Annotated in this window: 98 protein-coding genes (1 of these 98 running past the window's edge); 41 read left to right on the top strand and 57 right to left on the bottom strand. The window is 63.9% G+C overall.

The window, feature by feature from the left end; genetic code table 11:
* The 3 genes from msrP to HV765_RS09395 all read right to left on the bottom strand — a co-directional run.
* A protein-coding gene (gene msrP / locus HV765_RS09405; protein WP_054424696.1) for a protein-methionine-sulfoxide reductase catalytic subunit MsrP crosses the window boundary here: on the bottom strand, positions 1 to 650 show its 5' portion. The gene continues 313 nt to the left of window position 1, outside the view; only the first 650 of its 963 coding nucleotides appear in the window; the start codon lies at positions 648 to 650; the stop codon falls past the left edge of the window.
* Between the two features lie 171 nt (positions 651 to 821).
* Positions 822 to 1,487 carry an HAD family hydrolase gene (locus HV765_RS09400; protein WP_054424046.1) on the bottom strand — a complete coding sequence of 222 codons (666 nt, stop codon included), beginning with the start codon at positions 1,485 to 1,487 and terminating at the stop codon, positions 822 to 824.
* A gap of 2 nt (positions 1,488 to 1,489) precedes the next feature.
* The gene (locus HV765_RS09395; protein ID WP_175169603.1) at positions 1,490 to 2,452 is read right to left on the bottom strand and encodes an RluA family pseudouridine synthase; all 963 of its coding nucleotides are present in this window, start codon (positions 2,450 to 2,452) and stop codon (positions 1,490 to 1,492) included.
* Between the two features lie 524 nt (positions 2,453 to 2,976).
* Here HV765_RS09395 and HV765_RS09390 point away from each other — a divergent pair.
* Positions 2,977 to 6,126: an Rne/Rng family ribonuclease gene (locus HV765_RS09390; protein ID WP_175169602.1), complete on the top strand. Its 3,150-nt coding sequence runs from the start codon at positions 2,977 to 2,979 to the stop codon at positions 6,124 to 6,126.
* 131 nt (positions 6,127 to 6,257) lie between these two features.
* Here HV765_RS09390 and HV765_RS09385 read toward each other — a convergent pair whose 3' ends face one another.
* The 5 genes from HV765_RS09385 to argE form a co-directional block, all read right to left on the bottom strand.
* A complete protein-coding gene (locus HV765_RS09385; RefSeq protein ID WP_054424052.1) occupies positions 6,258 to 6,806 on the bottom strand; it encodes an acyloxyacyl hydrolase in 549 nt (182 codons plus the stop codon).
* Between the two features lie 239 nt (positions 6,807 to 7,045).
* On the bottom strand, positions 7,046 to 7,921 hold the full coding sequence (gene accD, locus HV765_RS09380) for an acetyl-CoA carboxylase, carboxyltransferase subunit beta (RefSeq protein WP_054424054.1): 876 nt from the start codon (positions 7,919 to 7,921) through the stop codon (positions 7,046 to 7,048).
* 36 nt (positions 7,922 to 7,957) lie between these two features.
* Positions 7,958 to 8,821, bottom strand: coding sequence for a tryptophan synthase subunit alpha (trpA, locus tag HV765_RS09375; protein ID WP_054424056.1), 864 nt, complete (start codon positions 8,819 to 8,821; stop codon positions 7,958 to 7,960).
* Positions 8,822 to 8,825: 4 nt separating this feature from the next.
* Complete coding sequence (gene trpB / locus HV765_RS09370; RefSeq protein WP_054424698.1) at positions 8,826 to 10,025, bottom strand: tryptophan synthase subunit beta; 1,200 nt, start codon at positions 10,023 to 10,025, stop codon at positions 8,826 to 8,828.
* Between the two features lie 148 nt (positions 10,026 to 10,173).
* Positions 10,174 to 11,367 carry an acetylornithine deacetylase gene (argE, locus tag HV765_RS09365; RefSeq protein WP_276529725.1) on the bottom strand — a complete coding sequence of 398 codons (1,194 nt, stop codon included), beginning with the start codon at positions 11,365 to 11,367 and terminating at the stop codon, positions 10,174 to 10,176.
* Between the two features lie 94 nt (positions 11,368 to 11,461).
* Here argE and HV765_RS09360 point away from each other — a divergent pair, with 94 nt between their 5' ends.
* Positions 11,462 to 12,775: an MFS transporter gene (locus tag HV765_RS09360; protein ID WP_054424057.1), complete on the top strand. Its 1,314-nt coding sequence runs from the start codon at positions 11,462 to 11,464 to the stop codon at positions 12,773 to 12,775.
* A gap of 42 nt (positions 12,776 to 12,817) precedes the next feature.
* Here the strand turns inward: HV765_RS09360 and HV765_RS09355 are convergent, their stop codons facing one another.
* Positions 12,818 to 15,160, bottom strand: a complete 2,343-nt coding sequence (locus HV765_RS09355) for a RelA/SpoT family protein (protein ID WP_175169600.1) — start codon at positions 15,158 to 15,160, stop codon at positions 12,818 to 12,820.
* A gap of 105 nt (positions 15,161 to 15,265) precedes the next feature.
* Here HV765_RS09355 and HV765_RS09350 point away from each other — a divergent pair, with 105 nt between their 5' ends.
* Together HV765_RS09350 and HV765_RS09345 are read left to right on the top strand one after the other, a co-directional pair.
* The gene (locus HV765_RS09350; RefSeq protein WP_054424061.1) at positions 15,266 to 16,099 is read left to right on the top strand and encodes a M90 family metallopeptidase; all 834 of its coding nucleotides are present in this window, start codon (positions 15,266 to 15,268) and stop codon (positions 16,097 to 16,099) included.
* Complete coding sequence (locus HV765_RS09345) at positions 16,096 to 16,605, top strand: NAD(P)H-dependent oxidoreductase (RefSeq protein WP_054424063.1); 510 nt, start codon at positions 16,096 to 16,098, stop codon at positions 16,603 to 16,605. Before HV765_RS09350 ends, HV765_RS09345 begins: the two co-directional genes overlap by 4 nt.
* A 91-nt stretch (positions 16,606 to 16,696) precedes the next feature.
* On the opposite strand, the gene HV765_RS09340 is transcribed toward HV765_RS09345, so the two are convergent.
* Entirely contained in the window at positions 16,697 to 17,047 is a 351-nt protein-coding gene (locus HV765_RS09340; RefSeq protein WP_006218017.1) for a RidA family protein, read from the bottom strand.
* 66 nt (positions 17,048 to 17,113) lie between these two features.
* A complete protein-coding gene (pncB, locus tag HV765_RS09335) occupies positions 17,114 to 18,289 on the bottom strand; it encodes a nicotinate phosphoribosyltransferase (RefSeq protein ID WP_054424065.1) in 1,176 nt (391 codons plus the stop codon).
* A gap of 157 nt (positions 18,290 to 18,446) precedes the next feature.
* Here pncB and fdxA point away from each other — a divergent pair, with 157 nt between their 5' ends.
* From fdxA to HV765_RS09265, 14 genes are all read left to right on the top strand, one after another.
* Complete coding sequence (fdxA, locus tag HV765_RS09330; RefSeq protein ID WP_054424067.1) at positions 18,447 to 18,770, top strand: ferredoxin FdxA; 324 nt, start codon at positions 18,447 to 18,449, stop codon at positions 18,768 to 18,770.
* 49 nt (positions 18,771 to 18,819) lie between these two features.
* Positions 18,820 to 19,620: a ferredoxin--NADP reductase gene (locus HV765_RS09325; protein ID WP_175169599.1), complete on the top strand. Its 801-nt coding sequence runs from the start codon at positions 18,820 to 18,822 to the stop codon at positions 19,618 to 19,620.
* A 212-nt stretch (positions 19,621 to 19,832) separates the two neighbouring features.
* Complete coding sequence (locus HV765_RS09320) at positions 19,833 to 21,059, top strand: polyhydroxyalkanoate depolymerase (RefSeq protein ID WP_175169598.1); 1,227 nt, start codon at positions 19,833 to 19,835, stop codon at positions 21,057 to 21,059.
* Positions 21,060 to 21,170: 111 nt separating this feature from the next.
* Positions 21,171 to 21,815, top strand: a complete 645-nt coding sequence (rsxB, locus tag HV765_RS09315; protein ID WP_175169597.1) for an electron transport complex subunit RsxB — start codon at positions 21,171 to 21,173, stop codon at positions 21,813 to 21,815.
* Positions 21,812 to 22,447: an endonuclease III gene (gene nth, locus HV765_RS09310; protein WP_054424076.1), complete on the top strand. Its 636-nt coding sequence runs from the start codon at positions 21,812 to 21,814 to the stop codon at positions 22,445 to 22,447. The genes rsxB and nth overlap by 4 nt, the downstream gene beginning before the upstream one ends.
* 353 nt (positions 22,448 to 22,800) lie before the next feature.
* The gene (locus tag HV765_RS09305; RefSeq protein ID WP_054424078.1) at positions 22,801 to 23,574 is read left to right on the top strand and encodes an ABC transporter ATP-binding protein; all 774 of its coding nucleotides are present in this window, start codon (positions 22,801 to 22,803) and stop codon (positions 23,572 to 23,574) included.
* The gene (locus tag HV765_RS09300; protein WP_054424080.1) at positions 23,571 to 24,281 is read left to right on the top strand and encodes an ABC transporter ATP-binding protein; all 711 of its coding nucleotides are present in this window, start codon (positions 23,571 to 23,573) and stop codon (positions 24,279 to 24,281) included. The genes HV765_RS09305 and HV765_RS09300 overlap by 4 nt, the downstream gene beginning before the upstream one ends.
* Before the next feature lie 61 nt (positions 24,282 to 24,342).
* Entirely contained in the window at positions 24,343 to 25,557 is a 1,215-nt protein-coding gene (locus tag HV765_RS09295) for an ABC transporter substrate-binding protein (protein WP_054424082.1), read from the top strand.
* Between the two features lie 97 nt (positions 25,558 to 25,654).
* Positions 25,655 to 26,542 carry a branched-chain amino acid ABC transporter permease gene (locus HV765_RS09290; RefSeq protein ID WP_054424084.1) on the top strand — a complete coding sequence of 296 codons (888 nt, stop codon included), beginning with the start codon at positions 25,655 to 25,657 and terminating at the stop codon, positions 26,540 to 26,542.
* The gene (locus HV765_RS09285) at positions 26,539 to 27,522 is read left to right on the top strand and encodes a branched-chain amino acid ABC transporter permease (protein ID WP_175169596.1); all 984 of its coding nucleotides are present in this window, start codon (positions 26,539 to 26,541) and stop codon (positions 27,520 to 27,522) included. Before HV765_RS09290 ends, HV765_RS09285 begins: the two co-directional genes overlap by 4 nt.
* 121 nt (positions 27,523 to 27,643) lie before the next feature.
* A complete protein-coding gene (locus HV765_RS09280; protein WP_175169595.1) occupies positions 27,644 to 28,687 on the top strand; it encodes an ABC transporter substrate-binding protein in 1,044 nt (347 codons plus the stop codon).
* A gap of 142 nt (positions 28,688 to 28,829) precedes the next feature.
* Positions 28,830 to 29,675, top strand: a complete 846-nt coding sequence (locus tag HV765_RS09275) for a branched-chain amino acid aminotransferase (RefSeq protein WP_054424091.1) — start codon at positions 28,830 to 28,832, stop codon at positions 29,673 to 29,675.
* A gap of 75 nt (positions 29,676 to 29,750) precedes the next feature.
* Positions 29,751 to 31,946: a phosphocholine-specific phospholipase C gene (locus HV765_RS09270; RefSeq protein ID WP_175169594.1), complete on the top strand. Its 2,196-nt coding sequence runs from the start codon at positions 29,751 to 29,753 to the stop codon at positions 31,944 to 31,946.
* Positions 31,943 to 32,341 carry an ASCH domain-containing protein gene (locus HV765_RS09265; protein WP_054424702.1) on the top strand — a complete coding sequence of 133 codons (399 nt, stop codon included), beginning with the start codon at positions 31,943 to 31,945 and terminating at the stop codon, positions 32,339 to 32,341. Before HV765_RS09270 ends, HV765_RS09265 begins: the two co-directional genes overlap by 4 nt.
* 80 nt (positions 32,342 to 32,421) lie before the next feature.
* Here the strand turns inward: HV765_RS09265 and HV765_RS09260 are convergent, their stop codons facing one another.
* From HV765_RS09260 to HV765_RS09230, 7 genes are all read right to left on the bottom strand, one after another.
* On the bottom strand, positions 32,422 to 33,183 hold the full coding sequence (locus tag HV765_RS09260) for an ABC transporter ATP-binding protein (protein WP_054424094.1): 762 nt from the start codon (positions 33,181 to 33,183) through the stop codon (positions 32,422 to 32,424).
* On the bottom strand, positions 33,180 to 35,018 hold the full coding sequence (locus HV765_RS09255; protein ID WP_054424096.1) for a branched-chain amino acid ABC transporter ATP-binding protein/permease: 1,839 nt from the start codon (positions 35,016 to 35,018) through the stop codon (positions 33,180 to 33,182). Before HV765_RS09255 ends, HV765_RS09260 begins: the two co-directional genes overlap by 4 nt.
* 5 nt (positions 35,019 to 35,023) lie before the next feature.
* Positions 35,024 to 36,061, bottom strand: a complete 1,038-nt coding sequence (locus tag HV765_RS09250) for a branched-chain amino acid ABC transporter permease (protein ID WP_054424099.1) — start codon at positions 36,059 to 36,061, stop codon at positions 35,024 to 35,026.
* A gap of 165 nt (positions 36,062 to 36,226) precedes the next feature.
* The gene (locus HV765_RS09245; RefSeq protein WP_054424101.1) at positions 36,227 to 37,390 is read right to left on the bottom strand and encodes an ABC transporter substrate-binding protein; all 1,164 of its coding nucleotides are present in this window, start codon (positions 37,388 to 37,390) and stop codon (positions 36,227 to 36,229) included.
* 370 nt (positions 37,391 to 37,760) lie between these two features.
* Entirely contained in the window at positions 37,761 to 38,318 is a 558-nt protein-coding gene (locus HV765_RS09240) for a biotin transporter BioY (RefSeq protein WP_054424102.1), read from the bottom strand.
* A gap of 39 nt (positions 38,319 to 38,357) precedes the next feature.
* Positions 38,358 to 38,954, bottom strand: a complete 597-nt coding sequence (locus HV765_RS09235; protein ID WP_054424104.1) for an energy-coupling factor transporter transmembrane component T family protein — start codon at positions 38,952 to 38,954, stop codon at positions 38,358 to 38,360.
* Positions 38,951 to 39,628 (bottom strand): energy-coupling factor ABC transporter ATP-binding protein, encoded by a 678-nt coding sequence (locus tag HV765_RS09230; RefSeq protein WP_054424106.1) that lies wholly within the window; start codon positions 39,626 to 39,628, stop codon positions 38,951 to 38,953. The genes HV765_RS09235 and HV765_RS09230 overlap by 4 nt, the downstream gene beginning before the upstream one ends.
* 52 nt (positions 39,629 to 39,680) lie before the next feature.
* On the opposite strand from HV765_RS09230, the gene msrB reads away from it, so the two are divergent.
* From msrB to HV765_RS09210, 4 genes are all read left to right on the top strand, one after another.
* On the top strand, positions 39,681 to 40,079 hold the full coding sequence (gene msrB, locus HV765_RS09225) for a peptide-methionine (R)-S-oxide reductase MsrB (RefSeq protein ID WP_054424108.1): 399 nt from the start codon (positions 39,681 to 39,683) through the stop codon (positions 40,077 to 40,079).
* Positions 40,080 to 40,655, top strand: coding sequence for a septation protein A (locus tag HV765_RS09220; RefSeq protein ID WP_054424109.1), 576 nt, complete (start codon positions 40,080 to 40,082; stop codon positions 40,653 to 40,655).
* A 76-nt stretch (positions 40,656 to 40,731) separates the two neighbouring features.
* Positions 40,732 to 41,001 (top strand): BolA family protein, encoded by a 270-nt coding sequence (locus HV765_RS09215; protein WP_054424111.1) that lies wholly within the window; start codon positions 40,732 to 40,734, stop codon positions 40,999 to 41,001.
* A gap of 17 nt (positions 41,002 to 41,018) precedes the next feature.
* On the top strand, positions 41,019 to 41,795 hold the full coding sequence (locus HV765_RS09210; RefSeq protein WP_054424114.1) for a peptidylprolyl isomerase: 777 nt from the start codon (positions 41,019 to 41,021) through the stop codon (positions 41,793 to 41,795).
* A gap of 227 nt (positions 41,796 to 42,022) precedes the next feature.
* Here HV765_RS09210 and ligA read toward each other — a convergent pair whose 3' ends face one another.
* The 3 genes from ligA to smc are packed head-to-tail and all read right to left on the bottom strand — an operon-like array spanning position 42,023 to position 48,787.
* The gene (ligA, locus tag HV765_RS09205; protein ID WP_175169593.1) at positions 42,023 to 44,125 is read right to left on the bottom strand and encodes an NAD-dependent DNA ligase LigA; all 2,103 of its coding nucleotides are present in this window, start codon (positions 44,123 to 44,125) and stop codon (positions 42,023 to 42,025) included.
* On the bottom strand, positions 44,125 to 45,207 hold the full coding sequence (locus HV765_RS09200) for a cell division protein ZipA C-terminal FtsZ-binding domain-containing protein (protein WP_054424117.1): 1,083 nt from the start codon (positions 45,205 to 45,207) through the stop codon (positions 44,125 to 44,127). Before HV765_RS09200 ends, ligA begins: the two co-directional genes overlap by 1 nt.
* A gap of 46 nt (positions 45,208 to 45,253) precedes the next feature.
* On the bottom strand, positions 45,254 to 48,787 hold the full coding sequence (gene smc / locus HV765_RS09195) for a chromosome segregation protein SMC (protein ID WP_054424118.1): 3,534 nt from the start codon (positions 48,785 to 48,787) through the stop codon (positions 45,254 to 45,256).
* Positions 48,788 to 49,050: 263 nt separating this feature from the next.
* Here smc and lplT point away from each other — a divergent pair, with 263 nt between their 5' ends.
* Positions 49,051 to 50,364: a lysophospholipid transporter LplT gene (gene lplT, locus HV765_RS09190; RefSeq protein ID WP_054424120.1), complete on the top strand. Its 1,314-nt coding sequence runs from the start codon at positions 49,051 to 49,053 to the stop codon at positions 50,362 to 50,364.
* 109 nt (positions 50,365 to 50,473) lie between these two features.
* Here the strand turns inward: lplT and HV765_RS09185 are convergent, their stop codons facing one another.
* Both HV765_RS09185 and tsaB read right to left on the bottom strand, forming a co-directional pair.
* Positions 50,474 to 51,571 (bottom strand): uracil-DNA glycosylase, encoded by a 1,098-nt coding sequence (locus HV765_RS09185; protein WP_175169592.1) that lies wholly within the window; start codon positions 51,569 to 51,571, stop codon positions 50,474 to 50,476.
* Positions 51,568 to 52,836 carry a tRNA (adenosine(37)-N6)-threonylcarbamoyltransferase complex dimerization subunit type 1 TsaB gene (gene tsaB, locus HV765_RS09180; protein ID WP_175169591.1) on the bottom strand — a complete coding sequence of 423 codons (1,269 nt, stop codon included), beginning with the start codon at positions 52,834 to 52,836 and terminating at the stop codon, positions 51,568 to 51,570. The genes HV765_RS09185 and tsaB overlap by 4 nt, the downstream gene beginning before the upstream one ends.
* 131 nt (positions 52,837 to 52,967) lie before the next feature.
* On the opposite strand from tsaB, the gene risA reads away from it, so the two are divergent.
* The 4 genes from risA to HV765_RS09160 all read left to right on the top strand — a co-directional run bounded on the left by risA (position 52,968) and on the right by HV765_RS09160 (position 56,332).
* Positions 52,968 to 53,702 (top strand): response regulator transcription factor RisA, encoded by a 735-nt coding sequence (risA, locus tag HV765_RS09175; RefSeq protein WP_003813882.1) that lies wholly within the window; start codon positions 52,968 to 52,970, stop codon positions 53,700 to 53,702.
* Positions 53,703 to 53,736: 34 nt separating this feature from the next.
* A complete protein-coding gene (gene risS / locus HV765_RS09170; protein ID WP_054424126.1) occupies positions 53,737 to 55,131 on the top strand; it encodes a sensor histidine kinase RisS in 1,395 nt (464 codons plus the stop codon).
* Positions 55,132 to 55,190: 59 nt separating this feature from the next.
* Complete coding sequence (locus HV765_RS09165) at positions 55,191 to 55,739, top strand: peroxiredoxin (RefSeq protein WP_006217982.1); 549 nt, start codon at positions 55,191 to 55,193, stop codon at positions 55,737 to 55,739.
* A 74-nt stretch (positions 55,740 to 55,813) separates the two neighbouring features.
* Positions 55,814 to 56,332 (top strand): carboxymuconolactone decarboxylase family protein, encoded by a 519-nt coding sequence (locus HV765_RS09160; protein ID WP_006223770.1) that lies wholly within the window; start codon positions 55,814 to 55,816, stop codon positions 56,330 to 56,332.
* 106 nt (positions 56,333 to 56,438) lie between these two features.
* Here HV765_RS09160 and HV765_RS09155 read toward each other — a convergent pair whose 3' ends face one another.
* The 3 genes from HV765_RS09155 to ispD form a co-directional block, all read right to left on the bottom strand.
* Complete coding sequence (locus HV765_RS09155; protein WP_054424132.1) at positions 56,439 to 58,595, bottom strand: DUF4344 domain-containing metallopeptidase; 2,157 nt, start codon at positions 58,593 to 58,595, stop codon at positions 56,439 to 56,441.
* A 138-nt stretch (positions 58,596 to 58,733) separates the two neighbouring features.
* Positions 58,734 to 59,219, bottom strand: coding sequence for a 2-C-methyl-D-erythritol 2,4-cyclodiphosphate synthase (gene ispF / locus HV765_RS09150; protein WP_175169590.1), 486 nt, complete (start codon positions 59,217 to 59,219; stop codon positions 58,734 to 58,736).
* Positions 59,216 to 59,899, bottom strand: a complete 684-nt coding sequence (gene ispD / locus HV765_RS09145) for a 2-C-methyl-D-erythritol 4-phosphate cytidylyltransferase (protein WP_054424136.1) — start codon at positions 59,897 to 59,899, stop codon at positions 59,216 to 59,218. The genes ispF and ispD overlap by 4 nt, the downstream gene beginning before the upstream one ends.
* Positions 59,900 to 59,928: 29 nt before the next feature.
* On the opposite strand from ispD, the gene mfd reads away from it, so the two are divergent.
* Complete coding sequence (gene mfd, locus HV765_RS09140) at positions 59,929 to 63,411, top strand: transcription-repair coupling factor (RefSeq protein ID WP_175169589.1); 3,483 nt, start codon at positions 59,929 to 59,931, stop codon at positions 63,409 to 63,411.
* Between the two features lie 23 nt (positions 63,412 to 63,434).
* Complete coding sequence (gene serB / locus HV765_RS09135) at positions 63,435 to 64,292, top strand: phosphoserine phosphatase SerB (protein WP_054424138.1); 858 nt, start codon at positions 63,435 to 63,437, stop codon at positions 64,290 to 64,292.
* A gap of 72 nt (positions 64,293 to 64,364) precedes the next feature.
* Here the strand turns inward: serB and HV765_RS09130 are convergent, their stop codons facing one another.
* The 18 genes from HV765_RS09130 to HV765_RS09045 all read right to left on the bottom strand — a co-directional run bounded on the left by HV765_RS09130 (position 64,365) and on the right by HV765_RS09045 (position 83,443).
* Complete coding sequence (locus HV765_RS09130; RefSeq protein ID WP_175169588.1) at positions 64,365 to 66,641, bottom strand: TonB-dependent receptor; 2,277 nt, start codon at positions 66,639 to 66,641, stop codon at positions 64,365 to 64,367.
* Between the two features lie 42 nt (positions 66,642 to 66,683).
* On the bottom strand, positions 66,684 to 67,034 hold the full coding sequence (locus HV765_RS09125; RefSeq protein WP_175169587.1) for a hypothetical protein: 351 nt from the start codon (positions 67,032 to 67,034) through the stop codon (positions 66,684 to 66,686).
* A complete protein-coding gene (locus tag HV765_RS09120; RefSeq protein WP_054424143.1) occupies positions 66,988 to 67,317 on the bottom strand; it encodes a DUF2818 family protein in 330 nt (109 codons plus the stop codon). Before HV765_RS09120 ends, HV765_RS09125 begins: the two co-directional genes overlap by 47 nt.
* 13 nt (positions 67,318 to 67,330) lie before the next feature.
* The gene (gene nuoN, locus HV765_RS09115) at positions 67,331 to 68,815 is read right to left on the bottom strand and encodes an NADH-quinone oxidoreductase subunit NuoN (RefSeq protein WP_054424145.1); all 1,485 of its coding nucleotides are present in this window, start codon (positions 68,813 to 68,815) and stop codon (positions 67,331 to 67,333) included.
* Between the two features lie 9 nt (positions 68,816 to 68,824).
* A complete protein-coding gene (locus tag HV765_RS09110; RefSeq protein ID WP_054424147.1) occupies positions 68,825 to 70,327 on the bottom strand; it encodes an NADH-quinone oxidoreductase subunit M in 1,503 nt (500 codons plus the stop codon).
* A complete protein-coding gene (gene nuoL / locus HV765_RS09105; protein WP_054424149.1) occupies positions 70,324 to 72,360 on the bottom strand; it encodes an NADH-quinone oxidoreductase subunit L in 2,037 nt (678 codons plus the stop codon). The genes HV765_RS09110 and nuoL overlap by 4 nt, the downstream gene beginning before the upstream one ends.
* Before the next feature lie 17 nt (positions 72,361 to 72,377).
* Positions 72,378 to 72,686: an NADH-quinone oxidoreductase subunit NuoK gene (nuoK, locus tag HV765_RS09100; RefSeq protein WP_006217969.1), complete on the bottom strand. Its 309-nt coding sequence runs from the start codon at positions 72,684 to 72,686 to the stop codon at positions 72,378 to 72,380.
* The gene (locus HV765_RS09095; protein WP_100857380.1) at positions 72,683 to 73,339 is read right to left on the bottom strand and encodes an NADH-quinone oxidoreductase subunit J; all 657 of its coding nucleotides are present in this window, start codon (positions 73,337 to 73,339) and stop codon (positions 72,683 to 72,685) included. The genes nuoK and HV765_RS09095 overlap by 4 nt, the downstream gene beginning before the upstream one ends.
* A 17-nt stretch (positions 73,340 to 73,356) precedes the next feature.
* Complete coding sequence (gene nuoI / locus HV765_RS09090; protein WP_006217967.1) at positions 73,357 to 73,845, bottom strand: NADH-quinone oxidoreductase subunit NuoI; 489 nt, start codon at positions 73,843 to 73,845, stop codon at positions 73,357 to 73,359.
* 21 nt (positions 73,846 to 73,866) lie between these two features.
* Entirely contained in the window at positions 73,867 to 74,940 is a 1,074-nt protein-coding gene (nuoH, locus tag HV765_RS09085) for an NADH-quinone oxidoreductase subunit NuoH (RefSeq protein WP_054424153.1), read from the bottom strand.
* Complete coding sequence (gene nuoG / locus HV765_RS09080; protein WP_054424155.1) at positions 74,940 to 77,267, bottom strand: NADH-quinone oxidoreductase subunit NuoG; 2,328 nt, start codon at positions 77,265 to 77,267, stop codon at positions 74,940 to 74,942. The genes nuoH and nuoG overlap by 1 nt, the downstream gene beginning before the upstream one ends.
* Before the next feature lie 15 nt (positions 77,268 to 77,282).
* A complete protein-coding gene (gene nuoF, locus HV765_RS09075) occupies positions 77,283 to 78,650 on the bottom strand; it encodes an NADH-quinone oxidoreductase subunit NuoF (protein ID WP_054424156.1) in 1,368 nt (455 codons plus the stop codon).
* Positions 78,647 to 79,141: an NADH-quinone oxidoreductase subunit NuoE gene (nuoE, locus tag HV765_RS09070; protein ID WP_006217963.1), complete on the bottom strand. Its 495-nt coding sequence runs from the start codon at positions 79,139 to 79,141 to the stop codon at positions 78,647 to 78,649. Before nuoE ends, nuoF begins: the two co-directional genes overlap by 4 nt.
* Before the next feature lie 47 nt (positions 79,142 to 79,188).
* Positions 79,189 to 80,445: an NADH-quinone oxidoreductase subunit D gene (locus HV765_RS09065; RefSeq protein WP_006217962.1), complete on the bottom strand. Its 1,257-nt coding sequence runs from the start codon at positions 80,443 to 80,445 to the stop codon at positions 79,189 to 79,191.
* A 3-nt stretch (positions 80,446 to 80,448) separates the two neighbouring features.
* A complete protein-coding gene (locus tag HV765_RS09060; protein WP_054424158.1) occupies positions 80,449 to 81,075 on the bottom strand; it encodes an NADH-quinone oxidoreductase subunit C in 627 nt (208 codons plus the stop codon).
* A gap of 75 nt (positions 81,076 to 81,150) precedes the next feature.
* Complete coding sequence (locus HV765_RS09055; RefSeq protein ID WP_006217960.1) at positions 81,151 to 81,627, bottom strand: NuoB/complex I 20 kDa subunit family protein; 477 nt, start codon at positions 81,625 to 81,627, stop codon at positions 81,151 to 81,153.
* A gap of 42 nt (positions 81,628 to 81,669) precedes the next feature.
* Positions 81,670 to 82,029, bottom strand: a complete 360-nt coding sequence (locus HV765_RS09050) for an NADH-quinone oxidoreductase subunit A (protein WP_006217959.1) — start codon at positions 82,027 to 82,029, stop codon at positions 81,670 to 81,672.
* A 298-nt stretch (positions 82,030 to 82,327) separates the two neighbouring features.
* On the bottom strand, positions 82,328 to 83,443 hold the full coding sequence (locus HV765_RS09045) for a porin (protein WP_054424160.1): 1,116 nt from the start codon (positions 83,441 to 83,443) through the stop codon (positions 82,328 to 82,330).
* 459 nt (positions 83,444 to 83,902) lie between these two features.
* Between HV765_RS09045 and HV765_RS09040 the strand changes: the two genes are divergently transcribed.
* From HV765_RS09040 to HV765_RS09030, 3 genes are read left to right on the top strand one after another with little or no spacing between them, the layout of a single operon-like run.
* Positions 83,903 to 84,520 carry a TetR/AcrR family transcriptional regulator gene (locus HV765_RS09040; protein WP_054424162.1) on the top strand — a complete coding sequence of 206 codons (618 nt, stop codon included), beginning with the start codon at positions 83,903 to 83,905 and terminating at the stop codon, positions 84,518 to 84,520.
* A complete protein-coding gene (locus HV765_RS09035) occupies positions 84,517 to 84,960 on the top strand; it encodes a PaaI family thioesterase (protein ID WP_054424163.1) in 444 nt (147 codons plus the stop codon). The genes HV765_RS09040 and HV765_RS09035 overlap by 4 nt, the downstream gene beginning before the upstream one ends.
* Complete coding sequence (locus HV765_RS09030) at positions 84,957 to 85,394, top strand: NAD(P)-binding domain-containing protein (RefSeq protein WP_054424165.1); 438 nt, start codon at positions 84,957 to 84,959, stop codon at positions 85,392 to 85,394. Before HV765_RS09035 ends, HV765_RS09030 begins: the two co-directional genes overlap by 4 nt.
* On the opposite strand, the gene HV765_RS09025 is transcribed toward HV765_RS09030, so the two are convergent.
* From HV765_RS09025 to HV765_RS08975, 11 genes are all read right to left on the bottom strand, one after another.
* On the bottom strand, positions 85,365 to 86,132 hold the full coding sequence (locus tag HV765_RS09025; RefSeq protein WP_175169586.1) for a phosphatase PAP2 family protein: 768 nt from the start codon (positions 86,130 to 86,132) through the stop codon (positions 85,365 to 85,367). The two genes, HV765_RS09030 and HV765_RS09025, sit on opposite strands and share 30 nt — an antisense overlap.
* Positions 86,129 to 86,923, bottom strand: coding sequence for a metallophosphoesterase family protein (locus HV765_RS09020; RefSeq protein ID WP_054424169.1), 795 nt, complete (start codon positions 86,921 to 86,923; stop codon positions 86,129 to 86,131). The genes HV765_RS09025 and HV765_RS09020 overlap by 4 nt, the downstream gene beginning before the upstream one ends.
* Positions 86,920 to 87,894: a diacylglycerol/lipid kinase family protein gene (locus HV765_RS09015; protein ID WP_054424708.1), complete on the bottom strand. Its 975-nt coding sequence runs from the start codon at positions 87,892 to 87,894 to the stop codon at positions 86,920 to 86,922. Before HV765_RS09015 ends, HV765_RS09020 begins: the two co-directional genes overlap by 4 nt.
* A gap of 111 nt (positions 87,895 to 88,005) precedes the next feature.
* Complete coding sequence (locus HV765_RS09010; protein WP_175169585.1) at positions 88,006 to 89,805, bottom strand: gamma-glutamyltransferase family protein; 1,800 nt, start codon at positions 89,803 to 89,805, stop codon at positions 88,006 to 88,008.
* A gap of 161 nt (positions 89,806 to 89,966) precedes the next feature.
* Positions 89,967 to 91,469 carry an ABC transporter substrate-binding protein gene (locus HV765_RS09005; protein ID WP_175169584.1) on the bottom strand — a complete coding sequence of 501 codons (1,503 nt, stop codon included), beginning with the start codon at positions 91,467 to 91,469 and terminating at the stop codon, positions 89,967 to 89,969.
* Between the two features lie 231 nt (positions 91,470 to 91,700).
* Entirely contained in the window at positions 91,701 to 92,597 is an 897-nt protein-coding gene (locus HV765_RS09000; RefSeq protein ID WP_175169583.1) for a LysR family transcriptional regulator, read from the bottom strand.
* Positions 92,594 to 93,259, bottom strand: coding sequence for a helix-turn-helix transcriptional regulator (locus tag HV765_RS08995; protein WP_175169582.1), 666 nt, complete (start codon positions 93,257 to 93,259; stop codon positions 92,594 to 92,596). The genes HV765_RS09000 and HV765_RS08995 overlap by 4 nt, the downstream gene beginning before the upstream one ends.
* 58 nt (positions 93,260 to 93,317) lie before the next feature.
* On the bottom strand, positions 93,318 to 94,919 hold the full coding sequence (locus HV765_RS08990; RefSeq protein WP_254600521.1) for an efflux transporter outer membrane subunit: 1,602 nt from the start codon (positions 94,917 to 94,919) through the stop codon (positions 93,318 to 93,320).
* Positions 94,920 to 94,929: 10 nt separating this feature from the next.
* Positions 94,930 to 98,031, bottom strand: a complete 3,102-nt coding sequence (locus HV765_RS08985; RefSeq protein WP_175169581.1) for a MexW/MexI family multidrug efflux RND transporter permease subunit — start codon at positions 98,029 to 98,031, stop codon at positions 94,930 to 94,932.
* A gap of 16 nt (positions 98,032 to 98,047) precedes the next feature.
* Positions 98,048 to 99,178, bottom strand: coding sequence for an efflux RND transporter periplasmic adaptor subunit (locus HV765_RS08980; RefSeq protein WP_175169580.1), 1,131 nt, complete (start codon positions 99,176 to 99,178; stop codon positions 98,048 to 98,050).
* 159 nt (positions 99,179 to 99,337) lie between these two features.
* The gene (locus tag HV765_RS08975) at positions 99,338 to 101,308 is read right to left on the bottom strand and encodes a BCCT family transporter (RefSeq protein ID WP_054424183.1); all 1,971 of its coding nucleotides are present in this window, start codon (positions 101,306 to 101,308) and stop codon (positions 99,338 to 99,340) included.
* A gap of 125 nt (positions 101,309 to 101,433) precedes the next feature.
* On the opposite strand from HV765_RS08975, the gene HV765_RS08970 reads away from it, so the two are divergent.
* Positions 101,434 to 101,814, top strand: coding sequence for a VOC family protein (locus HV765_RS08970; RefSeq protein ID WP_054424185.1), 381 nt, complete (start codon positions 101,434 to 101,436; stop codon positions 101,812 to 101,814).
* Positions 101,815 to 101,909: 95 nt separating this feature from the next.
* Here HV765_RS08970 and HV765_RS08965 read toward each other — a convergent pair whose 3' ends face one another.
* Positions 101,910 to 102,575: a TetR/AcrR family transcriptional regulator gene (locus HV765_RS08965; RefSeq protein ID WP_054424187.1), complete on the bottom strand. Its 666-nt coding sequence runs from the start codon at positions 102,573 to 102,575 to the stop codon at positions 101,910 to 101,912.
* 138 nt (positions 102,576 to 102,713) lie between these two features.
* Between HV765_RS08965 and HV765_RS08960 the strand changes: the two genes are divergently transcribed.
* The 3 genes from HV765_RS08960 to HV765_RS08950 are packed head-to-tail and all read left to right on the top strand — an operon-like array spanning position 102,714 to position 108,480.
* Entirely contained in the window at positions 102,714 to 103,844 is a 1,131-nt protein-coding gene (locus HV765_RS08960; RefSeq protein WP_254600520.1) for an efflux RND transporter periplasmic adaptor subunit, read from the top strand.
* Positions 103,841 to 107,005 carry an efflux RND transporter permease subunit gene (locus HV765_RS08955; protein ID WP_054424191.1) on the top strand — a complete coding sequence of 1,055 codons (3,165 nt, stop codon included), beginning with the start codon at positions 103,841 to 103,843 and terminating at the stop codon, positions 107,003 to 107,005. Before HV765_RS08960 ends, HV765_RS08955 begins: the two co-directional genes overlap by 4 nt.
* 2 nt (positions 107,006 to 107,007) lie before the next feature.
* The gene (locus HV765_RS08950; RefSeq protein ID WP_175169579.1) at positions 107,008 to 108,480 is read left to right on the top strand and encodes an efflux transporter outer membrane subunit; all 1,473 of its coding nucleotides are present in this window, start codon (positions 107,008 to 107,010) and stop codon (positions 108,478 to 108,480) included.
* A 43-nt stretch (positions 108,481 to 108,523) separates the two neighbouring features.
* Here the strand turns inward: HV765_RS08950 and HV765_RS08945 are convergent, their stop codons facing one another.
* The gene (locus tag HV765_RS08945; RefSeq protein ID WP_175169578.1) at positions 108,524 to 109,294 is read right to left on the bottom strand and encodes an IclR family transcriptional regulator; all 771 of its coding nucleotides are present in this window, start codon (positions 109,292 to 109,294) and stop codon (positions 108,524 to 108,526) included.
* Positions 109,295 to 109,525: 231 nt separating this feature from the next.
* On the opposite strand from HV765_RS08945, the gene HV765_RS08940 reads away from it, so the two are divergent.
* The 5 genes from HV765_RS08940 to HV765_RS08920 all read left to right on the top strand — a co-directional run bounded on the left by HV765_RS08940 (position 109,526) and on the right by HV765_RS08920 (position 115,026).
* Positions 109,526 to 110,548 (top strand): Bug family tripartite tricarboxylate transporter substrate binding protein, encoded by a 1,023-nt coding sequence (locus HV765_RS08940; RefSeq protein ID WP_175169577.1) that lies wholly within the window; start codon positions 109,526 to 109,528, stop codon positions 110,546 to 110,548.
* Positions 110,548 to 111,432: a polysaccharide deacetylase family protein gene (locus HV765_RS08935; protein WP_175169576.1), complete on the top strand. Its 885-nt coding sequence runs from the start codon at positions 110,548 to 110,550 to the stop codon at positions 111,430 to 111,432. The genes HV765_RS08940 and HV765_RS08935 overlap by 1 nt, the downstream gene beginning before the upstream one ends.
* Complete coding sequence (locus HV765_RS08930; protein ID WP_175169575.1) at positions 111,429 to 112,205, top strand: polysaccharide deacetylase family protein; 777 nt, start codon at positions 111,429 to 111,431, stop codon at positions 112,203 to 112,205. Before HV765_RS08935 ends, HV765_RS08930 begins: the two co-directional genes overlap by 4 nt.
* Positions 112,206 to 112,291: 86 nt before the next feature.
* Complete coding sequence (locus HV765_RS08925; protein WP_175169574.1) at positions 112,292 to 113,428, top strand: C45 family autoproteolytic acyltransferase/hydrolase; 1,137 nt, start codon at positions 112,292 to 112,294, stop codon at positions 113,426 to 113,428.
* Positions 113,429 to 113,463: 35 nt separating this feature from the next.
* Positions 113,464 to 115,026, top strand: a complete 1,563-nt coding sequence (locus HV765_RS08920) for an ABC transporter substrate-binding protein (RefSeq protein ID WP_175169573.1) — start codon at positions 113,464 to 113,466, stop codon at positions 115,024 to 115,026.
* The last annotated feature ends 317 nt before the right edge of the window (positions 115,027 to 115,343 follow it).

Here is a 115,343-nt window from a genome sequence, read left to right as displayed (position 1 = left end):
GGCAGCACCTTGCCGTAAAGACCGAACACCAGCATGGCCAGCGGATTCATGGCTTCGTCGATGCGCAGGCCTTCCACGTAGGGCCATTCCAGGATGGCGGCGCGCACGCCCGGCATGTTCTCGCGCTGCACGGCCGTGACGAATTCAACATACTTGGCGTTGCCGGTGGGTTCGACCTGTTTGAGCAGTTCCGATACCGAATAGCCCACCCACGGAATCACCATGGACCAGCCTTCCACGCAGCGCAGGCGATAGACCCGCTCTTCCATGGGCGCCAGTTTCAGCAGTTCTTCGATGGTAAAGGTGCGCGGCTTGGCGACCTCGCCCTCGACGGTGACCGTCCAAGGGCGCGTCTGCAACTTGCCGGCGTTGGCGGCAGGGTCGCCCTTGTCGACGCCAAATTCGTAGTAGTTGTTGTAGGACGTGACGTCGGCAAGCGACGTCTGTTTGTCCATGACGCTGAGCGAGCCGTTCGGCTTGGCTGGCAGCGCACCGGCCTCTTGTGCGAACGCACTGCGGGTTGCCCAACCCGGCAAACCGACGGCGGCGGCGGTCAGCCCGGCGCGCAGCATCAGGTCGCGGCGCGAGCGCCAGACGGCCTCGTCAGTGATTTCGGACGGAAGAATATCGTCGGGCTTGCGTATCAACATCATGGTCTCCGGTTCGGCGCCAGCCAGCCATGGCCACACCCAGCGCATGTCATAGACGTTGCGCGGTCCCATGATATTCCGCGGCGGCACGCCTGCGGATAGGAACTTTCAGATTGACCTTTGGCGTTGCCGGACGTTCCCGCCCGACAACGCAACGATTAGTATGGCCGGTCAGACGCTGGCGGTTACGCGCGGCAGCAACCAATCGCGCACGAGCGGCACGCTATCCAGCACCGCCTGCGGCGCACAACCTTGAAGCTCCTTCAGGGTGTGGGCACCGTACGTCACGCCCAATCCATGCACCCCCGCATTGACCGCCATCTGCAAGTCATGCGAGGTATCGCCCACCATCACGACGCGATCGGGGTCCACATCCAATTCCTGCATCAGTTCATGCAGCATCGCGGGGTGCGGCTTGCTGAAGGTTTCATCAGCGGTACGGGTCGCATCAAACAAGGGGCCCAGGCCGGTCGCGGCCAGCGCACGCGTCAAGCCAACGCGGCTCTTGCCCGTGGCGACAGCCAACCGGACGTTCTGGCCGGCCAATTCGGCCAGCAATTCGGGAATACCGTCAAACAGCCGCAGTTCCGGATCGCGCAGCAGGTAGTGAGTGCGATAGCGCTCCAGGAAGCGCGGCATCATGGCCTGCGTCAATTCCGGCACGGCACGGCGCAAGGCGCTTTCCAGGGACAGACCAATGACCCAACTGGCCTCGGACGCCGACGGCACCGCCAACTCCAGATCGCGGCACGCGCCCTGAATGGCGGCCACGATGCTGTGCGTGGAATCCATCAAGGTGCCATCCCAGTCAAAAACGACCAGCGAATACGACGACATAATCAGACCGACTCCAGTTTTTTCAGTATTTGCCGACACGCGGGGGGCAATTCGGCGGTAAGGGTCAGGGGCTCGCCCGTCACCGGGTGGGCCAGCGTCAATTGATGGGCGTGCAGGAACATCCGGCCGAATCCCATGCGGGAGAACTCCGCGCGCACGTCATCATGACCGTACTTGTCATCGCCCACGATGGGAAAGCCGCTGGCCGCCAGGTGAACGCGGATCTGGTGGGTACGGCCCGTACGCAGCTCGGCGTCAACCAGGCTGTAACCGCCGAAGCGCTGCTTCAGCGTGATGATGGTGTGCGCCGTCTGGCCGTCCGGGTCCACCTTGACGCGGCGCTCGCCGGATTGGGTGGTCCACTTGGACAGGCTTAGCTTGATGTGCTGGCGGTCATTGACCCAGTCGCCCTCAACCAGGGCCAGATAGTGCTTGTCGCCCTTGCCTTCGCGCAGCATGGCGTGCAGGGCCAGCAGCGCGCTGCGCTTCTTGGCCACCATGAGCAGACCCGAGGTCTCGCGATCCAGCCGGTGCACCAGCTCCAGGAACTTGGCGTCGGGCCGGGCCGCGCGCAATTGCTCGATGACGCCGAAGGACACGCCGCTGCCGCCGTGCACCGCCACGCCCGCCGGCTTGTCCACAACCAGCAGCGCATCGTCTTCAAATACCACCGGGAATTCCGCGCCAGGCACGGGCCGGGGCTTGCCGGGGTCTGGCAGCCGCAAAGGCGGAATACGCACGATATCGCCCGCGGCGATGCGGTAGTCGACCGAGATGCGTCCCTTGTTTACACGCACTTCGCCGCCACGGATGGCTTTGTAGATATGTGTTTTGGGGACGCCCTTGCACAGGCGCATCAGGAAGTTATCCAGACGCTGGCCAGCTTGCTCGGCATCGACCTCCACCATGCGGACGGCGGGGGGGGCTTTAGAGGGGGATATGGGGGAGGAAGTTTCTTTGCGCATTGCGGAAAGCGACATATAATCGGGACAGCCTTAAGGGGCTGAACTAGCCGCCTGGCGTAGAGATGCAAACAAGTACGCAACTCCGTCGAGCGCGCGGGCCGCTATTGTACTGCCTGCTGATTCAACCCCTGGGTCTCTTGGTCGCCGGCGCAACCGCGCCCTGCCGGATAGTGGTGTGGCATTCACTTTGCCCGCTGTCCCAGCAGGTCCGTTGCATGCCGCAAGCGGCTCTGAAGCACTGCAAGAATCGTCGCATATTTAAAGCACCAGCTGCGTGTAGGCAACCAATCCGACCGCAACTGCCGTTCACAGCAATTTTTCCGTCAAACCACATTCAGTGAAGCTGACCCTCCTGCTGACAGAACCCCGTGCCCCACGGCACGACGTGCCCGCCTGACCCGCGGCGGATACGCCTGGGCGCCGCCCAGGTACGGTCCGCATTTCTTGCCCGCTTCAGCCGCAGCCCGAGTGACCCGAGGTCACGCGCCGATATCGGCGCGTCATGACAACGGAGAAACCCTCTCATGAAGCGCATGCTGTTCAATGCGACGCATCAGGAAGAATTACGCGTCGCTATCGTTGATGGGCAAAAACTCATCGACCTCGACATCGAGACTGCCGGCCGCGAACAACGCAAAGGCAACATCTACAAAGGTGTCATTACCCGGATCGAACCCGGCCTCGAGGCTTGCTTCGTCAACTACGGTGAAGACCGTCACGGCTTTCTGCCCTTCAAGGAAGTTGCCCGCAGCTTCTTCAAGGAAGGCGTGGACGTTCGTAGCGCCCGCATCCAGGATGCGCTGCGCGAAGGCCAGGAACTGATCGTTCAGGTCGAAAAGGAAGAGCGCGGCAACAAGGGCGCAGCCCTGACCACGTTCATCTCGCTGGCTGGCCGCTACTTGGTCCTGATGCCCAACAACCCCCGTGGCGGTGGCGTTTCGCGCCGTGTCGAGGGTGAAGACCGCCAGGAACTGCGCGACACCATGGAGCAGCTTGAGCTGCCCCAGGGCATGAGCATCATTGCTCGCACCGCAGGCATTGGCCGCAACGTCGAAGAGCTCCAGTGGGACTTGTCCTACCTGTTGCAGCTGTGGACCGCCATTGACGGCGCCGCCCGCGACAACTCCGCGCCCATCCTGATCTATCTGGAATCCAGCCTGGTCATCCGGGCCATCCGCGATTACTTCTCGCCCGAAATCGGCGAGATCCTGATCGATACCGACGAGATCGCCGACCAGGCCACCGCGTTCATGAGCGTGGTGATGCCGGACAACGTCCAGCGCGTCAAACGCTACCGCGACGATATCCCGCTGTTCTCGCGTTTCCAGATCGAACACCAGATTGAAACGGCGTACTCGCGCACGGTGCAACTGCCTTCCGGCGGCGCCATCGTGATCGACCACACCGAAGCGCTGGTTTCCGTCGACGTGAACTCGGCCCGCTCCACGCGCGGCGCCGACATCGAAGAAACCGCGTTGCGCACCAACTCGGAAGCCGCCGACGAAGTGGCCCGCCAGTTGCGCCTGCGCGACTTGGGTGGCCTGATCGTCATCGACTTCATCGACATGGAAGACAGCAAGAACCAGCGCGCTGTGGAACAGCGCCTGCGTGATGCGCTCCATTTCGACCGTGCCCGCGTGCAAATGGGCAAGATTTCGCGCTTCGGCCTGATGGAACTGTCGCGTCAGCGCCTGCGCCCGGCCCTGAACGAAGGCTCGCACATCACCTGCCCGCGTTGCAACGGCACCGGCGTGATCCGCGATGCCGAGTCCAGCGCCCTGCACGTGCTGCGCCTGCTGCAAGAAGAAGCGATGAAGGAAAACACCGCGGCGGTCCACGCCCAGGTGCCGGTCGATGTGGCCACTTACCTTCTGAACGAAAAGCGCGCCGACATCACCAAGATGGAAGCCCGCCTGAAGGTCAACCTGATGCTGATTCCGAACAAGCATCTGGAAACGCCGCATCACCACATCGAACGCCTGCGCCACGATGACCCGCGCCTGGAAGAGCTGAAGACCAGTTTCGAGCTGGTTGAAGCCCCGGCCACGAACGCGCCCTGGCAACCCCGCGAAAGCGAAATCAAGGCTCGTCCTGAAGCGCTGGTCAAGGGCATCACGCCCTCGCAGCCGGCTCCCGTGTCGACGCCGGCAGCTCCTGTTGCCGCACCGGCAGCGCCGGCCGCCGCCGGTGGCTTGGGTGGCTTGTTCAAGCGCCTGGTTGGCTGGCTGACCGGCAATGCCGATACCGCCAAGCCCGCAACGCCCGCCGCTCAGGAAGACAGCGCCAAGCGCGCCGCTTCCGGCCGTGGCAAGGGCCGTGCCGGCCATGACGGCCAGGAACGCCGTGGCGAACGCCATGGTTCGGACCGCAACCGTGGCAACCGCCGTGGCGAAGCGCGCGGTGAAGGCGCCGAGGGCAGCGAAGGCGGCCGTCATCACGTCCGTGGCAACCGCCGTCCCGAAGGCGAGCGCCAGGAACGCGGCGACCGCAACAACCGCAACGAGGCCCGTGGCGACCGCGACAACCAGACCGCCCAAACGGCTCTGGCGTCGAACCGCCCCGACCAGGCTGATCTGGCCAATGGCGAGGACACCGGCGCTGGCCGTAACCGCCGTCGTGGCCGTGGCCGCAACCGCCGTGAAGAAGGCCAGTCCGATGCGCCGATGAGCGAACAGGAAAGCATGGTCGCCGCGCTGGCGCAGTCCGTTGCGACTGCCCTGCCCGACACCAAGCCCGCCACTGAAGCCGCAGCCGACGCCGATGCCGCCGACCAAACTGATGGCTTCCCGACCGCTGAAGGCGCAGAAGGTGCTGCCGATCCCGAACGCAAGCGCCGCCGCCGCCGCAGCCGTCGTGGCCGCCGCAGCCAGGATGAAGCAGGTCTGGCAGGCAGCGACGAGCAACTGGAAGACGGTTCGGATGACGACGCTGGCGAACAGGCTGAAGGCGTAGCCGCCGAAGCCGCGCCCGCCGAAGCTGCCGCTCCCGCTCCGGTGCAAGCCGCCCAGATCGACGCCGCTCCGGCACAGGCTGAAACCGCCCCGGCCGCTCCGGTCCAGGTTGTTGAAACCAAGGTAACGGAAGCGCAGGTCATTGAAGCCCAACCGGCCGCCGAACAAGCCGCCGTCGAAGCGCCCAAGGCCGAGCCCGTGCAAGTTGCCGCTGAAGCCCCCAAGGCCGAACCCGTGCAAACCGCCGCTCGCGACGTCACGCAACCTGTGGCCGTTGAACCCGCCAGCCAGGTGTCCGTGCCTGCCGCGCCGGTTGAAGCACCGGCTCACGCCGCTGCGGAACCCGTCGTGACGGCGCCGGCCGCTCCGGTCGCTGAAGCTCCGGCTCCGGCTCCGGCTCCGGCTGCCGCAGCACCGGCTGTCGTAGCACCGGCTGTCGTAGCACCGGCTGCCGCAGCTCCTGCTGCCCCGGCCCCTGCCGCGCCGACGCAAGCGCAACAGCCGATCGTGGTGCCGGCCGCCACGCCGTCCGCCAAGGCTCAAGCGCTGCATGACGTCGTCAACGCTGCCGGCCTGAAGTGGGTTGAAACCGACCCCGACCGTCACGCTCAGACGCAACTGCGCATCGCCGCCGCGCACTCGCCGACCCGCCTGGGCCGCGAGCGCAAGCCGGTCGCGCAAGTGTCGAACGAACCGCTGGTTCAAGTCGAAACGCGCCACTAAGCCGCTCGGCACGAAAAGGCCCCCGTCCACACGACGGGGGCTTTTTTTTGGACGCGACGGGCGATGCTGTCAGCGCGCAATAAAAAAAGCCCTCGCAGTTGCGAGGGCTTTCAGCATTGAACCGCCTGCGATCAGAACTGGTACGTATAAGTCAGCTGCACCAGATCCAAACCCGGGTTCGGACGCTTGATGCTGGCGTTGGAGAAGTGCGAATAGCGCACGCCAATGCGGTTGTTCGGGGTCAGCAGAAAGCCCAAGCCAACGTGGTCACCAAACTGGAAGGCGGTGCTGATGTTTTCGTCAGCAAAACGCGTGCTGGAGAACAACGTGGCGCCGATACCGGCCTCGAGGTAGAAACGTTCACCCGTCCACCAACGGAACATCGGAATGGCGTTGAGCTGCCAGACATGGCCCGGCGAACGCGAGCCATCGGCCTGCCAGTAGGACGCACCCAGTTCGGGCGTGAGGTCCAGGCGGCCCCAGTTGCCACCGAATTGATACGTCCACACGGACGGGGTCTCGTAGTTCAGCGTCAGGCGCTTGTAGTGGTCGCCAATGCCGTAGTGCAGACTGACGCCGCCTTGCGTGCCGGTTGAGGATTGGGCGCTTGCAAGCGTTGCAGCGCCGGCCAAAGCCAAACCGACAAGGCGCGTGAGCATTTTCTTTTTGGTCGACAGCATCAGGTAACTCCGTGGATTTCTGGACTAGTTGGCAACATATCAAAATCCGGGTCGGATAGCTCGACGATTGTCGCAATATGGCAACAAATATCTGTGGAAAACACTGTTCCGAAAAGCATGGTCACACTCGAAACACCCTCTGGCCGTCCCGGGTAACACGCACTAGCGACGCCAAAGCAAATGCCGCCGTCAGACAATGGCCTGACGGCGGCATGTTTTTACAGCAGACGCGAAAGGCCTCAGGCCGTCACGACATCCGCCGGCTGGTTGGTCAGCAACGCGAGCAGACGCGCGATTTCCTCGCGCAGCTGGCGACGGTCAATGACCATGTCGATCGCGCCCTTCTGCAGCAGGAATTCAGCGCGCTGGAAGCCTTCAGGCAGCTTCTCGCGCACGGTCTGTTCGATCACGCGCGGGCCGGCGAAGCCGATCAGCGCTTTAGGTTCGGCGATGACCACGTCGCCCATGAAGGCGAAGCTGGCCGACACGCCGCCCATGGTGGGGTCGGTCAGCACGCTGATGAACGGCAGGCCGGCCGCCGACAAGCGGGTCAGCATGGCGTTCGTCTTGGCCATCTGCATCAGCGACAGCAGGCTTTCCTGCATGCGCGCGCCACCCGAGGCAGCCACGCAGATGAACGGCGTCTTGTTGTCCAGGGCAGCCTGGGCGCCGCGCGCAAAGCGCTCACCCACCACCGAGCCCATGGAACCGCCCATGAATTCGAATTCGAAGCAGGCCAAGGTGGCCGGCACGCCGCGAATGGAACCGCTCATGACCACCAGCGCATCGGTTTCACCGGTTTGCTTGACGGCCTCTTGCAGGCGTTCGGGATACTTGCGGGTGTCCTTGAACTTCAGCGTGTCGACCGAGCGCGTGGTCTGGCCGATTTCAACACGGCCTTCCATGTCGAGCAGCGAATCAATGCGGGCGCGCGCGCCGATGCGCATGTGATGGTCGCACTTGGGGCACACGTGCAGATTGGCCGCCAAGTCTTCGCTGTACAGCACCGATTCGCACGACGGGCATTTCACCCAAAGGCCTTCGGGAACGCGGCGGGCGCCGCTGTCGCTGGTTTTATTGATGCGAGGAGGCAGGAGTTTTTCGATCCAGCTCATTGTTATTTCATCCCGTTAGAGGTCGCGCCGGGCCGCTCAGGCCGACGCGTCGTCTCGTTTGACTTGATCCAGCGCTTGCCGGATGGTGCGCAGCCAGCCGCCGGCGGCGGTGACTGCTGCGTCGGTTTTCTGGTCAGCCGGGGCATTCGCCGCCGCCTGCTCCATGGTTTCAATCAATTTGCTGCCGATGACGACCGCGTCCGCCACGCGCGCCACGCGTTGGGCGCTTTCGGCGTCGCGGATGCCAAAGCCCACGCCAACCGGGATGTCGCGGATATGGCGGCGGATGACGGCAACGCGTTCAGCCACGTCGTCGGTATTCAGCGAGCCCGCGCCCGTGACGCCCTTGAGCGACACGTAATACACGTAGCCGCGCGCCACGTCCGCCACGGCCTTGATGCGGTCTTCGGTGGAGGTGGGAGCCAGCAGGAAAATCGGGGCAATGCCGTGTTCGCCCAGCGTGCCGGCGAATTCGATGACTTCTTCGGGCGGGTAATCGACGACCAGCACGCCATCCACCCCGGCACGCTCGGCGTTGACGGCGAATGCCGTCTGGCCCATGCGTTCGATCGGGTTGGCGTAGCCCATCAACACCACCGGCGTGGTGGTGTCCTGCTGGCGGAATTCTGCCACCAGCTCCAGCACCCGGGCCAGGCCCACGCCCTGCGCGATGGCGCGATCGGCGGCGCGTTGGATCACAGGGCCGTCGGCCATGGGATCGGAAAACGGCACGCCAAGCTCGATGACATCGGCGCCGGCGTCGACCAGCGCGTGCATCAGCGGTACGGTGGCCGCGGGCGAAGGATCGCCCGCCGCGATATAGGGAATCAGCGCTGCGGCGCGACCGGATTCGGCGGCGCGCGCGAAAGCGGCAGCAATACGATCAATGCGAGTTGTCATGGTGTTAGAGCTCGATACCGGCACGTTCGGCGACGGTATGCATGTCTTTGTCGCCACGGCCCGACAAGTTGACCAGGATGATCGCGTCGCGCGGTAGCGTGGCGGCCATCTTCACCGCTTGCGCGATGGCGTGCGAGGACTCAAGCGCCGGCATGATGCCTTCGATGCGGCAGCAGTCGTGAAACGCCTTCAGGGCCTCATCGTCGGTGATCCCCACGTATTCCGCGCGGCCCGAGTCTTTCAGCCAGGCATGTTCGGGACCCACGCCGGGGTAATCCAGGCCAGCGGAAACGGAATGCGTTTCCTGGACCTGGCCGTCGGCGTCCTGCATGACATAGGTACGGTTGCCGTGCAGCACGCCCACCTGGCCAGCAGCCAGCGATGCGGCGTGCTTGCCGCTGTCCATGCCCTCGCCCGCCGCTTCGACGCCAATCAGGCGCACGTCTTCGTAGGGGATGTAGGGATGGAAGATGCCCATGGCGTTGGAGCCGCCGCCCACTGCCGCCACGACGTAGTCGGGCTGGCGGCCGATGGCTTCCGGCATCTGCGTCAGGCATTCATTGCCGATGACGGTCTGGAAATCTCGCACCATGCGGGGATAGGGGTCGGGACCCGCCACCGTGCCAATGATGTAGAACGTGTTTTCGATGTTGGTGACCCAGTCGCGCATGGCTTCGTTCAGCGCATCTTTCAGGGTGCGCGAACCGGAAGTGACCGGCACCACCGTGGCGCCCAGCAGCTTCATGCGGTAAACGTTCGACGCTTGGCGGCGGATATCTTCGCTGCCCATGTAGACGACGCATTCCATGCCGTAGCGGGCCGCCACCGTGGCCGTAGCCACGCCGTGCTGGCCAGCGCCGGTTTCCGCGATGACGCGCGGCTTGCCCATGCGCTTGGCGAGCAGCGCTTGGCCAATGCAGTTGTTGACCTTGTGCGCGCCGGTGTGGTTCAGGTCTTCGCGCTTGAACCAGATCTGGGCGCCGCCCAGCATCTCGGACCATCGGCGGGCATGGTAGACCGGGCTGGGCCGGCCGACAAAATGCTTGAGTTCGTAGTTGAACTCTTCCAGGAAGGCGGGATCGACACGGTAATGGTCATAGGCTGCGCGCAGCTCGTCGAGCGCGTGCATCAGCGTTTCCGCCACGAAAACACCGCCATAGGGACCAAAATGGCCCTTGGCATCCGGAAAGTCGTAAGGTTTCACCAAGCATCTCCCCCGGTATCGCGACAGACCACTGCCGGCCGCAAATCCGGTTTGCAACCCGACATTTTACCTGACCCGGGCGCGGCCGGGGCGGGAAGCCCCCAGCCCCGGCCGCGCCCGGATTGCCCTTAGCGCCACTTGGCGTGAATTACAGCGATTGGCCCAGGCGGCGCAGGAAGGTCTCGCACGACGCCATTTGGTCCACGGCGACATATTCGTTGGGCTTGTGGGCCTGTTCGATATGGCCGGGGCCGCAAACGACCGTCGGAATGCCGATGCCCTGGAACAAACCGGCTTCGGTGCCATAGGCCACCTTGCGGGTGGTGCGGTCTTCGGTCAGCGCGCGCACCAGCTGGGTGATGGCGGCTTCTTCCGACGCTTCCAGCGCGGGGGCCGCGGCGCCCGTTTCGATTTCGATGGAAGCGCCGTCGAACTCGGACTTCATGCGCGGCAAGAGCTCATCGCGCACGTATTTTTCAACTTCTGCCTGGATCTCATCGGGCTGCATGCCCGGCAGGTTGCGGAATTCGTAGGTGAATTCGCACAGCTCAGGGATGGTGTTGACCGCGATGCCGCCACGGATCTGGTTGGTGGTCATCGTGGAGAACGGCACGTCGTAGAACTGATCGTACGGGCCGTTGGCCTTGAAGCTGTCGGCCAGGTCGCGAATACGGCAGATCAGGCGGGCGGCGTACTCGATGGCGTTGCAGCCGCGCGGGGTCAAGGACGAATGCGCCGCCTTGCCGTGCACCTTGCAGCGGAACAGGTTGATGCCCTTGTGGGCCACCACCACCTGCATGCCCGTGGGCTCACCCACGACGCAGCCTTCGGGGCGGATGCCGCGTTCCAGCAGATCGGCCAGCATGTAGGGCGCGCCCGCGCAGCCCACTTCTTCGTCATACGAGAAGGCCAGGTGGATTGGCTTCTTGCGCGGCATGGCCAGAAATTCCGGCACCAACGCCAGCGAGCCGGCGATGAAACCCTTCATGTCGCACGCGCCGCGGCCATACAGCAGGCCGTCTTTTTCGATGAGCTTGAACGGGTCCGAGGCCCAATCCTGGCCATCCACGGGCACCACGTCAGTGTGGCCCGACAGAACGATACCGCCCTGCTGGTTGCCGTCTTGCGCCGGCAACGTGGCGAACAGGTTGGCCTTGGTGCGCTCGGGATTGTGCGCCAGCCACGCATCGACGCCCTGGCCCTTGAGCCAATCGCGGACGGTTTCGATCAGGGCAAGATTGGAATTGCGGCTGGTGGTGTCGAAACCCACCAGCGTTTCCAGCCAGGTGCGCGCGTTCATGTGACTTCTCTGCTTTTGGGAAAAACAGAAGTGTAAAGCCAGGAAGCGCCCACGTCTCGGACGGCGCCCGGCACTGTTCACGGGTTAAGCGCCTAGAATGTCGCCCGGATTGGAATAACACCCCCAAGGAGAAACCGTGCAGCACAAAGCAGTTCCCACACGCAACATCGTGGCCGCAGTGATAGGCAACGCCCTCGAATGGTATGACTTCCTGGTGTTCGCGTTCATGACGCCGATCATCGCGAAGCTCTTCTTTCCCACCGACCCCAACCTGCCGGGCAGCGAACTCAACGCCATCCTGATGACGACCGCCATCTTCGGCGTCGGTTTCTTCATGCGCCCCGTGGGCGGCATCATCCTGGGCATGTACGGCGACAAAAAAGGCCGCAAGGCCGCGATGGTGATGGTGACCTCGCTGATGGCGGTGTCCATCGCGCTGATCACGGTTGCCCCGACGTACCACGCCGCCGGCATCCTGGCCCCGATCTTCATCCTGATCGCGCGCCTGTTGCAGGGTTTCTCGGCGGGCGGTGAATTCGGCACGTCGACGGCGCTGCTGATTGAAATGGCCCCCAACGGCAAACGCGGCTTTTACGGCTCGTGGCAGATGGCCGGCCAGATGCTGGCGCTGCTGATCGGCGCGGCTTGCGGCACGCTGATCACCGAGTTCTTCACGCAAGAACAGATCGCCGCCTGGGCCTGGCGCATTCCGTTCGCCTTCGGCCTGGTCATTGTTCCCATCGCCATCTATATCCGCAAGAACGTCGACGAAACCGACGTCTTCAAGAAGATGCAGGAAGAAGACCGCCAGGCCGCCGCGCGCGGTGAAGTGCAGCGCCTGAGCCTGGTTCAGATGGTCAAGACCCACACGCGTGAAACGATGATCGGCGTGGGCCTGGTCGTGACCGCCACGGTGTCCATCTACATCACCTTCACGTATCTGGTGACGTACTCCACGCAAATCCTGAAGCTGCCGATGAAGGAAACCTTCATGGTGCAGATGGCGGGCGCGGCGCTGATGGTGCTGATGACGCCGTTCATGGGCGCATGGTCCGACCGCATCGGCCGCCGTCCGCTGGTGATCAGTTCGCTGATCGGCTACCTGATCGTGCTGTATCCGCTGTACTACTGGCTGTCGGACGCGCCGTCGATCGGCCGCCTGCTGACGGTGCAGATCGTCGTGTGCTTCTTCGTGTCGGCCTTCTTCGGCGTGTTCAGCACGGTGATGGCGGAATTGTTCCCGGCGCGCGTGCGTTCCGTGGGCTTGTCGCTTGCCTATAACGTGGCCGTGATGATCTTCGGCGGTTTCGCGCAGTTCATCGTGACGTGGCTGATCAAGACCACCGGTTCGCCGATGGCGCCGGCCTACTACGTGATGTTCGGCGTGGCGCTGGGCCTGATTGCCGCGTTCTTCATGCGCGAACGCGCGCACGAGCAACTGGACCACTAAAGCTTGAGCCCCCACGGCCGCCTGGCCCTGGGGGTTTTCGTCCTACCGGCGCGTTGCCGAGGACACGCCCGCCACTTCGGCCAAGGCGTCCAGCGCACGGGCGAGCGATTCGCCCCCGCGCACCTCCACCGTGAACACCATATGAGCCAGCGACTGCTTGCTCTGCGTATTCACCCCCACCACGTTCAGACGCAGCCGCGCAAAAACTTCGGACAGGTCGCGCAACAGACCGGGACGGTCGTGCGCGCGCACGCTGACGTCCACCGGATAGAACGTGTCTGAGGTTTCGCCCCAGGCCACTTCAATGACGCGCTCGGGTTCGCGCGCGGCCAAGGCCAGATAACTGTGGCAGTCGCTGCGATGAATCGACACGCCGCGCCCCCGCGTGACGAAGCCCGCAATGGCGTCGGGTGGCGCGGGGCGGCAGCAGCGCGCCAGCTGCGTCAGCAGCGAACCCACCCCCACCACCAGCACGCCGCTCTTGCCGCTTTTCTCGGCGCTGCCCGCGCTGGCGTTGCGCAACGCGGCAGGCTGGGGTTCCACCGCGGGACCGGGCTGCTGGAAAACACTGTCGATCTGGCGCAGGCTGAACTCTTCCTTGGCCGCCGCAACGTACAGGTCGTCGGCGCGCGCAAAGCCCAGGTTTTGCGCCAGCTGTTCCAGATTGACGGCCGTCTTGCCCAGCCGCTGCAATTCTTTTTCAACCAAGGCCTGGCCTTGGGTGATGCGTTGCTGCAATTCAATGGCGTTGAACCACATGCGCACCTTGGCGCGCGCCCGCGGGCTGGCCAGGAACCCCAACTGGGGATTGAGCCAGTCGCGCGAAGGCCCGCCCGACTTGGCGGAGATGATCTCCACGGTCTGCCCGGTCGACAAGTGCGTTTGCAGCGGCACCATCTGCCCGTCGACACGCGCGCCGCGGCAGCGGTGGCCCAGGTCCGTGTGCAGGTGATAGGCGAAGTCCACCGGCGTGGCGCCTGCGGGCAGCTCGATCACGCGCGCTTGCGGCGTCAGCACGTAGATGCGTTCGTCCGTGTGCGCGGGCGCCTTCACCGCATTGCGATTCTTGCTGGACCCCGGCTTGCCCGAGGCGCCTTTGCCGGATTCCGCTTTGCCCCCGGGCTTGCCAGCCTCTTGGCCCGACGCGTTTCCGGACTCGAGTCCCGACGCCTGCCCCGGCTCTGCACCGCCTTCGACATCGCTGTTCCAGGCCAGCAGCTGGCGCATCCACGCCAATTGGCGGTCGTATTCACTGGAGGCCGCAACCTGGCCGCCCTTCGCGCCCGCTTCCTTGTAGCGCCAATGCGCGGCCATGCCGTATTCGGCGAACTGATGCATCTCGCGCGTGCGAATCTGCACTTCGAACGGGCGGCCGTCATCGTCCGCCACCACGGTATGCAGCGAGCGATAGCCATTGGGCTTGGGCCGCGAGATGTAGTCGTCGAACTCGTCGGACAGTGGCGTCCACATTTCGTGCACCAGCCCCAACGCCGTATAACAGGCGCGCACGTCTTCGACGATGATGCGCAATGCGCGCAAGTCGTACATGTGCGAGAAGTCCAGGCGCTTGACCCGCATCTTGTTCCAGATGCTGTAGATGTGCTTGGGCCGGCCGCTGACTTCGGCGTCGATGCCGCTCTTGGCCAACGCCGTTTGCATGCGCTCGATGGCGCCCGCAATGAAGGCTTCGCGCTCAACCCGCTTTTCTTCCAGCAATCGGGCGATCTGCTTGTAGCGGTCGGGCTCCAGGAAGCGGAAAGCCAGGTCTTCCATTTCCCATTTGATCTGCCAGATGCCCAGCCGGTTTGCCAGTGGCGCATACAGATCCAGCGTTTCCTGCGCGAACCCGGTCGAGCATGGCGCCTTGCTTTCCGCGTGCCAACGCAAGGTGCGCAGCCGCGAGGCCAAGCGCATCAGCACGATGCGCAGGTCGGCCGCCATGGCCAGCAGCATCTTGCGCTGCATTTCCTTTTGCGAACCGCTTTCGGCTTCGGCGTCGCTGGCTTGGCGGGCCACCACGCCCAGCCGCAACAGGGCGCGCGTGCCTTGCACCAGCCGCGCCACTTCGGCGCCGAAGGCGGTGGCGACGGGGTCGTTGCGCAAGGCGGGCGCGGGCGCCATCAAGTCGGTGGGCAAGGCGGCCAGCAGCGCGGCGGCGCGCGTGGCGGCGTCGGTATGCAGGGCCGCCAGGATGCGGACGACGCCTGCGCCGTGGCTGGCCAACGGCTCGCCAGTCAGCGCGTGCTGGCCTTCAAAGCGCGGGATGGCCCAGGCGACGGCCCGGTCAATCAGCGCCAGGCCATCGGCGTCCAGGCCCGCCCCGACCTCCTGCCGCCAGGAAGCGTCAAAAGGCGAAGGCGCATCGATAACAGGCGGGGCGGACATGAAGGGCGTCGTGCTGGGGTTGGTTGATATCCCGACACTCTACACTAGGGTTTGATCACTCAGAATCCCCTGCCATATCCCGATATATAGAAGGAACCCAAGCTTATGTTGCGCTGGCTCAAGGGCCGGGGCGCCCGCGCGTCCGAAGTGGCCGAGATGCAAGCCCGCATCTCGCCCGAACTGTGGCGGCAGGTGCTGGATGCCCACCCTTTCCTGGCGGCGTTGAACGCCGATGAAACCGCTCAGCTGCTCGCGCGGTCGGCCTGGCTGCTGGCCAGCAAGACCATCAACGGCGCGCAGGGCCTGGACGTCTCGGACTTCATGCGGCTGTCGATTGCCGCGCAGGCCAGCCTGCCCATCCTGAACCTCGCCCCTGAACTCTATGAGGGCTGGGACGAAATCATCGTGTATCCGGCCAGCTTCCGTATTCCGCGTTCGCGCCAGGACGATGACGGCGTGGTTCACGAGTACATCGAAGATGCGGCGGGCGAAGCGTGGGAAGGCGGCCCGCTGGTGCTCTCCTGGGAGGACACGCAGTTGTCTGACGGTGGCTTCAATGTCGTCATCCATGAGTTCGCCCATAAGCTGGACCTGCGTTCCGGTTTTGCGGACGGCATGCCGTCGCTGGCCGCGCACCCGGATCTGAAACCGCAGGTATGGCGCCGCGTGTTGGACGACAGCCTTGACCGCTTCATCGCCGCGCTCGATGCCGTGGAAGCCGCCATTCCGCACGACGTGGACCCCGAAAGCGAAGAAGCCGACGCCTGGTACGGCCAATTGCCGATGGACCCGTACGCGGCCACGGACGAGGCGGAATTCTTCGCGGTCAGCTCCGAACACTTCTTCGTGGACCCGTTCCCGATGCAGCAGGCGCTGCCCGAATGGTATGACCTGCTGCGGGCCTATTACCGGCAGGACACCTTGGCGCGCTACGCATGAAGCAGCTGCTGATCGTCTGGCATTCGCGCACCGGCGCGGCAAGGCAAATGGCCGAGGCCGCAGCGCGTGGCGCGCAAGCGGCCGCGGCCGAACTCGACCTGGCGGACGCCTTGTGCGTGAAGTTGCTGCGGGCCTCCGACGTTGAAGCCGACGCCTTGCTGGCAAGCCACGGCTATCTGTTCTGCGCGCCCGAAAACCTGGCAAGCCTGAGCGGCGAGATGAAGGAGTTTTTTGATCGCAACTACTACGCCGTGCTCGACCGCATTCAGGGCTTGCCCTACGCCTGCGCGATCAGCGCCGGCAGCGATGGCACGGGCGCCGCGCGGCAGGTGGAACGGATTTGCACCGGATGGCGGCTGAGCGCGGTGGCGCCTGCATTGATCGTGAATCTGGGTGCGCAGACGCCCGAACAGATCGTGGCGGAAAAGACGGTGCCGGCGGCGGAACTCTCGCGCTGCGACGCCTTGGGCGGCCTGCTGGCGGCAACGTTGCTGATGGGGGAATAACGCCCCTTCGCGTTGGCGCAGAGGCGTGCAAGGCTCAAAGAAAAAGCCCTTCGGCATGCCGAAGGGCTTTTCACTTGCGGGCGGCAGTCGCTTAGATAGCGGCCGTCACAATGATCTCGACCTTGAAATCCGGGTTGGCCAGGCGGGCTTCAACCGTGGCGCGCGGAGGCGAATTGCCGTCAGCGACCCAGGCGTCCCATGCCTTGTTCATGCCGTCGAATTCCTTGATGTTGGCCACGTAGATCTGGGCCATCAGGATCTTGGTCTTGTCGGTGCCGGCTTCGGCCAGCAGGCGATCGATCGTCGCCAGCACTTGCTCGGTCTGGCCGGTAATGTCCAGCTTGGCGTCGTCCGGCACCTGGCCTGCCAGGTACGCGACACCGTTGTACACGGCCATGTCCGACAGGCGCTTGGCGACGTGGAAGCGCTTGATGCTGCTCATGAATATTCCCCTAGAGTCGAGTTGGGTTGATGAAACTGGAAACCAGCAATTTACCCCGAGCCGCCCTCAGGCGGGAGGCAACTGAAACACCTGGCGCAGATACGCCAGATAGGCGGGGTCGTCGCACATGGTTTTTTCTGGCGCATCAGACACCTTGGCCACCGGCTGGCCATTGCAGCGGACCATCTTCATGACGATCTGCAATGGTTCGTGGCCCAGGTCGTTGGTCAGGTTCGTGCCGATGCCGAAAGACACCTTGCAGCGGCCCGAGAACTGGCGGGCCAGCTCGATTGCGCGCGGGAAGGTCAGCGAATCCGAGAACACCAGCGTCTTCGCGCGCGGGTCCACGCGGTTCTTGCGGTAGTGCTCAAGCAAGCGTTCGCCCCAGACGAAGGGGTCGCCGGAATCGTGGCGGGCGCCGTCAAAGAGCTTGCAGAAATACATGTCGAAGTCGCGCAGGAACGCGTCCATGCCGTAGACGTCCGACAGCGCAATGCCGAGGTCGCCCCGGTATTCCTTGGCCCAGACTTCCAGCGCAAACACCTGCGAATCCCGCAACCGCGGCCCCAGCGCCTGGCAAGCCTGCAAGTATTCGTGGCCCATCGTGCCCAGCGGCAGCACTTCATGCTGCTTGGCCAGCAACACGTTGCTGGTGCCTGCAAAATGCTCGCCCATCTGGGCCTTCATGGTGGACACCACTTCCTGGTGCCAGACCTTGGAGAAGCGGCGGCGCGTGCCGTATTCAGCCACGCGGAAATCGGCCAGCGCCGGGTCGTCCAGCACCAGGTGCATCTTGGATTGCAGACGCTGGCGGCCTTCTTCCCAATCGGGGTTCTTGCGTGTGTTGCGGAAGTAGACCTCGTTGACGATGGCCAGCACCGGGATCTCGAAGAGAATCGTGTGCAGCCACGGGCCTTTCACTTCAATGGCGATCTCGCCCGGCGCATCGCCTTCAGTGATGTGGATGCAGCGCTCGGGCAGATGGAACAGGCCAAGAAAGTCGACGAAGTCGCTCTTGATGAAGCGCAAGCCGCCCAGATAATCCAGCTCATCCTGGGTGAAGCGCAGCTGGCACAGCTGGTGCACTTCTTCGCGGATTTCATCCAGATAGGGGCGCAGATCGGCCCCAACGGTGCGGCACTTGTAACGGTACTCGACCTGTGCAGCGGGGAACTGATGCAGTACCACCTGCATCATGCTGAATTTATACAGATCGGTGTCGAGCAGCGAAGTGATTATCATGATTGCGCGTATCGGTTTCGCGACACCATAGCATAGAGAACCGGGGGTTCAGGGCCATGGGCCACGAAGTCAATACGGGTATTACCGGCACATCGGGCGCGCATTGGGTAAAATCCGCCCAACAAGACACAAATGCCGCCGATCCCGGAGTTCCTGAATGACCCACGTTGTCACCGAAAACTGTATTAAGTGCAAGTACACCGATTGCGTTGATGTGTGCCCGGTGGACTGTTTTCGTGAGGGTCCGAACTTCCTCGTGATCGATCCCGACGAATGCATCGACTGCGCCGTCTGCATCCCGGAATGCCCGGCCAATGCGATCTACGCCGAAGAAGACGTGCCGCAAGACCAACTGAATTTCATCGCGCTGAACGCTGAGCTCTCGCCCGAGTTCGCCAGCATCAGCCGCGCCAAGAAGCCCCTGCCGGACGCCGACGACTGGAACGGCAAGCAGGACAAGCTGCAATTCCTGGAAAAATAATCCGCGATAGCTGGCTGCCGCCTGGCAACCGGTTTCGTGCGATGCCCCGATGACCGACGACTCCAAATACACGCGCCAAACCGTCACTCAGATCCACACCTGGGTGCCCGACAAGCTGTTCTCATTGCGCGTAACGCGCGACGACGCGTATACGTTCCTGCCGGGCCAGTTCGCCCGGGTCGGTTTACCCGGGGCTGATGATCCCCACGGCCCGCCCACGCTGTGGCGCGCCTACTCGATGGTGTCCGCCCCGCACGAGTCCGGGCTGGAGTTCTATTCCATCGTGGTTCCCGACGGCCTGTTCAGCCCCCGCATGGCGCAGTTGCGCCCGGGCGATGCCTTGTACGTCGAAAAAACGCCCTACGGTTTCCTGACGCTGGAACGCTTCGCGCCCGGCGGCGACCTGTGGCTTTTGGCTTCCGGCACCGGCCTGTCGGCCTACCTGTCGCTGCTGCGCGACCCCGCCACATGGCGCGCCTATCGCCGCATCATTCTGGTGCACGGCGTGCGCACCGTGGCGGAGCTGGCCTATCGCGAAGAAATCGAATCCTGGGGCGCGCGGCCGGAACTGGCCGAGGTGTTTGCGGCAGATCCGCAAAAGCTCATCTACCTGCCCATCGCCACCCGCGAAGCGCTGCCCGGCATGCCGCAAGAGCGCCTGACCACGCTGATCGCCGATGGCCGGCTAGAGCAGCTGGCCGGGCTGCCGCTGGACCCGGAGCAGGCGAAGATCATGCTTTGCGGCAACCCCGACATGCTGGCGGACGCTCGCAAGCTGCTGGGCGAACGCGGTTTCAAGCCGGGCCGCCGGGGCATTCCCGGCAACCTGGCAGTAGAAAATTACTGGTGATCCCGCACTGGCCGGCCTAGTGCATAAATCCTCCCTTTGGTCTCTATGCTGGGCAAAAAAACGCCCTAAACTGGTGCCTAAGGGGATGACGGGTCTCTTTTTAGCAACAGAATCCCGGTGTTTGCCGCAGTTTCTTTAGGCTGATTGGATATATCTTTAGTCCTCGGCGCAATAATCGGGGCACACGCTCGACCCAGAAGGACATCCTCCAAATGCTGTACCAATTGCACGAAATGCAGCGCGCCTTCCTGACTCCGTTCGCTGCATTCACGGATGCCGGTTCTCAGCTGTTCTCCAGTCCCTACAGTCCCCTCGCTTACACCCCGATTTCCCGCCAGATGGCCGCGGGGTACGAGCTGATGACGCGTATCGGCAAGGAATACCAGAAACCCGCCTGGAATCTTCCCACCACCGAGATCAACGGCAAGACCGTTCGCGTGACCGAAGCGCTGGCGTTGGACAAGCCCTTCTGCCGCCTGGTGCACTTTCACCGCGACGTGCGCCTCGCCGGCCGCGATGACCCCAAAGTGCTGCTGGTTGCCCCGCTATCGGGCCACCATGCGACCTTGCTGCGCGACACCGTGCGCGCCCTGCTGCCCAACCATGACGTTTATGTCACAGATTGGGTCGACGCCCGCATGGTGCCGCTAGCCGCCGGCCCGTTCCATCTGAACGACTACGTGCGCTACGTGCAGGATTTCATCCGCCACCTGGGCCCGGACGTGCACGTGATTTCGGTCTGCCAGCCCACCGTGCCGGTGCTGGCCGCCGTGTCGCTGATGGCCACCGCCAATGACCCCTGCCAGCCGCGCAGCATGGTCATGATGGGCGGCCCCATCGACCCGCGCCAGTCGCCCACGCAGGTGAACCGCCTGGCCACCACCAAGCCCTATTCGTGGTTTGAAAGCCAGGTGATCCACCCGGTGCCGCCGCGTTACCCGGGCGCGGGCCGCAAGGTCTACCCCGGCTTCCTGCAGCACGCCGGGTTCATGGCCATGAACCCCGACCGCCACATGAAGTCGCACTACGAGTTCTACCTGGACTTGCTGCGCGGCGACGACAGCGACGCCGAAGCGCACCGCCGCTTCTACGACGAATACAACGCAGTGCTGGACATGCCGGCCGAGTTCTATCTGGACACGATCCGCATGGTGTTCCAGGACTTCGCGCTGCCCAGCGGCACGTGGGAAGTCGACGGCCAGACGGTGCGCCCCGCCGACATCAAGAAGGTTGCGCTCTTCACCATTGAAGGCGAGCTGGACGATATCTCGGGCCAGGGCCAGACGCGTGCGGCCATCAAGCTGTGCAAGAACATTCCGGCCGAGCGCAAGTCGCACTACACGGCGCCGAACTGCGGCCACTACGGCATTTTCTCGGGCCGCCGCTGGCGCGAAATGATCTGTCCTAAAATTGCCGAATTCATCCGGCAATCGGCTTGACGACGGCACAGCGCCGTCCGGCAGGTGACGCGCGGGCCTGGCCCGCGCCTCCTCAAGCCTGATCCGTATTTCACGGGGCCCGCGTGGCCCCTTTTCTTTTATTGGCCTTACATGTCCTGTCGCTCACTTGCCGACCGCATCGACGCCTTGCTGCCCCAGACGCAATGCACCAAGTGCGGCTATGACGGCTGCCGGCCTTATGCCGACGCCATCGCGGACGGCTCAGCGCCGATCAACCGCTGCCCGCCCGGTGGCGACGACGGCATCGCCGCGCTGTCCGCCCTGCTGCAAACCCCCGCCCTGCCGCTGGACCTTGAGCGCGGCGAACCCGGCCCGCTGCTGGTTGCCCGCATCGATGAATCGCACTGCATCGGCTGTACGCTGTGCATCCAGGCCTGTCCGGTCGACGCGATCGTGGGCGCAAACAAACACATGCATACCGTGCTGGCCGATTGGTGCACGGGCTGTGATCTGTGCGTGGCGCCCTGTCCGGTGGACTGTATTCAAATGGTGCCTGCCGGCCGCGCATGGACCGCAGAAGACGCCACCATCAGCCGCCAACGGCATCGCAGCCACCAGGCGCGAGCCGAACGCCTGGCTGCCGACAACGCCCGCCTGATGGCGCCAGAGACGCCCGCCGCCGCAAGTGCGCCCCCGCCCGCCGCCGACGACGCGCAAAGCGAAGACCGCAAGCGCTCCGCCATTGAATCCGCGTTGGCCCGCGCCCGGGCCCGCCGTAATCCGACGCAGTCATGAACGCAGCCAAACGCCGTGAGATCTTCGCCCGCCTGCAAGCGGCCAACCCGAACCCCACGACCGAACTGGAATACGACACGCCGTTCCAGCTGCTGATCGCGGTGCTGTTGTCGGCGCAGGCCACCGACAAGTCAGTCAACATCGCCACGCGTAAATTCTTCCCGCAATACGGCACGCCCGAAGCGTTGCTGGCGCTGGGCGAAGAAGGCTTGTCCGATTACATCAAGACCATCGGGCTGTACCGCACCAAAGCCAAGAACACGATCGCCACCTGTCGGATATTGCTTGAGCATCACGGCGGCGAAGTGCCGCAAACGCGCGAGGCATTGGAATCGCTGCCGGGCGTGGGCCGCAAGACGGCCAACGTCGTGCTCAACACCGCATTCGGCCAGCCCACGATGGCGGTGGATACGCATATCTTTCGCGTGTCGAACCGCACCGGTATCGCGCCGGGCAAGAACGTGCTTGAAGTGGAAGACAAGCTCGTGAAATTCATCCCGCGCGAATATATCCAGGACGCTCATCACTGGCTGATCCTGCATGGCCGCTACATCTGCGTGGCGCGCAAACCGAAGTGCCCCCAATGCGGCATTTCCGATCTGTGTGAATTCAAACAAAAAACACCCGCGTAAACCCTGCGGTCCAAATAGGGCATTGTGATTTCAGCGAGCGGAAAACCGGGGTTTTCCCTCGCTGAATTTGTTTGATCAATTGATAAGAATCAACGCGTATTTGCTGCAATGCATTGCGCATGGAAAAGGGTTTTCCCGCCTTGAGCGGCGTGTATTGTCGGCCTGCCGACAATTGACCTTTCCGCACTGCAAAACCTATGTAAAACCCTCATGGAATTTTGATAAAGAGGTCCGCATACTCGCCGGCAACTCATCAGAAAACTACGAGACATCTCTGGTTTTCTGACCCCGCGGGGGTCTGTCGCAACGACGGCAGGCAGAGACCATATAAATACAACGCTGGTGCAGCGGACATGGATGACACAATCCTGGAGACAAAAGGCCTCACCAAGGAGTTCCGCGGATTCGTCGCGGTCAATGGGGTCGATTTGCGTATCAAGCGAGGCGAGATTCATGCCTTGATCGGGCCTAACGGCGCGGGCAAGACCACATGCTTCAACCTGCTTACCAAGTTCTTATCTCCCACGTCGGGAACCATCAAGTTCAACGGTATCGACATTACCGGCGAGCGCCCCGCGCAGATTGCGCGGCGTGGCGTGATTCGCTCGTTCCAGATTTCGGCGGTGTTCCCACACCTGACCGTGCTTGAGAACGTGCGCATCGGCTTGCAGCGCAAGACGGGGCTGTCGTTTCACTTCTGGCAAAGCGACAAGCGGCTGGCGTCCTTGAACGAGCCGGCGCGCGCGCTGCTTGAACAGGTGGACCTGGGCGCCTTTGCGAACGAGACCACGGTGAATCTGCCGTATGGCCGCAAGCGCGCGCTGGAAATCGCCACCACGCTGGCGATGGAACCCGAACTGATGCTGCTGGACGAGCCCACGCAGGGCATGGGCCACGAAGACGTGGACCGCGTCACGCAGCTGATCAAGCGCGTCAGCGCCGGGCGCACGATCCTGATGGTGGAACACAACATGAACGTCGTGTCCTCCATCGCCAACACCATCACCGTGCTCGCGCGCGGCTCGGTGCTGGCCGAAGGCACGTACGCCGAAGTCTCCCGCCATCCGGCCGTGATGCAGGCGTACATGGGCACCACCGACGGCGAACTTCAAGGAGCGCACGCATGAGCACCCCGGCACTGGAAATTTCAGGCTTGCAAGCCTGGTACGGGGAATCGCACATCCTGCACGGCGTGGATATGCGCGTGGGGCAAGGTGAAGTCGTCACGCTGCTGGGCCGCAATGGCGCCGGCCGCACCACGACGTTGCGCGCGATTCTCGGGCTGACGGGTTCCCGCAAGGGCTCGGTGCGCATTCACGGCACCGAAGCCATCGACCTGCCCACCTACAAAATCGCCCACCTGGGCGTGGGCTATTGCCCCGAAGAACGCGGCATCTTCGCCAGCCTGTCTTGCGAAGAAAATCTGCTGCTGCCGCCGGTCGTGGGTTCGCTGGGCGGCGGCATGTCGCTGGCCGAAATCTACGACATGTTCCCCAACCTGCAAGAGCGCCGGAATTCGCCGGGCACGCGCTTGTCGGGCGGCGAACAACAGATGCTGGCCGTGGCGCGCATTCTGCGCACCGGCGCCAATTTGCTGCTGCTGGACGAAATCTCCGAAGGCCTGGCGCCCGTCATCGTGCAGGCGCTTGCCCGCATGATCAAGACGCTGAAGCAGCGCGGCTACACGATCGTCATGGTCGAGCAGAACTTCCGCTTCGCGGCTCCGCTGGCTGACCGCTTCTATGTCATGGAGCACGGCCAGATCGTCGAGCATTTCGAAGCCGCAGAACTTTCAGAAAAACAGGACACGCTCAACGAATTGTTGGGCGTCTAAAACAACCTGTCATCCGCCGGACCCCCGGCAACACTACACCGTAGGGAAGAGGAGTCATCCCATGAAGCTGCACACCATCACTGCTGCACTGGCCATGGCGGGCCTGGGATTTGCAGGGGCAACCGCCCACGCGCAAGGTATCTCCGACGATGTCATCCGCATCGGCTTCATCACCGACATGTCGGGCGTGTATTCCGACATCGACGGCAAGGCTGGTCTGGACGCGATCCGCATGGCGATCGAAGACGCCGGCGGCACCATCAACGGCAAGAAGATCGAAGTTGTCTCGGCCGACCACCAGAACAAGGCCGACGTGGCGTCGGCGCGCGCACGCGAATGGTTCGACCAGCAGAAGGTCGACGTCATTGTTGCGGGCACGAACTCGGCCACCAGCCTGGCCATGGCGGCCGTGGCGGCTGAAAAGAAAAAGCCGTTCATCGCCGTGGGCGCGGGCGCATCCGACCTGACCAACGCGCAATGTTCGCCCTACACCGTCCACTACGCCTACGACACCGTGGCGCTGGCGCGCGGCACCGGTTCGGCGGTGGTGAAGGACGGCGGCAAGAGCTGGTTCTTCCTGACGGCCGACTACGCCTTCGGCCACGCGCTGGAACGCGACACCGTGGCGGTTGTGAAGGCTGCCGGCGGCGAGATCAAGGGCCAGGTGCGCGCACCGCTGGGCGCATCGGACTTCTCGTCCTTCCTGTTGCAAGCGCAAGCCTCCAAGGCGCAGATTCTGGGCATGGCCAACGCGGGTGGCGACACCATCAACACCATCAAGGCCGCCAATGAATTCGGCGTGACCAAGACGATGAAGATGGCCGGCCTGCTCGTGTTCATCAACGACGTGCACTCGCTGGGCCTGCAAGCCACGCAAGGCATGTACCTGACCGACGGCTGGTACTGGGATCAATCCGATGCCTCGCGCGCCTGGGCCAAGAAGTTTGAAGCCAAGGTCGGCCGCAAGCCGTCGATGCTGCAAGCGGGCGACTACTCGTCGACGATGTTCTACCTGAACGCCGTGAAGGCAACAGGCACGGACGACGCCGACACCGTCATCAAGTGGATGAAGTCGAACAAGATCAACGACTTCTTCACCCAAGGCGGCTATGTGCGCGAAGACGGCCGCATGGTCCATGACATGTACCTGATGCAAGTGAAGACCCCGGCCGAATCCAAGGGCCCGTGGGACTACTACAAGGTCGTGGCCACGCTGCCTGGCGACGAGGTCTACACCAAGCTGTCCGAGTCCACCTGCAAGCTGGTCAAGAAATAATTCCCGGCTCATGTGACCCCAAGGTGCGGCCCGGCGCGGGCCGCGGCCGCACCTTGAATTTGCTCGCTTCCATCCGTACGCGCAGGATTTTCACAAGATGACTGACCTTTTCGGCATCCCTATACAGGCCTTGTTCGGCCAGCTATTACTGGGCCTGGTCAACGGTTCCTTCTATGCCATGTTGTCGCTCGGGCTTGCCGTGATCTTCGGGCTGCTGAACGTCATCAACTTCGCGCACGGCGCGCTCTACATGCTGGGCGCGTTCATCGCCTGGATGGGGCTGTCGTACCTGGGGTTGAACTACTGGATCATGCTGATCCTGGCGCCGCTGGTCGTGGGGCTGTTCGGCATACTGATCGAAAAACTATTGCTCAAGCATCTGTACAAGCTTGATCACCTTTATGGGCTGCTGCTGACCTTCGGCCTGACCTTGCTGATCGAAGGCCTGTTCCGCAGCTTCTACGGCGTATCGGGGCAACCTTACCCGACCCCCGAAGCGCTGCGTGGCGCGACCAACCTGGGCTTCATGATTCTGCCGAACTATCGCGGCTGGGTCGTGGCGGCGTCGGTGGTGGTCTGCCTGGCGACCTGGTTCGTCATTGAACGCACTCGCCTGGGCGCCCTGCTGCGCGCCGGCACCGAGAACCCGCGCCTGGTTGAAGCCTTTGGCGTGAACGTGCCGCGCATGATCACGCTGACCTACGGTTTCGGCGTGGCGCTGGCCGGCTTTGCGGGTGTGCTGGCTGCGCCCGTTTTGCAGATTTCGCCGCTGATGGGGTCCAACCTCATCATCGTCGTGTTCGCCGTGGTCGTGATCGGGGGCATGGGGTCCATCATGGGCGCCATCGTGACCGGGTTGGGCCTGGGCGTGATTGAAGGACTGACCAAGGTGTTCTGGCCCGAAGCGTCCAGCACCGTGGTGTTCATCATCATGGCCATCGTTCTGTTGATCCGCCCGGCCGGGCTGTTCGGAAAAGAAAAATGAATCGTCAATTCCTGGGCTATGCGGTACTGGCCGTCGTGGTGGCCGCTCTCCCCTTCCTGGGGGTGTACCCGATCTTCGCCATGAAGATCATGTGCTACGCGCTCTTTGCCTGCGCATTCAACCTGCTCTTGGGCTTTACCGGGCTCTTGTCGTTCGGGCACGCCGCCTTCCTGGGCAGCGCGGCCTACGCGGCCGGGTACGCGATGAAGGTGTGGGGCTTTCCCACCGAGATCGGCCTGCTGTTCGGCGTGGGCGTGGCGGCGTTGCTGGGGCTGGCGATGGGCGCCATCGCCATTCGCCGCAGCGGCATCTACTTCGCGATGATCACGCTGGCGCTGGCGCAGATGGTGTTCTTCTTCTTCCTGCAAGCCAAGTTCACCGGCGGCGAAGACGGCCTGCAAAGCGTGCCGCGCGGCACCTTGCTGGGCATGCTGGATTTGTCCAAGGACATCAACCTGTACTACGTGGTGATGGGCATTTTCGTGCTGGGCTACTTCATCATCTGGCGCACGGTGAATTCGCCGTTCGGACAAGTGCTGCAAGCGCTGCGCGAGAACGAGCCGCGTGCGGTCTCGCTGGGCTATGACGTCGACCGCTTTAAGCTGCTGGCCTTCGTGCTGTCGGCCGCGCTGGCCGGGCTTGCCGGCGCCACCAAGACGCTGGTGTTCGTGTCGGCCACCTTGTCGGACGCCACCTGGCAGATGTCCGGGCTAGTCATCCTGATGACGCTGATCGGCGGGCTGGGCACCTTGACCGGCCCCATCCTCGGCGCCTTCATCGTGGTGCTGCTTGAGAACAAGGTGGGCGACTTCGGCCAGATGATGGCCAGCCTGACCGGCGTGGAATGGTTCCTGCGCCTGGGCGAATCGGTCACCATCGTGATCGGCCTGATCTTCGTCATCTGCGTGCTGGCCTTCCGGCGCGGCATCGTGGGCGAAGTCGGCGCCTTCATCGACCGCCGGCGCGCCGCCCGCGCCTGACCGCATTCCGCCTGACCCTGCTTGTCACCCGGACGGGGCCGCATCATGCGGCCCCGTTTGCATTAGGGCCGCCACAAGCGCCCGTACAATAAAACGCACCCAACCCAACAGGTGCCTGACCATGCGCAACCCGCATCCGCTCGCCCCCGTCTCTGCCGCTTTGGCCCTGGCCGCGGCGCTGCTTGCTGCTCCCGCCGCGAATGCCGCCAGCCCGGCAGCAAGCCCTTCGGCAACCCCCACTTGTGAAGTCAACCGCCCCGTCCGCTTCAGCGGGCTGAACTGGGAGTCCAACCTGGTGTTGGCGGGCATCGAACGCTATGTGCTGGAACACGGCTACGGCTGCAAGACCACCGTCGAAATCGGCGAAACGCTGCCGATGCTGGCCGCGCTGCAACGCGGCGATGTGGATGTCACGCCCGAAGTCTGGCCTGGCCAGATCGAAGGCGCCTGGAAAAAGGCCCTGGCCAGCGGCAAGGTGCTGGGCGTGGGCCATGTGTATGACGCGGGCGAAGGCTGGTACGTGCCGCGCTATACCGTCGAACGCCATCCTGAATTGAAGTCTGCCGCCGACCTGGCGCGCATGAAAGACGTGTTCGCCGACCCCGAGGAACCGGGACGCGGCCGCATCTACGGCTGCCCCGCCGGCTGGGCCTGCGGCACCTTGAACGACAACCTGCTGCGTGCGTTGAAGCTGGACAAGGACTATTCGCTTTTCGCCCCCGGTTCCGGCGCGGCGCAAAAGGCGGCCATCGTGTCGGCGTACAAGCGCAAGCGCGACATCGTTTTCTATTACTGGACGCCCACGTCGCTGGTGGGTGCGCTGGACCTGGTGAAACTGGAACTGCCCGCCTTCGACCAGACGGCCTACACCTGCATGACCGATCCCAAATGCGCCAACCCCGTCGCCACAGAGTTCAAGCCCAATCCGGTCGTGACCGGCGTGAACGCGGCGTTTGCGAAGGACGCGCCCAAGATCGCGGAATTCCTCAGCAAGCTGACCGTGCCGGATGACGCCATCAACGCCACCTTGGGCTGGCTGGAAACGGAAGGCAAAGAACCCGAAGACGCCGCACGCTACTTCCTGAAGCAGTACGGCCCCGTCTGGCGGCAATGGATGCCGGCAGATGCCGCTGATCGTGTGCAGGCCGCATTGGCCCGTGAATGACGCACGAATGACGTGCGAATGACGTGCGATGGCGCGCCAACCTTGCCCGCCGCCTCATGTATCCTGACGTTTCGGCGCCGCCCCGGTAATGCCTCGGTATTGCCCCGGCTGCGTCACCCCACACAAGTGAAGGAAGATAAGCATGGACGCCCTGTATTGGCACAACGGTCACTGGACCACCGAAAACCCCAAACTGCTCGGCCCCGCCGACCACGCCTTCTGGATGGCCAGCATGGTCTTCGACGGCGCGCGCGCTTTCCGCGGCCTGACGCCTGACCTGGACCTGCACTGCCAGCGCGTTGTGCGCTCGGCTGAAAAGATGCTGATGAAGCCGCAGATGGATTGGGAAACGATCCAGAAGCTGTGCCTGGAAGCCGTGGCCAAATTCCCTGAAGGCACCGAGCTCTACATCAAGCCGATGTTCTACTGCGCCGACGGCTTCCTGTTGCCGGATGCCGACAAGACGCAGTTCGTGCTGCACGTGTTCAAGGTGCCGATGCCGGGCGAACAAGGTTTCTCGGCCTGCTTCTCGAGCTTTGCGCGGTCGTGGCCGAACATGGCGCCCACCGACGCCAAGGCCTCCTGCCTGTACCCCAATGGCCAGCGCGCCATCCGCGAAGCCGCCGAAAAGGGTTTCGACAACGCCATCATGCTGGACGGCGCGGGCAACATCGCGGAATTCGCCACCAGCAATTTGTGGCTCGCCAAGAACGGCGTGGTGTCCACGCCGGTTGATAACGGCACGTTCCTGAACGGCATTACGCGCCGCCGCGTGCTGGCGCTGCTGAAGGCCGATGGCGTTGAAGTGCAAGAGCGCAGCCTGACCCGCGCCGATGTCGAAGAAGCCGACGAAGTGTTCTCGTCCGGCAACTACGGCAAGGTGGTCCATGTGAACCGCGTGGAAGACCGCGTGCTGGAATACGGCCCGATGGCGCGCCGCGCTCACAAGCTGTACATGGACTACGCGGAAAGCACGGGCCGCAAGTAAAACCAGCCCGGCGCTGTCAGCGAAAAAAAAGGGAAACCCGCGTACGCTATCGGCTTCGCACCGCAAGGTAGAGCCATGCACAGCAGACGCGATTTCCTGCGCACGAGCGCATCCCTGGCAGGCGCTGGCAGCGCGCTGGCGTTCTTGCCCGCCTCGATTCGGCGGGCGCTCGCCATCCCCGCCAACCACCGCACCGGCACGATCCGCGATGTTGAACACATCGTGATCTTCATGCAGGAAAACCGGTCGTTCGATCATTACTTCGGCGGGCTCGCCGGGGTACGAGGCTTCGGCGACCGCTTTCCGATTCCGGTGCCGGACAGCCCCGACTATCGGCATCGCACCGTCTGGGCGCAATACAACGACAAGCCTGACGAGGGCGCCCCGCGCAGCGTGCTGCCCTATCACCTGGACACGCGCGAAGCCTTCGAGACCTTGCGCATCGCCAGCACGCCGCATACCTGGTCCAACGCGCAAGACGCCTGGGACGCAGGCCGCATGGGCCAGTGGCCTGCCGCCAAGAAAAATCATTCAATGGCGTACTACACCGACGCCGACATGCCCTTCCAGTACGCAATGGCACGCGCCTTCACGGTGTGTGACGCCTATCACTGTTCGTTCACGGGCGGCACCAACACGAACCGGCTGTTCGTGTGGAGCGGCACCAACGATGGCGAGGGACGCGGCAACGGCCCGGCGCTGGGCAACGTCTACAACAAGCTCAAGGGCGGTGACCCCGCCCGCGCCTACACGTGGACGACCTATCCCGAACGGCTGGAAGCCGCTGGCGTCAGCTGGCGCATCTACCAAAACATGGCGGACAACTATTCGCTGAATCCCACGGCCGGGTTCAAAGCGTATCGCGATGCTTACCAAGGCGCACCGGGGTCGCTCGCGGCGCTGAAAGACAAGGCGCTGACGACGCGCGATCTGGACATGCTGCGGCAAGACGTGCTGGATGGCACGCTGCCGCAAGTGACATGGATCTGCGCCACCAAGGCGGGCTCGGAACATCCCAGCCCGTCCAGCCCGGCGCAAGGCGCCGACTACACCGCGCGCGTGCTGGATGCATTGACGGCCAACCCCGAGGTCTGGAGCAAGACCGTCCTGCTGCTGATGTTCGACGAGAACGACGGCTTCTTCGACCACATGCCGCCGCCTGCGCCGCCATCGCGCGACGCCTCGGGTGCCATGGCGGGCGCGTCCACCGTGGACACGCGGGGCGAATATCACGAGATCATCACCGGCGTGGAAAAAGACGACACGCCGGCGCATCTGCATGGGGTTTATGGGCTGGGGCCACGCGTGCCGATGTACGTGCTGTCGCCGTGGACCAAAGGCGGCTGGGTCAACTCGCAGGTGTTCGATCACACCTCGGTGTTGCGCTTTGTTGAGCAGCGCTTTGGCGTGGCGGAGACGAACATTTCGCCGTGGCGGCGCGCGGTATGTGGTGACCTGACGTCGATCTTCGATTTCGCGAACCCCGACGGCGCCGACTTGCTGCGCGCGTTTCCCGCCACGTCCGAACGTGCGGCGCAAGCGTCGGCGTTACCCGGCACCGTCATTCCGCCCGCGCCCGCCGAGCCTGGCCTTGCGCGCCAAGCGCCCGGCACCCGGCCATCGCGCGCGCTGCCCTATGCGCTGCACGTGCATGCGCGCGTCGACGGTGAACAAGTCACGCTGCAATGTGAGAATGCTGGCGCGGCAGGCGCGGTGCTGCACGTCTATGACCGCCTGCATCTGGAACGCGGCCCGCGCCGTTATACGGTCGAGGCCGGAAAACAGCTGGAAGGCCAATGGCTGACCTCGGAGGACGACGGCCGCTACGACCTTTGGGTGTTGGGCCCGAATGGCTTTCACCGGCATTACACGGGTGCTACGGTTACCACCCCTGTCAGCCACACTACGGATGCCACGGCCATCAGCCCCCCCGCCGCCCCGCAGCTTGAAGTCATCGCCGCCTATGACAAACCGGGTGCATCCTTGCGGCTGTCGGTACACAACCCGGGAATTCAATCGCGCACATTCCGCGTGGCCGCCAATGCGTATGAGCACCCGCAGCAAGCCGACACGACGTTGGCGGCCGGCGCGTCCGTTGACCTGTCCTGGGACATGACACGCACCGGCGGCTGGTACGACGTTACGGTGCGCGATAATGACGCTCCCGCGTGGTCGCGCCGGTTCGCCGGGCGCATCGAAACCGGCGCCCCATCCACCTCCGACCCCGCGATGGGTCAGGAACTGATCTTGCAATGGACACCGTTGGCATGAAACCGCCCGCCCCCTATGAAGATGCCGTGACCTTCCAGTTTGGCGACTCCCCCGCGCTGGCCGACGAATTGCTGGCGCTGGTACTGGCCGGCACCAAAACGGCCACCTGCGGCGCGCTCGCCCATTTCGACGACAACGAACCCGTGCCCCAGGCTGGCCGGCGCGATGTGGTGCTGGACGGCCAGGGCCGCCCGGCCTGCGTCATCGAAACCACCAGCGTGTTGATCCAGCGCTTTGACCAGGTGGACGAGGCGTTTGCGCTGGCAGAAGGCGAAGGCCCTTTTGATGTCTGGCGCGATGCGCACATTGCCTACTTCGACCGCAACGGCGGCTATGCGCCAGACATGATGCTGGTGTGTGAACGCTTTCGCGTGGTGGAAGTCTTCAAGCGATAGTCTTCAAGCGATAGTCTTCAAGCGATAAAAAAACCGGGCAGCGCCCGGTTGTTATTTGGAAAGGACGGATGCGCGTCGCGTCAGTCCTTGTCCGCGCCCTTGCCCAGGCCGAGATAGCTTTCGATAACTTTCGGGTCACCCGCCAGTTCACGTGCCGGGCCATGGAGAATGACCTCGCCGGTTTCCAGCACGTAGCCGTAGTCGGCCACTTGCAACGCCGCGCGGGCGTTTTGTTCGACCAGCAGAATCGCAACACCCGTCTCGCGCAGGCGCGCGATGATGTGGAAGATTTCGCGCACGATACGCGGCGCCAAGCCAAGGCTGGGTTCATCCAGCATCAGCAAGGTGGGCTTGGCCATCAGCGCGCGGCCCACCGCCAGCATCTGGCGTTCACCGCCCGACAACGTGCCGGCCTGTTGCGCACGGCGTTCGCGCAAGCGCGGGAACAGGTCGAACACTTCGTTCAACGTGTCGCGCCAGCCAGCCTCGCGGGCACGGTAGCGGCGAAAGCCGCCCAGCAGCAGGTTGTCTTCCACGGACATGGTGCCGAACAGTTCGCGGCGTTCCGGCACCAGCGACATGCCGGCCGCCACACGGCGCTCGACCTGCCAGCTGGACACATCGGTGCCCGCGTACTGCACCGTGCCAGCCGCATGGCCGGTCTGGGGCAAGGACCCCATCATGGCGTTCAGCATGGTGGATTTGCCGGCGCCGTTGGCGCCGATCACCGTCACGATGCTGCCGGCAGGCACGGTCAGCGTGGCGCCGACCAGCGCGCCAACCTTGCCGTAGCGGGCCGACAGATTGCTGACTTCAAGAACGGGCGTTTGCGTCGCGCTCATTGCACACCTCCTGCCGACACGGGCTTGGCCTGATCCGCTTCGGGCAGGTCGTCGTCGATGCCGCCCAGATAGGCTTCCAGCACCGCCGGGTTCTTTTGCACGTCGGCTGGCACGCCTTCGGCCAGCTTGGTGCCGAAATCCATCACCACCAGGTGGTTGGTCAGGCGCATCACAAAATCCATATCGTGTTCGACCAGCAGAATGCTCATGCCTTCCGCGCGCAGCTGCTCCAGCACCCGCGCCAGGTCTTGCTTTTCTTTGTAGCGCAGGCCGGCGGCAGGTTCGTCCAGCAACAGCAGCACCGGATCAGACGCCAAGGCGCGCGCGATTTCCAGAATGCGTTGCTGGCCCAGCGCCAGATTGCCCGCCTGTTCGTACAGGTATTCACCCAGGCCCACGCGCTTGATCTGCTCGGCGGCCTCGTGCAACAACTGTGCTTCGCGGGCGCGGTCCGAGTGCAAGGCGCCAGCCAGCACGCCAACGTCCGAGCGCAAGTGCGCGCCCAACGCCACGTTCTCCAGCACGGTCATGCCCGGCAGCAGCTGCACGTGTTGGAACGTGCGGCCCACGCCCAGCTTGGCGATCTCGCGCGCCGAACGGTTGTCGATGCGCTGGCCCATGAACGTGACTTGGCCGCGCGTCACCGGCAACACGCCGCTGATCAGGTTGAAGGTCGTGCTCTTGCCGGCGCCGTTGGGGCCGATCAAGCCCATGATTTCGCCGGAGCTGACCTTGAAGGTGATGTCGTTGACGGCCACCAGACCGCCGAACTCTTTGCGGATGGCGTCCACTTCCAGCACCACCTGACCCGCTTGCGGGCGTGCGCGCGTCGGCAACGCCGGTGCGGGCGCGGGCGGCGCCAGATTACGGCGCGAACCGTCGGCGCCCGTGATGCTGCCCCACCAGCCCGCCAGAATCGGCCACAGGCCGTTGCGGGCGTATTGCAGCATCAGGATCAGCAGCACGCCGAAGACGATCATCTCGAAGTTGGCGTTGGTGTCCAGCAGCTTGGGCAGCCAGTTCTGCAACTGGTCTTTCAGCACCAGGATGACGCTGGAACCGAGCAACGCGCCCCAGACATAGCCCGCACCGCCCACTACCGCCATGAACAGGTATTCAATACCGTAGTTCACGCCGAAGGGGCTGGGGCTGACGGCGCGCTGCATGTGCGCGTAGAGCCAGCCCGAAATGCACGCCAGCAACGCCGCCCACACGAAGATCACAACCTTGTACGCAGCGGTGTTCACGCCCATCGATTCGGCCATGCCCGCGCCGCTTTTCAGCGCACGGATGGCGCGCCCCGGACGCGAGTTCAGCAGATTGCGGGTTGCCCACAGCGCCAACAGCACAAACACCCAGATCAGGTAATAAATGTGGCGGCCGTTGGCCAGCGACATCCCGAAGATGCTGATGGGTTCAATGCCGGCGATGCCGTCGTGCTTGCCCAGCCAGTCGATATTGCCAAACAGGAAGTACAGCGACAGGCCCCAGGCGATGGTGCCCAGCGGCAGGTAGTGGCCCGACAGGCGCAAGGTGATCGCGCCCAGCAGATAGGCCACGACGGCGGTCAGGATCAGGCCGGCCGGCAAGGCCAGCCACGGCGACACGTCGTACTGCGTGGTCAGGAATGCGGTGGTGTAGGCGCCCAGACCCACAAACGCAGCCTGGCCGAACGACGTCAGGCCACCCACGCCGGTCAGCAGCACCAGACCCAGCACAACCAGGCTGGCCAGACCGATGTAATTCAGTTGCGTCACCCAGAACTCGGGCGTGACCGGCACCAATGGCAGGCCCGCCAGGACGACAAGAAATACGACAAGCAGAATGCGGTTCATGACGTTTATTCCTCTTCGTCCACGTGATGGGTGCTGAACGAACGCCAGACCAGAACCGGGATAATCAAGGTAAAGACGATCACTTCCTTATAGGCGCTGGCCCAGAAGGACGAGAAGGATTCCAGCACGCCCACCAGCAGCGAGCCGGCGGCCGCCACGGGGTAGCTGGCCAGGCCGCCGATGATGGCGCCCACAAAGCCCTTCAGGCCAATCAGGAAGCCGGTGTCGTAATACACGGTGGTGATCGGTGCGATCAGCATGCCGGACATGGCGCCGATGGCGGTGGCCAGCGTGAACGTCAGGCTGCCCGACATCGTGGTGCTGATGCCAACCAGACGCGCACCGCGACGGTTGACGGCGGTGGCGCGCAGCGCGCGGCCATACAGCGTCTTGCCGAAGAACAGCCACAGCGCAATGATGAGCAGCGCGCAGGTTGCCACCACGAACAGGCTTTGCGCGGACCAGACCATGAAGCCCAGATCCACCTGCCCGCTGACGAATGCCGGCGTGCGCCAGCCTTCCGCGCCAAAGAACACCAGCGCCAGACCCGTCAGCGCGAAGTGCACGGCAACCGAGACGATCAGCAGCACCAGCACGGTGGCTTCGGCCAAAGGCTGATAGACGATGCGATAGACCATCGGGCCCATCGGGATCACGAGCAACAGCGTCAGCAGCATGTTCAGCCACAGCGAGTTGTCGGGACCGGTGTAGCTCTTCGTCAGCCACAGCAGAGCCAGCGGCAGAACGATACAGGTGATCAGTGATTTGGGTACGCCCGCAAAGCTGCGGGTGCGCACGGCGCGCAGCAGCTCAAGCGCGAGGCAGACCACGCCCAGCAGCGGCAGCAGATAGGCGGTGCCGGGCACCTTGCCATCCACGAGCATGGCGAGCGTCAGGGCGCCAAACGCCACGAACTCGCCCTGGGGAATGAAAATGACGCGCGTAACGGCGAAAACCAGCACCAGAGCCATGCCCAGGAGGGCATAGATGGCGCCGTTGACGACACCGTCTTGCAGCAAGATCAGCGCAATAGAGGAATCCATCTAACAACCTTATTGATTCTTGGTGTTCCGACCCCACCCGGAACACTGATACGACACACCGGCCGGATAGGCCGGTGCGAAGCATTGCTCAGGTGCCGCAAGACAGGCGCCATGGACTGGCGCCGCCTTGCGTTCTGCACCCGTGGATCGGGCAATCCTGGGGAATTACAGGCCGGGCTGGTAGACCCACTTGCCGCCTTCAACCTTGACGATGACGCGCGAACGCTCGTCAAAGCCAGCGTGGTCGGTGGGCGACATGTTGAACACGCCTTGCGAGGCGGCCAGATCCTTCACGCCTTCCAGCGCGTCGCGCATGGCGGCGCGGAATTCCGGCGTGCCCGGCTTGGCGCCGGTCTTCAGCGCAACCGGCAATGCTGCCACAACCAGTTGACCGGCGTCCCACATGTGGCCGCCGAACGTGTTGGTGGAGCCGGCGCCGTTGGCCTTCTCGTAGGTTTCAACGTAGGCCAGGGCCGACTTCTTCACCGGGTTGCTATCCGGCAATTGGGCGGCGACCAGCAGCGGACCGGCCGGCAGGTACATGCCGTCGCAATCCTTGCCGCACACGCGCAGCACGTCGTTGTTGGCGGCGCCGTGGGTTTGATAGATGGTGCCGCCGAAGTTGCGAGCCTTCAGTTCCTTTTGCGGCAAGGCGGACGGGGTGCCCGCGCCGGCGATCAGGATGGCGTCCGGCTTTGCGCCGACCAGCTTGAGCACCTGGCCCGTCACGCTGGTGTCGGTGCGGCTGTATTTTTCGATGGCGACGATTTCAATGCCCTTGGCCTTGGCGGCCTTTTGCATCACGTCGAGCCAGCCGTCGCCGTACGCGTCGGCAAAGCCGATGAAGCCCAGCGTCTTGACCTTGGACTTGGCCATGGCGTCAGCCAGAGCGCCTGCCATCAGGGCGTCGTTCTGCGGGGTCTTGAAGACCCAGCGGCGCTTGTCATCAACGGGTTCGACGATCTTGGCGCTGGCGGCCACGCTGATCATCGGCACTTTGGCTTCGGCGGCCACGTCGACCATGGCCAGCGAGCCCGGCGTGACGGACGTGCCGATCAGCACATCGACCTTGTCGTCGGAGGCCAGCTTGCGCGAGTTCTTGACGGCTTGCGTGGTGTCGGTGGCGTCGTCCAGGACGATCCATTCGATCTTCTGGCCGGCCACTTCCTTGGGCAGCAGCGCCACGGTATTGCGCTCGGGAATACCCAGCGATGCAGCGGGGCCGGTGCTGGACACCGTCACGCCGACTTTGACCTGAGCGCTCGCCAGGAGCGGCAGAGCCAGGGCGAAGGCGGCAGCCGCCGCGGACAAGCCGAAGTGCTTGCGCATATTTTTTGTCTCCTGTGGTGGCTCTTATGTGCCTCGATTGAGGCGAAGCGAGCCTAGTTAAAGTTATACAGAAAAAAATATTATAGGGTTAAAACAGTATCAGATGACGACGCGCAACTCCGGTAAATCCCTGATGTGCTACAGAAACCTTGTCTCAGCAAACGCATTCGTTAATGGCGAACTTGTACTAGAAAAACTTTTGGCGCGTCAGTTGGGGGATTCCCTTGGACGTGCGCAGCATGCCCTAAACAGGTCGGGCCGCCGGTTACGGTCCTGTCACCGCACGAATGACACCGTCGGTTAGCCGTTAGCCGTCAGCCCTGAGCCGTTAGCCGTTAGCCGTTAGGCGTCAGCGGCTAGGCGCCAGGTCCTAGCGGCCCAGCATCGGCCAGACGCGCTCCACCCGGGACGCCACCCACGCGGCCACCACGGCTTTCACCAGATCGCCCGGCAAGAACACCGCCACCGCCGTGGCCGCCTTGGGCAAGCCCATCTTGGTGACCGAGGCCAGCCACGGCACGCCAAAGGCGTAGACCACGACGATGCCGCCCACGATGCAGGCCACCACGTAGCCCACGAGCTTTGCCCACGTGCCCGTTGCGCGGCCCGCCAGCACACGCGCCAGCCAGCCCGTGACAAAAGCGCCCACCACCATGCCAATCAAAAAGCCGCCCGTCGGTCCGAGAAACGCGCCCAAGCCGCCGCGGCCGCCAGGCAATACCGGCAGGCCGATAGCCGCCAGCACCAGATAAAGCAGGCAAGCCAGCGCGCCGCGCACAGGCCCCAGCATCGCGCCAGCCAGCATGGCGCCCAGCGTCTGCAGCGTGATCGGCACCGGGATGCCGGGCAGCGGAATCGGCGGCATCAGGCTCAAGACGACGATCAACGCCGCGAACAGCGCGATCAGCACGGTGTTATTGGATTTCATGGTCTTACCTTCCAGAGGGTCAAAACGAGCACGCCGCCGTCAGGGGCTGCGCGCATCGATGGCTTCGGCCACTTCCTGGGCGCGCTTAAGGGTCAGCACGATCAGGGGCACGATCAGGGCGACGGGGTGCGCGCCCAGGCCGCGAGCGGCTTGGGCTTCACGGATTTCCTGAAAATTTCGCCAGATTTCTGGCACGAAGCGCAAGGCCAGGGCTAGCGCCAGCGCTACCTTGCCGGCATCCACCAGGCCAATGCGTTCCAACGGTTTCAGCACACGTTCGCAGACGTCGATCAGGTCGGACGTCCGAGTCGCCAGCGTGACGGCCAGCGCCAGGCCCACCATGGCGCCCACGCGCAACAGGACGGCCAGCGCGTCAATCCAGCCCTGAAACCATCCCGTAAACAGACCCACCGCCAGCAGCACCCAGAGCAGCCCGCGCACCTGGCGCCAGACGGCACGCGCCGTAACGCCCGTGGACCAGACGAGGATCGCCGCCAGCGCAAACGCCAGGGCCAGCCAGCGCGGGTCGCGCAGCACGAACAGCCCCGCCCCAGCCGCGACCAGCGCGGCCAGCTTCAGCCACGCCGGCAGCCGGTGCAGCGGCGACCGGCCGGCGACGTATAGCGGCTCCATCATGCGCAGTGCTCCCGGTACCAGCGCAGGGCGGCAGCCGGCGCGTCGTCAGCGGCGATGCCGCCGTCACGCACGACCAGCACACGGTCGAAATCTTCCAGCAGTTCCAGATCATGGCTGACGACGATGGCATCGTGCGGCAGCTCGGCAATGGCGCGGCGCACGCGGTTGCGGTTGCGCAAGTCCAGTTGCGTGGTGGGCTCGTCAAAGACAATCAACGCCGGTTCCATGACCAGCACGGCCGCCAGCGCCACCAGTTGGCGTTCACCGCCCGACAGCGTGTGGCTGGTGCGATCGGCCAGATGCCCCACGCCCAACGCGCCCAGTTGGGCATCGATGCGCGTTTCTCGCAGCGCCTTGTCCCGTTCCAGATTTTTCAGGCCAAACGCCAGGTCTTCCCGCACGATGGGAAAGACAATCTGATTTTCGGGATTTTGAAAAACGAATCCAACCTGGCGGCGCACGGCTTTCAAATCGTGCCGGGTATCCAGCCCATTTACCCGGACGCTTCCCGCTGAGGGCAGCACCAGACCATTGATCAGCCGGGCCAGCGTGCTCTTTCCAGCACCATTGGGGCCGACGATGCCGATGCGGCGTTCGGCCAGGGTTACGCTCACCCCGCGCAACACTTCCGCCTGGGGCGTAGCCACTACCGCCTGGTCAAACTCGATTAACATGGGGCGGAATTATGCCCGAACCATTTCGGGCATCGGGACTCCAAGAGCTGATATGGAAAAAGTACGCAAAACCGACGCCGAATGGCGTGCACAACTTTCCCCCGAAGAATACGTGGTCACCCGCCAAAAGGGTACCGAACGCGCGTTCACCGGGCGTTACTGGAATACGACCACGCCGGGCATCTACCGCTGCGTAGGCTGTGGCACGGCGCTGTTCGCATCCGACACCAAATTCGACGCCGGCTGTGGCTGGCCCAGCTACTTCCAGGCGCTGGACCCGGAACTGGTTCGCGAAGAACGCGACGTCAGCCACGGCATGGTGCGCACCGAAGTGCTGTGCAACGTCTGCGACTCGCATCTGGGACACGTCTTCCCCGACGGCCCGGAGCCCACCGGGCTGCGCTATTGCATCAATTCCCTGTCGATGACGTTTGAACCCATAGAAGACTGAATGAAGAAGTTTCTGTTCGACCTGTTCCCGCTGTTCCTGTTCTTCATTGCCTATCGGTACACGGACATCTTCATCGCGACGGGCGTCGCCATGGCGGCGGCCGTGCTGCAGATTATCTGGCTGAAGGCAACAGGCCGCGCCACCGAAGCCATGCACTGGATCAACCTCACGGTGATCCTGGTCTTTGGCGGCGCCACGATCTGGCTGCACAGCGACGTCTTCATCAAGTGGAAGCCCACCGTGCTGTATTGGATGTTTGGCGGCGCGCTGCTGTTTGCCCGCCTGCTGTTTGGCCGCAACCTGATCCGCCGCCTGATGGAAAAGCAGATCCAGTTGCCTGATGCCGCCTGGGACAAGCTGAACCTGGTCTGGGCAGCCTTCTTCCTCGTCGCCGGCGCGCTGAATCTGTATGTGGCATTTTCCGGCCACTTCACCGAATCGCAATGGGTGAGCTTCAAGGCATTTGGCCTGATGGGCCTGATGGTCGTCTTCGTGATTGGCCAGTCAGTGTGGCTGGGCAAGCACATCCAGACGGACGAAAACGCCGGCTCCGGCACCCCGCCGACCAAGCCCTGATCCGCCAGACGGCCTAATAAACCCTCGGCGCGCGCGCTAAACCGGCTGCGCGCGCCGGAACTTTCATATTGCCGCCATGTCAGACACCACCGATCGCATCGCCCTGATCCGGGAGCGCCTAGCCGCCCTGGAACCCCTCACTTTGGACATTCTGGACGACTCGCATTTGCATGCCGGCCACGAAGGCAGTAAAAACGGCGCCGGCCATTATCGCGTGCACATCGTGGCGCCTTGCTTTGCAGGGCTCTCCGCCGTGGCGCGCCATAGGCTGGTGTATCATCATTTGCAAGATTTGATCCCCTATCCGATTCATGCGCTTGCGCTAGATGCCCAGGCTCCCAAATAGAAAGTAAAAGGATATTCATGAAACGCATCGTCATGCTGGCTGCGGCCTGCGTCATCGCCGTGCCTGCTTTCGCGCAGAACGTGGCCACCGTTAACGGCAAGGCCATTCCGCAAAAGAATTTGGATCAATTCGTCAAGCTGCTGGTCAGCCAAGGCGCGACCGATTCGCCGCAACTGCGCGAACAGGTCAAGCAGGAAATGATCAACCGCCAAATCTTCGTGCAAGCTGCTGAATCCAGCGGCATCGCCAAGCAGGCCGACGTTCAGACCGAGATCGAACTGGCCCGCCAAGGCATCCTGGTCCGCGCCCTGATGGCCGACTACCTGGCCAAGAACCCGGTGTCGGACGCCAAGGTCACGGCGGAATACGAGAAGATCAAGAAGGAACAAGCCGGCAAGATGGAATACAAGGTCCGTCATATCCTCGTCGAAGACGAGAAGACGGCCAATGACCTGCTGGCTCAGATCAAGAGCAACAAGAACAAGTTCGACGATCTGGCCAAGAAGAACTCGAAGGACCCCGGCAGCGCCGAAAAGGGTGGCGATCTGGGTTGGGCTCCCCCGACCAACTACGTCCAGCCGTTCGCGCAAGCCGTGACTCAGCTGAAGAAGGGCGAACTGGTCGACAAGCCGGTCCAAACCCAGTTCGGCTGGCACATCATCAAGGTTGAGGACACCCGCCCGGTGGAATTCCCGCCGCTGGATCAAGTGCGTCCGCAACTGGAAGAAATGCTGCGCCAGCAAACCCTGGCCGACTACCAGAAGCAACTGCGCGACAAGGCCAAGATTCAGTAAGCCTGCGCCAGACCCAAAACTGCCCGCCGATGCGGGCAGTTTTTTTTCGCCCGTGCAGATCGTACGTTCAGGGACAAAAAAAAGCTGCGCGCCCTGGGGCGTGCAGCTTTTGTTCAGGGCCAAAAAAAAAGCTGTGCGCCCAAGGGCGTGCAGCTTTTTTGTTTTGCGGGCCGATCTACTGGCGGGGGATCACTGCCGGGCGATCAACTTCCGTTGACCCACCCCGGCTACGACATGCCCAGCAGTTCCTTCAATGCATCTTCGTCCAACACGGTCACGCCCAGTTCCTGCGCCTTGGTGAGCTTGCTGCCCGCCTCAGCGCCTGCCACCAAATAGGCCGTCTTCTTGGACACCGAGCCGCTGACTTTGCCGCCCGCCGCCTGGATGTGCATGGACGCTTCTTCGCGCGTCCAGTTGGGCAGCGTGCCAGTCAGCACAAAGGTCTTGCCCGCCAGCGTCGTGTCTTGCGGCGCAGCCTCGGCAACGGGATTCACGCCTTGCGCCTTCAACTGCTCGATCACGTCGCGGTTGTGCTGTTCGGCAAAGAAGCGGCGGATGGATGCGGCCACAACCGGCCCCACGTCTGGCACCGACGACAAGGCCTCTTCGTCGGCATCCATGATGGCGTCAATGCTGCCGAAATGCCTCGCCACGTCGCGCGCTGTGGTTTCGCCCACATGACGAATGCCCAGCGCGAACAGCAGGCGGTTCAGACCGGGTTCGCGCGCCTTGTCGATAGCGGCCACCAGGTTGTCGGCAGATTTCTGACCCATGCGGTCCAGCCCCACCAGCTCCAGCGGACGCAGGCTGTACAGGTCAGCCAGCGTTTTCACACGGCCGCTGTCGACCAGTTGGTCCACCAGCTTTTCGCCCAGCCCTTCGATGTCCAGCGCCTTGCGGCTGGCGGCGTGCCACAGCGTCTGCTTGCGCTGCGCGCCGCAGAACAGGCCGCCGGTACAACGGGCGATGGTTTCGTCTTCCAGCCGTTCGATGGCCGAGCCGCAGACCGGGCAGGCCGTGGGCATGACGAATTCCTGCGCATCGTCGGGCCGCTTTTCCAGCACCGGCCCCAGCACTTCGGGAATCACGTCGCCCGCACGGCGCACGATGACCGTATCGCCCTTGCGTACATCCTTGCGGCGGATCTCGTCTTCGTTGTGTAGCGTAGCGTTGGTGACGGTGACGCCGCCCACGAACACGGGCTTCAGCCGCGCGACCGGGGTGATGGCGCCCGTGCGGCCCACCTGCACTTCAATATCCAGCAAGGTCGTGGTGGCTTCTTCGGCGGCGAACTTGTGCGCCAGCGCGAAGCGCGGGGCGCGCGCCACAAAGCCCAACACCTTCTGGGCGGGCAGTGAATCCACTTTGTAGACCACGCCGTCGATGTCGTAGGGCAAGGAGGCACGCAGCGCGCCGACCTTGGCGTAGAAGGCCATCAGGCCTTCAGCGCCCGTCGCGCGATGGTTATGCATCAGGTTGACCGGCAAGCCCAGCTCATGCAGCCAGGCCAGCATCGCGCCGTGCGACTTCTCGGGCAACTGCGACGCTTGCCCCGCGCCTGCCGAGGCTTCGTCGAAGAGACCGTTCTGCGTGCCAGGCAGGCCTTGCACCTCGCCCCAACCGTAGGCGAAGAATCGCAACGGCCGCTTGGCGGTGATGCGGGGGTCAAGCTGGCGCAAGCTGCCCGCCGCGGCGTTGCGCGGATTGACGAAGACTTTCTCGTCGCGCTTGGCCTGGGCCACGTTCAGCTTTTCGAAGTCGGCGCGGTTCATCAGCACTTCGCCGCGCACTTCCAGCACCTTGGGGGCTGCGCCCTTCAGCTGCAGCGGAATCGCCTTGATCGTGCGGATGTTGGACGTAACGTCTTCGCCCGTCTGGCCGTCGCCGCGGGTGGCGGCCTGCACCAGACGGCCATCCTCGTAGCGCAGGCTGATCGCCAGCCCGTCCAGCTTCAGCTCACAGAAGTAATCGGCTTGCTGCGCCGGACCCAACATGCCTGCGCCGCGCAGCGTATCCGTCACGCGGCGGTCGAAGGCCGCAACTTCTTCTTCGTCGAACGCGTTATTCAGCGACAGCATCGGCACGGCGTGACGCACGCTGCCGAAGGCGGACACAGGCGCCGCGCCCACGCGTTGCGTGGGCGATTCGGGCGTAACCAGTTCAGGGTGCTCGGCCTCAAGGGCTTCAAGCTGGCGCATCAGGCCGTCGTACTCGGCATCCGAGACCGACGGCTCGTCGTAGACGTAATAGCGGACGTTGTGCTGCTCAAGTTCGGCCCGCAGGCGCGCTGCGGTTTGGGCCGGACTTTCCGCTTCGGACTTGCTGCTCATTAAGCAAACACCCGTTGAGCACGCTCGCTTCCGGCGGGCAGGCCCGCTTGCTCGAGCTGTTCGAACAGCACTTGCAGCCGTTCGTCGATGACCGTTTCCGACCCATCGGCCAGCGGCTTGCCCTGGTCATCGACCAGTTCAGCGCGCAAGCGCGAGGCCAGGTCGCGGCCCACATCGACCATGCGGCCAAAGGCGCGGGTGTCGGCGGGTGCGCACGGCACATCCAGCAGCAGGTACAGGCGCTCAACGCCGCCCATGCCCGCGTCGAACGCGGCGCCGTCGGCGCGCGACAAGGTGAAGCGGGTGACGCCGTTTTCAGCAGGCCAGGCCAGGCGGTTGCCATCCGACACGAAGCCGGAATCGCGGGCAACGGCCAGCACTTCGGCGGCGGGTTGGGCCGCGCCCAGCATCAAGGTCAGGCCAACCTGGGTGTCCAGCGCGGCGCAGGTGTCGTCCAGGCGGGCGCCCTGCTCCAGCACGGCTTGCTGGTCCGGGCCTTCGATGGTGGCGTCGAAGCGTTCGGCCATATCCTGGGCGCGCGCCCAGGCCTGCGACCATTCGATGGCGGTCAGCGGGCCGCTGCGGTTGGCCAGCAACACAGCCAATTGCATGGACGCGTACGACTCGCCGGCATGCACGCGCGCACGATGGCGGCGCTGGTCCGTTTCAGCGAACACACGCATGGGCTTGCGGCCCACGTGGCGCAGGCTTTGCATGTAGGGCAGCAGATCCGCGCCCCGCACGGGTTCCGCGAAATTGATTTCGATGACCACTTCGCAAGCGGGATCGGGTTCTTCGGCGTCGTCGGCGTCGCTGCCCGGATCAACCGGGGCGGGCTGGCCGGGCGCGCGCGGCGCGTCGCCACCCATGCCGGGTTCGCGACGGGTCGTGGCCGTGGCGGCCGCTGCCGCCGTACCGGCCGCAGCGCCTGCGCCAGCACCCAGCAACGGATCTTGTTCAGAGGTGGGGAAATGGCTCTGCATCTTGCGCCGGACGCGCCGATCCTGCCACCAGTTGAATCCCAGCACCAGCAGTATCAGCAAGACGCCCAGGGCGATCAGCCCAATCTGCAAATCACTCATGTGTAAATCCCGCGCCGGGGGGCGGCGCCATTCTAAATATTGGGGGTTATGCCGCTTCGGAGGCCATCATTTGCACGGCCGAATCTATGTCTACCGCAACGATACGCGAAACCCCTTGCTCTTGCATGGTTACACCAATCAGTTGCTTGGCCATCTGCATGGCGATCTTGTTATGCGAAATGAACAAGAATTGGGTTTGCTCGCTCATGTTGGCGACCAGGTTGGCGTAGCGTTCGGTGTTGGCGTCGTCCAGCGGCGCGTCCACTTCGTCCAGCAAGCAGAACGGCGCCGGATTCAGTTTGAACAGCGCGAACACCAGCGCAGTCGCGGTCAGTGCTTTTTCGCCGCCGGACAAGAGGTGAATCGTGCTGTTGCGCTTGCCGGGCGGCTGGGCCATCACCTGCACGCCCGCGTCGAGAATTTCTTCGCCGGTCATGCTGAGCTTGGCCTCGCCCCCGCCAAAGAGCTTGGGGAAGAGTTCGCCGAAGTGGCCGTTCACGACGTTGAACGTCTCTTGCAGCAGCTCGCGGGTTTCGCGGTCGATCTTGCGGATGGCGTCTTCCAGGGTCTCGATGGCGGTCATCAAGTCTTGGTTTTGCGAATCCAGGAAGCCCTTGCGTTCGCGCGACGTGTTCAATTCGTCCAGCGCCGCCAGGTTGACCGAACCCAGCGATTCGATCTGGCGTGAGATACGCCCCACTTCCTGCTGCAACCAGCTGGCGCGGCGCCATTCGTCGGGCTGATTGGCCAAATATTGAGCCAGCGCTTCGCGGTCGACTTCACGCGCGTTCAGCTGTTCGGTGAACTGCTCTTCGGCCAGACGGGCCGCCTGTTCCTGCAACTGCAATTCCATGATGCGCGCACGGCGCGGTTCCAACGTCTGCTCTTGCTGCTGCCGGTCTTCGTCGGCGCCGCGCAGCAAGGCGGCCAGATTTTCCATTTCCTGGCGCGCGCGCGACAACGCTTCCTCGCGCTCGGCGCGCGCTTCCAGCGCATCTTGCAGGCCGGCCTGGGAAGCGGACGCATCCAGTTCAACCAGGTCGCCCATCAGTTGTTCGAGTTCGACCGAGCCGCGCTGGCTCTGGTCGGCGGCCAATTGCTGATTACGCTGCAAGTCGGTGATGCGGACCTGGATGCCGCGCTCGGCAAATTCTGCTTCCTGCGCGGCGCGCTCCAGTTCACGCAGACGCGTGCGGGCGGCTTCGGCCTGGGCGGCCAGCGTTTCGCCGTCGATTTCGGCGTCGGCAAAACGGGATTGATGTTCGGCCAGTTCTTCGTCCAGCGTCTCGAAGCGGGCTTCGGCCTCTTCGCGTGTGGCGCGCAGGTCTTCTTCCTGAACCTTGATTTCTTCCAAGTCCTGGCGCAAGCGCGACGCGCGTTCGCCGGATTGCTCGGCTTGCTGTTGCAGCCGCGAGTGCTCCAGCTGGATGTCGTGCACCCGGCGCGTGACTTCGGCCACGCGCGTGCGCGCCGGGGCGATGGCCTGGGACACTTGCTGCCAGGCGGCTTCGGCACGGGCAACGGCGGCGCGCGCCTGATCGGCGATCAGTTGCTGGGCCTTGATCTCGCGTTGCAGGTTTTCGATTTCCTGCTGGCGCGCCAGCAGGCCGGCTTGTTCGGAATCAGGCGCGTAGAAACGCACGCTGTGCGCGTCGATCAGGTGGCCGGCCTTGACCACGCAGGCGCTGCCGGCGGGCAAGGTTGCGCGCATGGCCAGGGCCTGCGTCACATCGGTGGCGGTGTAAATACCCGCCAGCCAGTCGTTCAGCAACGTGCGCAGGTCAGGGTCGGTGATGCGCAGCAAGCTGGCCAGCGGCGTCAGGCCGGCCGGCGCGGGCGGCGTCGGGGCCGCCACGGGCAACTGGTAGAACGCCAGCCGGGCGGGCGGCGCGTCTTCAGCGAAGGCGCGGGCCCAGTCCAGGTTGCGCACTTCCATCGACGCCATGCGTTCGCGCAGCGCGGATTCCAGGGCGGTTTCCCAGCCCGGCTCAACATGCAGCTTCTGCCACAGGCGCGACAGCCCGGCGAGCTCGTGCTTGGCCAGCCAGGGTTCCAGCGCCCCCTGCTTCTGCACGTCTTCCTGCAACTTCACCAGCGCGGACAGACGGGCTTCCAGACGCGCCAGATTCTGGGCGTCGGTCTGGGCGGCGGCCTGGGCGCGGCTGCGCTCGGCATCCGCTTCCGGCACACGGCCTTCCAGCGTGGCCAGTTCTTCCTGGGCCTCTTCCAACTGGTCTTCGCCGGCCAGGCGGTCGCCGGCCAGTTGCTCCAGGCGGACGGGGTCCGGGGCGTGCAATTCGCGCAGTTCCTGCTGCAAGCGCTCGCGGCGCTGCTCCAGGACCTGCATTTGGCGATCGGCGTCGCGCTGGGTCTGTGCAACCAGCGCCAGGTTCTGTTCGACGCGGGCCAGGGCGGCGCGCATCTCGTCGCGCCCGGACGCGGCTTCGCGCACGCGCTGCTCGACCGAGGGCAAGCCCGCCTGCGCGTCTTCCGCCGTGGCGCGCGCTTCTTCCGTGCGGGCGGCGGCGGCGGCCAGGTCGTCTTCGGCCTGGGCGATCTGTTCGGTGCAGTGCTCGCGCTGGCTGGTCCATTCCGCGATCTGCTGCTGAAGCTGGTCGCGGCGGGACTGCAAGCGGTTGCGCGAATCCACCACATGGCGGATTTCGGCCTCCAGGCGGCTGACCTGGGCGTTGGCTTCGTACAGCGCGCCCTGCGCGGTGTGGACGGCGTCGCTGGCCGCATAGTGAGCCTGGCGCCGGGATTCCAGCGCGGCCTCGCCTGCCCGCAGGCCGGCAATGGCGGATTCGAGCTCGTTTTGGGCCTGGGCCATTTCCTGGGCTTTCTTGGCGCGCTCTTCGCGCGCCCCGGTTTCCTTCAGGAACCACAGGGAATGCTGCTTCTTTTCGCCGTCGGCTTGCAATTCGCGATAGCGCGTGGCCACTTCGGCCTGCGCCTCAAGCTTTTCCAGCTGGCTGTTCAGCTCGCGCAGAATGTCTTCCACGCGGGTCAGGTTTTCGCGCGTGTCGGACAGGCGGTTTTCGGTCTCGCGGCGGCGTTCTTTGTAGCGCGACACCCCAGCCGCTTCTTCCAAAAACACCCGCAGTTCTTCAGGGCGCGCCTCGATCAGGCGGTTGATCATGCCCTGCCCGATGATGGCGTACCCGCGTGCGCCCAGGCCAGTGCCCAGGAAGATGTCGTGGATGTCGCGGCGGCGGACTTGCTGGTTATTGACGAAGTAGCTGCTGGTGCCGTCGCGGGTCAACACGCGGCGCACGGCGATTTCGGCGTAGGTGCTCCATTGGCCGGCAGCGCGCCCTTCGCTGTTGTCGAACACCATTTCCACCGAGGCCCGCGCCGCAGGCTTGCGGTTGCCGGAGCCGTTGAAAATGACGTCCTGCATGGACTCGCCGCGCAGTTCCGAGGCCTTGGCCTCGCCAAGCACCCAGCGCACGGCGTCAATGATGTTCGATTTCCCGCAGCCATTGGGACCCACCACGCCCACCAATTGGCTGGGCACGGGGATCACGGTGGGATCAACGAAGGACTTGAAGCCGGCGAGTTTTAGCTGAGTGAGACGCACAGTACGATGACGACGGGGTGGGTTGAACGAAAGGCGTTAACGGACCTGCCGCATAGATTGCAAACCGGCCCATCAAGGGCCGGCTCACATATGGGTCGTATGATACCGCAGGCAGTCTGTCCCTAAACGTCAGCAACGGTCAACCCGCGGGCAAACGCGCAATGGTGCCGTTCCAGCCACCGGCTATACTCCTGACACTTTTTGGCACGACACATAATTTTCACGCGGACTGGCCGGGCTCAGGCCAAAGAACGGGGACATTCTTGAAACGTGGTTTCTATCTGGTCATGGCCGCGCAGGCCTTCTCGTCATTGGCGGACAATGCGCTGTTCATCGCAGCCATCGCCTTGATACAGGAGCTGCACGGCCCTGACTGGCTGGCGCCCATGATGAAATGGTCGTTCGCACTGGCCTACGTGGTCCTGGCGGCCTTTGTTGGCGCCCTGGCCGACTCCTTCCCCAAGGGCCGCGTGATGTTCTCCACCAACGCCCTGAAAGTCGCCGGCTGCCTGCTGATGTTCTCGTACGCCAGCATCGGCGTCGCCCCCGAATACCAAACCTATCTGGTGTGCGCGGCCTACGCGGTCGTCGGCATCGGCGCGGCCGCCTATTCGCCCGCCAAGTACGGCATCGTCACCGAGATGCTGCCCCCGCACATGCTGGTCAAGGGCAATAGCTGGATCGAAGGCCTGACGGTTTTCTCCATCATTCTGGGCACGGTGCTGGGCGGGCTGCTTATTTCGTCGTCGGTGTCCACCGCGCTGCTCAGCCATTCGTTCATCGGCAACCTGGTGCACACGCCCGCCGAAGCGGCCATCCTGGTGATCGCCTTCGTCTACCTGCTGGCGGCCCTGTGCAATCTGATGATTCCGCGCACCCACGTGCGCTATCCGCCGCAGCAAAAGAACCCGGTGCGCCTGATCCGCACGTTCTGGGGCTACGTTCGCGTGCTGTGGAAAGACAAGCTGGGCCAGATATCGCTGGCCGTCACCACGCTCTTCTGGGGCGCGGGCGCCACGCTGCAACTGATCGTGATCGAATGGGGCCGCAGCCACCTGGGCTATCAGCTGGACAAGGCGTCGATGCTGATGGGCGTGGCAGCCTTGGGCACGGTCGTGGGGTCGATCCTGGCGGGCCGGATTCCGCTGCGCCGCGCCCTGGCCGTGCTGCCGGTGGGCGCCGCCATGGGGCTGGTCGTGCTGCTGATGCCGTTGGTGTACTCGCCGTGGAGCGTCTACCTGCTGCTGCTGCTCACCGGCGGTCTGGCGGGCTTCTTCGTGGTGCCCATGAACGCGCTGCTGCAGCATCGCGGCCACGTGCTGCTGTCGGCGGGCCATTCGATTGCCGTCCAGAACTTCAACGAACAGTTGAACATCCTGCTGATGGTGGCGATGTACACGCTGCTGCTCTGGCTGCAACTGCCCATCAACATCATCATCGTGATCTTCGGCACCGTTGTCGCCGTGCTGATGGTGGTGTTCATGCGCTGGAGCAAGCGCAACTTGGAGGCCAACCCCGACCTGCACGACCAGATCGGCCAGGAAGGCCACGGCCGAGCGCTTGATTCATCACACTAAGCGCTTGATCTGCCAATAAAAAACCGGGCTCAGGACCCGGTTTTTTATTGGCAGCTTTTTGGCGGTTCATGGGCGCCCACAGCGCTACCCATGACGGCCGCGACGGCGGTCAGACCATGCGCGAGGCCAGCTTCAGATCTTGCCAAGCCCGCGCCTTCTCGGACGGGCTGCGCAGCAAATACGCCGGGTGGTAGCTGACGATGACCGGGATTTCCCCGCCCTCGTCCGTCTTCAACGCGTGCACGCGGCCGCGCAGGCTGCCGATCGTGGCGTCCGTGCCCAGCAGCGTCTGCGCGGCGAACCGCCCCAGCACCAGGATGCGTTCAGGCTTGAGCAGCGCAATCTGCCGCATCAGGTACGGGCTGCACGAGGCGATTTCCTCGGGCTTGGGATTGCGGTTGCCCGGCGGACGGCATTTGATGACGTTGGTGATGAAAACGTCCGTATCGCGGCTCATCCCAACAGCAGCCAGCATCGCGTCCAGCAATTGACCGGAACGGCCCACGAACGGATGCCCCTGACGGTCTTCTTGCTCGCCAGGCGCTTCGCCCACGACCAGCCAACGGGTAGGGGTCGCCCCATGACCAAACACCGCGTGGCGGCGCCCCTGGCACAGCCCACAGGCCGTGCAGGCCACCACCTGCTCACGCAGTTCGTCCAGATTGGCGTTCTTGACCGCTTCGGCAACCGGAATACGCGGCGCTTCGACGGCTTCTTCTTCGGCCGTCTTGGGCACGGGACGCGGCGGCGGCCCAGTGCGGTTCAGGATGGACGCGGGAATACCCGGCCGCCCATTGGCGCGTTCGCTGGTTCGTTCGCTGGTTCGTTCGCTGGTTCGTTCGGCGGGACGGACAGCGGGGGGGTGTGCCTGGGCCGCCTGGGCCACGATGGGCTCGGCTGCAACGCTCTGGGAGGGCACAGCCTCCATTTCCGGCGCTGCGGAAGCGGGGGCAAAACCGGGGGTGGAACCGGATGTAGAAGTGGGAATAGAACCCGGAGTAGAACCGGGAGCCGACCCGGGAGTAGAACCCGGCGTAAAACCCGGCGTGGAACCCAGCCCTGTAGCCGGCAAAACCGGTTTGGAAACAAGCGCTTGCGGCGTACCGGCTGGCGCCGGGCGCAGCCACAGGCGTTCCATCCCGATCTCGCGCAGCCATATTCGCTGCAGGGGATTGACGCGGGGCGCGGCGGCGTTCGGCAACGTCATGCCGCCACCTCTGTCACGGCGGCGAACCGCTTCTGCATCACCAACGCGTCTTCACGCGTGCCCTTCTCCGCCGGGTAATAGCCCCGGCGCACGCCAATCTGCAAATAGCCGTGCCGCTTGTAGAAGGCGACGGCCGATGTATTCGACGGCCGCACTTCCAGCAGCACACCCTCAAGGCCACGCTCGCGCGCCTGCTGCTCGCACCAGTCGAGCAGCACGCCGCCCAAGCCCTGGCGATGCAGCTCCTTGGCAACCGCGATCACCAACAGATGCGCGACGTCCGGGGCAAACATCAGGATGCAGAACCCCGCGACCTTGCCTTCGCGGCGCAGCACCCACGCCCCATAGCCGGTGGCCAGCGCATCCGCGAAATTGCCGCGTGTCCAGGGAAAGGCCTGGACATGAGCTTCCAGCGCCACGACCTCGTCCAGGTCCGACTCGGTGAGCACTTGCGGCGCCAGATTCAAGCCCGGCGCCAGCGACGGCTGGGCCTTCGGATTGCCCCCTTCTCCACGCATGCGTTCGGCTGTGGTGAAGGCGACTTTGTCTCGCACGTAGAGCGGCGCGGCCTGCTCCGGCGGCAGGGCTTCGCCTCGCAGCCAACCTTGGCGCGCCAGGCGGGCCACGCTTGCGGCTTCGGGGCGCAGCACATCCGAGGCGCGCCGCCACAAATCGGGAAATTCCATCTCGGCAGCGTAGGCGTCCCAGGCGTCTCCCGCCAGCACCGGCTGCAATGGCCGGCCGGCTTGCGCCGACCAGTTCGCCAGGTGATGCGCGGTCCAGGGCACGACTTCTGCTGCTGCAATCAGCAAGGGCGGCTGCAAGACCTCCCAGGCGGGCTCGCCTTCGGTGGCGGCCGTTTGCCGATAAACGGCGAGATAGACCTCGTTCATGCGGGCGTCCAACGCCACGACAATCGCGTCATCGGGGCTGGCCTCGGCCACCTGCGCAGCCACTGCCTGATGCGACACCACGGGCAAAACGGGTATACCTAAACCTAGCCCCATGCCCTGGGCAACGCCGCAGGCCACGCGCAGGCCCGTAAAGCCGCCCGGCCCCTGGCCAAACGCCACGGCATGCAGGGCGGCCGGAGCCAATCCAGACTCCGCCAACAACTCATTTGCCATCGGCAAGAGGCGTTCCGCATGCTCCTGAGACCCCTCGTGTTCGCGGGTACTGACCACCAGACGGCCATCGACCGCCCGCAAAAGGGCCACCCCACAACGGGACGAAGACGTTTCCAAAGCCAGCAGGTTTAGTTCCATAGATGCAGATTGTACGAAATACGGCGGCTCTGCCCCCGGTTGTAAGGGGGATTTCAACCATGGTTCGCAATGTGTAATATCTTGTGAACGCCCACTAGCCGCTGGTTCTTGTCACTGTTACATTTCCGGCCATGAATACGCAAAACACCACCCCCACCCGAAAAATCCTCGTCGTCGACGATGATCCGCGCTTGCGCGATTTGCTGCGCCGGTATTTGTCCGAGCAGGGATTCAACGTTTTCGTTGCCGAAGACGCCAAAGAGATGGGCAAACTCTGGCAACGCGAGCATTTTGATCTGCTTGTGCTGGATCTGATGCTGCCCGGCGAAGATGGCTTGTCCATCTGCCGCCGGCTGCGCGGTGGCCACGACAATACCCCCATCATCATGCTCACGGCCAAGGCGGAAGAAATCGACCGCATCGTGGGCCTGGAGATGGGCGCGGACGATTACCTGTCCAAACCCTTCAACCCCCGGGAACTGCTGGCACGGATCAACGCGATCCTGCGCCGCCGCGGTACCGAGGAACATCCCGGCGCTCCCAGCCAGGAAAACGAGTCCATCGCCTTCGGCCCGTACGTGCTGAATTTGTCCACCCGCACGCTCACGCGCAACGGTGAACAAGTGCCGATCACGACCGGTGAATTCTCGGTGCTCAAGGTATTTGCGCGCCATCCGAAGATTCCCCTGTCCCGCGACAAGCTCATGGAGCTGGCGCGTGGCCGCGAATACGAAGCTTTCGATCGCAGCCTCGACGTTCAGATCTCGCGCCTGCGCAAATTGATCGAACCCAATCCGTCCAAGCCCGTGTTCATCCAGACCGTTTGGGGTCTCGGATACGTGTTTGTGCCGGACGGTGGTAGCTGATCGGCTCGCCCGCCCCGGGCAGGAGCGCAGCCTCGTGCCCCGCTTGCGCAGAACCTTCAGGAACTTGACTTCACGTTTGCGGCTCGGCTTGTTCGGCCGCACGTTCCTGTTGCTCGCCGCGCTGATGCTGGTGAGCCTGGGGGCGTGGCTACAAGTCTTCTTCAGCATGGAGCTGGGGCCGCGCGCCAATCAAATGGCGCAGCGGGTGATCACGGCCGTCAATATCACACGCACGGCGCTGATCTACTCGCATAACGGCGAACGCAGCAAGCTCCTGCTGGACCTGGCCACCAACGAAGGCATCCAGGTCTACCCGCGCGAAGTCACCGACTTTGCCGAAGCCCTCCCCGACGACGACTACTGGCAACGCGTTGCCCAGCACATCCGCACGCGCTTCGGCCCGGAAACGCAGATTGCCTGGGGCGTGAATCAGGTGCCTGGGTTCTGGGTCAGCTTCCAGATTGAAAAAGATCTGTATTGGCTGGTGTTCGAGCGCGAGCAGATCGGGTTGACGGGCGGGATCGAATGGCTGGGATGGGGCGCGACCGCGTTGCTGCTTTCCCTTGTCGGTGCGGCGGTCAGCGTGGGCTTCGTGAACCGGCCCTTGTCGCGGCTGGCGCGCGCGGCGCAAGTGCTGTCGCGCGGCGAAACGCCGGCGGCGCTGCCCGAACAAGGCCCGCTTGAAATCCGCGACCTGAACGCCTCCTTCAACCGGATGGCCAAAGATCTGCGGCAAGCCGAGGCCGACCGGGAGCTCATGCTGGCGGGGATTTCACACGACTTGCGAACTCCGCTTGCACGGATGCGGCTGGAAATCGAACTCAGCGGCGTGTCGGAAGACGCCCGCCAGGCCATCGACGAAGACCTTGGCCAGATCGACCACAGCATCGGGCAACTGATGGAGTACGCGCGCCCGGCGGGCACGTTGCCGCAGTTGGCAACGGATATTTCCGCCGTCCTGGCCGAACTCTACGAACGCGAACGCAGCCACACGGCGTCGCTGGGCGGCGAGCTCGACGCGTCTCTGGAACCGGGCCTGCGCGCGCGCATCACGGCGTTGGACTTGAAGCGCGTGGTCAGCAACCTGATCGAGAACGCCCGCCGTTATGGCCGTTCCAGCGATGGCATGGCGCATTTGGTCATGACACTGCAAGCTGAAGGCGCGATGATCGTGATCGAGGTTTCCGACCGCGGCCCCGGCATCGCCCCCGAAGATGTGGATCGCCTGCTGCGGCCCTTCTCGCGTGGCGAGGCGGCTCGCACTGGCGTCAGCGGCGCGGGCCTGGGTCTGGCCATCGTCGAACGCCTGCTCAAGCACGTGGGCGGCGCGCTGCGGATGCTGCCCCGCGAAGGCGGCGGACTGACCGCGCGGATAGAGTTACCCAAAGCCAAGTTTAGGAATTATCAATTAGACAACGATAATCCATAGCGTAGAATTTATGGTTTAAGGCACTGCCTTATCTCCACCAACAACTACTGGGAGTAAACATGAAAACTGTTGGCGACAAACTCGAGCCTTTCAAGGTCACCGGCGTAAAGCCCGGCTTCAACCAGCACGAAGAAAATGGCGTGTCGGCGTTTGAAGACATCACCGAAAGCTCGTTCCCCGGCAAGTGGAAGGTGATCTACTTCTACCCGAAAGACTTCACGTTTGTGTGCCCGACCGAAATCGTCGGCTTCAACAAGCTGGCCAAGGATTTCGAAGACCGCGACGCTGTCCTGCTGGGCGGCTCCACCGACAACGAATTCGTCAAGCTGGCATGGCGCCGTGAGCACCCGGACCTGAACAAGCTGGGTCACTACCAATTCGGCGACACCACCGGTGCCCTGATCGACCAACTGGGCGTCCGTGAAAAGGGTGCTGGCGTTGCGCTGCGCGCCACGTTCATCGTTGATCCGGACAACACGATCCAGCACGTTTCGGTGAACAACCTGAACGTCGGCCGTAACCCGGAAGAAGTTCTGCGTCTGCTCGACGGTCTGCAAACCGATGAGCTGTGCCCGTGCAACCGTACGGTTGGCGGCGCTACGCTGTAATTTCCAGCCCGGCCAAGGGTCTGCTTGCAGGCCCGGCGCTGGGCTTTAATTGCTCTAGATTATAGGTAAAAACTATGGAATTTCTTACGACCATTAAGGAACAGCTGCCGGATTGGGCCAAGGACATCCGCCTGAATCTGGACGCCGTCATTGCCCGTTCGACGCTTGCGCCTGAAGACGCCGTCGGCGCCGCCCTGTCCGCCGCTTACGCCGCGCGCAGCCCGGTGCTGGTTGAAGCCTTCAAGAGCGGCCTGTCGGAAGGCGACGCGAATGCCGCGCTGACCGCCTCGGCGCTGATGGGCATGAACAACACCTGGTATCCCTACGTCGAAATGACGGGCGACGCCAACCTGAAAAGCCTGCCGGCCCAGCTGCGCATGAACGCCTACGCCACGCATGGCGGCGTAGAGAAAAAGCGCTTCGAACTGTTTGCGCTGGTGGCGTCCATCATCGGCAAGTGCCATTTCTGCGTGGCCTCGCACTATGAAAACCTGAAGAACGACGGCCTGTCGACCGAACAGCTGCGCGACGCCGGCCGTATCGCCGCCGTGGTCAACGCCGCCGCGCTGGCGCTGGCTGCCCAAGGCAAGTAAGCCGCCCAAGCTGCCTGCGAATAAAAAACCCGCCTGTGCAAACAGGCGGGTTTTTGTTTGGAAAGCGTTGGAGCAAGCGTTTGGCAAAACCGCCTGGAACCCTAGCTTAGTTCTTCTTCGCCATATCCGAGGTGGTCGGCAAGCCGTTCGAGACCCAGGCTTGAACACCGCCGCGATACCAATAGGCGGACCAGCCGAGCGAACCGGCGCGCAATGCCGCGTTGTAGGACGAACGGTCATTCATGCCGGCGCCCACGAACACCACTGACGCACCGCGATTGTTGTTCGCTTTTTTCAGCAGCCAGGAATCCAGCGCACTTTGCAGCTGATCCGTGACGCTGCCATCCGAGCCCGCATCCGGCAGCGGATAGGAAATAGGCAGCGTGTCAGCGAGTCCGCTGGTGTCTACGATCACCAGATTCTTGTCGTTCTTGATCATGCCAACCAGGTCGCCCGTGGTAACCAGCTTGGCGCGGAAAATCTGGTTCGGCGTCGGGCCCTTATACGGCGCGGCGAATAGCAGCGACGTAGGCGGCACGCCCATGTCTGCCAGCTCATCAATGGGGCTAGGCGGCATGCCCTGACCCGGCGACGACTGCCGGGGCTGCTGCTGGGGTTGCTGCTGGGGTTGCTGCTGCGGCGCGCGCCCGCCATCCTTGGCCGCCACTTCACCGCCCACCGTGCCCATTTCGATGTCGGAAATCATCACCGCAATGTTTTCGATCAGCTCATAGCACATGGTGATCGAGCCTTCGCGCGGGTTGTACCAGGCATTGAGCTTGCCGCAGTCCTTGAACACCACGTTCACCGGCCGGGGCAGCACATAGGTTTGCCCAAGCAACTTGATGTTGTTGCTGATGGCTTCGGAAAGATTGTTCGCAAACAGATTGCCGATCTTGCGCGACGACCGCTCGAAGGTGACGTTGACCGGCGCACCGGGCGCATTGGCCGGCTGCTGCCCGTCGGGCGACCAGGTGCCGACACGGGTGTGCGGCGCCAGGATTCTGCGCCACGCACGGTTCTGCTTGTTGAATTCATCAGCGCAACGCGCCTTGGTGCGGTCTTCCAGCCCCACGTGCTTGGCCACCGATTCGAACACCGACGGGTTGCCGCCGTACATGATGCACAGCATGTTGCGAAAGCGCTTCAGGTCGCCCGTGTGCTCGTCCTGCCAGGCCGACGTTTCGGACGCACCCCGGCTTTCCGCCACCTTGCCGCTGTAATACCACTGCAAGGCGGCGTAGGTCGCGGCGTCACGCGCCATGGTGTTCACGTCTTTGTCGTTCGACGGGTACATCGTCGGCTCAACAATTTGAAGCGCCGCGTAGATATCGACCGCATCTTCTTCGGCGCCGGTCGACGGCAGTTCCAGTTCGCCGATCAGCGCATGGCCGAATTCGTGCATGAAAATGCTGCGCATGATGCCGATGTACACCGACACGATACGCAGCGTATCGCCGCCAAACCGGGGGTATGGACCTGCACCCGGCAAGCCCGAGTTGTCGGAGCTGGCGGGTGCAGGCGCCGGCTTGGTCTGCGGCGCGCTGGCGCCACCACCACTGCCTCCACCGCTGCCTCCACGTGGAGGCAAGCCGGCAGGCGCCGGCGCCGTGGCGCCACTGCGTGGGGGCAAGCCGCTGCCTTGTTGCGCGGGCGCGCCTTGGCGGGGAGCCAGGTCGGTATTGATCGAAAAATCCGCAATGCCGAACGTGCCGACGTCGTAGGCCATGATGCCGATGTCGCCGCCCACCGCGGACGAATCCGTGACGTCGCCAATGATCTTGCCGTTCACGATGAAGCGGGCCGCGCCCGGCAATTCGACCACCTTGATGCGGTCCGAGCCATCCAGCTTCGCCAGATTGGGAACCGTTGCGATATCGCGACGGTTCTGGCCTTCAAGACAGAACAGAATCGTGCTCTTGTCCGCCGTAATCTCGATCAGGCACAGGCTTTTCTTCGCGCGATTATTCAGCGCCACGCCAATCGACGCCTTCGGGTTCTGCGAATTGACGACCACATTCACGTCGGTCACGCGGCCCTGTTCAGGCGCGGGTCCCACGGAAAGATAAAGCGTTTGTTCACTCCCGGCAGTGGCCGGGTTGCGCAACGTGAACCAGCCATCCTGCACGGCGGCGGTCCAGCCTTGCAGCATCTGCTGTCTGACGGCGCCTGCCAGGGGTCCCAGCTGTTGTTCAAACTCAGCGTGCGCGGGCGACGCCGCAGCAACAAGGACCGAAAACAGGGCGACGCCACGTAAACGCATCTGAATTTCTCTATGTAGGCAGATTGAGGTGCGCAGAATATTCCAGATCAATCCGACCCGCTTATTTATTTGTTAAAGATGTATAGCAAAGTAAATGCAATGGAATTTCATTGCATTAGCGTCGGAACGTGGTCAGGTTTACGTGCGAGCCAGTAGCGCTACGACCGTGGCCGCAATGCCTTCCTTGCGGCCCAGATACCCCAAGCCTTCGTTCGTCTTGGCCTTGATGTTGATCTCGGTCTCTGCCAAGCCAAGGTCAGCGGCGATGTTCGCCACCATGACCGGCGCATGCGGGCCGATCTTGGGCGCTTGCGCGTGAATCGTGGCGTCGATGTTCACCGGCGTCCAACCTGCCTTGCGCACGCGCGCCATGGCTTCGCGCAGCAGCACGCGGCTGTCGGCGCCCTTGAAGGCCGGGTCCGTATCCGGGAAATGGCGGCCGATATCACCCAGCCCTGCGGCGCCCAACAGGGCGTCGGTGATCGCATGCAGCAGCACGTCCGCGTCGGAATGCCCCAGCAAGCCATGCGTGTGGGGAATCGTGACGCCGCCGATGATCAGCGGGCGGCCTTCGACCAAGGCGTGTACGTCAAAGCCCTGCCCGACGCGAAAAGGAATGCTCATAACCATTTTTCCATCAGTTCGAAATCATCCGGCCACGTCACCTTGAAATTGCGCAAGGCGCCGGGAACCAGCAATGGCGCATACCCGGCCGCTTCCAGGGCCGAGGCCTCGTCAGTGACGGTCACGCCATTTACGGAGGCCGCCGTCAGCGCATCGCGCAGCACGCCGGCCCGAAACATCTGTGGCGTTTGCGCCAGCCACAAGCCATTGCGATCCAGCGTGCGCTCGACCCGGTCGTGGCCGCCTTTGACGGTGTCGGCAACCGGCAGCGCCAGCAAGCCGCCCACGGGGTCCGCCAGGCAGGCGTCGATCAGGCGGCGCAGCGCGGCCGCGGGCAAACCGGGGCGCGCCGCATCATGGACCAGCACCCAGACATCATCGGCCACACCGCTGTCGGCCAAGGCGCCTTCGACGGTATCCGCGCGAGTCGCCCCGCCGCAGGCCCGCCACACCGTGCGCGGCAGGCCGGCCAGCGCCGCATCCACCCAGCCGTCGCCCGGCGTCACGGCCACGCGCACCTGGGAAACACGGTCGTCGGCCAGCAACGCCTGTACCGCGTGGCGCAACATGGGCTGTCCGGCCAATGGACGATATTGTTTTGGCACGGGCTCCGCGCCGGGGTGGCTGGCGCGGGCGCCGACGCCCGCCGCGGGAACGATTGCAATGATTGAGTCAGACATGGTGCGGTGATTTTATAATCTTCCGCTTGATGCCTGCTTCCACCCTGATGCCCACCCCCACTTCTCCTATCACCGCCGCGCCGCCGGTCCCCGCGACCGCCCCGACTCTGTCCGCGCTGAAACCCGGCGCGCGCTATGCGCAACCCCGTCCGCCGGGCTCGGGAGACGCTTGGCTGCTGGCGGATCTGGCCAGGCAGGCGTCCGCGCCGCTGGTCATCCTGACGGCCGAACCGCTCGAGGCCCAGCGCCTGGCAGAAGAAATTCAGCTATTCGCCCCGGACCTGCGTGTGCGCCAGCTGCCTGACTGGGAAACGCTGCCCTACGACGCGTTCTCGCCGCACCAGGACTTGATCTCGGAGCGTCTGCACACGCTGCATTCGCTGATGATGAAGACGGTGGACGTGCTGACGGTGCCGATCACCACCGCGCTCTACCGGCTGGCGCCGCCCTCGTTCCTGGCGGCCTACACGTTTTCGTTCAAGCAAAAAGACAAGCTGAATGAAGCCGCCCTGCGCGCGCAGCTGACGCTGGCCAACTACAACCACGTCACGCAGGTGACCGCGCCCGGCGAATTCTGCCTGCGCGGCGGGCTGATCGACCTGTTCCCGATGGGCTCGGTCGTGCCCTACCGGCTGGACCTGTTCGACGACGAGATCGAAACCATCCGCAGCTTTGACGTGGACACGCAGCGCAGCCTGTACCCGGTGCGCGAAGTCCAGTTGCTGCCGGGCCGCGAATTCCCGATGGACGAGGACTCGCGCACGCGCTTTCGCGCGCGTTTCCGTGAAATCTTCGAAGGCGACCCCTCGCGCGCCCTGCCCTATAAAGACATCGGCAACGGCATCCCGTTTGCTGGCGTCGAGTACTACCTACCGCTCTTCTTTGAAGAGACGGCAACCTTGTTTGACTATTTGACGGCGGGCACGGTCACCGTCACGGTTGGCGACATCGACGACGCCATCCAACGCTTCAATCAGGACACGACCAGCCGCTACAGCTTCCTGAAGAGCGACCGCGAACGCCCCGTGTTGCCGCCGTCCGCCCTGTTCCTGGACAGCGAAACGCTCTACACCCGGCTCAAGGAATTCCGCCGCCTGTCGCTGTCGGCAGGCGAGCCGCATCCTGATTTCCGCGCCGTGCCGGACGTCAGCATCGCGCGCCGCTCCGACGACCCGATCGCCAAGCTGCGCGCGCTGGTGCAAACGCGCCAGACCCGCGTGCTGCTTTGCGCGGACTCGGCCGGCCGCCGCGAAACCCTGGTGCAGATGCTGAATGAATATGGCGTCACGCCGGATGCGCAGCCGGACACCATCGAAGCGTTCCTCGCGTCGGATGCCAATTTCGGCATCGTCGCCGCCCCGCTGACGACCGGCTTCGGGCTGCCCCAGGCCAACCTGGCCTTCCTGACCGAAAACGACTTGTACCCGGGCCTGGCCACCACCGGCCGGCGCGGCAAGCGCGACCAGGAACGCGCGAGCAACGTCGAGGCCATGGTGCGCGACCTGTCCGAACTGCGCGCGGGCGACCCCGTCGTCCATGCGCAGCACGGCATCGGCCGCTATCACGGCCTGGTCAACATGGACATGGGCGAAGGCGAGATGGAGTTCCTTCATCTTGAATACGCCAACGGCAGCACGCTGTATGTGCCGGTGTCGCAGCTGCACGTGATCGCCCGCTACAGCGGCGCCGATCCGGAAGCCGCGCCGCTGCACCAGCTGGGTTCCGGCCAATGGGACAAGGCCCGCCGCAAGGCCGCCAAACAGGTGCGTGACACCGCCGCCGAACTCTTGGCCTTGTATGCGCAACGCGCCGCGCGTGAAGGTTTTGCCTTCAATCTGCCGCTGAACGACTACCAGGCGTTTGCCGAAGGCTTCGGCTTTGAAGAAACGGCCGACCAGGCCGCCGCCATTGAAGCCGTGCTTGCCGACATGACCTCCGGCCGTCCGATGGACCGCCTGGTCTGCGGCGATGTGGGTTTCGGCAAAACCGAAGTCGCGCTGCGCGCCGCCTTCCTGGCGGTGGCCAACGGCAAACAGGTCGCCCTGCTCTGCCCTACTACGCTGCTGGCCGAACAACACGCCCAGACCTTCTCCGACCGCTTCGCCGACTGGCCCGTGCGAGTCGTGGAGCTGTCGCGCTTCCGTTCGGCCAAGGAAGTCGCCGCCGCCATCGAAGGCATCAACGACGGCCGCGTGGATATCGTCATCGGCACGCACAAGATTCTGTCCAAAGATGTGAAATTCAAACGTCTGGGACTGGTCATCATCGACGAAGAACACCGCTTCGGCGTGCGCCAGAAGGAAGCGCTGAAGTCGCTGCGCGCCGAGGTCGACGTGCTGACACTGACCGCCACGCCCATTCCACGCACGCTGGGCATGTCGCTGGAAGGCATACGCGACTTCTCCGTGATCGCCACTGCGCCGCAGAAGCGCCTGGCCATCAAAACCTTCGTGCGCCGTGAAGACGGCAGCACGCTGCGCGAAGCCCTGCTGCGCGAACTCAAGCGCGGCGGGCAGTGCTACTTCCTGCACAACGAAGTCGAGACCATCCACAACCGGCGCGCGCGGCTGGAAGAGCTGGTGCCCGAGGCCCGCATCGCGGTCGCTCACGGCCAGATGCCCGAGCGCGAGCTGGAACAGGTGATGAAGGGCTTCTATCAGCAGCGCTATAACGTGCTGCTGTGCACCACCATCATCGAGACGGGCATTGACGTGCCCAGCGCCAACACGATCGTGATCCACCGCGCCGACCGCTTCGGGCTGGCGCAGCTGCACCAGCTGCGCGGCCGCGTCGGGCGTTCGCACCACCAGGCCTACGCCTACCTGCTGACGCCGGGCGAAGACGCCATCACCACCAACGCGAAGAAGCGCCTGGAAGCGATTCAGGCCATGGAGGAACTGGGTTCCGGTTTCTACCTGGCCATGCACGACCTGGAAATTCGCGGCACGGGTGAAGTGCTGGGCGATTCGCAGTCGGGCAACATCCAGGAAGTGGGTTTCTCGATGTACAACGAGATGCTCAACGAAGCGGTGCGCGCGCTGCGCGCCGGCGAAGAACCGGACCTGGACGCACCCTTCAACCTGGCCTGCGAGGTCAATCTGCACGCGCCTGCGCTGCTGCCGTCGGACTATTGCGCCGACGTGCATGCGCGCCTGGGTATCTACAAACGCCTAGCCCACGCCGCCGACGAAGATGATCTGATCCACATCCAGGAAGAACTCATCGACCGCTTCGGCAAGCTGCCCGAAGCCGCGCAGACGCTGCTGACCACGCACCGCCTGCGCCTGGCCGCCCAACCGCTGGGCATCGTGAAGATCGACGCCAGCGAAACGCAGGCCTTGATGCAGTTCGGGCCGAAGACCTCGGTCGACCCGGCCAAGATCATCGAACTTGTGCAGCGCCAGCGCAACATCAAACTGGCCGGACAGGATAAATTGCGGGTTGAGATCAAGGCGGCGCAAATTCCCGCCCGCGCTGACGCCGTGCGCGCCGTGCTGCGCGCACTGAAGTAATCCAAGCCACTCTTCTACTGCTTATGACTACCCATCACCTTGTCGTTCAATCTCCCGGCCTGCGCATCGAACAGGCCGAGCAGCTGGCCGCGCTGGCTCAGGCCCAGGGCGTGGCGCGCATCAGCAACACCGCCGCGCGCCTGCTCGACGTGCAGCACGACGCCTTGACGCAAGCCGAAGTCGTGGCCTGGGCCAACAACAATGGCGTCGACGTGGCCTTCGTGCCCGCCGGCCTGAAGCTGTCTGACTGCAAGGTCCTGGCGATGGACATGGATTCCACGCTGATCAACATCGAGTGCATCGATGAAATCGCGGGCGTGGTGGGCGTCAAAGACAAAGTGTCCGAGATCACCGAAGCCGCCATGCGCGGCGAAATCAAAGACTTCGCCGAAAGCCTGCGCCGCCGCGTGGCCTTGCTCAAGGGCGTGCCGGCCGAAGCGCTGGAACAGGTCTATGTGGAAAAGCTGCGCCTGAACCCGGGCGCGGAACGCCTGATCTCGACGGCCCAGGCCGCCGGCATCAAGGTGCTGCTGGTCTCCGGCGGCTTCACCTTCTTCACGGACCGTCTGCGCGAACGCCTGAATCTGGACAGCGCGCACGCCAACACGCTGGAAATCGACAACGGCCTGTTGACCGGCAACGTCGTCGGCGACATTCTCGACGCGCAAGCCAAGGCGGTCTACCTACGCGAATTCGCCCGCACGCACGGCGCCACGAAGGAACAGATCATCGCCATGGGCGATGGCGCAAACGACCTGCTGATGCTGGGCGCCGCGGGCTTCCCGGTGGCGTATCACGCCAAGCCGCTGGTCCGCGAACAGACACGTTTCGCGCTGAACGTGACGGGCTTGGACGGCGTGCTGAACTGGTTCGAAAGCTGATCTGCCGATCGCGTTTCCCGCGAGCAAAAAAAAGCCACCTTGCTCAGGTGGCTTTTTCATTCCCGCTTCAGATCAATACCGGACCTTCAGCGACAGCAATGCCGCGCGTCCGGTGCCAAGCGCCGCGTAGTGCGCGGCGTAGGCCTTCGTGTAGTACGTTTCGTCGAACAGGTTCAGCACGTTCAACTGTGCCGAGAAGTGGTCGTTGAATTCGTAGGCCGCCATGGCGTCAAAGCGCCAGTACGACGGCACCCAGCGCGCCTTGGGCGTACCGTCGGCGTTTTTCGTGGCGTCTGAATTGCCGTACACCTTGTCGACGTAGTAAGCGCCGCCGCCCACCGTCAGCTTGGGCAGCACCTTGTAGGTGGTCCACAGGCTGAAGGCGTTACGCGGGGTATTGGGCAGGTCCTGGCCGACGGCGCCGCTGTTGTAGGCGCCCTTGGTCATTTCGCTGTCCATGAAGGTGTAGCCGCCGAACACGTTCCACTTGGGCGTGATGCTGCCCGAGAAGCCCAGTTCGATGCCGCGCACCTTGGCCTCGCCCACTTGCGCCACTTCGGTGGCGGACACGGCCACGCTGGTGTTCTTGCGCGTGTCGTGGAACGCTGCGGCGGACAGCGTCAGCCGGTCTTCGAAGACCTGCCACTTGGTGCCCACTTCCACCGTGCGGCTCTTTTCAGGCGCAAGCGACGAGGTGGACAGCGATGTCGCGTCGCTGATCGCGCCTGCGGCGATGGCCGACGGCGTGGACGACGTGCCGTAGGTAGCGTAGATCGTGCCATTGGGCAGCGGCTTGTAGGCCAGGCCCAACTGGTAGTTGAACAGGCTGTCTTCGCGGCTGGTGCTGTAGAACGAGGGCGTGCCTGCCGGATCGCTGCGGCCAGCGGCGATGTTGCTGCCGCTGGTGCGATAGTTGTCCCAACGGGCGCCAACGCTGGCTTGCCATTGTTCGTTGAACTTGATGGTGTCAAAGCCGTAGACCGCCACCGTGTCGGTGTTGTAGCGCGCCGGGTTGTTATTGCGTTGCAGGGTGCCGGGGTAGTCGGTGCCGGGGTCCGGGTTCCACAACGAGGCGCACAACGCCGGGTTGGCGTAGGTGTTGCGGCCATTCGTCGTGGCGGTCACGCAATTGCTGCCGCCCGAGGGCACGCCGGTTTCGGTGTAGCCGTCTTTGTTCTGCTTGATGTTGCTGTATTCGAAGCCCAGATCGAACGTGTGCTTCAGGCTGCCGGTGTCGAACTCGCCCGTCAGATCGGTCTGATTCGCGAAGCTCTTGGTCACGTAGTAGCCCGACTTCAACGCGCGGTACACCAGGCCGTTGGCCACGTTGCCCTTGCTATCGTCCGGGTTGGTCGCTGCGAAGTCCGTCGTGCCACGGCCGTAGCGGGTCACGTTGCGCAGTTGCAGCTTGTCTGAGAAGTCGTGCTGGAAGTCGACGGTGGCAACATCATCACGCGTCTTCATGAAGTCACGGCCCGTCAGGCCATAGAACGTCTTGCGGCTGACGCCCATCGTTTCCGTCACCGGCTGGCCCGTCTTCGGGTCATACGGGATGGAGTAATCCGGCATGCTGTCGTCTTGGTAGTGGTAGTAGCTGAGCGTGATGCGGGTCGGCGTACCCACGCCCAGCATCAACGACGGCGCCACGCCCCAACGTTCAAAATCCACCGCATTGTCGCGGCCAGCCACATCACCCTTGTTGCCCATGACGTTCAAGCGGAATGCCGCCTTTTCGTCCAGGCGCCAGTTGCTGTCGATCGTGGCGCGGTAGTTGTTGTCCGTACCGATCTGGGCGGTGGCTTCGGTGAAGTCCGTCGCCTTGGGCGTCTTGCTGATCATGTTGATGCTGCCGCCCGCGCCGCCGCGGCCGGCATAGACCGAATCCGGCCCCTTGATCACTTCCACCTGCTCAAGGTTGAAGGTGTCGCGCACTTGCGTGCTGGAGTCGCGAATGCCGTCCAGGAACAAGCTGCCCGCCGAGTTCTGGCCACGGATGATCGGCAAGTCGCCGCCCGGGCGGCCGCCTTCGCCCGCACCGAACGTAATGCCCGGCGAGTTACGCAGCACGTCCTGCAAAGTCGATGCCGCCTGATCCTGGATCACCTGCTTGGGCACCACCTGCACGGTGCGCGGCGTATCCAACAGCGGCGCCGTCATCTTCGGCGACGGAACGGTCGTGGTCTGGTAGGCCGAGCCTTCGCCTTCCACGCGAACCGGCGACAGTTGCGTCACGCCGGCGTCAGCGGTTTGGGCGGCAGCGTAGGGGCTGATGAACAGAGCGGGCGCGGCGATGGCAGCGGCCAGCGAGGTAGTGAGCGTATTCAGGGAATACGAATCTTGGGGCTTCAAACCAGCTTCTCCAGAACGTAAATAGCAACGATTCTTGTTTTTTTACCGGTTGCGATTTTGATCCTGGCCGCTGAATGAAACCTGAATGAAAGCAATCAACGCGTTGAAAAGATGAAAAAACAACACTTGATCGGCGACGATCGTTATATATAGCGGCTTATGTCGATATTTAATGGTGCCGGATACATTGCCACCCGGGGTCGCGCCTTCGTTAATGCAGCCAATCAGGGACGCCTCGGAAAGCCACTTGAATCCCCCGCTACGCAGGGCGAGGTCCGGCGCATCACTTTCCACGGCCCAAAAAGAAAAACGCCCCAGACGGGGCGTTTGACGCGTTGGCGGGCCTTCAGGCGCGCAAGCGTGGATGGCGTTTGAACAGATAGCGGTACACAAAGCCGGGATACGCCAACACCAGGAACAAGCTCAAGGTGATGGCGTAGAACTCCCAGGTCTGGGAAAAGCGATTTCCCAGCGTGGATTCAAACGCAAAGCCCAGCGCGCCAACGATGGCGTAGAACACCAGCACTTCAACCAGACGCATCCAGAACGGTTTGACCGCTTCCGCCCCGCCCTGCTTCCAGGGCAATACGGCGAACACCCGCTCCGTCAGGAACGGGAGGTTTGCGCTGACCAAAGCCAGCGCAATCAACAGCCATACCGCCAGCGTCTGGTTCATGGCTGTGTTCCGCTTACAGGCTCAGCGACGAACGAATCGCCTGTACGCACAGTGCCATCAAGCCACCGGGCAACAGGCCCAGCACCAGCATCATGGCGCCGTTGATCGACAGCAGGCCGCGTTGACCGCAGGTGGCGACGATCGGGGCGGCATTGGCAGCCGGCTCGTCGAAGTACACGACCTTGACGACACGCAGGTAGTAGAACGCGCCGATCAGCGAGAACAGCACTGCCACCACGGCCAGCGTCACGTGGCCCGCGCTGATCAGCGCTTGCAACACGGCCAGCTTGGCGTAGAAGCCCACCAGCGGCGGAATGCCGGCCAGCGAGAACATCAGCAGCAGCACAATGGCGGCATGCCACGGGCTGCGGCGGTTCAGGCCCTTCAGGTCGTCGATGTGCTCGCACTCGAAACCTTGGCGCGACAGCAGCAGGATGATGCCGAAGCTTGCCAGCGTGGTCAGCACGTAGGTCAGCATGTAGAACAGCGACGCGCCATAGGCGGCAGACGACAGTTCCGGCTTGCCCGCGACCGAACCCGACATCAGGCCCAAGAGCACGAAGCCCATGTGCGAGATGGTCGAGTAAGCCAGCATGCGCTTGAAGTTGGTTTGCGCGATGGCGGTCAGGTTACCGATGGCCAGCGAGAGCACGGCCAAGATCATCAGCATCGGCTGCCAGTCGGCGGCCAGACCATGCAGGCCGTCCACCAGCAGACGCAGCGTGATGGCGAAGGCCGCCAGCTTGGGCGCACCGCCCAGGATCAGCGTGACCGCAGTCGGCGAACCCTGGTAGACGTCCGGCACCCACATGTGGAACGGCACGGCGCCCAGCTTGAACGCCAGGCCCGACACCAGGAACACGATGCCGAACACCAGCGCCATCTTCTCGGCCTTGCCAGCGGCGATGACCTTGGACACTTCAGCCAGGTCGAGGTGACCCGTAGCGCCGTAAACCATCGACATGCCGTACAGCAGGAAGCCCGACGCCAAGGCGCCCAGCACGAAGTACTTCATGGCGGCTTCGGTGGCGACGACGTCATCACGGCGCAGTGCGATCAGCGCGTACAGCGCCAGCGACATCAGTTCCAGGCCCAGGTAGATGGAGATCAGGTTCCCGGAGGAAATCATGACCATCTGGCCCAGCAGCGCGAACAGCGTCAGGACGTAGAGTTCGCCGCCCTTGAGCATGTCACGGACTTGCGCATAAACGCGGCCGTAAACGAGCGTGGCGCCCACCGCGATGTAGGAGGCGATCTTCAGCAGGTGCGACAGTTCGTCGGTGACGTACAGGCCGTTGAAGGTCGCGCCCGCAACGCCGTTCTTCCATTGCACGGCCGACACGACGGTCAGCACGCCCAACACCAGCATGGTCAGCAGGAACGTCGGCTTGCGCTCGGGGTGATTGCTGACCGCGTCGACGAGCAGGATAGCCAGGCCGGAAACCAGCAGAAGGATTTCCGGTGTCGCCAGGGCGAAATCGATTTGGGATTGCATCATTGTCTTGTCTTACAGTTTCGAGACGGCAACGTGTTGCAGCAGGGCCTCTACCGACACGTGCATCACGTCGGTGAAGGGCTTGGGATAGATCCCCATGTACAACACGGCGATCGCCATCACGCCAAGAATCACAAATTCGCGGCGGTTGATATCGGTCAGCTCGCGGACGTGGTCATTGGCGATGTCGCCCAGGACCACACGCTTGACCATCCACAGCGAATACGAAGCACCCAGGATCAGGGCGGTAGCCGCCAACAGGCCGATCCAGAAGTTGTGCTCGACGGCGCCCATGATCACCATGAACTCGCCGACGAAACCGCTGGTGGCCGGCAGGCCGCTGTTGGCCATCGAGAACAGGATGAAGAAGGTCGCAAAGCGCGGCATCACGTTGACCACACCACCGTAATCGGCGATGCGGCGCGAGTGCATGCGGTCATAGAGCACGCCGATACACATGAACATGGCGCCCGACACGAAGCCGTGGGAGATCATCTGCACGATGGCGCCTTCGACGCCGGCCGTGTTGAAGATGAAGAAGCCCAGCGTCACGAAACCCATGTGGGCCACAGACGAATAAGCCACCAGCTTCTTCATGTCTTCCTGGATGATCGCCACCAGGCCGATGTAGATCACCGCGATGAGCGACAGCGTGATCATCAGGCCAGCCAGGCTGTGCGAAGCGTCCGGCGTGATCGGCAGCGAGAAGCGCAGGAAACCATAGGCGCCCAGCTTCAGCATGATCGCAGCCAGCACGATGGAGCCGCCCGTGGGCGCTTCAACGTGAACGTCCGGCAACCACGTGTGAACCGGCCACATCGGCACCTTCACCGCAAAAGCCGCCAGCAGCGCCACGAAGATCAGGATCTGCTCGGTCTGGCCCAGCTTGACCTTGTGCCAGGTCAGGATGTCGAACGAACCACCCGATGCGTGCCACAGGTAGATGAACGCGACCAGGGTCAACAAGGAACCCATCAGCGTGTACAGGAAGAACTTGAATGCCGCGTAGATACGGTTATCGCCGCCCCACGCCCCGATGATGATGTACATCGGGATCAGCGTGGCTTCGAAGAACACGTAGAACAGCATGCCGTCCAGCGCGGCGAACACGCCCACCATCAGACCCGACAGGATCAGGAAGGCGGCCATGTATTGCGCCACGCGGCTGGTGATGACTTCCCAGCCGGCCAGCACCACGATGATGGTGATGAACGCGGTCAGGAGGACGAACCACAGCGAAATGCCGTCGATGCCCAGGTGGTAATTGACGTTGAAGGCTTCAATCCAGGAAGTCTTCTCCACGAACTGCATGGCGGCCGTGGTGTTGTCAAAACCGGTGTACAGCGGAATCGTGACGAGGAAACCGGCGACGGCGCCGACGAGCGACAGGCCGCGCGTCAGGCCGCGACGATCGTCACGGCCCACCGCCAGCACCAGCAGGCCGAATACGATCGGGACAAAGATCGCAAGCGTGAGCCAGGGGAAAGTGTTGGATGCCATCTCGCTTGCCATCATTGGGGAATCAGCACAAAGAAAGTCACCAGCGCCATGATGCCGATGATCATCGCGAACGCGTAGTGATAGATGAAGCCGGACTGCAGGTGGCGGCTGACCGCAGCCACCCAGCCCACCACGCGGGCGCTACCGTTGACCAGCAGGCCATCGATGATGCCGCGGTCGCCGGTATTCCACAGGCCACGGCCCAGGGCGCGCAGGCCGCGAGCGATGATCTGCTCGTTGACCCAATCCACGTAGTACTTGTTCTCAAGCACCTTGTTCACGCCAGACAGGCTGGACTTGATCGCGGCCGGAACCTTGGGATTGATCAGGTAGCAGTACCAGGCGATGACGAAACCCGCCACAACCAGCCAGAACGGCAGGGTCTGGAAGGCATGCAGGCCATAGGCGACCCAGCCGTGCCACTCTTCTTGCAGCTCGTGCATGGCCGGATGCTGCGGCAGCACCGTGATCACGCCGTTGAAGAACTTGCCGAACAGCATCGGGTCAACCGCCCAGGCGCCAACCAGCACCGACGGAATCGCCAGCAGGATCAGCGGCAGCGTCACCACCCAGGGCGACTCATGCGGCTTGCCGCCATGATGGCCGTGGCCGTGATCATCGTGACCGTGACCGTGGTCGTCATGGGCATGATCGTCGTGACCATGGTCGCTGGTGTCAAAGCGTTCCTTGCCGTGGAAGACCAGGAAGTACACGCGGAACGAGTACAGCGACGTCACGAACACACCGATCAGCACGGCGTAGTACGCGAAGCTTGCGCCCCAGACGTTAGCGTGGCCGGCGGCTTCGATGATGTTTTCCTTCGAGTAGAAACCCGAGAAGAACGGCGTGCCAACCAGCGCCAGCGTGCCCAACAGGAAGGTGATCCAGGTGATGGGCATGTACTTGCGCAGGCCGCCCATGTTGCGGATGTCCTGGTCGTGGTGCATGCCGATGATGACCGAACCCGCGCCCAGGAACAGCAGCGCCTTGAAGAACGCGTGGGTCATCAGGTGGAAAATGGCCACCGAGTAGGCGGAAGCGCCCAGCGCGACGGTCATGTAGCCCAGCTGCGACAGCGTGGAGTACGCGACAACGCGCTTGATGTCCGTCTGGATGATGCCCAGGATGCCCAGGAACAGCGCGCCGATGGCACCGATCACGATGATGAACGACAGCGCCACGTCCGACAGTTCGAACAGCGGCGAGAAGCGGGCAACCATGAAGATACCGGCCGTCACCATGGTGGCGGCGTGGATCAGCGCAGAGATCGGGGTCGGGCCTTCCATCGAGTCAGGCAGCCAGGCGTGCAGCGGAACCTGGGCCGATTTGCCCATGGCGCCGATGAACAGGCAGATACACGCCACCGTCAGCAGCATCCAGTCAGAGCCCGGCAGGGTCATCGCGGCCAGCTTGTCGGCTTGGGCGAAGACTTCGCCGTAGTGCATCGTGCCGGCGTACGCGAACAACAGGCCGATACCCAGCACGAAGCCGAAGTCACCGACGCGGTTGATCAGGAATGCCTTCATGTTGGCGAAGATCGCCGTCGGGCGGGTGTACCAGAAACCGATCAGCAGGTACGACACCAGACCCACCGCTTCCCAGCCGAAGAACAGCTGCACCATGTTGTTCGACATCACCAGCATCAGCATGGAGAACGTGAACAGCGAGATGTACGAGAAGAACCGCTGGTAGCCGGGGTCATCCGCCATGTAGCCGATGGTGTAGATGTGCACCATCAGCGACACGGACGTCACCACGACCATCATCATGGCCGACAGCGGATCGATCAGGAAGCCGATTTCCAGCTTGGTCTGGCCGATGAGGCTCCAGGTGTAGACCGCGCCGTCAAAGCGCAGGCCGTTCAGCACGTCGCCCAGCACCACCACCGAACCGATGGCGGAGATGAGCACGCCCAGGATCGTGATGACGTGGGACGCGCGGCGGCCGATAGGACGGCCCAGGAACCCGGTGCCGAAAAGGCCCGCGAGAATTGCTCCGGCCAGCGGTGCCAGCGCGATGAGCAAGTAGAGATTGGGTGAGCTAGACATTTTCTTCCAATACCCCGTCAGCCCTTCAGGCGATCGAGTTCGTCAACGTTGATCGTGTTCAGGTTGCGGAACAGCAGCACCAGGATGGCCAGGCCGATCGCCGCTTCAGCGGCGGCCACGGTCAGGATGAAGAACACGAACACCTGGCCGGCGGTATCGCCGAACCAGCTGGAGAACGCCACGAAGTTCATGTTGACGGCCAGGAGCACGAGCTCGATGGACATCAAGAGAATGATCAGGTTGCGGCGGTTCAGGAAGATGCCGAAGATCCCGATGGCGAACAGGATCGCTCCCAGGATCAGATAGTGAGCCAGCGTCAGCGTCATTGTTTTTCTCCTTGGGGCGCGGCGGCGGCGCCGGACGAAGCGTCACGCTTGGCTTGGGCGCGCTCGCTCTGGGCGGGCATGTTCACCATGCGGAAGCGGTCCTTCGAACGGACGCGAACGGCGGCAACCGGGTCGTTGTACTTCACGTCGCGGCGGCGGCGCAGCGTCAGCGCAATCGCGGCGACCATGCCCACCAGCAGCAGCGCAGCGCCCACTTCAATGGCGTAGACGTACTGCGTGTACATGACTTCGCCGAGTGCGCGGGCGTTGTTGTAGTCGCCAGCAACCGGGGCTTGCGGACCCGAGCCGTACCAGGTGGAACCCAGCACGAACGACATTTCCAGCACCAGCACCAGACCGATCACCAGGCCGAGCGGCAGGTAGGTCTTCATGCCCTGGCGCATGGTGTCCATGCGGATGTCCAGCATCATCACGACGAAAAGGAAGAGCACCATCACGGCGCCCACGTACACCAGCACCAGCAGCAACGCCAGGAACTCAGCGCCGAGCAGCATCCACAGCATGGCTGCGTTGGAGAATGCCAGGATCAAGTGCAGAACAGCGGTGACCGGACTGCGCGCGGTGATCACGCGGAACGCCGCGATCACCAGCACGGCGGCCAGTATGTAGAAAAGGACAGTGGTAAAAGTCATGGATCAGACCCTGGGCTTCAACGGTAAGGAGCGTCGTCGGCCCGGCGGCGGGCGATGTCGGCTTCGTAGCGGTCGCCCACGGCGAGCAGCATGTCTTTGGTGAAATACAGGTCGCCGCGCTTTTCACCGTGGTATTCGTGGATATGGGTTTCCACGATCGAGTCCACGGGGCAGCTTTCCTCACAGAAGCCGCAGAAAATGCACTTGGTCAGATCGATGTCGTAACGCGTGGTGCGGCGGGTGCCGTCCTCACGCTGGTCCGATTCGATGGTGATCGCCAAGGCCGGGCACACGGCTTCACACAGCTTGCACGCGATGCAGCGCTCTTCCCCGTTGGGGTAGCGGCGCAATGCGTGCAGGCCACGGAATCGCGCCGACGTGGGCGTCTTTTCCTGCGGATAGCGCAAGGTAACCTTGCGCTTGAAAAAGTACTTGCCCGTCAGGCGCATGCCCTTGAGCAACTCGGTCAGCATCAGGCTGCCGAAGAAATCTTTGATCGCTTCCATATCCTGCCTCTGCCTGGCGGCTTAGCGCCAAATGTTCCAGGGCGTCTGCATCCAGATCGCCACCACGACCAGCCAAACGCCGGTCAGCGGGATGAAGATTTTCCAACCCAAACGCATGATCTGGTCATAGCGGTAGCGCGGGAACGATGCGCGGAACCACACAAACAACGAGACCACAACGAACGTCTTCAGACCGAGCCAGATCCAACCCGGAATCCAGGTCAGCGGCGCGATGTCGATCGGGGAAGCCCAGCCGCCCAGGAACATGATCGACGCCATGCAGGACAGCAAGATCATGTTGGCGTATTCACCCAGGAAGAACAGGGCGAAAGCCATACCCGAGTACTCGACCATGTGGCCGGCCACGATTTCCGATTCGCCTTCGACGACGTCGAACGGGTGGCGGTTGGTTTCCGCCACGATCGCCACGACGTAGATCACGAACAGCGGCAACAGCGGCAGCCAGTTCCAGGACATGAACGTCAGGCCCTTGTCGGCAAACCAGCCGCGGTTCTGGACGTTGACGATCTCGGACATGTTCAGGCTGCCCGACACCAGCAGCACCGTGACGAGCACGAAGCCGATGGCCAGTTCGTAGGACAGCATCTGTGCCGAAGCGCGCAGCGCGCCCAGGAACGCGTACTTGGAGTTCGACGCCCAGCCCGCCACGATCACGCCATACACGCCGATCGACGTGATGGCCATGATGTACAGCAGGCCGGCGTTGACGTTGGCCAGCACGACATCAGGACCGAAGGGAACCACGGCCCAGGCGGCCAGCGCGGGCATCAGCGTGACCACGGGGGCCACGACGAACAGCACCTTGTTGGCTTCGCTGGGAACGATGACTTCCTTCGTCAGCAGCTTGAACACGTCGGCAAACGGCTGCAACAGCCCCTTGAAACCGACACGGTTCGGACCCACGCGCACGTGCATGGCGCCAATCATCTTGCGTTCCCAGTACGTCAGGTACGCAACGCACAGAATGATCGGCACGGCGATGATCACAATCTTGATGAGGGTCCAGAGGACCATCCAGACCGTCGGGCCCAGCAATGCCTGCCCGTGGCTCTCAAGAACATTAAGCCATTCCATCAGGCACGCTCCACGCTGAGTTGACCGAATGCGCCACCCAGGGCTGCGGTGTTTTCAAAGGCTGCGGAAATGCGCACGGCGCGATCGGCCACGGCATCATCCTGCACGGTTTCGAGCTCGACGGCGCCTTCAGCACCCGTCACGCGCACCTTGACGCCGGCCGTCAGGCCAAGGCTGGTGAGCGTACGGCCGTTCATGGCGGCGGCGGGCTTCTTCGAGGCCGGGGAGGCTTGCAGCGGCTCGGAACGGCGGACCATGGCGTCGGTGCGGTAGATCGGCACGTCAGCCACGCGTTCCAGGCCCGTTGCGGCTTGACCCAGACCCAACGGCGCCTTGACGTCGTTGGACAGGCGGCCTTCGATGCCACCCGCCAGCGCGGCGTCGCGGACGGATTCCGACGTTTCATCGTCAAAGCCGGCCAAATGCAGGACGTTGCCCAGCACGCGCAGGACCTTCCAGCCCGGACGCGTCTGACCCAACGGCGTGACCGTACCCTTGAAGCTCTGGGCCAGGCCTTGCGCGTTGACGAAGGTGCCCGAGGTTTCAGTGAACGGCGACACCGGCAGCATGACGTCGGCCCATTCGGCGGCGGCCGAACGGTAAGGCGTCAGGGCGACGGCGAATTGCGCGCCACGCAGCGCGGCGATGGCTTGCTGGCCGTTGTCGGCATCCAGCAGCGGCTCGGCGTGCAGCACGATGTAGGCCTTCAGCGGCTCGGCCAGCATGGCCGCGGCGGTCTTGCCGCCCTTGCCCGGAACGGCGCCAGCCAGATAACCGCCGACGGTGTTGCCGCCGGAAGTCAGGAAGCCGAACTTGCCACCGGCCAGGTTCGCCACGGCGCGGCCGTTGGCGGCCAGCGTCGAGGCTTGGGCGCTGGCCACGGCCAGGTTACCCAGCAACACGGCGGTGTTGGCGCCGGAAGCCAGGCTGGCGGCGATGATCTTGGCGTTTTCACCCGGGGTGACCGAGGCGAATTCGGCCGGCACGGCCTGTTCCTTGGCTTGCGCCAGGGCGACGGCCACTTCGGCCAGCGCGCGCGGCAGCTCAGACGGCGCCACGGTGATGCGGGCGGCGATGGGCATCAGAGGATCGTCAGCGGCGCTGTCGACCATCAGGATCTGCGTGCCGCGCTTGGCGGCTTGACGCAGACGTTGCGCCATCAGCGGGTGATCCTTGCGCAGGAACGAGCCGACGACCAGGACGCGGTCCAGATTGTCGAGTTCAGCGATGGGCATACCCAGCCACGGCGCACCGGTCAACGCGGCATCGAAAGCCGGGTCGGTCTGGCGCAGGCGGAAGTCGATGTTCTCGGAACCCAGCGCACGGACCAGGCGGCCCAGCAGCGCATATTCTTCGGTGGTGGCGTATTCCGACGCCAGCGCGCCGATCTGGCCAGCGCCGAAGCTGTCGCGAACGCGCGACAGGCCTTGGGCCACGGCTTGCAGCGCGTCAGCCCACGAGGCTTCCTGCCACTTGCCGTCGGTGCCCTTGATCATCGGGGCGGTCAGGCGGTCGTCGCTGTTCAGGCCTTCGTACGAGAAGCGGTCGCGGTCGCTGATCCAGCATTCGTTGACGGCTTCGTCTTCGAAAGGCACCACGCGCATGACGCGGTCGCCCTTGACCTGGACCACCAGGTTGGCGCCCAGGCTGTCGTGCGGGCTGACCGAACGGCGGCGGGCCAATTCCCAGGTGCGGGCGCTGTAGCGGAAGGGCTTGGAGGTCAGCGCGCCCACCGGACAGATGTCGATCATGTTGCCCGACAGTTCGGACTCGATCGAGCGGCCGACAAACGTCGTGATCTCGGAGTGTTCGCCACGGCCCAGCATGCCGAGCTCCATGACGCCGGCAATTTCCTGGCCGAAGCGCACGCAGCGGGTGCAGTGGATGCAGCGGCTCATTTCCTCGGCGGAAACCAGCGGGCCCAGATCCTTGTGGAAGACGACGCGCTTTTCCTCTTGGTAACGCGAGGAAGAGCCACCGTAACCCACGGCCAGATCCTGCAGCTGGCATTCGCCGCCCTGATCGCAGATCGGGCAGTCGAGGGGGTGATTGATGAGCAAGAATTCCATCACCGACTTCTGAGCGGCGCGAGCCTTCTCAGAGCAGGTGTGGACGACCATGCCGTTGGTCACGGGCGTGGCGCAGGCGGGCAGCGCCTTGGGCGCTTTTTCCACTTCAACCAGGCACATCCGGCAGTTGGCCGCGATGGACAGTTTCTTGTGGTAGCAGAAATGCGGCACGTAAAGCCCGACTTTCTGAGCGGCATGCATGACCATGCTGCCTTCGGGCACTTCGACCTGATTGCCGTCGACGGTTAGTTCAACCATTGCTGTTCCTGAGACCTACAGATATTGCGGGACCACACAAGACTTATGCTCGATGTGGTGCGCGAATTCGTCGCGAAAATGCTTGAGGAAGCCACGGACGGGCATGGCGGCGGCGTCACCCAGGGCGCAAATGGTGCGGCCCATGATGTTGCCTGCCACGTTGTCCAGCAAGTCCAGATCTTCCGGACGGCCGTGACCGTTTTCAATGCGATGCACCATGCGGTAGAGCCAGCCGGTGCCTTCGCGGCACGGCGTGCACTGGCCGCAGCTTTCCTCGAAATAGAAGTACGACAGGCGCAAGAGCGACTTCACCATGCAGCGCGTTTCGTCCATGACGATCACAGCGCCAGAACCGAGCATCGAGCCGGCCTTGGCGATGGAGTCATAGTCCATCGTGCATTCCATGATGATGTCGGCCGGCAGCACCGGAGCGCTGGACCCGCCAGGGATCACGGCCTTCAGTTTCTTGCCGCCGCGCATGCCGCCCGCCAGTTCCAGCAGGGTCGAGAACGGGGTGCCCAGCGGAATCTCGTAGTTGCCGGGGCGTTCGACGTCGCCGGTGATCGAGAACAGCTTGGTGCCGCCGTTGTTCGGCTTGCCGACTTCCAGGTAAGCCTGGCCGCCGTTGCGGATGATCCACGGCACGGCCGCGAACGTTTCCGTGTTGTTGATCGTGGTGGGCTTGCCGTACAGGCCAAAGCTGGCGGGGAACGGCGGCTTGAAGCGCGGTTGGCCCTTCTTGCCTTCCAGCGATTCCAGCAGCGCAGTTTCTTCGCCACAGATGTAGGCGCCGTAGCCGTGGAACGCGTGCAGCTGGAAGCTGTAGTCCGAACCCAGGATCTTGTCGCCCAGGAAGCCGGCGGCGCGCGCTTCTTCCAACGCTTCTTCGAAGCGTTCATACACTTCGAAGATTTCGCCGTGGATGTAGTTGTAGCCGACGCTGATGCCCATGGCGTAGGCCGCGATCGCCATGCCTTCAATCACGATGTGCGGATTGAAGCGCAGGATGTCGCGGTCTTTGAACGTGCCGGGCTCGCCTTCGTCCGAGTTGCAGACCAGGTACTTCTGGCCCGGGAACGCGCGCGGCATGAAGCTCCACTTCAGGCCGGTCGGGAAGCCCGCGCCGCCACGGCCGCGCAGACCCGACGCCTTGACTTCGGCGATCACGTCTTCCGGCTTCATGCCGGTGGTCAGGATCTTCTTCAGGGCTTCGTAGCCGCCGCGCTTGACGTACTCTTCGAGGCGCCAGTTGGCGCCGTCGACATCAGCCATGATCTGCGGCGTGATGTGGCGGCCGTGCAGGCACATCGAATTGGACACGTCGTTCAGCGGATTGGGGTCGAGCCCCTGCGCGAACTGCTTGTACAGGTCGGGCGCGTTCATGCCGACTCTCCTTGCACCTTGAGGGCCGCGACCAGCGCGTCCAGCTTCTCGTCGGTCATGCGCACGCACATATGCTTGTTGTTCACGATCAGCACGGGGGAATCGCCGCAAGCGCCCATGCATTCGCCTTCCACCAGCGTGAACTGGCCGTCGGCGGTGGTTTGACGATAGTCGACACCCAGCTTGCGCTTGAGGTATTCGCCGGCACGATCGCCATCGCGCAAGGCACAGGGCAAGTTCGTGCAGACGGCGATTTTGTTCTTGCCGACGGGCTTGACGTCGAACATGTTGTAGAACGTGGCGACTTCCTGCACCGCAATGGGCGGGACGCCAATGTAATTGGCCACATCTTCAATGGTTTCGGTAGCCAACCAGCCCTTCTCTTCTTGCGCGATGGCAAGCGAGGCCATGATGGCGGACTGCCGCTGGTCGGCCGGGAACTTCGCGAGTTCTCGGTCGATTTTCTGGTAGGCCTGTTCGGAAAGCAGCATAGTTTGAATCCGGGTTATGCGGGCGTGCTCGTGACTGTCTGGGCGGATCAGCGATCGATCTCGCCGAAAACGATGTCCTGCGTACCAATGATGGTGACGGCGTCGGCGATCATGTGACCGCGCGACATTTCATCCAGCGATTGCAGGTGGACAAAGCCGGGGGCCCGAATCTTCAGGCGGTAAGGCTTGTTGGCGCCGTCCGACACCAGATAGATGCCGAACTCGCCCTTGGGGTGCTCCACCGAGGCATACGCCTCGCCCGGGGGCACGTGGAAACCTTCGGTGAAGAGCTTGAAGTGATGAATCAGCTCTTCCATGTTGGTCTTCATGGCGGTGCGCTTGGGCGGGGCGATCTTGTGATTCTCGATCATGACCGGACCCGGGTTGTTGCGCAGCCATTCCACGCACTGGCGGATGATGCGATTACTTTCACGCATTTCGGCGATGCGGACCAGGTAGCGGTCGTAGCAGTCGCCGTTGACACCCACGGGGATGTCGAAATCGAGCAGGTCGTAGACTTCGTAGGGCTGCGTCTTGCGCAAGTCCCAGGCCACGCCCGAGCCACGCAGCATCGGGCCGGTGAAACCCAGCGCCTTGGCGCGGTCAGGATCAACCACGCCGATGCCCACCAGACGCTGCTTCCAGATGCGGTTGTCGGTGAGCAGCGTTTCGTACTCGTCGACGCAGGCCGGGAAGCGGTTGGTGAAGTCTTCGATGAAATCCAGCAGCGAGCCCGAACGCGCGTCGTTCATGATGCGCATTTCTTTGTCGCCACGGTACTTGCTGGTGTCGCCGTACTGCGGCATCGTGTCCGGCAGGTCACGGTAGACGCCGCCCGGACGGTAGTAGGCCGCGTGCATGCGCGCGCCCGAGACCGCTTCGTAGCAGTCCATCAGGTCTTCGCGTTCACGGAAGGCGTACAGGAATACCGCCATGGCGCCCACGTCGAGTGCGTGCGAACCCAGCGACATCAGGTGGTTCAGCAAGCGCGTGATCTCGTCGAACATCACGCGGATGTACTGAGCGCGCAGCGGGGCTTCAACGCCCAGCAGCTTTTCGATGGCCATGACGTAGGCGTGCTCGTTGCACATCATGGACACGTAGTCCAGGCGGTCCATGTAGGGCAGCGCCTGGATGTAGGTCTTGTGCTCGGCCAGCTTTTCGGTGGCGCGGTGCAACAGGCCGATGTGCGGGTCGGCGCGTTGGATGACTTCGCCGTCCAGCTCCAGCACCAGGCGCAACACACCGTGCGCGGCCGGATGCTGAGGACCGAAGTTAAGCGTGTAGTTCTTGATTTCTGCCATGATTTAACGCCCCAAGCCGTAGGAGTCTTCGCGGACCACGCGCGGAGTGATCTCGCGCGGATCGATCGTGACCGGCTGGTAAATGACGCGCCGTTGTTCGGGGTCGTAACGCATTTCGACGGTGCCCGACAGCGGGAAGTCCTTGCGGAACGGATGGCCGATGAAACCGTAGTCGGTCAGGATGCGGCGCAGGTCGGGGTGGCCTTCAAAGACGATGCCGTACAGGTCGAACGCTTCGCGCTCGAACCAGCCCACAGCCGGCCAACATTCCATCAGCGACGCGACGATCGGGAATTCGTCGTCGGCGGCCCAGGTGCGGACACGCAGGCGCCAGTTGTTCTCGATCGACAGCAGGTGGATCACGACGGCGAAGCGCGCGCGGTGCACCTTGACGTTGGACTCTTCGGGCAGTTGACGCGTGCCGTTGCCCCAGGTCAGGTAGTCGACGCCACAGAGGTCGATACAGGTTTCAAAGCGCAGACCGGCTTCGGTGCGCAGCTTGTTGCAGACGGAGAACCACTGCTGCGCGGGCACTTCGAGCGTCAGCTCGCCCAACGCCTCGGTCAGCGCGATATCCGCGCCGAGGGTGGTCTGCAAATTGTTTTTCAGGGTTTCGAGCCTGGTCATCATCTTGTACGCTTAGGTGAACCGATACGCTGGTTTCGAGAGCGCCGGCGGCAAGGACTGCCGCAGACGGGCGAACGCTCAGCGCGCAATCGTGTTGGTCAGACGGATCTTGTTCTGCATTTGCAGCAAGCCGTAGACCAGCGCCTCGGCCGTGGGCGGGCAGCCCGGCACGTAGACGTCTACCGGTACGATGCGGTCGCAGCCACGAACCACCGAATACGAGTAGTGGTAGTAGCCGCCGCCATTGGCACAGGAGCCCATGGAAACGACCCAACGCGGCTCGGGCATCTGGTCATAGACCTTGCGCAGCGCCGGCGCCATCTTGTTGCACAGCGTGCCAGCGACGATCATCAGATCGGACTGACGCGGACTGGGTCGGAAGATGATGCCGAACTGGTCCAGGTCATAACGGGCCGCGCCCGCGTGCATCATCTCAACCGCGCAACAGGCCAGACCGAAGGTCATGGGCCACATGGAGCCGGTCTTCGCCCAATTAAGGAACTTGTCGGCGCTGGTTGTGATGAACCCTTGCTTGAGAATGCCGTCTATAGCCATATTCGTCTCTGATAGCGAGCTGTGAAAAAAACCCGGTGGGGCTTATTCCCAGTCCAGCGCGCCCTTTTTCCATTCGTAGATGAAGCCGACGGTCAACACGGCTAGGAAAACCATGACCGTCCAGAAACCGACGAGCCCGACTGTGCCTTGGGCGATGGCCCACGGGAACAGGAACGCGATTTCCAGGTCGAAAAGAATGAACAGAATCGCCACCAGGTAGTAGCGCACGTCAAACTTCATGCGAGCGTCTTCAAACGCTTCGAAGCCGCACTCATAGGGCGACAGCTTCTCAGCGTAGGGACGCCGCGGGCCAAGGAGGGAGCCGGCCGTTAGAAGCGCGAACCCGATAAGGGTGGCCACTACGATAAACAGCAGGACGGGAAAATACTGTTGCAGGTTCATTCAGGCGTCCGTCAAATGCGCAAACCTTAGGATTGTAGCATTCGCGCGGTTACTTCCGGCTGAACTCTGTAGCTTGAATAGCGGGTGAAAGACTGCATTCCTCAAATGGAACAATCGCAGTTTTCGGAGACAGAACCCGAAGCATACAGGACTTGGCCAACAAGCCGCAGCGCGACGATAAAAAACACAGAAAAGCACGAAAAAAAGCCACCCCGAAGGGTGGCTTTATACGAACGAGCCGCAGCCCGTTCGTTCGCTTGCGCTTTGAATCCAGACAGGGCTTGCGCCCTGCGTTGGATTAGAAGCGGTGGCGGATACCGACGCCGACGGCGGTCGACTTCAGGTCGTCCACGAAGGCGTAGTTCTTGGCGTACGAACCGTAGGCGTACAGGTTGGTGCGCTTGGACAGGTCGTAGGTGTAGCCCAGCGAGTAGACTTGGGTCGACTCATCGCCGCCGGTCAACTTGTTGTTGCTGGGGTCAACCATTTGCCACGAACCGAACAGGCTGCTTGCGCCGCCGATCGGGGCGGACAGGCCGACCATGTACGAGTTGGCCTTGAAGCCATCAGCAAAGGCGTTGGCGCCGAAGTTGATGCTGCCCAGGTTGGTGTCGACGCCTTGGCCAGCGAACCAGCCGTCGGTCGTGCGAGCGTAGGCCAAAGCCAGCTTCACGACTTCGAAGTCGTACGAACCGCCGATGGCGTACTGACGCGGGGTGGCGTCAACCGAAGCCGACGACAGCTTGTTCGAGGCGTTCAGTTGGTCGTACGTCAGGGCGACGTTCAGGGGGCCGTTGACGTAGCGCAGACCGGTCGTGATGGCGCGGGTGTTGTCGGCGGTCTTGAAGCCGGTTTGAGCAGCGTTGGTGTCGTTCACGTTGAACGAGTAGCCGACGCCGAACTGGAAGCCGCTGAACGACGGGGTCTGATACATGACCATGTTGTCGTAGCGGTTCGTGTTGGCGGCGCTCAGAGCCACGCCGATGTTAGCTTGACCGAAGCCAGCGCCGAACGGATCGATCGAGCCGAAGTACTTCGACGCGATGTTGGTTTGGCGACCGAAGTCCAGTTGGCCCCAGCTGTCGCTGGCCAGACCGACGGTGGCTTGACGACCGAACAGGCGGCCGCCTTGAGCGGAGTTGCCGTTACCGGAGTTGAAACCCGATTCCAGTTGGAAAACAGCGCGCAGGCCGTCACCCAGGTCTTCCGAGCCACGCAGACCCCAGCGCGAACCGTTCTGGACGCCGTTGATCATGCCGAAACGGCTGCCGTTCACGGCATCGTTCGCAGCACCGCTGATCTTGTTGTAGCCGAGGCCCGTGTCGATGATGCCGTACAGGGTGACAGACGTTTCTGCCTGGGCGACACCGGCAAAACCGGCGAGCAGGGCGGCAGCGAGCAGAGTCTTTTTCATTTAAGAAATCTCCGTTGATTTGAGTGACAAGAGCAGCAATCCAGCAAACCAGCCTGCCGCCCCCCTAACTCCGCGAAGGGAAGTTGACGCTATTGCATCAAAAATCGCGGGGACTGGCTATGGTCGGCATCAGAAAAGTGCTGGTTTAAGGCACCCCTGTTGGGATCTTGCAACATCGCAGGGATGCGGCGCCAAAGCTGCTAGGGCTAACCCTAAGCAAAACAGGCAAGCACGTATCCATGCGACTTTCAGCCCTGCCCCCAATTATCGACGGGGGTTTGGACGCGATCTTTCAGGTGCCTTTCGTGCCGGCTTCGCCCCGTCTTTCACCCTGAAACCTATGGGACTTACGTTGTTGGCGGACTGCAAACGACCCGGCTTCGCGGGCAGCCAATAACATTGTTATTTAGAAAAATCGTCGATATGATCTGACTCAATTCAGACGACTTCGTCCCATCCATGCCCTCCTCCCCCGCCGACCGCAACGCGCGCAACGAAAGACTGAATGCCTTGCGCCGCCAGATGGTGTTGGACGCCGCGGTTCGGGTTTTCGAACGCGATGGGCTGGAAAAGACCACGATCCGGGCCATCGCCAAGGAAGCCGGCTGCACCACAGGCGCAATCTACCCTTGGTTTGCGGGCAAGGAAACGATTTACGGCGCGCTGCTGGACGAATCACTGCAACGGCTGCACGCCCATTTGGGCGAAGCGGCCACTGCGGGCGATGCGCCCACCGCCGCGCGCCGCGCCATCCACGCCTTCTTTGGTTACTACGCCCAGCGCCGGACCGACTTCTCGCTGGGTATGTATCTGTTTCAGGGCTTGGGCCCGCGAGGCCTGGGCCGGGACATGGACGAAAAGCTCAATGCCCGCCTGCAGCAATGCGTTGACCTGATGGGCGTGGCGCTGTCGCGCACCAAGGGCTGGGACGCCGCCACCGCAGCCGTCGAGCAGATGAACCTGTTCACCTACCTGATGGGCTTGCTGCTGCTGTTGCATACCCATCGGCTGAAGTCGCTCGGCCAGCAGGCCGACACCTTGCTCGACCACTACTGCCTTGCCCTGGAGCAACGATGACTGCCACCGCTTTAGCCACCGACGCTGATGCACCGCTGATCAGCCTGGCCGACTTCCACATCCTGCTGGCTGACCAACACCCCTTCTCGCTGCTGCTGGGCATCGACGTCGTGCGCATCGGCCGCGGCACGGCACGCGCCGTGTTGCCCGCCCGAGATGCGCATCAGCGCCTGGGAGGCATCGTCGCGGGGCCCATGCTGATGGGCCTGGCGGACCTGACGATGTACGCCGCCGTGGTGGGCGCTACGGGCCAGGCCCATGCCGTCACGGCCAGCCTGACCATCAACTTTCTGCGCAAGAGCCCGGCCGGCGCCATCTACGCCGACGCCCGGCTGCTGAAGGTAGGCCGCTTGTCCGCCGGTGAAGTCATCCTGACTGGCGAAGGCTCCGACGAGCCGCTGGCCCATATCGTGAGCACGTGGTCCGTGCCAAAGCTATGAGCCCGCGCATCAGCATCGTGGGAATGGGTGAGACCGGCACGCTGGCCGCCCGCCGTCTGCTTGAGGCCGAGCCGGACATCGCGTTGACCCTGTACGACATCGACCCCGAACGCTGCGAAGATTTTCGCGGCTCGGCCACCTTGGCCACATCAGCGCGTGAAGCCCTGGCGGAATCGGACACCATCGTGCTGGCCTTGCCGCGTGAACGCGAGATCGACCGCACACTTGAGCGCTTCAGCGACGGCGAGGTAACGGCGCCCGTGTCCGGCAAGCTGATCGTGGACCTGGCCCCGCCGCCGCCCGAGCGGGCGCACCGGCTGGACCAGGCGATTACCGGCGCGGGCGGGCGCTACACCAGCATCCCTGGCTTGACCGATGAAGACGCCAGCGGCGGCCAACGGCGGCTATTGCGGCTCTTGCTCTGCCCGGCCTGACGGCCACCAGCGCTCGGCCACCGCCACGCAGATCGCCAGCCAGGCAAGGCTGACAGCGAAGCCCGCCACCACATCGCTGGCGAAATGCACTTGCAGCAGGATGCGGCTCAGGCCCACCGCCATGATCAACGCGGCGAAGACCGCCACACATGGCGTGCGCCACGGCGCCGGCGCCAGCCGCCACACCAGATAGCAGGCCGTGCCGTACACGGCCATCGCAGCCGAGGCGTGACCGCTGGGAAAGCTCCAGCCCGCCACGGCGGCATAACCGTGATCATGCTCTGGCCGAACGCGCTCGAAGGTGTGCTTGAGCACCCAGTTCAGCGCGCCCCCAACACCCGTGGCGATGGCGCAGAACGCCGCCAGCCGCCACCATCCCGTCCACAGCAGGTACAGCGTCATCCCTACGCTCAGCACCGTCAGAAAATTGCGGTCTCCCAGATAGGTGAACCAGGACAGCGCCCACAGCAACGATGAACTCATCGACATGCTCAGCGCGTCGGCCAGCGCGCCGTCAAACGCCACGATGCCGCCCTGGCTGCGCACAGCGGCAGCCAATGCCAGAAACACCAGCAACAACACACCCACCCCGGCGATGCTGATCAACGCGCGCCCTCGCCGCGAGCTGCCGACATACGCGCGCATGACAAACACGGCCGCCGCGCCCGTGACCAGGGGCAGTCCGATGAACAATTCCAAGGCATGGGCCGACGCCCACGCCGCATACACATCGTTCATGAACCCGCCACCAGCGTCTTGTCGACCGGCGCAAACGCGTGCGTGCCCTCGGCGTAATCCCACCGCTCGACCTGGCATACCTGCTGGCCGCCCTCTTCTTCGCAGCGGATCACGTTGACCGAATTGGGCACGCTGCCCCGCACACGGCGCGAGCAGGTCGTGCCCGCCTGCACGATCCAGCCCGCGGGCTGGCCCGCCGCGCTCAGCGGCAGCACATACGGCAGATGAATATGGCCACCCAGAATCAAGTCGACACCTGCCTGCGCCCAAGCCGCCAGCGCGCGCTCGCGGCCGATCAGCAGGTTGGACAGGTCGGATTCGACTTTGGCGCGTACGGGGTGATGCGCGACCACGATGCGCAACTGGCCCGGCCGTGCCTGACGCAAACGCTGCGCGACGCGAGCGATCTGCGTATCGGAAATCTCGCCGTCCTTGCGGCGGCGGGGCCGCGTGGTGTTCACGCCGATCGCCAGCAGGCCCGGGGTTTCAAACACCGGCTCCAGCACCGCACCCAACGCCCGCTTGTAATTGCCATAGGGGTTGAGCGCGCGCGCAAACACATTGAACAGCGGGATGTCGTGGTTGCCGGGCACGGCCAGCACCGGCAGCGACAGGCGTTCGATGAACTTGCGGGCCGCGGCAAATTGCGCGCGCCGCGCGCGCTGCGTGATGTCGCCGCTAAGCACGACCAGATCAGGGTTCAATGAGCGCGCCAAGTCCAGCGCGGCTTCGACGACAGGTTTGCGTTCCGTGCCGAAATGCGTGTCGGAAAATTGCAGGATGCGCGTCATGAGCGGTCCAGGTATTGCGAGTCCGCCGGCACCACCAGCGGCAACGGCTCGGGAGACACCTTGAATTCCAGCGGGGTGTTCATCCACGAAATTTCGCCGTCCATCGCGACCTTGACGCGCTTTCGCCCGCGTATACCCACCGTCAGGCGATCAAACCCGAAGCTGATGACGTGTTCGGCTTCGCCCAGCCGGCTGAACAGGCCGCGCACCAGCAAGCCATACAGCGCCAGCGTGCCCACCGGTTTGACGGTCATGGCGACCAGGCGGTTGCGGTCCAGCTCATCGGATTCGATGCCCACATGCTCAAGCTGAAGCTTGTTGTTGCCCACCACCAGTGTGGGTGTGCGCAGCTCGCGCGAGCGCCCCTCGGTTTCCAGTTGCAGCCGCAGCTGGCGCGGCGCGCGCAGCAAGGTCACCACACCCGACCACAGCGCCACCAAACGGCTGCGGCCGAAGCGCTGCTTGTAGGCCTCGCGGTCTTCAAGCAGCGTGGGATACAGGCCCAGGCTGGCGTTGACCAGGAACAGCCGCCCGTTGAGCTGGCCCACCTGCACCGGCCGCAAATGGCCTTGCAGGAAACCCCGCAACGCCACCTCGGTATCTTGCGAGATGCCGTAGCTGCGACCGAAATAATTGAATGTGCCTTGGGGCAGGATGCCGAACGGCACGCCCTTGCCCAGCACGGTACCCGCCACTGCATTGAGCGTGCCGTCACCGCCTGCGGCAATCACCACGCCCTGCTCGTCCTGCGCGCGCTTGACCGCGGCCTGCGCGGTTTCGGTGAGTTTGGACGGGTCGTCCACCGGCATCAGCGTGTAGCGCCGGCCGGCCTCGTCGAGGATACGGCGGATGGTGTCCTGCAGGACCTGCGCGTCGCCGCGCCCCGATCCGGTGTTGAGGACGATGAAAAGTGGCTCTTGTCCCGTGAGGGATTGCGCTCCGTTTGCCGGGCGCTGCTGGGATGACGTCATGGAAGAAAGATAGCCCATGCCGGCAAAACGCCGCAAGGCGGCATCGTCCGCCCGGGCGCCGCCGATGCCCGCAGCCCCACGGCCGCGCACACCGGCGAGTCCCGCCAAGCCTTAGCGGCCGATCGCGTACGCCTGCATCAGACGCGGCGTGGCTGCGGCATGCAACAGCCCGTCTTCATCCCGCGAGGCGGCCGTCAGACGGCCCACCGACCATTCCGGCACCTCTTCGATCTGATGGCCGCGCTGGCGCAAGCCCTCGATCACATCGGCGCCAAAGCTGGCCTCTACCGCCAGATGACCCGGCTTGCGGTCACGCGGATAGAACGACGTGGGGAAATGCATGGTGTGCGACATCGGCAGGTCGATGGCTTCCTGCAAGTTCAAGCCATGGTGCACATGGCGCAGGAAGAACAGCAATTGCCATTGCTCTTGCTGGTCGCCGCCCGGCGTGCCGAACGCCAGGTAGGGTTTGCCATCGCGCAGCGCCAGCGACGGAGTCAGCGTGGTGCGCGGACGCTTGCCAGGGGCCAGCGTGCCGGGCAGCCCCTCTTCCAGCCAGAACATCTGGGCGCGGGTATTCAAGCCAAAGCCCAATTCCGGAATCACCGGCGACGACTGGAACCAGCCGCCCGACGGCGTCGCTGAAATCATGTTGCCCCAGCGGTCGATAACGTCCACGTGCGTGGTGTCGCCGCGCTTGGCGGACGCGCGCATGTCCGCCAGCGTGGGCTCGTTCGTCGCGCTGCCCGGCGCCGACACCTTGGACAAGCGCTCCAGCGTGTCCATCACACGCGCCACTTGCGCCTCAAAGCCCGGCACCTGGCCCGGCAACAAATCATGAGACGCGGTTTCGCCGATCAGGGCGCGGCGTTCCGCGTTGTACGCGTCAGACAGCAGATGCGCCAGCGGCACGTCGATAAACGCCGGATCGCCGTAATACGCCTCGCGGTCGGCAAACGCCAGCTTCATGGCCTCGGTGACACGGTGGATGAACTCCACGCTGTTCGGACCGACGCCCGCCAGGTCCATGCCCTTGAGCAACGCCAGCGTTTGCAAAAAGACCGGCCCCTGGCTCCAGGCGCCCGCCTTGGCCACGGTGTAGCCGTGATAGTCGTAGGTCAGCGGCGTGTCGTAGCTGGCCGACCAGCCCGCCAGATCGTCCGCCGTGATGACGCCACGATGGGTGGTGCCGCTTTCGTCCATGACGTCGGTGTTGCGCGCGAACTTGTCGATCTCGTCGGCGATGAAGCCCCGGTAGAACGCGCCGCGCGCCGCTTCAATCTGGCGTTCGCGGTCAGCGCCCACGCTCTCGGCTTCCTTCAACACGCGGGTCCAGGTGCGGGCCAGCGCCGGGTTGCGGAACAGCTTGCGCGCTTCTGGCACCTTGCCGCCCGGCACGTAGACCTGCGCCGTTGTCGGCCAATGCGTTTCGAAAAAGTCCTTCAACCCGGCGATGGTGTTGGAGATGCGCGGCATCAGCGCGTGGCCATGCTCGGCGTAATAGATGGCCGGTTCCAGCACATCGCGCACGCGCATGGTGCCGTGGTCGCGCAGCAGCAGCATCCATGCATCAAACGCACCCGGAATCACCGTGGCCAACAACCCGTTGCCAGGGATCAGCTTCAGCCCTTCGGCGCGGTAACGCTCCAGCGTGGCGGCGGCCGGGGTCGTGCCCTGGCCGCACAGCACTTCCACCTTGCCGGTACGCGCCGAATAGAACACGGCCGGCACTTCGCCAGCCGGGCCGACCAGGTGCGGTTCCACCACTTGCAGCACGAAGGCCGACGCCGCGCACGCGTCAAACGCATTGCCGCCGCGTTCCAGCAGCGACATGCCGGCCGCGCTGGCCAGCCAATGGGTGGAGGTCACGACACCAAAGGTGCCAAGGATTTCCGGGCGAGTCGTAAACATGAATCATCCAATAGGGTTGTCTAAGCGAAGCCCCAAGAATCCGCCCATCCCATGCGAGCCGCCCTCCCAAAGTGGGGGCACCGCGGAGCCGGCTCCGCCGGTCCGGGTGTGCCGCCCCCCTCAAGGGGGCCCGCGTAAGCGGGTAGGGGGTGGTCCTTCCTCTATTTCTTGGCGACCGTCACGCCCTTCAGGCGGATCAGGCCGTCGGGGTACGGCACGAAGCCTTCCACCTTCTTCTGCACGCCAAAGGTCCACGGCAGATAGAACAGGTAGACGATCGGGCGCTGGTCCTGCATTGCCGTCAGCACCTGGTCATACATGGCGCGGCGCTTGGCGTTATCGGCTTCGGCGCGGGCGTCGTTCAACAGCTTGTCGACACCGGCGTCGCAGAACTTGCCATCGTTCAGGTTGCCCTTGCAGCTGACGTACTGGTGGATGTTGCCACTGGGGTCGACACGGCCCGACCAGCCGCTCTGGCCCACTTCGAAGTCACCGCGCGCCAGCGACGATTGCAGCGACGCGAACTCGACCGGACGCAGGGTGATGTCGAATCCGGCTTCGGCGCCCATGGCCTGCACCAGCTCAAACACTTGCTGCATGGTGGTGTTGTTGCCGAACGTGATCTCGAACTTCACGCGGTCGTAACCGGCTTCCTTCAACAGCGCCTGCGCCTTCTTCGGGTCGCGGCCCTTGTGCTCGAAAGCGGTGTTGTAGGCGAAGCTGGCGGGCGGGAACGGTTGGTAGGCCGGCTGGAACATGCCTTCGCCGATCACTTGGTTCAGCACATCGCGGTCAATCGCCAGATCCAGCGCCTGACGCACGCGCTTGTCTTTGGCCAGCGGGTTGTTGGCGCGTGCGCCATTGCCCAGATTGACCGAGATCGATTGGAAGCCCAGGCCCGTCACCGGCGCCAGACGCAGGTTGCGATCGTCCTTCACGGCCTTGGCGTCGCTGGGGGCCACGCGTTCGATGATGTCCAGGTCGCCCGCGCGCAGGTTGTTCAGGCGCACGGTGTTGTCGGGAATCGGCGTGAAGACCAGGCGGTCAAAGTGATAGTTGCCGGCGTCCCAGTATTTAGGAAACTTCTCGAGCACGATGCGATCGTTCTGCACGCGCTCCTTGAATTGGTACGGGCCCGAGCAGACGGGTTTGCCGCCCGGGTCCTTGTCGAAGGCAGCGGGCGACATCATCATGCCGGCGCGGTCCGACAGCTGCGACAGCAGCGAGGCGTCTGGCTCGGCCAGGTTCAGCACAACGGTGTGCTCGTCCGGCGCGTCCACGCTGGCGACCGTGGCCAGTTCACTCTTGCGGTTGCTGTCCGGCAGCGAGCGGGCGCGGTCCAGGTTGGCTTTGACGGCGGCGGCGTTGACCGGCGTGCCGTCATGGAAGACGGCATCGGTGCGCAGCTTGAACGTCAGCGATTTGTTGTCCGGGCTGATTGTCCAGGACTGCGCCAGTTGCGGCACGATCTTCAGGTCAGGCGTAATGTCGACCAGCTTGTCGCACAAGGAAGCGAAGACGATGCGGCCCACGAAGGTGCGCGCACGCACGGGGTCCAGCACGTCCGGGTCGTCCTGCAAACCGATTTTCAGGGTCGACTGGGCTTGCGCCAGGCCGCTAGCCAGCATTCCCGCCATAGCCATGGCGAGGCAAAGTTTACGCATGAATGATCTCCGTCTATGCATCTTGTTGGATTCTGCGCCAGGCGCGCGGCGATTGTATAGAGCGCAAGCTGTCGCGGCGCTAAATTCCGGCGAGCATTGGCCGCCTTGCGGACGCGGGCGGGTCTGGGGCTGGGGTTGGGGTTCCCGGGGCCGGGGCGGGGGCCGGGGCCGGGGCCGGAGCCGGAGCCGGAGCCGGGTTCGGGTTCGGGTTCGGGCCTGGGGTCGAGAACCTTAGGGCAGCCGGCAAGGCGCCGAGAAGTCCACCGCCGAGGCCACCGCGTCACGCAACAAGGCGACAAGCGCGCGGTGGTCGTCGCGGCGGTACTGGAAGGAATACGGCAAGGCGGCCAGTTCGGGTTCGCCCTGCAATACCCGCAGACTGCCTTCGGCCGCCAGCGCGTCGGCCCAATGGCTGGGCAGCAGCCCAACGCCCGTGCCTTCAATCAGCATGCCGACAATGGCGCCCCAGTTGTTGCAGCACAAGCGCTCGCCAGCAGCGTCGCGCCCGGCCAGCCAGTCGTCGATGATGCGCGTCGTGCCTGCGCCGGCCGGCAGCGTCACCAGCGGCAGGCGGGCCAGCAACGACGGTGTCATGCGGGTTTCCCCGTCCAGCACGGACGGCGACGCCGCCCAGGCAAAGCGGGCTTCGCCGATCGGCGTCGAGGCAATGTTCGCGCGCGACGAACGCCCCGCGATCACCGCAAAATCCAGTTCGCCGTCCGCCACGCGCTGCTCCAGCACCTGGCCGATATCCACATACGGCTCCAGCACCAGGTCGGGATACGCCGCGCGCACGGCGCCGATCAGGCGCGGCAGCCACGTCAGCGCAGTGAGTTCGCCCACGCCAAAGCGGCAGCGGCCGCGCAAGCCCGGCGTTTGAGCCATGGACGCGCGCACCTGATCGGCCGCGGCCAGCAGTTCACGCGCCTGCGGCACCAGCCGCTGGCCGGCGTCCGTCAGCGCGGCCTTGTGGCCACTGCGGTCAAACAGCGGCTGGCCCAACGCGTCTTCAAGCTCGGTGATGCGCTTGGACAAGGACGACACCGACAGGTGCAGCCGCTCGGCCGCCACGGCAAAGCTGGCGCAGGTGGCGGCCCAGTAGAAGGCTTCGAGTTGCTTGAGCGTCATGCGCGCGGCTGCTCACGCACGCGATACGCGCAGCGCCGCGCGCCCGCCAGAATGTGTTCTTCGCGAGCCACTTTCACGTCCTCGCCCAGCACCTGGCGGAACAGTTCCAGCTCACTGCGGCAAAAGCCCATACAGGCCTTGGCCGCCGAACAGATCGGGCAGTGGTTTTCAATGAAGACGAATTCATCGCCGTCCTGGCGCAGTTCGGCCATATAGCCTTCGGACGAACGCACCTGCACCAGACGTTCCAGGCGCGCCTTCAGATCGCTCGCGCCCAGCATCGCCTGGTGGTAGCTGTTCAGCATGGCGGTTTCGCGCACCTGGATCAGCTTTTCCACGCCCTCGTCGCCAAACACCTGACGCACCGCACCGATCATCTGCACGGTCATTTCGGCGTGCGTGTCCGGAAAACGGCCGTGGCCCGCTTCCGTCAGAAACCAGATCTGCGTGGGCCGGCCACGGCCCGCGCTGTGGCTTTCGGAGTCGACCAGCCCATCTGCATGCAGCCGCGTCATCTGCTGGCGGACGGCCTCGGCCGTCACGTCCATGGCCTTGGCGATGACGGCGATGGACTGCGGGCCGCGTGTCTTCAAGGTCATGAGCACGCGGTCGGCCGGTTGATGCGGCATCCAGGTGACGGGTTGGGACAGGCTGTCGGACATGGCGATAACGAAACTCCTGGGCAATGTTGGCTATGGTGCCACGAACCGGGGCCGGCGGTCAGCCTGCGGCGGCGGGCTCCGGGTTGGCACCTGGATGGGCATCTGGGTTGACGCTGGGGTTGGTATTGGGATCGGCTTCCCATCCGCCGCCCAGCGCCTTATAGAGCGCTATCAGACGCGTATAGGAATCCGTCTCCGCCACCGCCACGGCGTCCTGGGCGCGCAAAAGCGTACGCTGCGCGTCCAGCACCGTCAAATACGGGGCGCTGCCTTCGCGATAGCGCAACTGCGCCAGTTCCGCCGCGCGCCCGCTGTACGCGGCGGCCTGCGCCAGATTGCCCAAGCGCTGCTGCGTCTGGCCGAACTCGGTCAGCGCCGACTCCAGTTCTTCCACCGCGCGCAGCACGGTCTGCTCGTAGCGCGCCACTTCGCCGTCGGAACGCGCAACCGCTCCCCGCTTTCTGGCCAGCGCCGTCGGCAAATGAAACGCCGGCCAGTTCACGCCAGAGGCAACGCTGAAGGCCCGGCTCGAACTTGAACCGAAATCCGCCCCACGCAGCGCAACGAAGCCCAAGAAACCGCCCAGGTCGATACGCGGATAAAGCTCGGCCGTGGCCACGCCCACGTCCGCATTGGCTGCGGCCATCGACCGTTCGGCGGCCAGGATGTCCGGGCGGCGAGACAGCAGCGCGCCCACATCGCCGATAGGTAACTTGGCGGTCAACGGCGCCAGCGGCTTGCCGGCGTCCAGCTCGCCCAGTTCCACCGGCCGCATCCCGGCCAGCACCGCGATGCGGTACAGCGCCAGCCGCCTGGCCGCGACTTGCACCGGCACGCTGGCCTGCACGGTTTCCAGTTCGGCCCGCGCGCTGGCCAGGTCGCCTTCGTCGCCCCGGCCCGCCGTCACCATGGCCTGCGTGACGCGCAGGCTGTCGCGCTGACTGTCCAGATTGGCGCGCGCAACGGCCAGGCGCTGTTCAGCGCCGCGCAGTTCGAAGTAATTGCGGGCGACTTCGGCCGCCACCACGATGCGGGTCTGAGCCAAGTCTGCCGCTTGCGCTTCACTGCGCGCCGCGGCGCCTTCGGCTGCCCGGCGCAGACGGCCGAACAGGTCCAGTTCCCAGGTGGCGTCAAAACCCGCCCGATAACTCTGCGCCAGATTGCGCTGCCCTGCCGTACCGGCATTGGCCTGCGACAAGCTGCGCTCGTAGCGGCCATCCAGCGTCACGGCCGGCAACTGGTCGAGTTCTTTTTCGTCCAGCACCGCGCGCGACTCGGCTAAGCGAGCTTGCGCGATGCGGATGTCGTGGTTGCGGGACAGCGCCAGATCAATCAGCCGGTCCAGCTGCGGGTCTTGCAACTGCCGCCACCAGTCGCGCTGCAACTGGTCGGTAGAGAACAGGGCCTGTTCGGGGCTGGCCAGCGCAACGGGCGCAGACTGTGGCGGTTGATAGTCAGGGCCGACGGCGCAACCGGCCAGGGCCAGCGCGGCCAGCAGCACGGTGGCCCCGCGGAACCACGAGTGTTGACCCGAGAATTGACGGCCCAAGACGTGGCGGCCCAAGACATGGTGACCCAAGAAGTGGCGACCCGAGACGTGGCGACCCAAGAAGTGGCGACCCGAGACGTGTTGGTCCAAGACGTATTGACGTTGATTCATGATCGGTTCCTTAATGCGACGCGGCCGCGCGGGCATCTTCGGCCTGCGCCGCCGCCAGCTCGCGAGCACGCGGCGTGTCGTTGGCCGCGCGGTGGTCGCGCGCGAAAACGGTATAGACGGTGGGCAGCACGAACAGCGTGAACAAGGTGCCCACCAGCAGGCCCACCACGATGACCAAGCCCAAGCTATAGCGGCTATGCGCGCCCGCGCCGGTGGCGAACAGCAAGGGGATCAGCCCCATCACCATGGCCGCCGTCGTCATCAGAATGGGGCGCAGGCGGATGCGGGCGGCCTGCTCCATGGCGGCGCGGCGGTCCAGCCCATGGCTGACCTGCATTTCGTTAGCGAACTCCACCATCAAAATCCCGTGCTTGCTGATCAGGCCAATCAAGGTCACCAGTCCGATCTGCGTGTAGATGTTGACGGTGGCCATGCCCAGCGCCAGCGGAATCAGCGCGCCGCAGATCGACATGGGCACGCTGACCAGGATGATGAACGGGTCGCGCAGGCTTTCGTACTGCGCGGCCAGCACCAGATAGATCACGATGATGGCGAAGATGAAGGTGATCATCAGCGCCGAGCCTTCCTGGCTGAACTGGCGCGCATCCGATTGCCAGTCGTAGCTGAAGCCGGCGGGCAACTGCTGGGCCTGACGCGTCAGGAACTGCACCGCGTCGCCCATGGTGACGCCGGGCATCGGAATAGCCTGGAAGGTGGCCGCGTTCAGCTGATTGAACTGCGTCAGAGAATTAGGCTCCACGCCCATCGACACCGTCACCAGGTTGGACAGCGGCACCTGCGCCCCCGTCGCGCTCTTGACGTGGAACTGTGCCAGCGATGCCGGCGAGATGCGCTGCTCGCGCAGGCTTTGCGGAATCACGTCGTACGAACGGCCGTCCATGCCGAAGCGGTTGATGTAGTTCTCGCCCACCAGCACGGCCAGTGTGTCGCCAATGTCTTTCATGGTGACGCCCAGGCTGTTGGCCTTGGCCCGGTCCACCTTCAGCTGCACGACCGGGTTGTTGTAGTCCAGATCGCTGTCCACCACCATGAACAGACCGCTTTCACGCGCCGCCTTCTTCAGGTTTTCCATGGCCTCGTAGACGACGGGGTAGTCCGCCGCGCTCATCAGCACCATCTGCACGGGCAGGCCACCCGTAGAACCCGGCAACGACGGCAACTGGAAGGCGAAGATGTTGCTGCCTTCGACCTGGTTGGCCATGGCCTGCATGTCGGCCTGGATCTCGTCGGCGTTGCGTTTGCGCTCGTGCCAGTCCACGAAGTCCACCCCGCCGATGCTGTTGGACACGCCATCTGATCCGTTGATCAGCCAGCGCCCCTTTTGCTCGGGCAGGGTCTTCATCACGTCGTCCCACTTCTTGCCGAACTTCTCGACATAGTCGATGTTGGCGTGCTGCGGCGACTTGATCGCGGTGAGCACCGTGGACTGGTCTTCAACCGGCGCCAACTCGTGCTGCGCCGCGTTGTACAGGAACGGCAGGCTCACCAGCACCGCCACCGCAATCAGCCCGGTCACCCAACGATGATGCAGGGACACGTCCAGCACCCGGCCATAGGCCTCGCCCAGACGCCCGAAGAAGTGTTCAGCGCGACGCGCCATCCAGCCGTCTGACACACGATGGTTCAGCAGGAACGAGCTCATCACGGGCGACAGGGTCAAGGCGATCACGCCCGACACCACCACGGCGCCTGCCAGCGTGAACGCGAATTCCTTGAACAGCGACCCGGTCAACCCGCCCATCAGCCCGATGGGCGCGTAGACGGCGGCCAGCGTGATCGTCATGGCGATCACCGGCCCTGCCACTTCGCGCGCACCGATCAGCGCGGCGCGCACCGGCGACTTGCCCTCTTCAATATGCCGGTGCACGTTTTCCACCACCACGATGGCGTCATCCACCACCAAGCCAATGGCCAGCACCATCGCCAGCAAGGTCAAGAGGTTCACGCTGAAGCCAAACAGCGCCATGATGGCCGCCCCGCCCAGCATCGACAGCGGAATGGTGACCACCGGAATCAGCACGGCGCGCAACGACCCCAGGCACAGGAAGATCACCACCACCACGATGGCAATGGCTTCCAGCAGGGTTTGCATCACGCCGTCGATAGACGCGCTGATGAAGCGGGCCAGCTCGAACGGCACTTGCACACTGGTGCCCGGCGGCAGGTTCTGCTTGATGTTGGGCACCAGCTCTTGCAGGCGTCTGACGATGACCAGCGGGTTGCCCACAGGCGTCGCGTTCAGGCCGAAATAAACGGCGGGGTCGCCATCCATCAGGCCGCTGGAATCGGTGGATGCCGCGCCCAGTTCAACAGTGGCCACATCGCCCAGCCGCACGATGGCGTCGCCATCACGCTTGACCACCAGGTCGCGGAATTCCGCCACGTTCACCAGGTCGGTGTTGACCTGGATGTTGGACACCACGTACAGGCCCTTGGCCTGGCCCGGTGCGGCTTGCACGTTGTTGTCGCGCAGCGCCTGGGCCAGTTCGCCCGCGGAGATACCGCGCGCGGCCATGCGGTTGGGGTCCAGCCATACGCGCATGGCCAGCTTCTGGCCGCCATAGAGTTCCACGCTGGCCACGCCATCAATGGACGACAACTGCGGCTGCACCACGCGCGACAGGTAATCGGTCAGCGCCGCCAGCGACAGCGTCGTGCTGGAAAAGCCCACATAGGCCACGGCGGTCGCCTCGCCCGCGGACTTGACCAGCACCGGGTCGTACACATCCTGCGGCAAGCGGTACTTGACCTCGTTGACCTTGGCCATGACCTCGGTCATGGCCTTGTTGGAATCGGCGTTCAGCTTCATGCGCACCGTGATCACGCTGCGCCCCTGCGTGGACGACGACGACAGGTAGTCGATGCCCTCCACCGTGGCCACCGATTGCGCGATGGGTTGCGTGACGAAGCCTTGCATCAGGTCAGGCGATGCGCCCGGGTATTGGGTGGTGATGGTGATGGTGGTGCTTTCGGTCAGCGGGTACTGCCGCACGGGCAGACCGCTCAGCGCCTTGATGCCCAGCAGCAGAATCAGCGTGCTGACCACCAGCGCCAGCACCGGACGGCGTACGAAAAGATCGGTGAATCTCATGCTTGTCTCCGCCTTATTACTGGGCTTGCGCCACGGCTTGTTGCGGGGCGCCCAGCGCAACCGTGTCAGCGGCAATGACCTCGACGGCGGCGCCGTTATGCAGGCGCAGCTGGCCGGACGTCACGACCTGGTCGCCCGCGTTCAGCCCTTCGGCCACGACGACCCGGCCGCGCACGCGCTCGGCGGTCTTCACATAGGCCTGGCGCACGGTGGGCGCGGCCTTGTCCTCGCCCGGCTTGGGCGGCGTCAGCACGTAGACGGAATCGCCATAGGCGCTATAGCTGACGGCGGTTTCCGGCACGGTGATCACGTTGGGGCGGTCGGGCAAGCCGATGCGGCCCTGGGCGTACATGCCGGCGGCGAGCGCCCCATCGGCGTTCGGCAAGGTGGCCTGCACGCGCACCGTGCGCGAACCCGGGTCCACCTGCGGCTCGACCGTGGATACCGTGCCGGTGAATTCGCGTCCGGCATGGGCGTCCACCGTCACCGTGACGGGCTGGCCGGCGCGCAGCGCGCCCAGCGCCTGCTCGGGTAGCGTGATGTTGGCGTACAAGGTCGACGCGTCGGTCAAGGACACCAACGCGTCGCCCGCCTTGGCGAACTGGCCCAGATTGACCCGGCGCACACCCAGCACACCATCGAACGGGGCCTTCACCCGCTTTTGCTCGATAAGCGCCTGCACTCGCTTGATGTCGGCGGCGGCCTGGTCGTAATCGGCCTGCGCCTGGTCCAGCTGTTCACGCGTGGCCGCCTGTTGCGGCAGCAGCCGGCGCGTGCGTTCCAGCAGAGTGCGGGCGTTGCGCGCCTGCGCCTGAAGCCGGGCCAGCTCGCCCTGTTCGGGCGCGTCATTCATCTGCACCAGCAACTGGCCAGCCTGCACCCGCTCTCCTGCGGTGAACAGAATCTGCGTGACGCGGCCATCCACTTCGGCCGGCACCAGCACCTGGCGCGTGGCTTCCAGCGAACCGATGCCCGACAGCGCCATGGGAAAGTCCGCCCGTACGGCCGGCGCCACGGCAACTTTTGCCGGCGGCATCGCCCAGCCGCCCGCTTGTGATGCGCCGCCGAACTTCCAGACCAGCCCGCCCCCCACTGCCAGCACCAGCACGACAGCGCCCGCCGCCCATGCCCCAGATTTCGCCTTCATGATTCGCTCTCTTATTTATCCAAGAATAGTCTTGGATAATCCTTGATTCCGGCAATTCCGTCAAAGCGGCTTAATCAATCCAGGAAATAGAGCGGGGCTATCGGCCAAAAAAAACCGCCCGGGCAAGCGGGCGGTTTCGGGGGGGAAGGGATGCGGGGTTCAGGTGCGGACCATGTGCAGGTAATGGCGATGGCGTTCGTACTGGTCCAGGATGTCGCCAATGACCGCGTCGCGGCTCCAGCCCATGATGTCGTAATCCTGCCCGCCTTCGCGCAGATGGACTTCGGCGCGGAAGTACTTGCGCTCTTCTTCGTCGGCCGCCTCTTCGGGCGTCAGGCTGGGACGCACGAAGGCTTCGGGCTGCACGGCGTACGAAAAGTCCAGATGCTCGCCGTGCGAGACCTCAAGGATGGCGCTGCCGTCGTCTTCATTTTCACGGACCACAACGGCGTAGCCTTGCTTGCGCAATTCGTCAGCCACGTCTTCCAGCGCCGGCCGCACCACATCGCTGATGAAGCGCAGCACATGGGAGCGGCGCGGCATCATGACCATGTTGCGCAGGCGGCGCTCCCAAGACTGGCCGCCGCGCGCCGGGCGCGACAAGGTCAGGGATTGATACCGGATGCCGCGCTTGGTCGCGTCCAGCTTCAACGCCTTGAACAGCCCCCATAAAGACAGCAGCAGGATGATGGAGAACGGCAGCGCACTGGCGATGGTGGCTGTCTGCAAGGCGGTCAAGCCATCGGCCAGCAACAGTGCGATGGCCACCGCCCCCATCAGCACCGACCAGAAAATGCGCTGCCACACGGGCGTGCGGTCTGATCCGCCAGAGGCCAGCAGGTCTACCACCAGCGCGCCTGAGTCGGCCGACGTGACAAAGAACACCGCCACCATCGCAATCGCAACCATCGACAACACGCCGCTCCATGGCAGCTGCTCAAGAAAGGCGAACAGCGCTAGCGATGAGTCGGCTTCGACGACCTCGGCAAACCCTTGCACCTTGTCCACCAGGATCATGTGGATCGCCGTGTCGCCAAACACCGTCATCCAGAACAGGGTGAAGCCGGCCGGCACCAGCAGCACGCCGGTGACGAATTCGCGGATGGTGCGCCCACGCGAAATGCGCGCGATGAACAGGCCCACAAAGGGCGACCACGCAATCCACCAGCCCCAATAAAAGAGCGTCCAGCCGCCGATCCAGTCGGTGGGCTCGTAGGCATACAGGTTGAAGGTCTTGTTGACGATGTCGGACAGGTACGCGCCGGTGTTCTGCACAAAGGTCTGGAACAGGAACACGGTGGGGCCCACGACCAGCACAAACAGCAGCAGCACGGCCGCCAGCACCAGATTGGTTTCGGACAGGATGCGGATGCCCTTGTCCAGGCCGCTGGCGACCGACAGCGTGGCCAGCCCGCAGGTGACGATGACCAGGATGATCTGCGTCGTCACCCCAACCGGAATGCCGAACAGATGATTCAAGCCGCTGTTGATCTGCGCCACGCCCAGGCCCAGCGACGTCGCCACGCCCAGCACCGTGCCGATGATGGCGAAGATGTCGACGGCGTGTCCGATCGGCCCATGGATGCGGTTGCCAATCAGCGGATACAACGCGGAACGCAGCGTCAGCGGCAGCCCGTGGCGATAGCTGAAGAACGCCAGGATCAGCGCGACCACCGCGTAGATCGCCCACGCGTGCAGGCCCCAATGGAAGAACGTGATCTTCATGGCTTCGCGTGCGGCGATGGCGGTGCCGCCCTCGCCTACCGGCGGCGACATGAAGTGCATCACCGGTTCAGCCACGCCGAAGAACATCAGGCCAATGCCCATGCCGGCGGAAAACAGCATCGCGAACCACGTGAAATTGCGATAGTCGGGTTCGCTGTGATCCGGCCCGAGCTTGATGTCGCCGTACCGGCTGACCGCCAGGAACACCACGGCCAACAAGATGATCGCCACGACCAGAATGTAGAACCAGCTGGCGTTGCCTAGAATCCAGCCTTGCATGGATTCGAACAGGCTCTGCGCCGACTTGGGCGCAAGAATTGCAAACCCCACGAGCAGCAGCGTGAAGATGGCGGCCGGAAAAAATACAGGCCGATTGATGGTCGATGGCCGGGTTTCTGAAGACATGCAGCCTCTCCTTTCGCCCAAGGGTTGAGAATTTCGGCGCAGGCCCCCCTTAGTCTGGCTGCACGCCGCAGGTATTACTATCACGGCCACCGCACAGCTGACAATGTGATTACGTGGAGATGCGCATGATCGATCACCTGGACCATCTGGTTTTGACCTGCACCGACCCCGAAGCCACGGTGGATTTCTATACCCGCATCCTGGGCATGCGGCTGGAAACCTTCGGCGCAGGCCGCCAGGCGCTGCGCTTTGGCAATCAGAAGATCAACCTGCACGTGCGCGGGCACGAGTTCGAGCCCAAGGCGCACCTGCCGGTGCCGGGCGCGCTGGACTTGTGCTTTATCGCTGACCGGCCGCTGGATGACGTGATTACGCAGTTGAATCAGGCGGGCGCGACGATCATCGAAGGCCCGGTTGCGCGCACGGGCGCCACGGGGAAGATCCGCTCGGTGTATTTGCGGGACCCGGACCTGAACCTGATTGAGATTTCGGAATTGCTGGGCTAGACGCCTAGGCCGGCGTTATTGGCGGCGCGCTGTTGGCGGGCGCTGTCGGCCGGCGTTATTGGCCGGCGCTTTTGGCGGCGCGCTGTCGGCCGGCGTTATTGGCCAGCGCCATTAGCGGGTTTGGGCAATGCCGGCGGCGCGTCAGGCGCCGGGTCGCCGAACACGACGCGGCGGAAGAATCCCGCCAGCACCGCCTCGGTCATTTCCAGGCTGACGCCTTGCGGATCAAAGGCATAGCTGAACTGCATGCCGTCCGATAGCGCCAGCAGACCCACTGCCAATTGCTCAGCGGGCAGCGGCAGCGGCGTGCCCACATGGGCGGAAAACTGACGCACGTACTCGGTGGTGGCGGCGCGAAGTTCGCGCAGGCAGTCGGTAAAGCCCACGCGGAATTCCGGGTCGCGCGCCGCTTGCAGCTTGCCTTCCATCCAGAGCAAAAAACAGTCGTTTTCGCGATGGTGCGTGCTGTAGTACGCCAGCACGCGCGCTTCCATCTCGGGCCGCGATTCGCCGTCTTCGAAGATGGCGCGCATATCGCCCATCACTTTTTCGTGATCGCGCCGGAGCAATTGCAGGAACAGTTCGGACTTGCTGCCGAAGTTGGAATAGAAGGCCCCGCGTGTATAGCCCGCCAGTTCGGCGATGTCTTCGACGCTGGCGGCCACAAAGCCCTTGCTGAGAAAAACCGATTGCGCAGCGTCGAGCAGGCGCTGGCGCGTCTGGTCTCGGCTTTGCTCGCGGGTAAGGCGGATTTTCGACATGGCGCGAGTTTAGCACTGGCTCACATTTCAAATACAGGGTTGTATCCGAATACATAACCGCATTAGAATCCAGGCCGTATTGAGTCTGACTTGCGTTGGCTCTTCCTTCTATTGCCTTCCCGCGCCGCGAGGTGTTTCGTGAATTGTTCTACTTCCAAGCCCGGCTGGACGCGCCGTCTGGCGCTGCCCGCCGCGTTGGCTTTGGCATTGGCCGTTTCCGCCTGCGGCCGCAACGAAGCGCCCCCGCCCGCGCCCCGGCCCGTCGTCGCCATGCCCGCCAAAGCCGATGAACGCCTGCCGGCCTGGACCTTGCCCGGCGAAGTGCAGGCGCGCTACAGCACGCCCCTGTCGTTCCGCGTGGGCGGCAAGATCACCGAACGGCTCGTCCGGCTGGGCGACACCGTCACGCCGGGGCAAGTCGTGGCCAAGCTGGACCCGGCCGACGCCACCAAGAACGCCGCCGCCGCGAAGGCGCAATTAAGCGCTGCGCAGCATCAGCTGGAATACGCCCGCCAACAACTGGACCGCGACCGCGCCCAGGCGCGCGAAAACCTGATCGCGGCAAACCAGCTGGAGCAGACGCGCAACGCCTACGCCTCGGCGCTGGCGCAGCGTGACCAGGCGGCGCAAGAGGCCGCGCTATCCGCCGACCAGCTGAAATACACCACGCTGCATGCCGACCACGCCGGCCTGATCACGGCCGAACAAGCCGACACCGGCCAGAACGTGGCCGCCGGCACGCCCGTCTATCAATTGGCCTGGTCGGGTGACATTGACGCTATTTGCGACGTGCCCGAAAGCGTGCTGGCGGGGCTTGCCGTTGGCCAACGCGCCAGCGTCACGCTGGGCCCGCTGCGCGGCAAGACCTTCACCGCCGTGCTGCGGGAAATCGCCCCCGCAGCGGACCCGCAAAGCCGCACCTACCGCGTCAAGCTCACGCTGGAATCGCCGTCGCCGGACGTGCGGCTGGGCATGACGGCCAACATCAGTTTCGACAACCGCAGCGCCGCCGACGTTGAGACCTATACCGTGCCGGCCACCGCCTTGTTCCATGACGCCAAGGACCCGGCCGTCTGGGTCGTCAAGCCTGAGGCCAACACGCTGGAACTGCGCCGCGTCGAAGTGCTGCGCTATGACGCGCGCACCGTCACGCTGTCCGGTGGCGTCAAGGCCGGCGAACGCGTGGTCTGGCAAGGCGTGCACACCGTGTCGGCGGGCGAAAAGGTTCGGCCCGTGGCGCCGCTGCACCCCGAGGACTTCGCGTCATGAGCGCCGCGGATCAAGGCCCGGGCCAGCACCACGACGAAGGCAAGTTCAACCTGTCGGCATGGGCGCTGCGGCACCAGCCGCTGGTGATCTTCATCATCACGTTGGTGACGCTGTTCGGCGTGCTGTCGTATTCCAAGCTGGCGCAGTCGGAAGACCCGCCCTTCACCTTCCGCGTCATGGTGGTGAAGACGCTGTGGCCCGGCGCCACCGCGCAACAGGTGCAGGAGCAGGTCACCGACCGCATCGGCAAGAAGCTGCAGGAAACCGCGAACACGGATTTCCTGCGCAGCTATTCGCGGCCGGGCGAGTCGCTGATCTTCTACACCATGAAGGATTCGGCCCCGGCCAGCACCGTGGCCGAGCAGTGGTATCAAATCCGCAAAAAGGTGGGCGACATCCAGGCCACCTTGCCGCAAGGCGTGCAAGGCCCGTTCTTCAATGACGAATTCGGCGACGTCTACACCAACATCTACACCTTGCACGGCGACGGTTTTTCGCCAGCGCAGCTGCATGACTACGCGGACAAGCTGCGCACCGTGCTGCTGCGCGTGCCGGGCGTGGCCAAGGTTGATTACTTCGCCGATCAGGCCGAGCACCTCTACATTGAAATTTCCAATACGCAGCTGACCGGGCTGGACGTGACGCCGCAGCAGATTGCGCAGGCGATCAACACGCAGAACGCCGTGTCCGCCGCAGGCACGCTGACCACCGCCGACGACCGCATCTTCGTGCGCCCCACCGGGCAATACGAGAACAGCCGCGCGCTGGCGGATACCTTGATCCGCGTGAACGGCAAGTCGATCCGGCTGGGCGATATTGCAACGATCCACCGTGGCTATGAAGACCCGCCCGTGGACCAGATGCGCGTCGGCGGCAAGCCCGTGCTGGGCATCGGCATCACCATGCAGCCGGGCCAGGACGTGGTGCGGCTGGGCAAGTCATTGGGCACGACGTTCGAAAAACTGAAGGCGCAATTGCCGGCAGGGCTCACGCTGACGGAAGTGTCCAGCATGCCGCAGGCGGTATCGCATTCGGTGGATGACTTCCTGCGTTCCGTGGCCGAAGCGGTTGCCATCGTGCTGATCGTGAGTCTGGTGTCGTTGGGCTTGCGCACCGGCATGGTGGTGGTGATTTCCATTCCCGTGGTGCTGGCCGTCACGGCGCTGTTCATGGATATGTTCGGCATCGGCTTGCACAAGGTGTCGCTGGGCACCTTGGTGCTGGCGCTGGGCCTGCTGGTGGACGACGCCATCATCGCCGTGGAAATGATGTCGGTGAAGCTGGAACAAGGATGGAGCCGCGCCCGCGCGGCGGCCTACGCCTACACCAGCACCGCCTTCCCCATGTTGACCGGCACGCTCGTCACCGTGGCGGGTTTCCTGCCGATTGCGCTGGCCAAGTCCAGCACCGGGGAATACACGCGTTCCATTTTCCAGGTGTCGGCCATTGCGCTGATCACGTCCTGGTTTGCCGCCGTGGTGTTGATCCCGCTGCTGGGTTACCGCCTGCTGCCCGAACGCAAGCGCGAAGCGCATCTGCCCGACGACCACGAACACGATATCTACAACACCCGGTTCTATCAGCGCCTGCGCGGCTGGGTGTCGTGGTGCGTGGACCGCCGCTACTGGGTGCTGGCGGGCACGGTGCTGATCTTTGTCGTGTCGATGGCTGGCTTCAAGCTGGTGCCGCAACAATTCTTCCCCAGCTCGGACCGCACCGAGCTGCTGGTGGATGTGCGCTTGCAGGAAGGCGCGTCGTTTGCCGCCACGCTGCGGCAGGTGGAACGCCTGGAGAAGGCGCTGGAAGGCCGGCCCGAGATCGATCATTCGGTCAGCTTCGTCGGCACCGGCGCACCGCGCTTTTATTTGCCGCTGGACCAGCAACTGGCCACGCCGAACTTTGCGCAACTGGTCATCACCGCCCATTCGGTGGAAGACCGCGAAAAGCTTGCGCAGTGGCTCACGCCGATGCTGCGCGAGCAGTTCCCGGCCGTGCGCACCCGCTTGTCGCGCCTGGAAAACGGGCCGCCCGTCGGCTATCAGGTGCAGTTCCGCGTCAGCGGCGACAAGATCTCGGACGTGCGCGCGGTGGCGGAGAAAGTGGCCGCCGAAGTCCGCGCCGATACCCGCTCGGTGAACGTGCAGTTCGACTGGGATGAACCTTCTGAGCGCTCGGTGCGCTTTGAGATCGACCAGCAGAAGGCGCGCGAGCAAGGCATCAGCACCCGCGACATCTCGGATTTCCTGGCGATGACGCTGTCGGGCTACACCGTGACGCAGTACCGCGAGCGCGACAAGCTGATCAACGTCAGCCTGCGCGCGCCGCAAAACGAACGCATCGACCCCGCGCGCGTGGCGACGCTGTCCATGCCCACGGCCAACGGCCCGGTGCCGCTGGGCAGCCTGGGGCACGTGCGCTATGGCCTGGAGTACGGCGTCATCTGGGAACGCGACCGCCAGCCGACCATCACGGTGCAAGCGGACGTGACCAGCGGCGCGCAAGGCATCGACGTCACGCACGCCATCGACAAGAAGTTGAACGCCCTTCGCGCCGAATTGCCGGTGGGGTACCGCATTGAAGTCGGCGGCCCGGTGGAAGAAAGCGCCAAGGGCCAGGCGTCGATCAACGCGCAGATGCCGTTGATGGCCGTGGCGGTGCTGACCTTGCTGATGGTGCAGTTGCAAAGCTTCGCCCGCGTGATGATGGTGGTGCTGACCGCGCCGCTGGGCCTGATCGGGGTGGTGGCTGCGCTGCTGCTGTTTGGCAAACCGTTCGGCTTTGTCGCCATGCTGGGGGTGATTGCGATGTTCGGCATCATCATGCGCAACTCGGTGATTCTGGTGGACCAGATCGAGCAAGACATCCTGAACGGCCACAAGCGCGTGGACGCGATTGTGGGCGCCACGGCGCGGCGGTTCCGCCCCATCGTGCTGACGGCTGCCGCCGCCGTGCTGGCGCTGATTCCGCTGTTGCGCAGCAACTTCTTTGGCCCCATGGCCACCGCACTGATGGGCGGCATCACCAGCGCCACGGTGCTGACGCTGTTCTTCCTGCCCGCGCTGTATGCCGCCTGGTTCCGCGTGCGCCATGACGAGCGCGACGAACCCGAAGGCGTGCCGCCCGGCGCCAACGCTGGCGACACGCTGGAACGAGGAGCCTGATGATGAAAACCCCTCCAATCCGCGCGGCAAAGCTGCCGCTGGTATTGCCCCTGCTGCTGGCGCTAAGCGCTTGCGCGTTCGCCCCCGACAGCAAACCGCCTGCGGTAGCGTCCCCCGCCCAGTACGGCGCGCAAGCCACGCCCGAGGCCAGCGCGTCGGCAGGCGGCGTGGCGCAACGCTTTGAGCGCGGCGCGCGGCCCGTACCCGAATGGTGGAAACGCTATGGCTCTGATGCGCTAAACGCGCTGGTGGAAGAAGGCCTGGCCAACAGCCCCAACCTGGCGGCGGCCGAACACAATCTGGCGGGCGCGCGCGAACAGTTGCGCGGGCAGGTGAATTCGTCGCTGCTGCCGTCGGTGGATGCGGGCGCGAACGCCACGCGCAATCGCGCGCTGACCATGCCCAACCTGCCGCAGCCCACCGCGCTTTACAACGTGTTCACCGGCCAGATCCAGGCCAGCTATGACCTGGACTTGTTCGGCGCGGCGCGCTTTGCCAATGCGTCGCTGGCGGCGCAGGTGGAGCAGCAGGCATTCCAGCTGGAGTCCGCACGGCGCTCGCTGGCCGGCAACATCGTCACAGGCGCCATCACCTCGGCGTCGCTTGCCGAACGCGTGGCGCTGACGGAAAAGCAGGTGGTGCTGTTGCGGCAGGTGGCGCGTGATACCCAACGGCGGTACGAATTGGGGTCCGCCTCGCAAAACGATGCGCTAAGCGCCGACCAGGATGCCGCCACGCTTGAGGCATCGCTGCCCGGCTTACGCGCGCAATGGCAAGCCACGCGCCATGCGCTGGCCGTGCTGCTGGGCCGCAGCCCCGATCAGGCGCCGGACGATCTGCCCTTCAGCATGCTGGCCGTGCCGGCGCAGGTGCCGGTAGTCGTGCCGTCTGAATTGCTGGCCTCGCGCCCGGACGTGCTGGTCGCCGACGCCGTGGTGCAGGCGGCCGCGGCCGACGTGGGCGTGGCCACCGCGCAGCTGTTTCCCAGCCTGTCGCTGTCAGCCTCGATGGGCAAAGGGGGCTTCAGCTGGCCCGCTGCGCTATCGGGCGCGGGCTCGATCTGGGCGATCGGCGCATCGCTCACCCAACCCATCTTCCATGGCGGCGCGTTGCTGGCGGAGCGGCGCGCGGCGAAGGAACGCTACGAGGCCTCGGTGCTGCAATACAAGCAGACCGTGCTGACCGCGTTCAAGGATGTGGCCGACACCCTGGCGCGGCTGGATGCCGACGGGCAAGCGCTGGCGTCAGCCGAATCGTCGCGGCGCGCGGCCGAACAGTCGTATCGCAACACGGCCAGCCGCGTGCGCCTGGGCGCGCTGGCGCCCTACACCGAGTACGCGGCGGAACAGCATTACGTGGCGGCGCGCTTGCGCGAACTGCAATACGCCAATGCGCGCCTGACCGAAACGGCGGCGCTGTTCCAGGCCATGGGGTCGCCCACCCGTGCGCCGGAGGTGGCCGCGCAGCAGCCCTGACGCGCCCTTATCGATCCATCGGCTGGAACACAGGCCCCCGCGCTTACGGTGCGGGGGCCTGTTCTTTGATGCGCGTGGCCAAGGCCAGGGATTCGATACGGCGGGCAGCCGACTGCAATAGCGCCGTCGTCTTGTCTTGCGCGATGGTGTTCAAGCGCGTCGCCAGAAACGTCACGGTCAACGCGCCGAAGATACGGCGGTCTTCCTGGAACACCGGCACGGCGATGCCGGCGCGCTCGGGCGAGATCTCGCCCACGCCCAGATAAAAACCCTGCACGCGGATCGTGTCCAGCCTGGCCGTGAATTCGGCCTGCGTGTCGCCCAGCCCCAGCGCCCGGACTTCTTCCGCGTGCGCCTCATACAGTTTGCGTTGGTCCTTGCGCGGCAGGAACGCGATGATCGTCTTGGCCGTGGCGCCACGAAACAAGGGATGCGCGCGCCCCCGCCCGTGCGCGATGCCCAGCGCATCGGGGCCGCGTTCGTGATGGATGTTCAAAATGCGCAGGCCGTGAATCACGCTCAGCAGCACGTCGCCGCCCACCTGGTCGACCACCTCGCGCATGATCGGACGCGCCACACCCAGCACCGGATCACCGTCGATGATCAGGTGGTCAAGCTCGATGATGCGCGGGCCCAGCTTGTAGCCGCCCCCCGTCATGCGCAGCAGATAACCCAGGTCAGACAAATCGCGGATGTAGCGATAGCCCGTGGGCGCCGAATACGCCAGGCGAGAAATGATGTCTTCGGCCGAGAGCACCGGGGTGTCGAGGCTGAAGAGGTCAAGAATGGCCAGGGCTCGCTTCAGGGTGGACATGGGTCTTGGGACTAGGGAGCAACGAGGAACCGGCGCAGCGTATCACAGGGGTTGGCGGCCATCCCGTGCCTGATCGATTGCCGCTATGGGAATGTTCAAACCCTGAAGACTACGCCTATCTACTTTCCTATTTTTATCATTTATAGATAAATACTAATTGGTAATGATAGATTTTTATCGAATAATGATATTCATAGAAAGACAAAGGCAGTCAAACCCAAGGGGAACCGCATGAAGCAGTCTTGCAGCAGTGATGATCCGCAGCACGGCATGAGCCGCCGCCATTTCCTGACGGCGTCCGCCGCCGCGCTTGCCGGTACGGCGCTCGTGGGGCCAGGCCGGGCCTGGGCAGCGGGCTATCCGGCCGACCATCCCATTCAATTCATCGTGCCCTTTCCCGCGGGCGGCGGCACGGACCTGGTCGCGCGGCCCTTGGCTCAGGGCATAGGCGAAGCGCTCAAGCAAAGCGTGGTCGTCATCAACAAAGGCGGCGCCGCCGGCATCATCGGTACGCAGCAAGCGGCGCGTTCGGCGCCCGACGGCTACACCGTGGCGCTGGGGTCCACGGGCACCCATACCGTGAACCAGAGCCTGTACGAGAACATCGCGTATGACCCGGTCAAGGACTTCGAACCGGTGTCGATGGTCTGCTACTACAACAATGTGCTGGTCGTGCATCCGTCGTTTCCGGCGCGCACGCTGCAAGAGCTGGTGGCCATCATCAAGGCCAACCCGGGCAAGTATTTCTACGGCATCACGCAAAACGGCAGCTCGGCGCATCTGGCCATGGAACTGCTGAAAGCCACGGCCGGGCTGGACCTGCCCGGGGTGCCGTACAAGGGCGCTGCCGCCGCCGTCAACGATTTCCTGGGCGGCCAGTTCCCGATCCTGATGGATGTGGTGATCAACCAGCAGCAGTTCATCCAGGGCGGCAAGTCGCGCCCGCTGGCGGTGACATCCGCCCAACGCGCGCAGGCGCTGCCTGACGTGCCGACCGTGGCCGAGTCTGGTTTTCCGGGCTATCAAGCGATTGGGTGGAACGGCGTGTTCGTGCCGGCCGGCACGCCAGCGGCCATCGTCAAGACGCTGAATGGCGCGGTGCAAAGCGCGTTGCAGCAACCGGCGCTTCAGCAACTGACACAAAACGGGCTGGAGCTTCATGGCGGCACGCCCGAGGAACTGGGCCGCTTCGTCGCAACAGAAAGCGAGAAGTGGCGAACCCTGATCAAGAACGCCAATATCAAGGCCACCTGATGCTTCATATTCCCTATGGCGCAGTCATCGGCGCCCCAGACAACCCCTGGCTGCCGCTGGACCACGAACTGCGCGCCCAAGGCCTGCGCGCCGCCGACGCCGCGCCGGTGCGCGCGGTGGTCTGCGTCACCATCCACGTGGACGGGCCCGCCGTCGAAGTGGGGCGCAAGCAATTCCCCGCCGGCCCGTACACCGCAGGCCGTTACGCCATCCGGCGCGGCGTGCCCCGGCATCTGGAGATGTTGGCGCGGCACCGCATGCCCGCCACCTTCTTCGCCTGCGGTTATGACGTCGAACACTACCCCGCCACCTTCCACGACATCCTTGCTGCGGGCCACGAAATCGCCGCGCATGGGTATGTGCACGAAGCCTGGGACCTGGGCGATGAAGAGCCCGCGCTGCTGGAAAAGACGCATCGGATCATCGAACGCGAACTTGGCGTGACGCCGGTGGGCTGGTGTTCGCCGTCTGGCCGCAAGAGCCATCGCACGCTGCCTGCACTTCGGGCGTTGGGCTATTGCTATGACGCCAGCGAAAAAGATCAGGACCGTCCCTACCTGCCCGGCGCGGATGCCGATTTCATCATGCTGCCCAACAACACCGTATCGCTGGACGATTACCCCTTTTATTTCTCGGGCCACAGCCTGGCGGCCGAAGCCTGCGACAACTGGATGCAGGAATTCAACGCGTTGCGGCAAGCCGAAGGCTATGTGCACCTGACCGTGCACCCGAAAGCGGCAGGCGGGTCCGGCACGCCCGCGCGCGCCGCCGCGCTGGACCGTTTCCTGGCCTACATCGCCGCGCAACTCGACGTGCACGTCATGACGCTGGAAGCGCTCGCCCGCCATTGTTTGGCTCACCCCGACAACTGGAGACGCGCATGAGCGCCGCCAAGACCGTACTGGTCACGCTGAACGTTCAAGGCATCGGCCCCGAAGCCGCCACCCAACCCGAAGCCGCGCTTCACGGCCGCGACGCGCATGGCCGCTACACCTATGGCGGCGGCTTGGCGCGCGTGCTGGACATGCTGCGCCGGCAAGAGATTCGCGCCACGCTGTTCTGGCCCGTCTTCGAAGCCGAACGTTGCCGCAGCCTGCTCGAACAAAGCCTGCGCGATGGCCATGAAGCGGCCTCGCAAGGCAACGCGTTTGAAGACCTGAGCACACTTGGCGACCGCGAAGGCGAACTGCTCGCCCGCGCTCGCGACCGCCTTGCTGAACTGACCGGCACGGCTCCGCAAGGTTTTCGCTACACCAGCAGTGCGTTCTCGCCGCGCACCCTTCCCCTGCTGCGGCAACTGGGCTACCGCTATGACAGCAGCGCCATTGATGACGACGCGCCCTACGACCTGGATGCCGATGGCGGCGCGGCCATGGTCGAGCTGCCCTGGAGCGAAGGCTTATGCGACGCCACCCACTTCAGCCGCCGCGTCACGCAAGACCGCGCTTACGCCCATTGGGTCGAACAAGGCGACGCCCTGCTGGCCGTCGATGGCTACGCTTGCCTGACTTTGCATCCGAGAGCCGACAACGGCGTGGGTCGCGCAGCCCGGCTGCAAAAGGTGGAGCAACTGCTGGAACGCTTCCGCGCGGCGGGTGCGGCGTTTGTGACCGGCGCCGAACTGGCGGGGCGACATGCACCTCTGGGTAAACCCTGAGCAATATTGGCGCCAAAATAAGCTAACATTTTTGAAAGTTTGACTCCTCTTCCGACTACACGGCGCGCGGCGCCGCTTTCCCGTCCATGACCCAGATCACGCAATTCCCCTTCGTATCGGTTTCCGGCACGCCCGAAGCCCGCGGCCGTTCCTATGGCCAGCAAGCCGCCGACCGCGTGCGCAAGAGCGCGGCAATGTATGGCCAGACGCTGGTCGACCTGGGTTACGACGCCATGGCGCGCACCCAGCTGATCGCCCACTTCGCCCGCGAGATCGAAAACTTCGCGCCGCACTATCTGGAAGAAATGCGCGGCATCGCGGCCGGCGCCGACGTGCCGTTTGAAGACATCGTGATGGTGAACGCCCGCACCGAAGTCGTCGCCAAGGCCCGCGCCGAAAAGAAAAAGGCCGCCGAGCTGGAACCTGGCGACGGCTGCACCGGCGCCCTGATCCTGCCCACGCGTTCGGCCAACGGCAACCTGATCCATGGCCAGAACTGGGACTGGCGCGCCGAGTGCGCCGAGACTGCCATCGTGCTGCGCGTGCGCAACGACAACGGCCCGGACATCCTGACGTTTGTGGAAGCCGGCGGCTTGGCCCGCAGCGGCTTGAACAGCGCGGGCGTGTCCATCACCGCCAACTACCTGGAGTCTGACCGCGACTTCCGCCAACTGGGCGTGCCGCTGTCGCTGATCCGCCGCAAGGTGCTTGAGCAGCAGCATTTCGCGCTGGCCATCAAGGCGGTCGCCACGACGCCCAAGTCCTGCTCGAACAACATCATGCTGGGCATGGCTGCGGGATTCGGCGTGGACTACGAGTGCACCACCGACGAAGCCTTCCCGATCTACCCGGGCAACGACGACCTGATCGTGCACGCGAACCACTGGGTCAGTGAAGTGGCGTTGAGCAAGCTGCGCGATACTGGGCGGGCCAGCACGCCGGAAAGCGCCTACCGCGACTGGCGCGTGCGCCGCCTGCTGAACGAGAAAACGCAGCTGACGCGCGAGGACTTGAAACACGCGCTGTTCGACGACTTCGGTGCCCCCTATTCCGTCTGCCGCCCGCCGCGTCCCGGCAGCCACGACAATCTGTCGGCCACGGTTGCCATGGTCGTGATGGAACCCGCCGCCGGTTTGATGGAAGTGGCGCCGCTGCCCGCACTGAACCGCACGTTCACGCGCTACAGCCTGACCGCCGAACCTGAACTGCTGACCGCCGCCTGATCGGCACCGCGTCCGCGCAACCCAAGGAAGTATCAATGAAAGTCCATCAATTGAGCGCCGCGGTTGCGCTGGCGCTTGCCGGCATGGCCGGCGCGGCTATTGCACAATCGGCCCCGCCGCTGCGCATTTCGCTTACCGCCGACATCCGCTCGACCGAGCCCGGCGTCAACCGCGACAGCAACAGCGACGCGGTGGTGCTGCACATTGTTGAAGGGCTGGTTGCCTATGGCGAAGACGCCGAAGTGCGCCCGCTGCTGGCCAAGTCCATCGACATCAGCGCAGACGGCAAGACCTACACGTTCACGCTGCGCGACGGCATCAAGTTCCACAACGGCAAGCCCATGACCTCCGCCGACGTCCTGTGGACGTGGCAACACTACACCGGCGCCAACTCCGGCTGGCGTTGCGCCAGCGAGTTCGACGGCCGCGGCACGGTCAAGGTCACCGGCGTGGAAGCGCCTGATGCGCACACGGTCGTCTATCACCTGGAAAAACCCAGCAGCCTGTTCCTGGCGTCGTTGGCACGCACGGATTGCGGCGGCACGGGCATTCTGTCCAAGGATTCCGTGGGCGCGGACGGTGCGTGGATCAAACCCATCGGCACCGGCCCGTTTGAACTGGCCGAGTGGAAACGCGGCGAATACATCCGCCTGACGAAGTTCGCGGGTTACTCCAACCTGGACGGCAAGCGCGACGGCTACACCGGCTCCAAGCGCCCGTTGGTGGATGAAGTGCGCTTCATGATCGTGCCGGACGACTCCACCGCCAAAGCGGCGTTGCAGCGCGGAAACATCGACATCATCGAAGACGTCTCGAACAACGACGTGCCGGTGTTGCAAGGCACGCCGAACGTGAAGGTGGCGTATGCGCCGGTGATGAGCATGACGGCGCTGTTGCTGCAAACGAAAGACCCAGTGCTGTCGAGTCCGAAGATGCGCCAGGCCCTGGCCCACGCGATCGACTACAAGCAGCTGGCTGCGGCCGTCACCGAAGGCCTGGCGCAGCCCAACAATTCCATCGTGCCGCTGGTGTCGCCCTACCATGACGCGGCGCAGAAGCAGGGCTGGGAGTACGACCCTGCCCGCACGCAGGCGTTGCTGAAGGAAGCGGGCTACAAGGGCCAGGCGCTGACGATCCTGACAACGAAGCGCTACCCGCAGTCGTATAACTCGGCGGTGATTGTGCAGGCGATGCTGCAATCGGTGGGGATCAATGCGCAGTTGTCGGTGGTGGAATGGGCGACGCAGCTGGACCGCTATAACGCGGGCACGTACCAGATGATGACGTTCCCGTATTCCGCCCGCCTGGACGCGGCGCTGAATTACGAGATGGTGACGGGCGACAAGACCAAGCAGCCGCGCAAGATCTGGGATAGCGCGGAAGCGTTGAAGCTGGTGGAAGCGGCGTCCGTCGATACGGATCACGCGAAGCGGCAGGCGTCGTTTGATCAGCTGCATAAGCTGTTCCTGGCGGACGTGCCGAGTATTCCGCTTTATAACGGGCTGGATATCGGGGCTTATCGAAGCGACGTGAAGGGATATCAGCCGTGGGCGGTGAAGAAGCCGCGGGCGTGGGAGGTGGAACGGGTCGGGGGGTGAGGTTTTGCTGGGGTGGCAGTTTGCTGGGATGTTGCTCTGGGGAATGTTGCTTTTGGGGAATGTGCTTTGGGGAATGTTGCTTTCGGAAGGCGATGCAGTTCTGGCGGCTAGGCCGTTGATCTTTGTAGGTCGCCCATCGTCGCAGTGGCCCTGACTGCGCGCGCCCACGATTGCGGTCCGGAGCCTTCGCTCCGGACTGCCCCGTTGTCATCCTTGTATGGTGTAGGTGCGCCCTCTGCAGTGGGGAGGGCGCTGGGGTATGGGACGTCGTCATCCATCAGCCGGTAGGCGCCGGACTGCCACAACGAGAGCATCCC

Origin of the sequence: Achromobacter kerstersii, from assembly GCF_902859595.1 — a bacterium.
GTDB classification, from domain to species: Bacteria; Pseudomonadota; Gammaproteobacteria; order Burkholderiales; family Burkholderiaceae_B; genus Achromobacter; species Achromobacter kerstersii.
The sequence above is the reverse complement of the archived record's forward strand: the minus strand, read 5'-3'. Positions and strand labels throughout refer to the sequence as shown.

What these genes read in the sequence shown, in the direction of transcription:
- HV765_RS09400 (WP_054424046.1), bottom strand. Translation starts at nt 1,487, where the DNA reads ATGTCGTCGTATTCGCTGGTCGTTTTTGACTGGGATGGCACCTTGATG.
- HV765_RS09395 (WP_175169603.1), bottom strand. Translation starts at nt 2,452, where the DNA reads ATGCGCAAAGAAACTTCCTCCCCCATATCCCCCTCTAAAGCCCCCCCC.
- HV765_RS09390 (WP_175169602.1), top strand. Translation starts at nt 2,977, where the DNA reads ATGAAGCGCATGCTGTTCAATGCGACGCATCAGGAAGAATTACGCGTC.
- HV765_RS09385 (WP_054424052.1), bottom strand. Translation starts at nt 6,806, where the DNA reads ATGCTGTCGACCAAAAAGAAAATGCTCACGCGCCTTGTCGGTTTGGCT.
- accD (WP_054424054.1), bottom strand. Translation starts at nt 7,921, where the DNA reads ATGAGCTGGATCGAAAAACTCCTGCCTCCTCGCATCAATAAAACCAGC.
- trpA (WP_054424056.1), bottom strand. Translation starts at nt 8,821, where the DNA reads ATGACAACTCGCATTGATCGTATTGCTGCCGCTTTCGCGCGCGCCGCC.
- HV765_RS09355 (WP_175169600.1), bottom strand. Translation starts at nt 15,160, where the DNA reads ATGTCCGCCCCGCCTGTTATCGATGCGCCTTCGCCTTTTGACGCTTCC.
- HV765_RS09350 (WP_054424061.1), top strand. Translation starts at nt 15,266, where the DNA reads ATGTTGCGCTGGCTCAAGGGCCGGGGCGCCCGCGCGTCCGAAGTGGCC.
- HV765_RS09345 (WP_054424063.1), top strand. Translation starts at nt 16,096, where the DNA reads ATGAAGCAGCTGCTGATCGTCTGGCATTCGCGCACCGGCGCGGCAAGG.
- HV765_RS09340 (WP_006218017.1), bottom strand. Translation starts at nt 17,047, where the DNA reads ATGAGCAGCATCAAGCGCTTCCACGTCGCCAAGCGCCTGTCGGACATG.
- pncB (WP_054424065.1), bottom strand. Translation starts at nt 18,289, where the DNA reads ATGATAATCACTTCGCTGCTCGACACCGATCTGTATAAATTCAGCATG.
- fdxA (WP_054424067.1), top strand. Translation starts at nt 18,447, where the DNA reads ATGACCCACGTTGTCACCGAAAACTGTATTAAGTGCAAGTACACCGAT.
- HV765_RS09325 (WP_175169599.1), top strand. Translation starts at nt 18,820, where the DNA reads ATGACCGACGACTCCAAATACACGCGCCAAACCGTCACTCAGATCCAC.
- HV765_RS09320 (WP_175169598.1), top strand. Translation starts at nt 19,833, where the DNA reads ATGCTGTACCAATTGCACGAAATGCAGCGCGCCTTCCTGACTCCGTTC.
- rsxB (WP_175169597.1), top strand. Translation starts at nt 21,171, where the DNA reads ATGTCCTGTCGCTCACTTGCCGACCGCATCGACGCCTTGCTGCCCCAG.
- nth (WP_054424076.1), top strand. Translation starts at nt 21,812, where the DNA reads ATGAACGCAGCCAAACGCCGTGAGATCTTCGCCCGCCTGCAAGCGGCC.
- HV765_RS09305 (WP_054424078.1), top strand. Translation starts at nt 22,801, where the DNA reads ATGGATGACACAATCCTGGAGACAAAAGGCCTCACCAAGGAGTTCCGC.
- HV765_RS09300 (WP_054424080.1), top strand. Translation starts at nt 23,571, where the DNA reads ATGAGCACCCCGGCACTGGAAATTTCAGGCTTGCAAGCCTGGTACGGG.
- HV765_RS09295 (WP_054424082.1), top strand. Translation starts at nt 24,343, where the DNA reads ATGAAGCTGCACACCATCACTGCTGCACTGGCCATGGCGGGCCTGGGA.
- HV765_RS09290 (WP_054424084.1), top strand. Translation starts at nt 25,655, where the DNA reads ATGACTGACCTTTTCGGCATCCCTATACAGGCCTTGTTCGGCCAGCTA.
- HV765_RS09285 (WP_175169596.1), top strand. Translation starts at nt 26,539, where the DNA reads ATGAATCGTCAATTCCTGGGCTATGCGGTACTGGCCGTCGTGGTGGCC.
- HV765_RS09280 (WP_175169595.1), top strand. Translation starts at nt 27,644, where the DNA reads ATGCGCAACCCGCATCCGCTCGCCCCCGTCTCTGCCGCTTTGGCCCTG.
- HV765_RS09275 (WP_054424091.1), top strand. Translation starts at nt 28,830, where the DNA reads ATGGACGCCCTGTATTGGCACAACGGTCACTGGACCACCGAAAACCCC.
- HV765_RS09270 (WP_175169594.1), top strand. Translation starts at nt 29,751, where the DNA reads ATGCACAGCAGACGCGATTTCCTGCGCACGAGCGCATCCCTGGCAGGC.
- HV765_RS09265 (WP_054424702.1), top strand. Translation starts at nt 31,943, where the DNA reads ATGAAACCGCCCGCCCCCTATGAAGATGCCGTGACCTTCCAGTTTGGC.
- HV765_RS09260 (WP_054424094.1), bottom strand. Translation starts at nt 33,183, where the DNA reads ATGAGCGCGACGCAAACGCCCGTTCTTGAAGTCAGCAATCTGTCGGCC.
- HV765_RS09255 (WP_054424096.1), bottom strand. Translation starts at nt 35,018, where the DNA reads ATGAACCGCATTCTGCTTGTCGTATTTCTTGTCGTCCTGGCGGGCCTG.
- HV765_RS09250 (WP_054424099.1), bottom strand. Translation starts at nt 36,061, where the DNA reads ATGGATTCCTCTATTGCGCTGATCTTGCTGCAAGACGGTGTCGTCAAC.
- HV765_RS09245 (WP_054424101.1), bottom strand. Translation starts at nt 37,390, where the DNA reads ATGCGCAAGCACTTCGGCTTGTCCGCGGCGGCTGCCGCCTTCGCCCTG.
- HV765_RS09240 (WP_054424102.1), bottom strand. Translation starts at nt 38,318, where the DNA reads ATGAAATCCAATAACACCGTGCTGATCGCGCTGTTCGCGGCGTTGATC.
- HV765_RS09235 (WP_054424104.1), bottom strand. Translation starts at nt 38,954, where the DNA reads ATGATGGAGCCGCTATACGTCGCCGGCCGGTCGCCGCTGCACCGGCTG.
- HV765_RS09230 (WP_054424106.1), bottom strand. Translation starts at nt 39,628, where the DNA reads ATGTTAATCGAGTTTGACCAGGCGGTAGTGGCTACGCCCCAGGCGGAA.
- msrB (WP_054424108.1), top strand. Translation starts at nt 39,681, where the DNA reads ATGGAAAAAGTACGCAAAACCGACGCCGAATGGCGTGCACAACTTTCC.
- HV765_RS09220 (WP_054424109.1), top strand. Translation starts at nt 40,080, where the DNA reads ATGAAGAAGTTTCTGTTCGACCTGTTCCCGCTGTTCCTGTTCTTCATT.
- HV765_RS09215 (WP_054424111.1), top strand. Translation starts at nt 40,732, where the DNA reads ATGTCAGACACCACCGATCGCATCGCCCTGATCCGGGAGCGCCTAGCC.
- HV765_RS09210 (WP_054424114.1), top strand. Translation starts at nt 41,019, where the DNA reads ATGAAACGCATCGTCATGCTGGCTGCGGCCTGCGTCATCGCCGTGCCT.
- ligA (WP_175169593.1), bottom strand. Translation starts at nt 44,125, where the DNA reads ATGAGCAGCAAGTCCGAAGCGGAAAGTCCGGCCCAAACCGCAGCGCGC.
- HV765_RS09200 (WP_054424117.1), bottom strand. Translation starts at nt 45,207, where the DNA reads ATGAGTGATTTGCAGATTGGGCTGATCGCCCTGGGCGTCTTGCTGATA.
- HV765_RS09185 (WP_175169592.1), bottom strand. Translation starts at nt 51,571, where the DNA reads ATGACGTTGCCGAACGCCGCCGCGCCCCGCGTCAATCCCCTGCAGCGA.
- tsaB (WP_175169591.1), bottom strand. Translation starts at nt 52,836, where the DNA reads ATGGAACTAAACCTGCTGGCTTTGGAAACGTCTTCGTCCCGTTGTGGG.
- risA (WP_003813882.1), top strand. Translation starts at nt 52,968, where the DNA reads ATGAATACGCAAAACACCACCCCCACCCGAAAAATCCTCGTCGTCGAC.
- HV765_RS09165 (WP_006217982.1), top strand. Translation starts at nt 55,191, where the DNA reads ATGAAAACTGTTGGCGACAAACTCGAGCCTTTCAAGGTCACCGGCGTA.
- HV765_RS09160 (WP_006223770.1), top strand. Translation starts at nt 55,814, where the DNA reads ATGGAATTTCTTACGACCATTAAGGAACAGCTGCCGGATTGGGCCAAG.
- HV765_RS09155 (WP_054424132.1), bottom strand. Translation starts at nt 58,595, where the DNA reads ATGCGTTTACGTGGCGTCGCCCTGTTTTCGGTCCTTGTTGCTGCGGCG.
- ispF (WP_175169590.1), bottom strand. Translation starts at nt 59,219, where the DNA reads ATGAGCATTCCTTTTCGCGTCGGGCAGGGCTTTGACGTACACGCCTTG.
- ispD (WP_054424136.1), bottom strand. Translation starts at nt 59,899, where the DNA reads ATGTCTGACTCAATCATTGCAATCGTTCCCGCGGCGGGCGTCGGCGCC.
- mfd (WP_175169589.1), top strand. Translation starts at nt 59,929, where the DNA reads ATGCCTGCTTCCACCCTGATGCCCACCCCCACTTCTCCTATCACCGCC.
- serB (WP_054424138.1), top strand. Translation starts at nt 63,435, where the DNA reads ATGACTACCCATCACCTTGTCGTTCAATCTCCCGGCCTGCGCATCGAA.
- HV765_RS09120 (WP_054424143.1), bottom strand. Translation starts at nt 67,317, where the DNA reads ATGAACCAGACGCTGGCGGTATGGCTGTTGATTGCGCTGGCTTTGGTC.
- nuoN (WP_054424145.1), bottom strand. Translation starts at nt 68,815, where the DNA reads ATGATGCAATCCCAAATCGATTTCGCCCTGGCGACACCGGAAATCCTT.
- HV765_RS09110 (WP_054424147.1), bottom strand. Translation starts at nt 70,327, where the DNA reads ATGATGGCAAGCGAGATGGCATCCAACACTTTCCCCTGGCTCACGCTT.
- nuoL (WP_054424149.1), bottom strand. Translation starts at nt 72,360, where the DNA reads ATGTCTAGCTCACCCAATCTCTACTTGCTCATCGCGCTGGCACCGCTG.
- nuoK (WP_006217969.1), bottom strand. Translation starts at nt 72,686, where the DNA reads ATGACGCTGACGCTGGCTCACTATCTGATCCTGGGAGCGATCCTGTTC.
- HV765_RS09095 (WP_100857380.1), bottom strand. Translation starts at nt 73,339, where the DNA reads ATGACTTTTACCACTGTCCTTTTCTACATACTGGCCGCCGTGCTGGTG.
- nuoI (WP_006217967.1), bottom strand. Translation starts at nt 73,845, where the DNA reads ATGGAAGCGATCAAAGATTTCTTCGGCAGCCTGATGCTGACCGAGTTG.
- nuoH (WP_054424153.1), bottom strand. Translation starts at nt 74,940, where the DNA reads ATGGAATGGCTTAATGTTCTTGAGAGCCACGGGCAGGCATTGCTGGGC.
- nuoG (WP_054424155.1), bottom strand. Translation starts at nt 77,267, where the DNA reads ATGGTTGAACTAACCGTCGACGGCAATCAGGTCGAAGTGCCCGAAGGC.
- nuoF (WP_054424156.1), bottom strand. Translation starts at nt 78,650, where the DNA reads ATGAACGCGCCCGACCTGTACAAGCAGTTCGCGCAGGGGCTCGACCCC.
- nuoE (WP_006217963.1), bottom strand. Translation starts at nt 79,141, where the DNA reads ATGCTGCTTTCCGAACAGGCCTACCAGAAAATCGACCGAGAACTCGCG.
- HV765_RS09065 (WP_006217962.1), bottom strand. Translation starts at nt 80,445, where the DNA reads ATGGCAGAAATCAAGAACTACACGCTTAACTTCGGTCCTCAGCATCCG.
- HV765_RS09060 (WP_054424158.1), bottom strand. Translation starts at nt 81,075, where the DNA reads ATGATGACCAGGCTCGAAACCCTGAAAAACAATTTGCAGACCACCCTC.
- HV765_RS09055 (WP_006217960.1), bottom strand. Translation starts at nt 81,627, where the DNA reads ATGGCTATAGACGGCATTCTCAAGCAAGGGTTCATCACAACCAGCGCC.
- HV765_RS09050 (WP_006217959.1), bottom strand. Translation starts at nt 82,029, where the DNA reads ATGAACCTGCAACAGTATTTTCCCGTCCTGCTGTTTATCGTAGTGGCC.
- HV765_RS09045 (WP_054424160.1), bottom strand. Translation starts at nt 83,443, where the DNA reads ATGAAAAAGACTCTGCTCGCTGCCGCCCTGCTCGCCGGTTTTGCCGGT.
- HV765_RS09040 (WP_054424162.1), top strand. Translation starts at nt 83,903, where the DNA reads ATGCCCTCCTCCCCCGCCGACCGCAACGCGCGCAACGAAAGACTGAAT.
- HV765_RS09035 (WP_054424163.1), top strand. Translation starts at nt 84,517, where the DNA reads ATGACTGCCACCGCTTTAGCCACCGACGCTGATGCACCGCTGATCAGC.
- HV765_RS09030 (WP_054424165.1), top strand. Translation starts at nt 84,957, where the DNA reads ATGAGCCCGCGCATCAGCATCGTGGGAATGGGTGAGACCGGCACGCTG.
- HV765_RS09025 (WP_175169586.1), bottom strand. Translation starts at nt 86,132, where the DNA reads ATGAACGATGTGTATGCGGCGTGGGCGTCGGCCCATGCCTTGGAATTG.
- HV765_RS09020 (WP_054424169.1), bottom strand. Translation starts at nt 86,923, where the DNA reads ATGACGCGCATCCTGCAATTTTCCGACACGCATTTCGGCACGGAACGC.
- HV765_RS09015 (WP_054424708.1), bottom strand. Translation starts at nt 87,894, where the DNA reads ATGACGTCATCCCAGCAGCGCCCGGCAAACGGAGCGCAATCCCTCACG.
- HV765_RS09010 (WP_175169585.1), bottom strand. Translation starts at nt 89,805, where the DNA reads ATGTTTACGACTCGCCCGGAAATCCTTGGCACCTTTGGTGTCGTGACC.
- HV765_RS09005 (WP_175169584.1), bottom strand. Translation starts at nt 91,469, where the DNA reads ATGCGTAAACTTTGCCTCGCCATGGCTATGGCGGGAATGCTGGCTAGC.
- HV765_RS09000 (WP_175169583.1), bottom strand. Translation starts at nt 92,597, where the DNA reads ATGACGCTCAAGCAACTCGAAGCCTTCTACTGGGCCGCCACCTGCGCC.
- HV765_RS08995 (WP_175169582.1), bottom strand. Translation starts at nt 93,259, where the DNA reads ATGTCCGACAGCCTGTCCCAACCCGTCACCTGGATGCCGCATCAACCG.
- HV765_RS08990 (WP_254600521.1), bottom strand. Translation starts at nt 94,919, where the DNA reads ATGAATCAACGTCAATACGTCTTGGACCAACACGTCTCGGGTCGCCAC.
- HV765_RS08985 (WP_175169581.1), bottom strand. Translation starts at nt 98,031, where the DNA reads ATGAGATTCACCGATCTTTTCGTACGCCGTCCGGTGCTGGCGCTGGTG.
- HV765_RS08980 (WP_175169580.1), bottom strand. Translation starts at nt 99,178, where the DNA reads ATGAAGGCGAAATCTGGGGCATGGGCGGCGGGCGCTGTCGTGCTGGTG.
- HV765_RS08975 (WP_054424183.1), bottom strand. Translation starts at nt 101,308, where the DNA reads ATGTCTTCAGAAACCCGGCCATCGACCATCAATCGGCCTGTATTTTTT.
- HV765_RS08970 (WP_054424185.1), top strand. Translation starts at nt 101,434, where the DNA reads ATGATCGATCACCTGGACCATCTGGTTTTGACCTGCACCGACCCCGAA.
- HV765_RS08965 (WP_054424187.1), bottom strand. Translation starts at nt 102,575, where the DNA reads ATGTCGAAAATCCGCCTTACCCGCGAGCAAAGCCGAGACCAGACGCGC.
- HV765_RS08955 (WP_054424191.1), top strand. Translation starts at nt 103,841, where the DNA reads ATGAGCGCCGCGGATCAAGGCCCGGGCCAGCACCACGACGAAGGCAAG.
- HV765_RS08950 (WP_175169579.1), top strand. Translation starts at nt 107,008, where the DNA reads ATGAAAACCCCTCCAATCCGCGCGGCAAAGCTGCCGCTGGTATTGCCC.
- HV765_RS08945 (WP_175169578.1), bottom strand. Translation starts at nt 109,294, where the DNA reads ATGTCCACCCTGAAGCGAGCCCTGGCCATTCTTGACCTCTTCAGCCTC.
- HV765_RS08940 (WP_175169577.1), top strand. Translation starts at nt 109,526, where the DNA reads ATGAAGCAGTCTTGCAGCAGTGATGATCCGCAGCACGGCATGAGCCGC.
- HV765_RS08935 (WP_175169576.1), top strand. Translation starts at nt 110,548, where the DNA reads ATGCTTCATATTCCCTATGGCGCAGTCATCGGCGCCCCAGACAACCCC.
- HV765_RS08930 (WP_175169575.1), top strand. Translation starts at nt 111,429, where the DNA reads ATGAGCGCCGCCAAGACCGTACTGGTCACGCTGAACGTTCAAGGCATC.
- HV765_RS08925 (WP_175169574.1), top strand. Translation starts at nt 112,292, where the DNA reads ATGACCCAGATCACGCAATTCCCCTTCGTATCGGTTTCCGGCACGCCC.
- HV765_RS08920 (WP_175169573.1), top strand. Translation starts at nt 113,464, where the DNA reads ATGAAAGTCCATCAATTGAGCGCCGCGGTTGCGCTGGCGCTTGCCGGC.